At 73.0% G+C, this 90293-nt stretch carries 66 protein-coding genes and 3 pseudogenes; 21 read left to right on the top strand and 48 right to left on the bottom strand.

All coding sequences use genetic code 11. From position 1 onward, the window contains the following. Window positions 1-270: helix-turn-helix domain-containing protein (locus tag BMZ82_RS28775; protein ID WP_143098927.1), on the bottom strand; the 270-nt coding region annotated here is incomplete at its 3' end. A 235-nt stretch (window positions 271-505) separates the two neighbouring features. On the opposite strand from BMZ82_RS28775, the gene BMZ82_RS28770 reads away from it, so the two are divergent. Then, entirely contained in the window at window positions 506-1393 is an 888-nt protein-coding gene (locus BMZ82_RS28770) for an RNA polymerase sigma factor SigF (protein WP_093780315.1), read from the top strand. Between the two features lie 22 nt (window positions 1394-1415). Here the strand turns inward: BMZ82_RS28770 and BMZ82_RS28765 are convergent, their stop codons facing one another. Both BMZ82_RS28765 and BMZ82_RS28760 read right to left on the bottom strand, forming a co-directional pair. After that, on the bottom strand, window positions 1416-1868 hold the full coding sequence (locus BMZ82_RS28765) for an ATP-binding protein (RefSeq protein WP_093780314.1): 453 nt from the start codon (window positions 1866-1868) through the stop codon (window positions 1416-1418). Window positions 1869-1989: 121 nt separating this feature from the next. Then, window positions 1990-3354, bottom strand: a complete 1365-nt coding sequence (locus BMZ82_RS28760; RefSeq protein ID WP_256252161.1) for a DUF6777 domain-containing protein — start codon at window positions 3352-3354, stop codon at window positions 1990-1992. Window positions 3355-3637: 283 nt separating this feature from the next. On the opposite strand from BMZ82_RS28760, the gene BMZ82_RS28755 reads away from it, so the two are divergent. Then, a complete protein-coding gene (locus tag BMZ82_RS28755) occupies window positions 3638-4897 on the top strand; it encodes a streptophobe family protein (RefSeq protein WP_093780313.1) in 1260 nt (419 codons plus the stop codon). Window positions 4898-4904: 7 nt separating this feature from the next. Here the strand turns inward: BMZ82_RS28755 and BMZ82_RS28750 are convergent, their stop codons facing one another. The 5 genes from BMZ82_RS28750 to mgrA form a co-directional block, all read right to left on the bottom strand. Next, window positions 4905-5900: a serine/threonine-protein kinase gene (locus BMZ82_RS28750; RefSeq protein ID WP_093780312.1), complete on the bottom strand. Its 996-nt coding sequence runs from the start codon at window positions 5898-5900 to the stop codon at window positions 4905-4907. Then, entirely contained in the window at window positions 5900-6472 is a 573-nt protein-coding gene (locus BMZ82_RS28745; RefSeq protein WP_256252159.1) for an SH3 domain-containing protein, read from the bottom strand. Before BMZ82_RS28745 ends, BMZ82_RS28750 begins: the two co-directional genes overlap by 1 nt. Window positions 6473-6482: 10 nt before the next feature. Further along, window positions 6483-8822, bottom strand: coding sequence for an ABC transporter ATP-binding protein/permease (locus BMZ82_RS28740; RefSeq protein WP_093780311.1), 2340 nt, complete (start codon window positions 8820-8822; stop codon window positions 6483-6485). Window positions 8823-8911: 89 nt separating this feature from the next. Further along, window positions 8912-9322 carry a hypothetical protein gene (locus tag BMZ82_RS28735; RefSeq protein WP_093780310.1) on the bottom strand — a complete coding sequence of 137 codons (411 nt, stop codon included), beginning with the start codon at window positions 9320-9322 and terminating at the stop codon, window positions 8912-8914. Window positions 9323-9619: 297 nt separating this feature from the next. Further along, window positions 9620-10612, bottom strand: a complete 993-nt coding sequence (gene mgrA, locus BMZ82_RS28730; RefSeq protein ID WP_093780309.1) for an L-glyceraldehyde 3-phosphate reductase — start codon at window positions 10610-10612, stop codon at window positions 9620-9622. 110 nt (window positions 10613-10722) lie between these two features. Between mgrA and BMZ82_RS28725 the strand changes: the two genes are divergently transcribed. After that, complete coding sequence (locus BMZ82_RS28725; protein ID WP_093780308.1) at window positions 10723-11604, top strand: LysR family transcriptional regulator; 882 nt, start codon at window positions 10723-10725, stop codon at window positions 11602-11604. 25 nt (window positions 11605-11629) lie between these two features. Continuing rightward, the gene (locus BMZ82_RS28720; RefSeq protein ID WP_093780307.1) at window positions 11630-12145 is read left to right on the top strand and encodes a mycothiol transferase; all 516 of its coding nucleotides are present in this window, start codon (window positions 11630-11632) and stop codon (window positions 12143-12145) included. On the opposite strand, the gene BMZ82_RS28715 is transcribed toward BMZ82_RS28720, so the two are convergent. From BMZ82_RS28715 to BMZ82_RS28675, 10 genes are all read right to left on the bottom strand, one after another. Next, window positions 12127-13197: an adenosine deaminase gene (locus BMZ82_RS28715; protein ID WP_093780306.1), complete on the bottom strand. Its 1071-nt coding sequence runs from the start codon at window positions 13195-13197 to the stop codon at window positions 12127-12129. The two genes, BMZ82_RS28720 and BMZ82_RS28715, sit on opposite strands and share 19 nt — an antisense overlap. 32 nt (window positions 13198-13229) lie before the next feature. Then, window positions 13230-13625, bottom strand: a complete 396-nt coding sequence (locus BMZ82_RS28710; RefSeq protein ID WP_093780305.1) for a VOC family protein — start codon at window positions 13623-13625, stop codon at window positions 13230-13232. Between the two features lie 151 nt (window positions 13626-13776). After that, on the bottom strand, window positions 13777-14286 hold the full coding sequence (locus tag BMZ82_RS28705) for a hypothetical protein (protein WP_093780304.1): 510 nt from the start codon (window positions 14284-14286) through the stop codon (window positions 13777-13779). 37 nt (window positions 14287-14323) lie between these two features. After that, window positions 14324-15244 (bottom strand): aldo/keto reductase, encoded by a 921-nt coding sequence (locus BMZ82_RS28700; RefSeq protein ID WP_093780303.1) that lies wholly within the window; start codon window positions 15242-15244, stop codon window positions 14324-14326. A gap of 51 nt (window positions 15245-15295) precedes the next feature. Then, entirely contained in the window at window positions 15296-16162 is an 867-nt protein-coding gene (locus BMZ82_RS28695; protein ID WP_093780302.1) for a hypothetical protein, read from the bottom strand. Further along, the gene (locus BMZ82_RS28690) at window positions 16159-16725 is read right to left on the bottom strand and encodes an RNA polymerase sigma factor (protein WP_256252158.1); all 567 of its coding nucleotides are present in this window, start codon (window positions 16723-16725) and stop codon (window positions 16159-16161) included. Before BMZ82_RS28690 ends, BMZ82_RS28695 begins: the two co-directional genes overlap by 4 nt. Beyond that, window positions 16722-16886, bottom strand: coding sequence for a hypothetical protein (locus BMZ82_RS40935; protein ID WP_177244700.1), 165 nt, complete (start codon window positions 16884-16886; stop codon window positions 16722-16724). The genes BMZ82_RS28690 and BMZ82_RS40935 overlap by 4 nt, the downstream gene beginning before the upstream one ends. Window positions 16887-17112: 226 nt before the next feature. Next, entirely contained in the window at window positions 17113-18564 is a 1452-nt protein-coding gene (locus BMZ82_RS28685; protein WP_305729220.1) for an aldehyde dehydrogenase family protein, read from the bottom strand. Between the two features lie 82 nt (window positions 18565-18646). Beyond that, window positions 18647-19840, bottom strand: coding sequence for an RNA polymerase sigma factor (locus BMZ82_RS28680; RefSeq protein WP_093780300.1), 1194 nt, complete (start codon window positions 19838-19840; stop codon window positions 18647-18649). Beyond that, entirely contained in the window at window positions 19840-20190 is a 351-nt protein-coding gene (locus BMZ82_RS28675; RefSeq protein ID WP_093780299.1) for a YciI family protein, read from the bottom strand. Before BMZ82_RS28675 ends, BMZ82_RS28680 begins: the two co-directional genes overlap by 1 nt. A 99-nt stretch (window positions 20191-20289) precedes the next feature. Between BMZ82_RS28675 and BMZ82_RS28670 the strand changes: the two genes are divergently transcribed. After that, window positions 20290-21333, top strand: a complete 1044-nt coding sequence (locus tag BMZ82_RS28670) for an acyl-CoA dehydrogenase family protein (protein ID WP_093780298.1) — start codon at window positions 20290-20292, stop codon at window positions 21331-21333. Between the two features lies 1 nt (window position 21334). Here the strand turns inward: BMZ82_RS28670 and BMZ82_RS28665 are convergent, their stop codons facing one another. Further along, window positions 21335-21769: a VOC family protein gene (locus BMZ82_RS28665; protein ID WP_093780297.1), complete on the bottom strand. Its 435-nt coding sequence runs from the start codon at window positions 21767-21769 to the stop codon at window positions 21335-21337. A gap of 183 nt (window positions 21770-21952) precedes the next feature. After that, entirely contained in the window at window positions 21953-22099 is a 147-nt protein-coding gene (locus tag BMZ82_RS42090) for a hypothetical protein (RefSeq protein WP_256252157.1), read from the bottom strand. A gap of 31 nt (window positions 22100-22130) precedes the next feature. Here BMZ82_RS42090 and BMZ82_RS42085 point away from each other — a divergent pair, with 31 nt between their 5' ends. Then, complete coding sequence (locus tag BMZ82_RS42085; RefSeq protein ID WP_256252156.1) at window positions 22131-22403, top strand: hypothetical protein; 273 nt, start codon at window positions 22131-22133, stop codon at window positions 22401-22403. Between the two features lie 181 nt (window positions 22404-22584). Here the strand turns inward: BMZ82_RS42085 and BMZ82_RS28655 are convergent, their stop codons facing one another. From BMZ82_RS28655 to BMZ82_RS40930, 5 genes and pseudogenes are all read right to left on the bottom strand, one after another. Continuing rightward, a complete protein-coding gene (locus BMZ82_RS28655; protein ID WP_093780295.1) occupies window positions 22585-23727 on the bottom strand; it encodes an LLM class flavin-dependent oxidoreductase in 1143 nt (380 codons plus the stop codon). Between the two features lie 52 nt (window positions 23728-23779). Beyond that, window positions 23780-24963 (bottom strand): annotated as a pseudogene (locus BMZ82_RS28650) (SfnB family sulfur acquisition oxidoreductase). Between the two features lie 29 nt (window positions 24964-24992). Beyond that, complete coding sequence (gene ssuE / locus BMZ82_RS28645; RefSeq protein ID WP_093780294.1) at window positions 24993-25547, bottom strand: NADPH-dependent FMN reductase; 555 nt, start codon at window positions 25545-25547, stop codon at window positions 24993-24995. A 277-nt stretch (window positions 25548-25824) separates the two neighbouring features. Next, the gene (locus BMZ82_RS42820; RefSeq protein WP_350786652.1) at window positions 25825-25902 is read right to left on the bottom strand and encodes a putative leader peptide; all 78 of its coding nucleotides are present in this window, start codon (window positions 25900-25902) and stop codon (window positions 25825-25827) included. A 163-nt stretch (window positions 25903-26065) separates the two neighbouring features. Next, window positions 26066-26236, bottom strand: a complete 171-nt coding sequence (locus BMZ82_RS40930; protein ID WP_177244699.1) for a hypothetical protein — start codon at window positions 26234-26236, stop codon at window positions 26066-26068. Between the two features lie 172 nt (window positions 26237-26408). On the opposite strand from BMZ82_RS40930, the gene BMZ82_RS28640 reads away from it, so the two are divergent. Together BMZ82_RS28640 and BMZ82_RS28635 are read left to right on the top strand one after the other, a co-directional pair. After that, entirely contained in the window at window positions 26409-27104 is a 696-nt protein-coding gene (locus BMZ82_RS28640) for a type 1 glutamine amidotransferase domain-containing protein (protein WP_093780293.1), read from the top strand. A gap of 111 nt (window positions 27105-27215) precedes the next feature. Then, on the top strand, window positions 27216-27656 hold the full coding sequence (locus BMZ82_RS28635; protein WP_093780292.1) for an SPW repeat protein: 441 nt from the start codon (window positions 27216-27218) through the stop codon (window positions 27654-27656). Window positions 27657-27824: 168 nt separating this feature from the next. Here the strand turns inward: BMZ82_RS28635 and BMZ82_RS28630 are convergent, their stop codons facing one another. Then, complete coding sequence (locus BMZ82_RS28630) at window positions 27825-29273, bottom strand: hydrolase (protein ID WP_093780291.1); 1449 nt, start codon at window positions 29271-29273, stop codon at window positions 27825-27827. 292 nt (window positions 29274-29565) lie between these two features. On the opposite strand from BMZ82_RS28630, the gene BMZ82_RS28625 reads away from it, so the two are divergent. Continuing rightward, a complete protein-coding gene (locus BMZ82_RS28625; protein WP_093780290.1) occupies window positions 29566-29829 on the top strand; it encodes a GlsB/YeaQ/YmgE family stress response membrane protein in 264 nt (87 codons plus the stop codon). Between the two features lie 97 nt (window positions 29830-29926). Here BMZ82_RS28625 and BMZ82_RS28620 read toward each other — a convergent pair whose 3' ends face one another. Then, complete coding sequence (locus BMZ82_RS28620; RefSeq protein ID WP_093780289.1) at window positions 29927-30703, bottom strand: GNAT family N-acetyltransferase; 777 nt, start codon at window positions 30701-30703, stop codon at window positions 29927-29929. A gap of 127 nt (window positions 30704-30830) precedes the next feature. Further along, the gene (locus BMZ82_RS28615) at window positions 30831-31547 is read right to left on the bottom strand and encodes a chaplin (protein WP_093780288.1); all 717 of its coding nucleotides are present in this window, start codon (window positions 31545-31547) and stop codon (window positions 30831-30833) included. Window positions 31548-31810: 263 nt separating this feature from the next. Between BMZ82_RS28615 and BMZ82_RS28610 the strand changes: the two genes are divergently transcribed. Further along, window positions 31811-33466, top strand: a complete 1656-nt coding sequence (locus BMZ82_RS28610; RefSeq protein ID WP_093780319.1) for an alpha/beta hydrolase — start codon at window positions 31811-31813, stop codon at window positions 33464-33466. Further along, window positions 33467-34924, top strand: coding sequence for an FMN-binding glutamate synthase family protein (locus BMZ82_RS28605; protein WP_093780287.1), 1458 nt, complete (start codon window positions 33467-33469; stop codon window positions 34922-34924). An 11-nt stretch (window positions 34925-34935) separates the two neighbouring features. On the opposite strand, the gene BMZ82_RS28600 is transcribed toward BMZ82_RS28605, so the two are convergent. Next, window positions 34936-35718: an alpha/beta fold hydrolase gene (locus tag BMZ82_RS28600; RefSeq protein ID WP_093780286.1), complete on the bottom strand. Its 783-nt coding sequence runs from the start codon at window positions 35716-35718 to the stop codon at window positions 34936-34938. A 137-nt stretch (window positions 35719-35855) separates the two neighbouring features. Here BMZ82_RS28600 and BMZ82_RS28595 point away from each other — a divergent pair, with 137 nt between their 5' ends. Beyond that, on the top strand, window positions 35856-36950 hold the full coding sequence (locus BMZ82_RS28595; protein WP_093780285.1) for a baeRF3 domain-containing protein: 1095 nt from the start codon (window positions 35856-35858) through the stop codon (window positions 36948-36950). Window positions 36951-37030: 80 nt separating this feature from the next. Beyond that, window positions 37031-38056 (top strand): Gfo/Idh/MocA family protein, encoded by a 1026-nt coding sequence (locus tag BMZ82_RS28590; protein WP_093780284.1) that lies wholly within the window; start codon window positions 37031-37033, stop codon window positions 38054-38056. Between the two features lie 13 nt (window positions 38057-38069). Here the strand turns inward: BMZ82_RS28590 and BMZ82_RS28585 are convergent, their stop codons facing one another. Beyond that, on the bottom strand, window positions 38070-38483 hold the full coding sequence (locus BMZ82_RS28585) for an SsgA family sporulation/cell division regulator (RefSeq protein ID WP_093780283.1): 414 nt from the start codon (window positions 38481-38483) through the stop codon (window positions 38070-38072). 349 nt (window positions 38484-38832) lie between these two features. Between BMZ82_RS28585 and BMZ82_RS28580 the strand changes: the two genes are divergently transcribed. After that, entirely contained in the window at window positions 38833-40218 is a 1386-nt protein-coding gene (locus tag BMZ82_RS28580; protein WP_093780282.1) for a PP2C family protein-serine/threonine phosphatase, read from the top strand. A gap of 9 nt (window positions 40219-40227) precedes the next feature. Here BMZ82_RS28580 and BMZ82_RS28575 read toward each other — a convergent pair whose 3' ends face one another. After that, on the bottom strand, window positions 40228-41730 hold the full coding sequence (locus BMZ82_RS28575; RefSeq protein ID WP_093780281.1) for a DNA-binding protein NsdB: 1503 nt from the start codon (window positions 41728-41730) through the stop codon (window positions 40228-40230). A 231-nt stretch (window positions 41731-41961) separates the two neighbouring features. Between BMZ82_RS28575 and BMZ82_RS28570 the strand changes: the two genes are divergently transcribed. Then, window positions 41962-43101 carry an aminoglycoside phosphotransferase family protein gene (locus tag BMZ82_RS28570; protein ID WP_093780280.1) on the top strand — a complete coding sequence of 380 codons (1140 nt, stop codon included), beginning with the start codon at window positions 41962-41964 and terminating at the stop codon, window positions 43099-43101. 241 nt (window positions 43102-43342) lie between these two features. Then, window positions 43343-45253: an N-acetylmuramoyl-L-alanine amidase gene (locus tag BMZ82_RS28565; RefSeq protein WP_093780279.1), complete on the top strand. Its 1911-nt coding sequence runs from the start codon at window positions 43343-43345 to the stop codon at window positions 45251-45253. A gap of 7 nt (window positions 45254-45260) precedes the next feature. Here BMZ82_RS28565 and BMZ82_RS28560 read toward each other — a convergent pair whose 3' ends face one another. From BMZ82_RS28560 to BMZ82_RS28535, 6 genes are all read right to left on the bottom strand, one after another. Further along, on the bottom strand, window positions 45261-45758 hold the full coding sequence (locus tag BMZ82_RS28560; protein ID WP_093780278.1) for a hypothetical protein: 498 nt from the start codon (window positions 45756-45758) through the stop codon (window positions 45261-45263). A gap of 205 nt (window positions 45759-45963) precedes the next feature. Next, complete coding sequence (locus tag BMZ82_RS28555) at window positions 45964-46206, bottom strand: DUF397 domain-containing protein (protein WP_093780277.1); 243 nt, start codon at window positions 46204-46206, stop codon at window positions 45964-45966. Window positions 46207-46289: 83 nt separating this feature from the next. Next, window positions 46290-47456 (bottom strand): thiolase domain-containing protein, encoded by a 1167-nt coding sequence (locus tag BMZ82_RS28550; RefSeq protein WP_093780276.1) that lies wholly within the window; start codon window positions 47454-47456, stop codon window positions 46290-46292. Next, window positions 47453-48523: a thiolase domain-containing protein gene (locus BMZ82_RS28545; protein WP_093780275.1), complete on the bottom strand. Its 1071-nt coding sequence runs from the start codon at window positions 48521-48523 to the stop codon at window positions 47453-47455. The genes BMZ82_RS28550 and BMZ82_RS28545 overlap by 4 nt, the downstream gene beginning before the upstream one ends. After that, window positions 48520-49464: a Zn-ribbon domain-containing OB-fold protein gene (locus tag BMZ82_RS28540; protein WP_093780274.1), complete on the bottom strand. Its 945-nt coding sequence runs from the start codon at window positions 49462-49464 to the stop codon at window positions 48520-48522. Before BMZ82_RS28540 ends, BMZ82_RS28545 begins: the two co-directional genes overlap by 4 nt. 136 nt (window positions 49465-49600) lie before the next feature. Then, window positions 49601-50401, bottom strand: a complete 801-nt coding sequence (locus BMZ82_RS28535) for a crotonase/enoyl-CoA hydratase family protein (protein WP_093780273.1) — start codon at window positions 50399-50401, stop codon at window positions 49601-49603. Between the two features lie 177 nt (window positions 50402-50578). Between BMZ82_RS28535 and BMZ82_RS28530 the strand changes: the two genes are divergently transcribed. Further along, the gene (locus BMZ82_RS28530) at window positions 50579-52183 is read left to right on the top strand and encodes an acyl-CoA synthetase (protein ID WP_093780272.1); all 1605 of its coding nucleotides are present in this window, start codon (window positions 50579-50581) and stop codon (window positions 52181-52183) included. A gap of 31 nt (window positions 52184-52214) precedes the next feature. Here the strand turns inward: BMZ82_RS28530 and BMZ82_RS28525 are convergent, their stop codons facing one another. After that, window positions 52215-53051 carry an alpha/beta fold hydrolase gene (locus tag BMZ82_RS28525; RefSeq protein WP_093780271.1) on the bottom strand — a complete coding sequence of 279 codons (837 nt, stop codon included), beginning with the start codon at window positions 53049-53051 and terminating at the stop codon, window positions 52215-52217. Between the two features lie 168 nt (window positions 53052-53219). Here BMZ82_RS28525 and paaK point away from each other — a divergent pair, with 168 nt between their 5' ends. Continuing rightward, the gene (gene paaK, locus BMZ82_RS28520) at window positions 53220-54521 is read left to right on the top strand and encodes a phenylacetate--CoA ligase PaaK (protein WP_093780270.1); all 1302 of its coding nucleotides are present in this window, start codon (window positions 53220-53222) and stop codon (window positions 54519-54521) included. 45 nt (window positions 54522-54566) lie between these two features. Here paaK and BMZ82_RS28515 read toward each other — a convergent pair whose 3' ends face one another. After that, window positions 54567-56063 (bottom strand): acyl-CoA synthetase, encoded by a 1497-nt coding sequence (locus tag BMZ82_RS28515; protein WP_093780269.1) that lies wholly within the window; start codon window positions 56061-56063, stop codon window positions 54567-54569. A gap of 259 nt (window positions 56064-56322) precedes the next feature. On the opposite strand from BMZ82_RS28515, the gene BMZ82_RS28510 reads away from it, so the two are divergent. The 3 genes from BMZ82_RS28510 (at window position 56323) to BMZ82_RS28500 (ending at window position 61856) form a co-directional block, all read left to right on the top strand. After that, window positions 56323-57750 (top strand): cytochrome P450, encoded by a 1428-nt coding sequence (locus BMZ82_RS28510; RefSeq protein ID WP_093780268.1) that lies wholly within the window; start codon window positions 56323-56325, stop codon window positions 57748-57750. A 5-nt stretch (window positions 57751-57755) separates the two neighbouring features. Beyond that, window positions 57756-58763 carry a (-)-alpha-amorphene synthase gene (locus tag BMZ82_RS28505; RefSeq protein ID WP_256252154.1) on the top strand — a complete coding sequence of 336 codons (1008 nt, stop codon included), beginning with the start codon at window positions 57756-57758 and terminating at the stop codon, window positions 58761-58763. 183 nt (window positions 58764-58946) lie between these two features. After that, window positions 58947-61856, top strand: a complete 2910-nt coding sequence (locus BMZ82_RS28500; RefSeq protein WP_093780267.1) for an ATP-binding protein — start codon at window positions 58947-58949, stop codon at window positions 61854-61856. Window positions 61857-61862: 6 nt separating this feature from the next. Here the strand turns inward: BMZ82_RS28500 and BMZ82_RS28495 are convergent, their stop codons facing one another. The 9 genes and pseudogenes from BMZ82_RS28495 to BMZ82_RS42815 form a co-directional block, all read right to left on the bottom strand. Continuing rightward, a complete protein-coding gene (locus BMZ82_RS28495) occupies window positions 61863-63422 on the bottom strand; it encodes an acyl-CoA synthetase (protein ID WP_093780266.1) in 1560 nt (519 codons plus the stop codon). After that, window positions 63419-64528: an NAD(P)H-dependent flavin oxidoreductase gene (locus tag BMZ82_RS28490; RefSeq protein WP_093780265.1), complete on the bottom strand. Its 1110-nt coding sequence runs from the start codon at window positions 64526-64528 to the stop codon at window positions 63419-63421. Before BMZ82_RS28490 ends, BMZ82_RS28495 begins: the two co-directional genes overlap by 4 nt. Window positions 64529-64625: 97 nt before the next feature. After that, complete coding sequence (locus BMZ82_RS28485; protein WP_256252153.1) at window positions 64626-66248, bottom strand: phytoene desaturase family protein; 1623 nt, start codon at window positions 66246-66248, stop codon at window positions 64626-64628. 303 nt (window positions 66249-66551) lie between these two features. After that, on the bottom strand, window positions 66552-67784 hold the full coding sequence (locus BMZ82_RS28480; RefSeq protein WP_093780264.1) for a cytochrome P450: 1233 nt from the start codon (window positions 67782-67784) through the stop codon (window positions 66552-66554). 89 nt (window positions 67785-67873) lie between these two features. Next, a complete protein-coding gene (locus tag BMZ82_RS28475) occupies window positions 67874-69136 on the bottom strand; it encodes a cytochrome P450 family protein (RefSeq protein WP_107487695.1) in 1263 nt (420 codons plus the stop codon). A 31-nt stretch (window positions 69137-69167) separates the two neighbouring features. Then, the gene (locus BMZ82_RS28470) at window positions 69168-70718 is read right to left on the bottom strand and encodes an FAD-dependent oxidoreductase (RefSeq protein ID WP_093780262.1); all 1551 of its coding nucleotides are present in this window, start codon (window positions 70716-70718) and stop codon (window positions 69168-69170) included. After that, a complete protein-coding gene (locus BMZ82_RS40925) occupies window positions 70715-75142 on the bottom strand; it encodes an SDR family NAD(P)-dependent oxidoreductase (protein WP_371271317.1) in 4428 nt (1475 codons plus the stop codon). Before BMZ82_RS40925 ends, BMZ82_RS28470 begins: the two co-directional genes overlap by 4 nt. Next, a pseudogene (locus tag BMZ82_RS28460) lies at window positions 75023-87381 on the bottom strand (type I polyketide synthase); the annotation flags it as partial. The gene BMZ82_RS40925 and the pseudogene BMZ82_RS28460, both read right to left, overlap by 120 nt. A gap of 87 nt (window positions 87382-87468) precedes the next feature. Continuing rightward, a pseudogene (locus tag BMZ82_RS42815) lies at window positions 87469-90261 on the bottom strand (polyketide synthase dehydratase domain-containing protein); the annotation flags it as partial. Window positions 90262-90293 lie beyond the last annotated feature (32 nt).

The raw sequence follows: 90293 nt of genomic DNA, 5'->3' as shown, positions 1-90293 counted from the left end.
CGCCGGGCCGAGGTGATCGACGATCCGGTCGGCCGCGGACTTGGACACCCCGAACAGCGGCGCCAGTTGGCGCAGGGTCAGGTTGGTCCGCCAGTACGCGGCGACCAGCAGGACTCGGTCCTCCAGTGGCAGGCTCCACGGCCGGCCCTTGCGGACCGGGTCTGCACCCTCACGCCGCAACGCGGTGATCAGCTTGCCGAACTGACGCGGGCTCAGCCCGGTGAACGGGGCTATCCAGGACGGCTCCGACGCCGTGATCACACCAGACACGGCAAGATCATCTCATCCGTGACCAGCAGTTACGGGACAGCTCTTAGGAGAGCGGGCCGCGACCGGGAGGGCCCCGGCGTTGCGCCCTCGGTGGAATCCGTGCCGGAATCCCGGAATCCCGTACGCATGGGTCGGCCCGGACCGGGTACCCGCACCCTGAGCGGGCTCGTGTGTTCGGGTCCGCTCACGGACCGAGAGCACCAGACGCCGAGCCGTGACGTTCGAGGGAGAGGCAATGCAGACCGCCGTGATCCGGTCGGAGGCCAAGGCCGTCGAGAACACCCCCGTGACCAGGACGGACGGCGCACCGCTGCCAGGAATAGAGGCACCGCGGAGCGTGGCTCCGCGCGACGCCCGGGAGCTGTCCCGCCAGTTCTTCCAGCGGCTGGCCGTGGTCGAGGAGGGCACGCACGAACACCAGTACGCGCGCAACACGCTCATCGAGATGAACATGTCGCTGGTGCGGTTCGCGGCCGGCCGGTTCCGCGGTCGCGGGGACGACATGGAGGACATCGTCCAGACCGGGATGATCGGCCTGATCAAGGCCATCGACCGGTTCGAGATCTCGCGCGAGGTGGAGTTCACGTCCTTCGCGTTGCCGTACATCGTCGGTGAGATCAAGCGGTTCTTCCGGGACACGACCTGGGCGGTGCACGTGCCGCGCCGGCTCCAGGAGCTGCGCGTCGAGCTGGCCAAGGCCCGGGACGAACTCGCCGCCCGGCTGGACCGGGAGCCGACGGTTGCGGAGCTGGCCACGCTGATGAACCTCGCGGAGAACCAGGTGGTGGAGGCGCAGATCGCCGCCAACGGCTACAACTCCTCCTCGCTCGACGCGGCACTGACCGGCGACGGCCCGGAGCACGGCGAGTCGGTTCTCGCCGACTTCATCGGCGTGGAGGAGGACGGGCTGCGGCTCGTCGAGGACTTCCACTCGCTGGCCCCGCTGATGGCCGAACTCAGCGAGCGCGACCGGGAGATCATCCATCTGCGGTTCGTGGAGGAGGCCACCCAGTCGGAGATCGGCGAACGGCTCGGCTGCTCGCAGATGCATGTGTCCCGGCTGATCAAGCGGATCATCACGCGGCTGCGCCAGGGGATGCTGGGCGAGCTGGGCTGCGCCTGAGGGCTCTGACGGCTCCGAACGCTCAGTCGTCGAATCTGAGCAGCGCGCGGACGCGTTTGCCGACCGGCACGCGCTCGGCGGTGACCTCCGCCGCCAGCGCGTGCACGATCTCCAGACCGTGCCGGCCGACGCGCTCGGGGTCCCTCGGGAACCGCAGGGGCAGCGCGTCGCTGCTGTCGTACACGCACACCGTGACCGAGGCGTCCGCGCCCTCCAGTTCGAGGATGTACGGCCCGTTGCTGTGCCGGTCGGCGTTGGTGACCAGTTCACTGACGACCAGCAGCACGTCCCCGCTCGCGCGGTCGCCGATCGTGGCGCACCACTCCGTTCTGAGCTGGTCGACGAAGTGGGCGGCGAAGGAACGGGCCTCGGCTATGCAGCCGGGTTCACCGGTGTAGTGCGCCGCCCGCCGCAGGGGTTCCACGGGTACGTCGAAGCCGGTCCGTACCACTGCCCCGTCCAGGTGCTCGATCATGCGTTTCTCTCTCGGAGGCCGGACTGGCCGGACGCTGTTGTGCACCTGTGCTCGTACCCCGTGCCGCGCCGCGCAGTCCCCGTCGGCCACCGCCCGGTGCGGGCGGCGGCCATGGGGTTGCTCACACGGCGGACGACAGAGCGGCCGACGACCGGTCGGCGACGCCCTCCGATGACGGGGCCTGCGACAGCGAGGAGAGGGAGCTCTCCGGCTCGTCCGTGAGGTCGGACAGCGAACTCGGCGGCTCCGACGGCCCCGAGTCCGACTCCGCGGACCCGGGTCCCGAGGACGGGGGCGTCGAGGGCGGGGGCTCGGAGCTCTCCGGCTTCGGGGCCGGCGATTTGCTGGACGGGGACTCCGAGGACGGCGATTTCGTGGACGGGGACTTCGTGGACGGGGACTTCGAGGGCGACTCGGACGACGGCGGCAGACAGCCCGGCTTGCCGGTCGCGGCGCCGGTGGGCGGCGAGACGCACGTCGGCAGGCCCGGGGTGCTGACGGTGATGGACGGCGTCAGCCTGGCCGGCGGCCGGGTGGGCTTGTCGTGGTGCACGTTGCCGCCCGGCTTGCGGGCGATCCAGTGGTGGCCCGGGTGCGGGTCGTAGAGCACGAAGACGTCGACCACCGTCACCGAGGGGTTGACCACGACCGTCGTCGAGGGGTTGTACGAGGACCAGGTGTGGCCGGTCCGCTTGTACCCGGACTGCTGGGCGACGGGCGGGGTCAGCGGGTTGCCGCAGGCGCAGCGCACCCGGGGGAGGCCGCGCCCGTCGACCATGACCGCCGTGCCGGCCTGGAGGACGGCCTGGAAGGCGGTGGCCGCGCCGTCCTTGTAGCCGTGGTTGGTGACCCGGGTGTCCAGGCGCAGTTGCACGGGTGTGAGGGAGCGCAGGTAGTCGGGGACCTGGGTGGGGTCGACCCCGGCGACGGAGGCGAACGCCTTGTTCTTGGCGGGGTCCTGCTGGAGGTACTTGATCTGGAGCTCCACGTCGCAACTGGAGACGTTGAGGGTGCCGCCGTACAGTCCGGGCTGCCCGCCGCTGACCCCGGGGACGGTGTTGCCTGGTGTGGCGGCGGGCGACGGGGTGGCGGAGGCGCTCGACGCGGCCGCCGCGTTCGCGGTGTTGGGCGTGAAGCTGTTGGGGCCCGGGTCGGTGGGCGTCTGCATGAAGACCTCGCCCGCCTGGTCGGAGCCGCCGCCTCCGGGCAGCGTCAGGACCAGGGCGAGGGCCGTCGCGGCCACGACCGCCGTGGTGATCAGGGCGACCCTCGGCGCGGACTTCCACCAGGGCCTGCGCGGTTCCCAGCCGTCGCCGCCCGTCGGGGAGCCGCCCGTGGGCGGCGGCTCGGACGGCGGGCCCGAGGGCGGCTGGGAGGGACCCGACAGCGGGCCGGAGGGCGGGCCGGCCGGTCGCCCGGCGGGCCGCCCGGTGGGTTCCGTGGGCGGCCCCGAGGAGCGGCCGGAAGACGGAGGTTCGACACTCACGAGCACTCCCGACGTGGGTTTCCCGCGGCGCTTCACGCGACCGGGTGACCGGGTCACCGGCCGGCCGATGACTCGGACCGACCTGGTCGCTATGCGCCGTTTTATTCCACAACGCACCCATTGTGTGCTCCGATCCGTCATCGCTCGCAAGCCGAGAGCCGACGCCCGCTCCTTCGGCCGCTCCTCCGGCCGCACCCCCGGCCATGCGCCCGGGCCCTGCCCCGGCCCTCCCCCGGCCCCTCCCGACGGGCGCGCTCCGCCACTGCTGCTTAGCGTGGGCAGGGTGAGCTCCCCCACCCCCTATGACCAGGCAGTCTCCCGCCACCACGGCTGGGTGCAGGCGGTCGCCGCGGCGCTGGCCGGGCTGATCGCCATGGGGGTGGTGGCCGCGCTGGGACTGTGGGCGGCCGGTGCCGCGGACCTGCCGCAGGGCGCGTTCCCCCGGGTCGTCGCGGCGACCGTCGTCACCGCCGTCGGGGGCACGGTCGAACTCTCCGGGAAGGCCGGCGGGCTCGCCGACACCCAGGCCGGTCTGACGGTGATCCCGCTGTCCGTCACCCTGGTGGGGGCACTCGTCGTCGGCGCCGGATTCCTGCGCCCGCTGCGGCACCGGGCGGTGGCCGGCGCGGCGGAACTGGCCTGGTGGGCGGCCCGGATCGCCGTCGTGTGGCTGCTGGGTCTGCTCGGTCTTGCCCTCGCCGCCCGCCAGACCTTCAAGCTCTCCCTCGGCGACGACACGCTGAGCGACCTGGGTGACCTGTTCGGCGTCAGTCCCGAGGTCGGCTTCACCACCGACGTGCCGCTCACCCTGGTGATCGGGCTGCTGTGGCTGGCCGGGGTGCTGGTGCTGGCCCTGGTGGTCTCGCGCGGGGCGCCGCTGCCGCCCCGGCTGCTGCGCTTCCAGGAGTCGGTGCGGCCGGTCGCGCACGCCATGGTCGTGCTGCTGCTCGCCTGGGTCGCCCTGGGCGTGGTGGCGGCGCTGGTCGTCGCGGCGACCCGTGGGCACGCCGCCGAGACCCTCGCGGTGGTGCTGCTCGGCATGCCCAACCTGATGTGGCTGACGTTCACGATCGGGCTCGGCGCGACCTGGAACGGCCGGGTGCAGGGGCCGTTCGGGCTGCCGATGCCGCACGTCCTGGACGAGGTGCTGCGCGGCCGGGACACCGCCGAGCTGAATTTGGGCACGCTCGCCGAGCACGACGGCCGGGTGTGGTGGCTGGTCGCCGTGAACGCGGTGCTGCTGCTGGCGGCCGGGTTCTCGATGGCGGCCCACTCGCCGCCCCGGATGCGCGCCTGGCAGCACGCCGTGCACCTGGCGGTCGCGCTGGTGCTCACGGTGCTGACGGTCTGTCTGCTCGGCCGGATCTCCGCGCGCTACGGCCTCTCCGTGCTGGGCCTCGGCGATCTGGGCGGCAATCTGTCCGGGGAGCTGTTCCTGCGCCCCGAGGTGTGGTCGGCGCTGGGTTTCGCCGCGCTGTGGGGGCTGGTCGCCGGTTTCCTGGGCGGGCTGGCGGCGGGGCTGCTGCGCCGCCGGAGCGGCTAGAAGGGTTCTAGAAGGGTTCAGGCCCGTCGCCGGGGAAGACCGGTCGCGCCCAGCGCGGAGGCGTCGGTGTGGGCTTCGTCGCCGGGGTGGCGACCAGCTCCGTCGGCGCGTGGACCGCCCGGTGCCCGCCGGTGCCCTTCGCCCGCACCGCGGCGACGAACGCGGCGCAGGTGGGGTGGCGGTCCTCGGGGTTCTTGGCGAGGGCGCGGGCGAACACCGCGTCGAGGTACGGCGGGAGGTCGGGGCGGACCTCGGTCAGCGGGGTCGGGTCGGCGTTCTGGTGGGCCCAGAGCAGGGCCATGTCGTCGTCGCGGAGGAAGGGCGGGCGGCCCGCGAGGCACTCGTAGACCACGCAGGCGAAACCGTAGACGTCGCAGCGGCCGTCGACCGGGCGGCCGGAGATCTGCTCGGGGGCGACATAGTCGAGGGTGCCGACGAACTGGCCGACCGTCGTGAACCCGGTCAGTGACAGCGACTTCTTCGTCAGGCCGAAGTCGGTGAGGTAGACGTGCTCGGGGTGGTCGCTGTCGGTGCCCCGGGAGACCAGGATGTTGCCGGGTTTGACGTCCCGGTGGACCAGCCCGTGTTCATGGGCGGCGTCCAGCGCGGAGGCGACCTGCGCGGCGATGCGCACGGCCGTCGGCAGCGGCAGCGGGCCCTCGCGGTCCAGGAGCTGGCGCAGGTCGCTCCCGTCGACGTACCGCATGGCGATGTAGAGCACCCCGTCGGTCTCGTCCGCCTCGAAGACGGGCACGATGTGCGGGTGGTCGATGGCCGCCGCCACCCGCGACTCGTGGGTGAAGCGCTTGCGGAAGGTGTCGTTGCGGGCCAGCTCCGGGGCGAGCAGTTTCAGTGCGACGGTCCGGTCCAGCCGCAGGTCACGGGCGCGGTAGACGACGGCCATGCCGCCGCGTCCGATCTCCCGCTCGATGCGGTAGCCGGCGACCTGGCGGCCGATCAGCTCGGCGGACCGGCCGGAGAACGGGCTCGTCCCGTGCGACATCAGGGCCCTCCGTCGACGTCCACGATCCGCGTGGCGGTGTAGTCCCGGTCCTCGGCCGGGCCGTCCGGGCCTTGCGGGTCGGGCGCGTCGGGCGGCTCGTCCGTCGCGTACGTGCTGAGGCGGCTGCCGTCGCCGTACAGCCAGCGTCTGCGCGCGAGGTCGTACAGCCACACGTCCTCGCCGTCGACGACCACGCCGATCCGCAGTCCGTGGGTCCGGCGGCGGAAGGACTCGCCGTCGAGGCCGCCGTCGGCCAGTTCCTCCACCGCCGCCCGGTAGCGGGCGAGGGCCTGTTCGGCGCGGCCCAGGAGAGGGCGCGGGTCGGCGGCGTGCGCGAGGGGGCCGTCGGAGCGGGGCGGGTCCTGCGGGACGGCGACCAGGTGGCGGCCGTCCACCCAGGCCGACCAGCCGTTGGAGCACAGCACGCGCCCCCAGTCGCCACGCCGCTCCGTGAGCTTGACGGGCAGCAGCGGGTCGAGGGGCACGGTGGGGCGGGCCGGGTCGGGGGCCTCCCAGGCGGGCATGCCGTGCTGGGGGACGACGTGCGTGGGCCGGAATCCGGGAGTCGTCATCGCACCGCCCCTACTTCCGCATCACGGCGGGCTCGTGCCGGCGCAGCAGCCGGGAGACGGCGAACCCGCAGGCCAGCGACAGCACGACGAGCATCCCGATGTTGAGCAGCCACACGCCGGCCGAGTGCTCGAACAGCGGGTCGCTCGTCTTGTCGCCGGGCACGATCCGGGCCAGTCCGAGGGTGCCGGCCATCGCGCCGAACGCCCACCGCGAGGGCACGAGCCAGGACACCTGATCCAGACCGGGCACGTCGTGCAGCTTCAACAGAGCGCCGCAGAAAACCACTTGGACGATGGCGAGCAGCACCAGCAGCGGCATCGTCACCTCCTCCTTGCGCACGAAGGCGGAGACCAGCAGCCCGAGCATCATCGCCGTGAACGCCAACAGGGCGACGGCGACGGTGATCTCGATGAGCGGTGGCATCAACACGCCTTCGCCGCCGGGTGCGTTGAGGTCCACGCCGAGCAGCGCGACGAGGGTCAGCACCACCGCCTGGACGACGGTGATCGTGCCCAGGACGACGACCTTGGACAGCAGGTACGCCGATCTGGACAGGCCGACGGCGCGTTCCCGCTGGTAGATCACGCGCTCCTTGACGAGTTCGCGCACGGCGTTGGCCGCGCCGGTCAGCACGCCGCCCACGCACAGGATCAGCAGCGCGTCCATCACATGCTCCTGGTCGAGCTTGCCGCCGGCCAGGGCGCGGGCCATGGCGCCCATCACGAAGGGCAAGGCGATCATGATCACGAGGAAAGTGCGGTCAGCGGCGAGCGCGGCCGAGTAGCGGCGGACCAGGGTGCCGAGCTGAGCGCCCCGGCTGCGCGGCCGGGGCGGCGGCAGCATGATCACGGGGCCGGAGCGGGGCAGCAGGGGCTGCTCGCTGTCGTTGACGACGTACTGGCGACGGAACGGCGACTCGCGGTAGTCCCCCGCCCAGTCCCGGTCCTGGTCGCGTTCGAAGGCCTCGAATGCCTCGGGCCACTGCTCGAAGGCGAAGTAGGCGAGGGCGTCCTCGGGCGGCCCGTAGTAGGCGATCCGGCCGCCGGGCGCGAGCACCAGCAGCCGGTCGCAGACGTCGAGGCTGAGGACGCTGTGGGTGACGACGATGACGGTGCGGCCGTCGTCGGCGAGGCCGCGCAGCATGTGCATCACCGAGCGGTCCATGCCGGGGTCGAGGCCGGAGGTCGGCTCGTCCAGGAACAGCAGCGACGGCTTGGTCAGCAGCTCCAGGGCCACGCTGACGCGTTTGCGCTGGCCGCCCGAGAGGCTGTGCACGGGCTGGTCGGCGCGCTGTTCGAGGCCCAGTTCGCGGATGACCTCCTCGACCCGGGCCCGGCGCTCGGCCTTGGCGGTGTCCTGGGGGAAGCGCAGTTCGGCGGCGTAGCCGAGGGCGCTGCGCACGGTGAGCTGGGCGTGCAGGATGTCGTCCTGCGGGACCAGTCCGATGCGCTGGCGCAGCTCGGCGTAGTCGCGGTAGAGGTCGCGGCCGTCGTACACGACCGTGCCGTGGTCGGCGGGGCGCTGTCCGGTGAGGGCGTTCAGCAGGGTGGACTTGCCCGCGCCGCTGGGTCCGACGACCGCCAGCAGGCACTTCTCCCCCACCGGGAACGACACGTCGTCGAGGAGGACCTTGCGCCCGCGGTCGACGGCGACGGTCAGGTCCTGTACGTCGAGGGAGACCTCGCCGGTGTCGACGTACTCCTGGAGTTCGTCGCCGACCAGGCAGAACGCCGAGTGGCCGATGCCGACGATGTCGCCGGGGCCGAGCGGGGCGCTGGTCACGGGCAGGCCGTTGAGGTAGGTCCCGTTGTGGCTGCCCAGGTCGACGATCTCGTGGCCGCCGTCGGGCAGTCCGCGCAGTTCGGCGTGCCGGCGCGAGACGATCAGGTCGTCGACGACCAGGTCGTTGTCGGTGGCGCGGCCGATGCGGACGGTGCGCGAGGACAGCGGCCGGACGGACGTGGGCTGGCGGAAGGTGCCGGTCAGGGCGGGCATGGAGACGGCCGACGGGCGCTGCGGCGCGGGCGCGGGGCGGCCGGACAGGGCGGCGTACGGCCCGTCGGACGGGCTGCCGAAGTGGATCACGGTGCCGGGGCCGACGCCCCACTCGTGGACGCGGCGGCCGTCGGCGTAGGTGCCGTTGGTGCTGTGTTCGTCCTCGATGGTCCAGTGGCCGCCGTCGGGCCGCAACACCGCGTGGTGCCAGGAGACGCGGGTGTCGTCGATGAAGATGTCGCTCAGTGGATCCCGGCCGACGTGGTAGTCGTGGCCCGGGATCAGCACGGTGGTGCCCGTCTCGGTCTCCAGCACGAGTTCGGGCTCAGTCGAGGAGATCGGCCGCTCAACCATGACCGAATTCTATCGATTCGTACCCATGTGCGCCCGATGGGCGGCGCGGGACCGGGCGGTCGGTCAGTCGGTCGGTCGGTCGGTCGGTGTCAGCCGACGGGGAGGACGAGGGCCGGGACCATCCGCTGCATGCGCAGGGCGTCGACGGACTCGGCGAGCAGTTCGTACTCGGTGGTCTCGTCGCTCACCGCGATCCGCACCAGCCGCCCGCCCGCCAACTCGTCGGCCACCAGATCCTGTCGGGCCATGTCGGCGCACCAGGCCCGCAGCAGCGCGGGCACGTCCGGCACGGTGGCGGCGACCGGGACCAGGGCGCCCGCCGGGAAGTGCTCGCTCTCGGGCCGGGGATCCAGCCGCTCGGCCATCCAGGAGGCCCTATCCCGCAGCCACCACAGGGCGAGCGCCAGCGTCGGCGCCCGGTAGGTGCCGAGCGGTACGCCGATGCGCCGACCGTCACAGACGCCGTACGCGGTGACATGGCACAGGAATTCGTCGTGCACGACCCTCTCCCCCGGTGCTCGCTTGCCGGTGGTGCCTCGCTTTCCGTGCGGCTCCTCTGAGTGAACTACCCTGACGTTCGAGTATGTTCACTACCGAAACACTGTCACCATGGCTTTCCGGCCAGTCTGTTGGCATATCCAGCGCCGCTCATGGCCGAAATGGGGCAGGCCTCGGGCCCGTTGGTCCGGCAGGAACACAGACACAAACGGAACGCTGAATGGCGAATTCACGGCCGTCCTGCGGAAAAGCCGGAAAGCAGGCGGGCGGCCGAGGGACCGTCCGCCTGCCGGAGCGGCTCAGCCGTTGATCACCGCGTCGATCGCGGCCAGTTCCTCCGCGTCGAAGTCCAGGTTGGCCAGTGCGCCGACGCTGTCCTCTAGCTGCCGGGCGCTGCTCGCGCCGACCAGCGCCGAGGTGACCCGGCCGCCGCGCAGCACCCAGGCCAGGGCGAGCTGGGCCAGGGACTGGCCGCGGGAGCGGGCGAGGTCGCTGAGGGCCCGCAGCTTGCCGACCAGTTCCTCGGTCAGCGCGTCGGAGTTCAGGAACGGGCTGCCGCTCGCCGCCCGCGAGTCCTCCGGGATGCCGTCCAGGTAGCGGCCGGTCAGCAGGCCCTGCTCCAGCGGCGAGAACACGATCGAGCCGACCTGGAGCTCGTCCAGCGCGTCGAGCAGGCCCTCGCTCTCCGGGCGGCGGTCGAGCATCGAGTAGCGCGGCTGGTGGATGACGAGCGGGGTGCCCAGCTCGCCGAGGATGCGGGCGGCCTCGCGGGTCTGCTCGGCGGAGTAGTTGGAGACGCCGACGTAGAGCGCCTTGCCCTGCTGGACGGCCGTGTGCAGAGCGCCCATCGTCTCCTCGAGGGGCGTCTCCGGGTCGGGGCGGTGCGAGTAGAAGATGTCGACGTAGTCCAGGCCCATCCGGGTCAGGCTCTGGTCGAGGGAGGACAGCAGGTACTTGCGCGAGCCCCACTCGCCGTACGGGCCGGGCCACATCAGGTAGCCGGCCTTGGTGGAGATGACCAGCTCGTCGCGGTACGGCGCGAAGTCGGCCGTCAGCGCCGCGCCCAGCGCGGATTCGGCTGCGCCGGGCGGCGGGCCGTAGTTGTTGGCCAGGTCGAAGTGGGTGACGCCGAGGTCGAAGGCGCGGCGCAGGATGGCCCGCTGGGTATCCACCGGGCGGTCCGGGCCGAAGTTGTGCCACAGGCCGAGCGACAGCGCGGGAAGCTTCAGGCCGCTGCGTCCGGTGCGCCGGTAGGGCATGTCCGCGTAACGGTCGGGGTGTGCGGTGTACAACGCGACTCCATCAAGGTTGGCCCACGATCTTCCGGGTCCACTGTTCCCGAGGGTCGTACAGCGGTCCAACAGAAGAATCCGATGGAATTGTGCGGCTAGGCTTCTCAATCATGGAACTGCGCCATCTTCAGCACTTCGTCGCGGTCGCCGAGGACCAGCACTTCACCCGGGCCGCCGAACGCCTGATGGTGTCCCAGTCGGGCCTGTCGGCGTCGATCCGCGCACTGGAGCGGGAGCTGCGCGCCCCCCTCTTCGTACGGACCACCCGGCGGGTGACGCTGACCGAGGCGGGCCGGGCGCTGCTGTCCGAGGCGGAGCGGATCCTGGCGCAGGTGCGGGCGGCGCACGAGGCGGTGGCCGCCGTGCAGGGCGTGGTGCGCGGCACCCTCGCCGTGGGCACCGAGCAGTGCATCGCCGGGGTGCATGTGGCGGGGCTGCTGGCGGCGTTCCGGCGGCTGCACCCGGACGTGGAGATCCGGCTGCGGCAGACCGGTTCGGGCGCGCTCGGCGAGGAGGTGGCGGCCGGCCGGCTCGACCTGGCGTTCGCCTACCGCACCCAGAGCGACAGCGACCAGCTCCGCTGCGCGCCGCTGGCCACCGAGCCGATGTACGTGCTGTGCCATCCCGACCACCGCCTCGCCGGGGCGGCGGCGCTGACGCCCGAGGACGTGGCGGGCGAGGTGTTCGTCGACTTCCACCCGGACTGGGGGCCGCGGCGGGCCACCGACGCCGCGTTCGCCGGGGCGGGGGTGCGGCGCACGGTCGCCCTGGAGGTCAACGACGTGCACAGTCTGCTGGACCTGGTGGACGAGAACCTCGGCGTGGCGGTCGTGCCACGGCACTTCCGGCACAAGCGGGAGGCGCTCACCGCACTGCCGCTCAAGGGCACCGGCGAGGCGGCCTACGAGACGGTCGCGCTGCTGCCGCCGGTGCGGGCGACCAGTCCGGCGGCCCGGGCGCTCATGGCGCTGCTGGAAACGGGGAGCGCGTGAGCGCGGGCTGCGCCATGGTGGACGTATGCATGCCAAGGACATTCTCATCGACGGGTACCACCGCATCCAGGAAGAAGTCCACGCCGCCGTGGAGGGGCTGGACCCCGACGGCCTCCACGCCCGGCCCGCCCCCGCCGCCAACTCGATCGCCTGGCTGGTCTGGCACCTCACCCGGGTCCAGGACGACCATCTCGCCGACGCCTTCGGGCTCGACCAGGTGTGGCTGGCCCAGGACTGGGAGAAACGGTTCGGCCTGGACCTGCCGCGCCAGGACACCGGGTACGGGCACAGCGCGGCGCAGGTCGCGAAGGTGCGGGTGGCCGACGGCCTGCTGCTGACCGGGTACTACGACGCCGTGCACGCGCAGAGCCTGAAGGCGCTGCGCGAGCTGACGGCGGCGGACCTGGAGCGCGTCGTGGACGTGCGCTGGGATCCGCCGGTCACGCTGGGCGTACGGCTGGTCAGCGTCCTGGCCGACGATCTGGAGCACGTCGGCCAGGCCGCCTATGTGCGCGGGCTGCTTCAGAGCGCGGCGGCGTAACCCGGCAGGACGACGTCCTCGATGAGGGCCTTGCGCTCGTCGTGCGGGATGAACGCGCTCTTGAGGGCGTTGACCGTGACCGTGCGCAGGTCCTCGACGCTCCAGCCCGCCTCCTCGACGAGCAGCGTCATCTCGCGCGTCATCGTCGTGCCGGAGACCAGCCGGTTGTCGGTGTTGAGGGTGACGCGGAAGCCGAGGTCCTTCAGGGCGGTGATCGGGTGCTCGGCGATGGAGGTGGCGGCCCCGGTCTGGAGGTTGGACGTCGGGCACATCTCCAGCGCGATACGGCGGTCGCGCACCCAGCCCGCGAGGCGGCCGAGCTTGCCGTCGACGATGTCGTCGGTGATGCGCACGCCGTGGCCGATGCGCTGGGCCCCGCACACCTGGAGGGCCTGGTGGATGCTGGGCAGGCCGTGGGCCTCGCCGGCGTGGATGGTGAAGGGCACGTTCTCGCGGCGCAGGTGGGCGAAGGCGTCGAGGTGGTCGGCGGGCGGGAAGCCGTCCTCGGCGCCGGCGATGTCGAAGCCGACGACGCCCGCGTCCCGGAAGGCGACCGCGAGGTCGGCGGTCTCCCGGGTGCGGTCGAACATGCGCATGCCGCAGAGCAGGGTCCCGACCCGGACGGGGGTACCGGCGGCGGCGGCCTTCGCCATACCGGCCGCGAGCCCCTCCTGCACGGTCTCGACGACCTCGGGGAGGGTCAGCCCGCCGTTCAGCATCAGCTCGGGGGCGTAGCGCACCTCGCCGTAGACGACGCCGTCGGCGGCGAGGTCGAGGACGTACTCCTCGGCGGTGCGCAGCAGGCCCTCGCGGGACTGCATGACGGCGAGGGTGTGCTCGAAGGTGGCTATGTAGCGCACCAGGTCGCCCGAGTTGGCGGCCTCGAAGTACCAGGCGGCGAGCTCGTCGGGGTCGGTGGTGGGCAGCGGGTGGCCGACCGCGTCCGCCAGCTCGACGACGGTGGCGGGGCGCAGGCCGCCGTCGAGGTGGTCGTGCAGGACGGCCTTGGGGAGCCGGCGGAGGGTGTCGGTGTCGATGTGGGGCGCGGTCATGTGCGTGTTCCTCGGCAGGTGGTTCAGGCGGTTCAGGTGGTGGCGGGCTGGAGCAGGTCCCAGCGGTTTCCGTACAGGTCCTGGAAGACGGCGACGGAGCCGTAGGCCTCGTGGCGGGGCTCCTCCAGGAAGGTCACACCGGCGGCGCGCATCCGGGCGTGGTCGCCGGCGAAGTCGTCGGTGTGCAGGAAGAACCCGACCCGTCCGCCGGTCTGGTCCCCGACCCGGGCGCGCTGGCCGTCGCCCTTGGCGCGGGCGAGCAGCAGTCCGGTCCCGTCCTGCCCCGCACCCGGCCGCACGACGACCCAGCGGGCCCCGCCGGGCCGCGCCTCGTCCTCGACGAGCCGGAAGCCGAGCGCCTCGGTGTAGAAGCGGATCGCCTCGTCGTAGTCGTCGACGACGAGGGTGACCAGGGCGATACGACTCATCGGGGCCTTTCCAAGTACGCACAGAAAGCTTTCAGCATGCTTTCGGGAGATGCGATTGACGGGTGAGGTTATACGTAAAACTCCCTGGACGCCAGTCGCCCGCCCCCACTGGTCGGACCCGTAGGTCAGAGGCGTAGGTCAGAGGCGTAGGTCAGAGGCGTAGGTCGGTCACGAGGCGGTGGGCTTCGGCGGTGACCTCGGCGTCGAGCTCCGCCTTCCCTCTCCCTGTTTCCGGCGCGTGGTCGAGCAGGTCGTACTCGTCGTACTCGTCGTACTCGTCGTCGAGCTCGGCCAGCCGTCGGGTCAGGGGCAGCTCGTAGCCGTAGCACCCGTAAATGTGGCGGGTGAAGGCACGCGGGGTCAGCTCACCGGCCAGCAGGCGGCGCGCGGCGGCTCGGGCGGAGGCCTCCTGGCCGGTGACGCTGCCGAGCGGGGGAAAAACCAGGCCGAGCTCCTCCAGCACGGCGGGGAGCAGGTCGGCTACCTCGTAGTACGCCTCGGCTCGGGTGAGTCCGGCCAGGATCCGCAGTCCGGGGCTGTCGAGTCCGGCGACGAGCGCTTCGCAGGCGGCGTCGACCACATCGGTCGCGTCGATTTCCGCCATGCGCCAGAGGGCGGCGTGGTCCTGGAGGCTTCTGGCTGCCCGACGGGTCGCGGTCATCGGCCCATCATCCGGTGACCGTGCCGTCCCGGTCGAGTCAGTTTTTGGGTGCCTGACCGGCCTTCCCGTGGGCCGTGTTCAGGCGGGTGAGGTCCTCGTCGGTGAGGCGGAGGGCGCCTGCGGCCACGTTCTCCGTCAGGTGGTCGGGGTTGCCGGTGCCGGGGATGGCCAGGACGTGGGGGCCCCGGCTGAGGGTCCAGGCCAGTCGGACGGCGGTGGGGGTCGTGTCGTGGGCGTGGGCGACGGCGAGGACGGCGTCGTCGTGGGCGGTCGTCGCGCCCTCGGGGCCCGCGTCGCCGGCGATGGCGTAGAACGGGACGAAGGCGATGCCCTGTTCGCCGCAGAGGCGGAGGACCTCCTCGCCCGCCGGGTCGTGGTCGCCGAGCCCGTAGCGGTTCTGCACGCTCACCACCGGGGCGATGGCCTGCGCCTCGGCGAGGTGGCGGGGCTCGACGGCGGAGATGCCGAGGTGGCGGATCAGGCCCTCCTCGCGCAGCTCGGCCAGGGCGCCGAAGTGCTCGGCGATCGACTCCTGGCGCATCCGGCGCAGGTAGACGAGGTCGAGGTGGTCGCGGCCGAGCTGGCGCAGGTTCTCCTCGACGTGCCCGCGCAGGTCCTCGGGACGCGCCGAGGTGCCCCACTCCCCCGTGTAGTCGCGGAAGGGGCCGACCTTGGTGGCGATAAGCAGGTCGTCCGGGTACGGGGACAGCGCGCTGTTGATCAGTTCGTTGGCGGAGCGGAGGGCGGAGAAGTAGAAGGCGGCGGTGTCGATGTGGTCGACGCCGAGGTCGATCGCCTTGCGCAGGACGGCGATCGAGCGCTCGCGGTCGCTGGGCGTGCCGAGGTGGAAGGCGGCGCTGCCCGTCAGCCGCATCGCGCCGAAGCCGACGCGGCGGACGGTCAGGTCGCCGAGGGGCCAGGTGCCCGCGGCGTCCGCGGTGATCGTTTCAGTGGTCATCCGTGCAGTTTCGCACGCACCGCGGACCCCCGCCGGGCCTCGCCGAAGCCCTCAACAGGCCACGGTCTCCTCGCACTTGCGCAACGCCTCCTGGACGTCGCGGCTCCACCGCCGGACCGTGCGGGGGGTCGGCGCGGACACGGTGTGCACGGCCGGCTCCCCGCGCTCGGGCAGTGCGCCGGACCTGGCGCGGCGGCGCTCGGCGGCGGGCGGTGCGCCGTGGGCGACGACGTCCTCCACGATGTCGGCCAGATCGCCGTCGGGGAGGGGGAGTTCGAGGTCGTCGTCGACGAAGCCGACCACCGCAGGCACGTACTCCACGAGGGCGCGCAGGGCCTTGGGCAGGCCCCGGCGGCCGTGCCGCAGGCCGCTGAGCACGTGCAGCGCCGTGGCGATCTCCCGTTCGGTGGCCTCCCGGCTCAGCGTGGCGGGGGTGATCTCGGTGTGCCGCAGCCACCAGTCGGCCTCCGCGTCCTCCCCCAGCGACCGGTGGTGGAGGTAGAGGCAGTACGAGGAGACGGTGTCGGAGGCGCCCGCGCCGTACTGCCACCAGAAGCGGGCGCTGTCCTCGCAGTTGGCCAGGTACAGCAGGCTGCCGAGGACGCGCGCGCCGGGCGGCTCGGGCAGGGCGCTGCCGAGGAAGTTGCCGAGGCCCTGGAGGGCGTCGGTGCGGGTCAGCAGCGCCTCGCACAGCGACCTGAGGTCCCGGGCCGCCGGATGGACGCGCGGCGGACGGCAGGCCGCAGGGGCGCGCTGCGGGCCTCCCCTCGCGGTGGGCTCGTCTGCGCCGCCCGCCGCGACCCGGGCGGCTATCCGGGCCTCGGCGGCCTCGATGTCCGAGCGGCTGTAGGGGGCGGTGGGCACGAGGCGCGCCCTGGACAGCAGGGTGTCGATGTCGCTCGCGGTGTCGAAGGTCATGACCGCTCCGCCTCCTGTGCGGCGCTCGATGTGTAGATCTCCCGCAGCCGACGCCTGGCATACCGTTCGGTGGAGCGCACCCCGGCCTCGGTGATGCCCAACTGGCCCGCCACCTCCGCGTTGCTGTAGCCCTCGCAGTAGCGCAGCCGGATGACGTCCTGCTGGCGCTCGGGGAGGGTGGAGATCGCGTGGAACAGCCGCAGGTTCTGCTCGATCACGTCGAAGGCGTCCTCGGCGCTCTGCAGGGTCACCGTCTCGAAGACGGCGGTGTCGATGAGCGTCGCGCGCCGGCCACGGGCCCGGGCGTGGTCGATGACGCGGTTCTTGACCACCCGCCAGGCGTAGGCGGCGGGGTTCTCGGCGCGCAGTATCTGCGGCCACTCCCGGGCGAGTTGGACGAACGCCTCGTCCACGGCCTCCTCGGCGTCGGCGCGGCAGCGCAGGCAGCGCTCGGCCTCGCGGACGTAGTTCGGGCGCTGCATCTGGTGGAAGGCGCTGAAGTCCAGGGGCAGTTTCTCCGGTGCCCGCGGGTTTCCCGCGGGGCGCAGTTCCTCCTGGGTCACCGGTCGCCTCCCGGGAGCCTGCGGTCCATCTCACGGACGCCCACCCGTACGAGAGCGGCGACGGACCGGCGCGCGAGGGTGACGGCGCCGGGTCCGAAGACCCGCAGGGCGAGCAGGGCCAACGCCACGTCGCGGGCGAGCTGTTCGAGCTGGTCGTTCACGGACCCTTCGGTCCTTCCGCTGGCGGTACGGGGCCCAGGGGCCCCGGAAGGCGACGGTTACACCCTCTGCCTCCACGGCGTCCGCCGACGGCGTTTCGTGCATGCCGGATTCGAAAGTCCGCCGGAATTGGCCGCTTTGGACTACGGACCGTGCCGTTCCGGGCTAATACCCTTTCCCCTGCTGCCACTTGGCGGGCCACTTCCGCCCACTGGTGTCCGTGTCGGTTCAGCGCAGCGGCTTCTCCAGGAGGGCCTTGCGGTGGCTGAACGTCTCGATGGAGTAGCGCCCGTGGTAGTTGCCCATGCCGCTCTCGCCCACGCCGCCGAACGGCAGGTCGGAGACGGTGAGATGGGCGAGCGGCAGCCCGTAGCCGAGGCCCCCGGAGGAGGTCTCGGCGGCGATGCGGCCCCGGGTGTCGGCGGAGTCGGTGAAGACGTACAGGGCGAGGGGCTTGTCGCGGTCGTTGATGAAGTCGATCGCCTGGTCCAGGCCGTCGACGGTCACGATCGGCAGGATCGGGCCGAAGATCTCCTCCCGCATGACGGGCGACGCGGGGTCGACGTCGGCGAGGACGGTCGGCGCGAGGTACTTGTCCCCACGGTCGTTGCCGCCGCCGACCACGATCCGGCCGGAGTCGAGCAGGCCGGTGAGCCGGTCGAAGTGGCGTTCGTTGACGATGCGGCCGTATGCGCCGGAGGTCTGCGGGTCGGTGCCGTAGAGCGTCTCGACCGCGCGTGTCAGCAGGGGTTCGAGGGCGGCGGCCGTCTCCGGGTCGGTGAGGACGTAGTCGGGAGCGACGCAGGTCTGTCCCGCGTTGAGGAACTTGCCACGCGCCAACCGGTCGGCGACGACGGCGAGATCGGCGTCGCGGTCGACGAACGCCGGTGACTTGCCGCCGAGTTCGAGGGTGACGGGGGTCAGGTGCTCGGCGGCGGCGCGAAGGACGATACGGCCGACGGCGCCGTTGCCGGTGTAGAAGATGTGGTCGAAGCGCTCGGCCAGCAGGGCGGTGGTCTCCGGGATCCCGCCCTCGACGACGGCGACCGCGTCGGTGTCGAGGTAGGCGGGCAGCAGCCGGGCCAGGGCGGCGGAGGTGGCGGGCGCGAGCTCACTGGGCTTGACGACCACCGCGTCGCCGGCGGCGAGGGCGCCGACCAGCGGGGCGAGCAGGAGTTGGGCGGGGTAGTTCCAGGGTGCGATGACGAGGACGACGCCGAGCGGGTCGTACTGCGTCCAGGCGGTGGCGTCGGCCCCGAGGTGGGCCGGGACGGGAGCGGGCTCGGGGCGCAGCCACTCCGCGAGGTGTTCGAGGGTGTGGTCGATCTCCCGGATCGTGAAGTCGATCTCGGTGCGGTAGGCCTCGGTGGAGCTCTTGCCCAGGTCGGCGTGGAGGGCCGCGGCCAGGTCGGCGCCGCGCTCCGTGAGCAGTTCGCGCAGCCGGCGCAGTTGGTCCGTGCGCCAGGCGACGGGCTTGGTGCGGCCGGTGCGGAAGGTGGCGCGCAGCCGCGCTACGACGTCGGCGGGCTGTTCGGGAGTGGCGGCGGTGGTCACGGGTGCCTCGCTGGGGTGCGCGGGCCTTGCGGCCCTGGTTGCCGGGTGCTCGGGGTGGGTGCGGGTGCTCGGGGCGAGCGGTCGGCTCGACCGTCCGACAGCTCGATGTATATGCCAACCTTTCATGCACCAAAATACATTCCCGGGGCAGCCCCTCGCTCACCGGCACCGGCACCGGCACCGGCCCGCCCGTCGTATCAGGCTCGGATCAGGCCGGCAGCTCGCGTCGGCGGCGGTCCAGGAAGGCGCGTTCCGCCGGGCTCTGGCTCAGCGCGAGGGCCGTCTCGTACGCGTGGACGGCCTCGGCGGTCCGCTCCAGGCGGCGCAGCAGGTCGGCGCGGACCGCGTGCCAGACGTGGTAGCCGTCGAGGTCCAGCGCGTCGACGAGGTCGAGGGCCCGGCGCGGCCCGTCCGTCTCGGCCACGGCGACCGCCCGGTTGAGGGCCACCACCGGGCTCGGGGCGAGGTCCATGAGCTGGTCGTACAGGCGCAGGATCTGCCGCCAGTCGGTGGCGTCGGCGCTGCGCGCATCGCTGTGGACGGCCTGGACGGCGGCCTGGATCTGGTACGGCCCGGGCCGGTCACGGCGCAGGCAGCGGCGGACGAGCGTCTGCCCCTCGGCGATCAGCTCCCGGTCCCACCGCGCGCGGTCCTGCTCGGGCAGCGGTACGAGCGTGCCGTCGGCGTCCTCGCGCGCGCCGCGGCGGGACTCGACGAGCAGCATCAGCGCCAGCAGGCCGACGGCCTCGGGCTCGTCCGGCATCAGTTCGGTGAGGAGCCGGCCGAGCCGCACGGCCTCGGCGCACAGGCCGGGATCGCCCTCGTACCCCTGGTTGAAGATCAGGTAGACGACGGCGAGGACGCCTTTCAGCCGGTCGGGCAGGTCGGCGTCGCGCGGGACGCGGTACGGGATGCGCGCGTCGCGGATCTTGGCCTTGGCGCGGACCAGGCGCTGGGCCATGGTCGGCTCGGGGACGAGGAAGGCGCGGGCGAGCTGCGCGGTGGTGAGTCCGCCGAGCAGCCGCAGGGTCAGGGCGACCTGCGCCTGCGGGGCGAGCGCGGGGTGGCAGCAGGTGAAGATCAGGCGGAGCCGGTCGTCGCGCACGGGGCCCTCCTCCGCGGGCGGGTCGGCGGCGTACAGCAGGGCGGCCTCGGCGTGCCGGGCGTCCCGGGTGGACTCGCGGCGCAGCCGGTCGACGGCCCGGTTGCGGGCGGTGGTGATGATCCAGCCGGCCGGGCTCGGCGGCACCCCGCTCCGCGGCCAGCGCCGCACGGCCGTGGTGAAGGCGTCCTGGACCGCTTCCTCGGCGAGGTCGATGTCGCCGAGGAAGCGGACGAGGACGGCGACGGCGCGGCCGTACTCCGCGCGGAAGACGGCCTCGACGTCGACGGGGTCAGCCATCAGTGGGTGTCCACGAACGGCCGCACCTCGATGGGGAGGGTGGTGGCCAGGGCGGCCTTGCGGCCCCATTCCAGGGCCTCGTCCAGGTCGGCGGCCCGGATCAGGCACAGTCCTCCGAGGTACTCCTTGCCCTCCGCGTACGGCCCGTCGGTGATGAGCACGTCGCCGTCCTTGGGGCGCAGCACGGTGGCCGTCTCCGGTCCGTTCAGCCCGCCGGCGAACACCCAGGCACCGGCGGCGCGCAGTTCGTCGTTGTAGGCCTCCACGCGGCGCATGATCTCCGCGAGCTCGTCGGGGGCGGGCGGCTCACCGCCGGCCGGCTGGACCACGCTGAGCAGGTAGTTCTTCATGACGTCCTCCTTGGCGTCGTGCCGTTCTCTCACCTCCTACACGAACGGCGACCCCTCGGATCGACATCCCACACCGCGAAACGGGAAACAATCTGGCCCATGACCGCACCGCACCCCCTCGTCACCGCCGCCCGCCGCCTCGCGGACGACGTCCTCGCCCCGCACGCCGAGCAGGTCGACCAGGGCGAGGTCCCCGCCGGCCACCTCGCGGAGATCAGACGCTCGGGCCTGCTCGGGCTGAACGCCCCGCGGGAGTACGGCGGGGCCGCGGCACCCGGCGCGGTGGCGCGGGAGACGGCGGAGATCCTGGCCGGGGCGTGCTGCTCGACCTGGTTCGTGCAGGCGCAGCACCACACGCCGGTGCTGACGCTGGCCAGGAGCGAGAGCCCGGCGCGTGAACGCCTGCTGGGCCGGCTGGCGACCGGTGAGCTACTGTCCGGGGTGGCGTACGCGCACCTGCGGACCCACCCGCGCATCCCCGTCCGGGCCACCCGGGACCGGGGCGGCTGGCGGTTCGACGGCACGGTCCCCTGGTACACGGGGTGGGGCCTGAACGACGTGCTGCTCCTCGCCGGCGTCACCGACGCCGACGAGGCCCTGTTCGCGTTCGCTCAGGCCCGGGACCAGCCGGGCCTGCGGGCGTCGCCCCCGATGCGGCTGGCCGCCCTCACCGCGGCCCGGACGGTGTCCCTGCACCTCGACGGCCTGTGGCTGCCGGAGGAGGCGGTGGCCCTGCGCACCCCGCACCACACCTGGTCGACGACGGACCGTCTGAAGACGGTGAACACCAACCCGGCGGTCTTCGGCATCACCGAGGCGGCCCTGACCCTCCTGGACGAGACCACGGCGCCCCCACTCCGCGCCCGCCTCACGGACGTACGCCGCGAGGCCTACGCCCTGGCCGACGAGGCCGCACCCCACGAGCACCTGGCCGAACGTCTGGCCCTCAGAACCCAGGCCTACGAGGTGATGCAGGCGACGACCACGGCAGCGGTGGTCACAGGCGGCGGCCGCTCCATGCTCCTGACCAACAAGGCCCAACGCCTGGCGAGGGAGGCCCTGTTCCTCATGGTCCAGGCCCAGACAACAGAGTCACGAGGTTCACATCTCAAGGCCCTGGTCTCTCAGCAGGTCCGGGAGTAGCTCAGTCGAGACAGAACTCGTTGCCCTCGACGTCCTGCATCGCGATGCAGGACTCGTTGTCGTCATCGGCGACCAGCACCTGCACGCACACCGCGCCGAGCGCGACCAGCCGTGCGCACTCGGCCTGAAGCGTGGCGAGACGCTCTTCCCCTACGAGCCCGGTGCCGACCCGCACATCGAGGTGCACCCGATTCTTGACGACCCTGCCCTCGGGGACACGCTGGAAGTACAACCGCGGTCCCACACCGGAGGGATCACTACAGGAGAACCACGCACCCCGATCCTCCGGAGACTGGGCGCGATGGAAGTCGTCCCACGTCGCGAACCCCGCCGGCGGTTGCGGCACGACGTACCCCAACACCTCGCACCAGAAACGAGCGACGCGCTCCGGGTCCGCGCAGTCGAAGGTGACCTGGAACTGCTTGATCGATGACATCGGCGCACCATAGCAGGGGGCGCTGATGCTCAATTCCGGTGCGGATCCGCATGCTGTCGAAAAAGCGACCCCTGCCGGCCGTGAGTAGGGTGGCGGCATGTACACGCGGGGGCGCAGGCTCAGATTCACAGCGGTTTCGGCGATGGTCGTGCTGGCCTTGACCGGGTTCTCGACGAGCCACGGTCAGGGGAGCGACAGCCAGGACAGCCCGGGCGGGGGCGCGGGCGGTTGTAGCAACTCCAGCCAGGACCACGACAGTTCGTCGACGCCGAGCAGTAGCGGTACGTACCGTTCGCAGCCCACCCGCACTTCCACCCCTTCCACCCCCACGGCGTCCCCCTCCGGCGACACCGCCCCGCCCATGAAGGACGGCACCGCCGTACTCGTGCGGTGCGCGAGCACGGACGACCCGTACGCGACCGTCGAGGTGAGGAATCCCAACGGCCGCGACGGCCTCTTCACCGTGAAGATCAGCTTCAAGGACGAACACGGCTCCACCATCATCGACACCGCCGATCAGGTGTCGGTGTCCGCGCAGGACAAGGCAACCGTCCGGGTGCCCGTCGCCAGTACGGGGCGCGTGGCCGAGATCGATCACTGCGAGGTCGACCCACGGGCCACCGCCGACCGGTGAAACCCGGATGCCCGACACCGGCCCGGTCCGCTAATGTCTCCGTCGTGCAGGTGCGCAGGCTGCGGATACTTCGCCTATCAAGCGGGTGACGCGGGTTCGAATCCCGTCGCCGGCCCCGGCCGGTGTCGTCCAGTGGCCCAGGACTCCTACGTTTCCGCCGCCGACCCTGATCTCTGCACACTCAACTCGTGAACGGCACCTGCGGCGAGGAAGCCGCATCGGTGCGGAAAGGGTGCCGCCACAAGCCTTGTTCGGCCAGTCGCGGCAACACGCCCTCGCCGAACCAGTACGCCTCCTCGAGATGCGGATACCCGGACAGGACGAACTCCTCGATCCCCAGCGCCGCATACTCCTTGATCCGCTCGGCGACCTCCGCGTGGCTGCCGACCAGCGCGGTCCCCGCACCCCCGCGCACCAGCCCGATCCCGGCCCACAGGTTGGGATGGATCTCCAGCCCGTCCCGGCCCCCGCCGTGCAGCGCGAGCATCCGCCGCTGCCCCTCGGACTCACTGCGCGCCAGCCCCGCCTGGACGGACCTCACGGTCTCCGCGTCGAACCCGGAGAGCAGCCGATCGGCCTCCGCCCAGGCCTCTTCCGAGCTGTCCCGGGTGATGACGTGCAGCCGGATCCCGAACCGCAGGGTCCGCCCCTGCTTCGCCGCGAGCCCCCGCACCCAGGCGATCTTCTCGGCGACCTGCGCCGGCGGCTCGCCCCAGGTGAGGTAGACGTCGACGTGCTGCGCGGCGATCTCACCGGCGATGGGCGAGGACCCCCCGAAGTACACCTCGGGCACCGGATGCGGCACCCGGGCCAGCTTCGCGTCCTCGACCCGCAGATGCTCGCCCTTCAGGTCGACGGTCTTGCCCTCCCACAACTCCCGCACGATCTCCAGGAATTCGCCCGTACGGCGATAACGGTCGTCCTTGTCCAGGAAGTCGCCGTAGGCCCGCTGCTCGTGGCTCTCGCCGCCGGTGACCACGTTCAGCAGGAGCCGTCCGCCGGTCTGCCGCTGGAAGGTGGACGCCATCTGCGCGGCGAGCGTCGGTGAGACGGAGCCGGGCCGGAACGCGACGAGGAACTTCAGGTGCTCGGTGTGCTGGCTGACCATGGCGGTGGTCAGCCAGGCGTCCTCGCACCAGGCCCCGGTCGGGGTGAGCGCGCCCACGAAGCCGAGGTCCTCCGCGGCGCGGGCGATCTGGCTGAGGTAGGCGACCGTCGGCGGCCGGTCCCGTCCGGAGGCGGTGGCGGGGGTGCCATGACCGCCGCCGACGACATGGCGGCTGTCCCCGTTGGTGGGGAGGAACCAGTGGAAGGTGAGGGACATGCGGGTCTCCGATCGAGGGGGCGTCGAGTCGAGGGGCCTTCGAAAGCACTGGCTAGAGCAGGCCGTGGCGGGGCGAATGCGTGCCGTTGAGGACATACCGGCCGATGTGCCGGATCTTCCAGCGGGTGGGGTCGTGCAGGGTGTGTGTGCGGGCGTCGCGCCAATGCCGGTGCAGATTGAGCGAGTTGAGCGCGGACCGGGTGCCGGACACCTCGAACAGGGCGCTCGCCATTTCCACCGCCGCCTGCGCCGCCGTCACCTTCACGGCGGCGACCGCGATGGACGCCTCGGCCGCCGTGTCGTCGGTGAGGTCGGCGTGCGCCGCGTTCACCGCCCGGGCGGCCTCGCGCAGCAGCGCCGCCGACGCCCTTACCTGGAGGGCGAGTTCACCGAACCGCTGGATCAGCAGCGGGTCCTCGGCGGCCGTCTACACGTTGCTCTCGAACCACGGCCTGCTCTTCGTCCGCACGAACAGGGCCGCCTCGGCGAGGGCGCCCGCCGCGATGCCCGCGTCGATGGCGGCATGCAGCAACTGGGCCACGGCACCGTGGAGTTGGGGCCCCTTGAAGGTGAGGTGGTGCGGCAGGACGCGGTCGCCCGGCACCGGGACGCCGTCGAGCCGGACGGTGCCGCTGGCCGTCGTCCGCTGGCCGAGCCCGTCCCAGTCGTCGATCACGGTGAGGCCTGGGGCGTCGGACGGCACGTAGGCGACGTGGAGTTGGCCGTCCTCGGCGCGGGCCAGTACGGGGATCCAGTCGGCGAAGAGGGCTCCGGTGCAGTAGTGCTTGACCCCGTTGAGCACGTACGAGCCGTCGGGCTGCGGCTCCAGGCGCGTCCTGATGTCCTGCACGTGTTTCGTGCCCGCCTCCGACTGGCGTTGCCGAAGCGCCGCCCTGCGAGCAGTTCGGCGAAGAAGAACTTCCGCTGTTCCGAGGTCCCCTGACGGCGGATCACGTTTACGTAGGCGAAGTGGCTCTGCGGGATCTGCGCGAGGCTGGCGTCGGCGGTGGCGAGCAGGCGGAAGATCTCCGCGAGGGTCTGCGCGTCGACGTCCGCGCCGCCGTGGTCGGCGGGGACGGTGACGGCGAGCAGTCCGGAGCCGGACAGCCGGTCCAACTCTTCGCGGGACAGCCGACGTTCGGCGTCCCGCGCGGCGGCTCCCGTACGGAACTCGGCGGCCAGGGCGGCGGCCACGGCGAGCGCCTCGGCGGCGTCGGCGATGACGTGCGCGGCCACCGGGGACGTGTCGGGGTCGGTCACCTCGCTCAGCTCGCCACGGCCAGGTAGGGCGTGCGTCCGAGCGCGGCCGAGAACTGGTCGACGACCTGGCCGAGCGCGTCGACGGCGGCCGGGGCGACCGTGACGGAGCCGTCCTCGTGGGCGGTGATGTCCTTGTCGAGGGTGAACCAGCCCTGCACGATGTGGGCCGCGCCCATGGAGTTGAGCACGGGACGCAGGGCGTAGTCGATGGCCAGGACATGGGCGGTGGAGCCGCCGGTGGCCAGCCGCAGGACCGTCTTCCCGGCCAGCGCGTACTGCGGGAGCAGGTCGAGGAGCGCCTTGAGGACCCCGGAGTAGGACGCCTTGTAGACGGGGGTGGCGACGATGACGCCGTCGGCGCGCGCGAACAGTTCGGTCGCCTCGACGATCGCCGGGTGCCGGAAGTCCGCGCCGAGCAGGGCCTCGGCCGGGATCGTACGGACGTCGAGCGGGATCACCTCGTGCCCCTGCGCGGCGAGCCGCTGGTCGAGGTGGCGCAGCAGGCGGCCGGTGCGGGAGGAGTCGGAGGGGCTGCCTGAGACGGACAGGACGGTGGCCATGGGTCCTCTTTCGAAGGAGCCCGGGACGCCCTCGGAGGAAAGGGCGCCCCGGCAGGGAGCGGTCGGAAATACCAGGCGGGTCGGGGCAGTTCGCCCTCGACGACGACATCGGGGACCCAGGAGGCGAATCTCACGGGCACGGCGGACACCCGGAACTCCTGTTGCGGAGTTTTCGGGCACGCCGAATTCCACGCACACAAAAAGGCGGTGCGGAATTCAGGAGGCGCGGGGAGTGAACGAGAGAACGCGGCGGATCACAGGAGAGGGATGACGGAGATCAGGCCGCGGCGCAACAGGAGGCGCTGGAAACGCGCGCGAGGTCGACATGGCGTCGCCGCGTGAGGTCCAGTCGCATCTTCATGCCGTCGATCGTGGCAGTCGCCGACGACGGCAGTCAAGGAAAACCCGACCGGTCTCGTATCGCGGACCATGGAATTCCACGAAGGCGAGACCGGGAAACCCTTGAACGGCCGTCGAATAGCCGTCGAATAACCCATCACGCTCGACCCTCGGCCGAGTCAGTCCTCGTCGGGCGATGCCGGGACCACGACGAGGAACGCGTCCGACTTCAGGTCCATGACCACGGTCGCGGGCTGTCCCTCCGCCCTGCGGCGCGCCGCGTACTCCTCCGCCGGCCACGATCCACGCGGACCTCCCGCAGAGAACCGCTCCAACACCTTCGCACGCATCGCGGCAGGCACCTCCAGCCGGGTAGCGGACAACTGCCGTCAGAGATGCGCCTGCCCGCGATCGATGCGATCATGTCCGGTCGGGGGCGCACCGCCCGCAACACCCCTGCGCAGCAGGCGCACAGAACCCCTCACCCAACCCCCCCTCACACAACGCACCGGGAGCACCACCATGGCCAAGATCCTCTTCGTGATGACCGGCGTCGACCACTGGACGCTCGCCGACGGCACCAAGCACCCCACCGGCTTCTGGGCCGAGGAGGCCGCCGCACCGTACGAGGCGTTCCGGGCGGCCGGTCACGAGGTCGTCGTCGCCACGCCCGGCGGCGTGGTCCCCACGGTGGACAAGGGCAGCCTCGCCGCCGAGGTCAACGGCGGGCAGGAGGGCGCCGACCGGATCGCCGCCACGCTCGCCGACATGACCGAGCTGGAGCGGCCGATCCGCCTGGAGGACGTGGACCTCGACGACTACGCGGCCGTCTTCTACCCCGGCGGGCACGGCCCGATGGAGGACCTGGCCGTGGACGCCGTCTCCGGCCGGCTCCTGATCGACGCCCTGGGCTCGGGCCGGCCGCTGGGAGTCGTCTGCCACGCGCCGGCCGCGCTCCTGGCCGCCGTGAAGGAGGACGGCTCCAACGCCTTCGCGGGCTACCAGGTCGCCGCCTTCACCAACGCCGAGGAGATCCAGGCCGGTTTCGGCGAGAAGGCGAAGTGGCTGCTGCACGACCGGCTGACCGAGGCGGGCGTCGACGTCCAGGTCGGCGAGCCGTGGGCACCGAAGGTGGTCGTGGACCGCAACCTGGTCACCGGCCAGAACCCCGCCTCCTCCGCCCCGCTCGCCGTCGAACTGCTCAAGAAGCTCGGATAACGGCTCCCACCACTACACATAAAGGGCGAATAAGGGCAGAATGAAGGTGCGCGGCGCTCACCGCACACCGCACCCGACGCGGTCAGGCCTGCAAGTCAAAGGAGACGAGTCATGGCCAACGTCTCGCCCGGCAGAAGTGACATATCGACCCACCCCGACGTATCCGAGATGCGGGTCCGCTACGACCGGATGCTCGGCGGTCGTGATGTGGCGCTCGTGGACGGACCGGTGTTCCTGCTCGGTCTGTACTGCGCCGTGTCCCCGTGGATACTCCACTACACCGTCAGCCAGCCGGCACTGGTGACCCACAACCTGATCGTCGGCATCGCGATCGGTCTGCTGGCCCTCGGGTTCACGGCGGCCCCCGCCCGCATGTACGGCCTGAGCTGGGCCATGTGCGCGCTGGGCGTATGGATGATCATCGCGCCGTGGGTCGTCGGCGACAGCCCGGACGCCGGTGTCGCCGTCAACAACATCATCATCGGCGCTCTGGCAGTGATCCTGGGGGCGATGTGCGCCTTCACGGCGGCGAGAAGCGTCCCGAAGCCGTAGAACAAGGAGTCGGCGGCCAGAGGCCGGAGACAGGCACCAGCCACCAGTCACGAGGAACAGGAAGGCGGCGGGGCCGGTCCGCGGACGCGGAGCGGCCCCGCCGCACTGTCGCGCCCAGGTGGGCGGCCTCCGGCACGGTCAGGTGCCGTGCCGGGGCACCGCCTGACGTCAGGTGACGTTGAGCGCGGTGTCGTCGATGACGAACGACGTCTGGAGCTTGGAGCCCTCCGTGCCGGTGAACTTGAGCGTGACGGTCTGACCGGCGTAGCCGCCGAGGCTGAAGGTGCGCTGGGTGTAGCCGGAGGCGGCGTCGAGGTTCGAGTACGTGGCCAGGGTGCCCAGGACCGTGCCCGAGCTGTTGAGCACCTGCACCCCCAGGGTGTCGTAGGCCGTGCTGGTGGTGGTCTCCGCGGTGTCGATGTGGAGGTAGAGAGCGAGGGTCGCCGAGCAGCCGGACGGGATGGTCACCGACTGGGAGAGGGTCTCGGTGCCGGCGGTGCCGTTGCCGCCGAGCAGGGCGTAGTAGGAGCCCGAACGGGCGGACTCGCCGGTGGAGTTGGTGATGACGCCGCTGGTGGCGCTCCAGGTCGTGGCGCCGGACTCGAAGCCGGCGTTGCCGAGCAGTTGGGTGTCGGCGCAGTCGGTGCCGCCGTCGTCACCGCCGCCGCTGCCGCTCGCGCCCGACAGCCATTCGGTGGCGTTGAGGGCGAGGGCGGCGTTGGTGGCGCCGGTGTCGTTCCAGCCGTCGTAGAGGGTGTTGCCGGACTGGCCGGTGCCGTCGTCGATGGGCGAGCTGTCGCCCCAGAAGGCGACCCGGCCGCTGCCGAAGGTGCTGGTGGCGAAGAAGGCGCCGGTGTTCCCGGAGTAACCGCTGCGGTACAGCAGGCCCTTGACGGAGGAGTTGTCGGCCGGCTTGAGGGTGGCCGTGGTGCCGGAGGCGATCAGGCTCTTGGTGACGGTGCCGAAGGAGCCGTGCAGGACGGGGTCGGCGCTGTCGCTGATCGCGGCCGGGTAGCCGGAGCTGATGGAGAGGGAGTCGATGGAGAAGCCGAACGGGTCGGTGGAGTCGACGCTGTTGTTCGTCATCAGGTCGTTGAGGATCTCGACCGCGTCCTCGCCGTCGTTGTTGCGGTCGGCGCCCGTGTGGTCGGAGATCATGAACAGACCGCCGCCGTTCTTCACGAAGTTCATGATCGCCGTCTTCTCGGCGGTGGTGAACAGCGTGTTGGGCTCCGGCAGGACCAGGGTGTCGAAGTTCGACAGGTCGGTGGCCGACGAGCCGCCGTAGCCGAGGCTGGAGCCCGACGGGAGCGTCTTGAGGCTGTAGTCGCCCGTCTTCTGGAGGGCGACGCCCCAGGAGGACAGCGCGCCGGTCCAGTCCGACTCGGCGGACGGGGAGGAGTCCTGGCCGAGCGGGTCGGGCTGGCTGGTGGAGACGATCCAGTCGGCGTTGCCGGCCGTCTCGGCGTGGGCGTTGTCGAACAGGACGCGGTGGGGGGTGGCCGCGTGGGCGGGCGTGGCGCTGGTGCTGACCTGTAGGGCGGCTCCGGTGGCGAGCAGCCCGAGGCCGGCCAGGAGAGTGCTGAGCTTGCGGCGGGATCTCTGTGATCCGAGCATCCGGCGAACCTCCGTGAGATGGGGGGCACGAAGAAGACACGAAAGGACACGAGGCGGGTGCGGGCGCCTGATCTGCGCGCGTAGACCCCACATCGAAGGGTTCCGCAGGCTCTACACGCGTGGACTGATTTGAAAGGTACATGGCATGCCCGCCCGGTGAACATCAAACGCGGGCAATGAGCGTGCGTGGAAACGTCAACGCTTCGAGCGCCGCCCGGCGCGGCGGACTGCCCCGGCGCGCAGCGGGCACAAGCACTGCATCGGGGTCCCACGGAGAAGCGGAGGGGCGGAGATGGAGATCGACGGCCTCATCAGTGCCATCTTCATCGGCATCATCATCGGCGTACTGGGACGGCTCGTCGTCCCGGGCCGTCAACGCATCGGAGTGCTGTGGACGATCGGCGTCGGCATCGTGGCCGCGCTGATCGGCTCGGCGCTCGCCACCGGGCTCGGCGTGGCCGACACCAAGGGCGTCGACTGGATCGAGTGGCTCATCCAGATCGCCCTCGCCGCGGTGGGCGTGGCGGCACTGGACCGGGCGAAGGGACGGCGCTGACGGACGGGGCGACACCGCCGGACCGGCACCTCTCCCACGGCGTCGCCCCTCCCGCCCCACTCCCCGCCCCTCCCTCTCTCCCCCTACCGCTCACCGCCTACTTCGCGTACACGTACGGCGTCGTCGTGCTCAGGGCCGCGAAGCCGAGGCGTTGGAGGATGGGACGGCTCTGGTCGGAGGCGTCGACCTGGAGGTAGCGGTAGCCGCGCTCGGCGGCGATGCGGGCGCGGTGGGCGATCAGCGCCCGGTAGACGCCTCGGCCGCGCCAGGCCTCGACGGTGCCGCCGCCCCACAGCCCGGCGAAGCTCGTGCCGGGGATCAGTTCCATCCGCGCCGAACTCACCGGCACGTCCCCGGCCATGGCGAGGAGGGCGACGAACACGTCGGGCTCGGCGCCGAGGCGGGCGTGCAGGAGGTCGCGCAGCCAGGAGCCGTCGTGGCCGAAGGCCTTCTCGTTCGCCTCGACCATGAGCTCGATGCCCGCCCGGTCGGTGACGGGGACGATGCGGACGCCCTCGGGCGGTTCGGCGTCGCCGAGTTGGTCGGCCGTCTCGCCGATCATCAGGGTCTCCTGCGGATCGGCCGTGAAACCGGCCGCCGTGAGCCGTTGCCCGAGGTCAGCCGGGCGGTCGTGCCCGTACAGCTTCCACTCGAACTCGTGGCCGAGCCGGGTGAAGTGGGCGACGTGCTCCGCGATCGCCGCGTCGGCGTCGGCGGAGTCCAGGTCCGACCAGAGGACACCGCTCCAGCCGCCCTCGCCGCCGATGTGCCGGACCACGCCCCCGGTCCGCTCGACACGGGCGTCGGAGGTCTCGGGGCGCGCGCCTTCGCGCATCTCCCGGTCGTACAGGGCGAGTACCGCGGCATGATCCATACGGCCCACTCCAGCATCCCGGCGCACCCCTCACAAGGGGATTACGGCCGCAGGCCCCCTGCTTCCACGGGGGCCTGCGGGCCGACCGGGCCGACCTACCGGCCGTCCTCACGGCAGGAGACGGCGGTCAGCGCTCCGTGCGCGGGCGGAACCTGCGGTAGAGGGCCGCTCCGCCGAGCACCATGGCCGTGCTGCCGGCGAGGGCGGGCAGGGTGGCGTCGGCTCCCGTGCGGGCCAGCGAGGACACGGCCTCGGGCGCTTTGGCCTGGGCCGCGAGGGCGGGGGCGTGGGCGGGGGTGTGCGCGGCGGGCTTCGGGCCCGGGTGCTGGGGCTCGGACGGCGGGTTGTCGTGCCGCACCGGCGGCTGCGGCGCGGGCTCGACGGGCCGCGCGGGCTCCTCGCCGGAGGCGTTGACGGACTCGTTGCCGAACGCCGGGTTCGCGATGCCGACGACGTTCACGCTGTTGCCGCTGACGTTCACCGGGAGGTGGACCGGCAACTGGACCCCGTTGCCGGACAGGACGCCCGGCGAGTCCTGCGCGCCGCCGTTAGCCGTGGCGCCGCCGTCCGACGCGGCACCGTGCGCCCCGGGGGCGGCGGCCTCGCCCTTGTCGGCACAGGTGTTGCCCGCGGCGGGGTTCAGCAGTCCCGCCACGTTCACCGTGTTCCCGCACAGGTTCACCGGGAGGTTCACCGGGAGCTGCACACCGTTGCCGGAGATCAGCCCGGGTGAGCCGGCCGCGGAGCCGTTCGCCGCCGAGTCGGCGTGTGCGGGCAGTGTCACGGCCATCGCGCCGGAGACTGCGGCGACGGCCAGCACACCGGTTCGGGTAACCCGTCTCATGGGGTCCCTGCCTTCCAGACATGGATCGCGGGCACTCGCCCGCACCCGATAGAACGCCCGCGAGGCATCCCGCGTTATGCCTGAACCCCCTTTCACCCCATTGGGTGCCCGCTGCGTCGAACTGATGTCACCCCCCGGCGCAGGGGCCGCCGAAGGGGCTGCCGGGCGGTGTCCAGGCCGCCCGGAGGCGGGTCGTGCGGAGGCCGCTTATCGTGATCGAGGGCGCCGTTCCCGGACCGCTGCGGGCGTCCTTGGAGGCACTGATGCTGGCCAAGCTGCCGAGGCGGCCCGGGCCCGGGCTGCGACGCTGCGCGCTCGCCGCGACCGCCGCACTGACCCTGCTGGGCGCGGGCCTGCCGACGGCCACCGCGCACCGCGCCACCGACGCCGACGACCGCCCGGACCTGTCCCGGTTCTACGGCCAGAAGATCGTGTGGTCGGCGTGCAAGGGCGAGGGCATGCCCAAGGACCTCCAGTGCGCCAAGCTGACCGTCCCCCTCGACTACGCCCGCCCCAAGGCCCGCACGCTCGACCTCGCGCTCGCCCGCTACCGGGCCACCGGCCACAGACGCGGCTCGGTGGTGCTCAACTTCGGCGGCCCCGGCGGCGCGGGCGTCCCTGAACTCGCCTACAGCGGCAAGGAGTTCATGGATCTGACCGACGCCTACGACGTGGTCACCTTCGACCCCCGGGGCGTCGGCCGCTCCTCCCCCGTGAGCTGCGGGGACGGCGAGGACAGCGGGCTGGCCTCGCTGGACGACGAGTCGGCGCGCGCCGATCCGCGGGCCCTCCTCGCCCGCCTGAAGCGGGCCGCCGCCGACTGCGTGGAGCACTCCGGCCCGGTCCTGCCGCACATCGGCACCGTCGACGCGGCGCGCGACCTGGACGTGATGCGCCAGGCGCTCGGCGACAAGAAGCTCACCTACCTGGGCTTCTCGTACGGCACCCGGCTCGGCGCGGTCTACGCCGCCCGGTTCCCCGACCGGGTCGGCCGGCTGGTCCTGGACGGCGTCGACACGCTGACCGAACCGCTCACGGAGCAGGGGATCGCGGGCGCGCGGGGGCAGCAGGTGGCGCTGGACGACTTCGTCGGCTGGTGCGTGAAGGACATCGCCTGCCCGTTCGGGCAGGATCCGCGCGTGGCCCGCGAGGAGGTCGTGCGGCTCGTCCGCTCGCTCGACGACGATCCGGTGCCGACGGACTTCGGCGCCGACTTCTCCGGTCAGGATCTCGTCGGCGCTCTCGGACAGGGGCTGTACAGCAGGCAGTTGTGGCCGTTGCTGGAGCGGGCGCTGGCCCAGCTCATCGAGAGCGGCGACGCCAGCGGGGTGATGGGCTTCGCGGCCGGCGGCTTCGCCTTCCCGCTCCTCCACCCACTCCCGCTGCCGCATCCGCTGCCCTTCCCGCTGCGGGCGCCGGGCCGCGTCGAGCCGACTCCCGGGGCGCTGGTCGACGCGGAGGACGTGCCCCTCGACAACCTGCCCGCGGCGCTGATGGCGATCAACTGCGCGGACGACCCGGACCGTCCCAGCGCCGGGCAGTTCACGTCGGACCTGCGACGGCTGCGGGCCGCGTACGACAAGGCGTCACCGGTGTTCGGGCAGTACCGCCTCACCGAGGTCCTGATGTGCTACGGCCGTCCCAAGGGCACCGACTTCATCCGCGACGAGGTGAAGAACCTGCGCACGCCGAAGATGCTGCTGGTCGGCACGCGCGGCGACCCGGCGACGCCGTACCGGTGGACCGTGGAGACGGCGAAGCGGCTCGGTTCCTCGGCCGTGGTGCTCGACAACAAGGGTGAGGGGCACACCGGTTACGGGTCGTCCAAGTGCGTGCACCGCAAGGTCGACGACTTCCTGCTGTACGGCTCCCTGCCGCCCAGCGGCAGTTCCTGCGGGCCCGACGAGGACGACGGCTGAGTGCGCCGGTTCCTGCCGCTGCTGCTCGTCGCCCTCGCCGCCGCCGGGACGACGGCCGCCGCGTGCGCCCTGTCCGCCCGGTGGTGGCTCGCAGCCGTCCCGGCGCTGGCGCTGACCTGCCTGGGCGGCCGGGACCTGCTGCAACGCCGCCGCCCCGTACTGCGGGGCCACCCGTTGACCGGGCGGCTGCGGTATCCGGCGGCGCGGGTGCTCGACGAAGGCGAGGAAGACCGGGACGAGTTCCTGGTGCCCTCGCTGCACCCCGTCGAGGCGGCCGAGGAGGCGCCGGTGGTGCGGGTGGGCGGGCCCGACTGCGTCCAGCCGTACGACATGGCGCTGCTCAACGTGTCCGCGATGAGTTTCGGGGCACTGTCCTCGCACGCGGTCCTCGCCCTCAACCGGGGTGCGGCGCTGGGCCGTTTCGCGCAGGACACCGGGGAGGGCGGACTGTCGGAGTACCACCTGCGGGGCGGCGGCGATCTCATCTGGGAGATCGGGACGGGGTACTTCGGCTGCCGCACCGCCGACGGGGGTTTCGACGTACGGGAGTTCGCGGACAAGGCGGCGCTGCCCGAGGTGAAGTGCGTGTCGCTGAAGCTGTCCCAGGGGGCGGCGGCGGGCGGCGGCGGGGTGCTGCCGGGGGTGAAGGTGAACGCCGAGGTCGCCCGGGAGCGGCGGGTGCCGGTGGGTGAGCCGGTGGTGTCTCCGCCCTGCCACCGGGTGTTCTCGACGCCCCGGGAACTGGTGCTGTTCCTGGGCCGGTTGCGGGAGTCGGCGGGCGGCAAGCCGGTCGGGGTCAAGCTGTGCGTGGGGTCGCGGCAGGAGTTCCTCGCGGTGTGCAGGGCGATGCTGGCGGAGGGCGTGACGCCCGACTTCGTGGTGGTGGACGGGTCGGAGGGCGGCACGGGCGCAGCGCCCACCGGATTCGCCGGACGCCTCGGCATGCCGCTCACCGAGGGGCTGATCACCGTGCACAACGCGCTGGTCGGTGTCGGACTGCGCGGCCGGGTCCGGATCGGGGCGAGCGGCTGGGTGGCCACCGGCCCGGACCTCGTCAAACGCCTTGTCCAGGGCGCCGATTACACGAACGCGGCCCGCGCGATGATGCTCGCCGTCGGCTGCGTCCGCGCCCGGCGCTGCCACACCGGCGACTGCCCGTCCGGCGTCGCGACGCAGGACCCGCTGCGGGAGCGCGCCGTGGACGTGGCCGCCGGGGCCGACCGGGTCCGGCGCTACCAGCGGGAGACGGTGCGCGACGCCGTCGCGGTCATGGCGGCGATGGGCGTCCGCGCGCCGGGCGAGCTGACCCCCGCCCATCTGGTCCGGCGGGCGGACCCGGGCCCGCCGCGCTCGTACGCGGAGCTGTACGAGTGGCTCGCGCCGGGCGAACTCCTCGCCGGGCCCCCGCAGTCGTGGGCGGCGGACTGGAAGGGAGCGGATCCGGACAACTTCCGCTGACGCCAAGGCGGTTACGCGGACGGGCCGCTCACGAACGCGTCGATCGCCGCGGTCAGCTCGGCCGGCTTCTCGACGGGGAGTTCATGGCCGGCGTCGAGGATGCGGACGGTGGCGTCCGGGTACGCCTTGGCCATCCGCAGCATCTGCCGCACCGGGAGCTGGATGTCGTGGTAGCCGTGGATCATCAGCGTGGGGGCCTGGATCTGCCCGACCCGGTCCAGGACGTCGAAGGCCCGCATGGCGCCGTACAGCGTCATGACGACCTCGCGCGGAGTGGCCGCGGACGCCTTCACGTACGCGCGGATCTCGTCGCGGGGGTAGCCCGGGGCGAAGGCGCGCTGGATGTTGGCGGCGACGAACAGTTTGAACGGGACGAGCGTCGAGGCCCCCATCAGCAGGCCCCGGCCGCGGCTGTACGTCATGCGGCCGATGGAGTTCACCAGGACCATGCGCTCGACGCGCTCGGGGTGGGAGAGGGCGACGGTCTGCGCGATCATCCCGCCCATCGAGTGGCCGACCGGCACGAACCGCTCGACGCCCAGGTGGTCGAGGAGGGCGAGGAGGTCGTTCGCCAGTTCCGCGACCGTCTTCACGCCCGCCCCGCCGCTCTCGCCGTGCCCGCGCAGGTCGAACCGGATCACCCGGCGCCGCTCGGCGAAGTGCGCCACCTGGTGGTCCCAGCGGTGCCGGTTCGCCGTCCAGCCGTGCACGAAGACCAGGGGCACGCCGTCGCCGTCGCGCGGGCCCTCGTCGTCGTACGTGAGTGCTGCGCCGTCGACTTCGAGCTGCGGCATGGGTGCCTCCTGCGGTGCGGTGCGGTCCGGTCCCGGTTACTGACGCGTACCGTAACCGGCCGCGAGGCCGCCGTCACCGTCGTGCGCCGGGGAGTTCGGGAAGTGCCCGCCGGACGATTCGGACCTATCGTGCTGTTATGGAGCACGCACTGAGCCCCGCGACCCTCTCCGAACTGCGCCGCCCGCGTCCCTACCCCGCGGTGTCCGTGCTGACGCCGACCCATCGCCGCGAACCCGGGAACGCCGAGGACCGGGTCCGGCTGCGCAATGTCGTGGCCGAGGCGAAGAAACAGTTGGACAGCGACCCGGCGGTGACCCGCAAGCGGCGCGCCGACGTCGCCGGGCAGCTCGACCGGGCCCTCGCCGAGATCGACCTGGCGCACCCCGAGGACGGCCTGGTCATCTACGCCGCCCCGGGCGAGCACCAGGTGTGGTCGCTGGCCCGCGCCGTCCCCGAGCGGGTCGTGCTCTCCGACACCTTCCTGACCCGCAACCTGGTCTCCGCGCAGGCCGCCGAACGGCCGTTCTGGGTGCTGGCGGTCTCCGCCGACCGCGTCACCCTGTGGAACGGCGGCGCGGACCGGGTCACCGAGGAGCACGCGGGCGGCTTCCCGCTGACCCGCGACCGGGAGAACTTCGACGCCGAGCGCCAGGAGCGGATCGGCGACCCGCCCAGCACCTTCCGCGACGAGGACACCCGGCACTTCCTGCGCGACGCCGACACCGCCGTGGCCCGCCTGCTGCGGGAGGATCCGCGGCCGCTGTACGTCACCGGCACGCAGGCGGCGCTGTCCTGCCTCGACGAGTTGGGCTCGGTCACCCGGGAGGCGGTGCACATCCTGCACGGCGGGCTCTCCCACGCCGCGCCGGACGCCGTGTGGCAGGCGGTGCGTCCGCGGCACGACGCCGAGGCCCGCCGGGACACGTCCGCGCTGGCCCGGGTCCTCGACTCGGCCCGCGGCCACCGGATGTTCGCGGCCGGCGTCGACGAGGTCTGGCAGAACGCCCGGGAGGGCCGGGTGCGGCTGCTGGCCGTCGAGGAGAACTACCGGGTGACGGTGCGCGACGACGGCGCCCATCTCGTCCCGGCCGTGAGCGGCGACCTCGACGCCCGCGAGGACATCGTGGACGAGATCGTCGAACAGTGCCTGGAGACCGGCGCGGACGTGCGGTTCGTACCGGACGGCGCGCTGGGCGAGGCGGCCGCGATCGCGGGCGTGCTGCGCTACTGAAACCCGACTCCCTCCCCTGAACCGCCCGCTCCCCCCGGCGTACGCTACGGCGTGATCGCCGACCGGGAGGGAGAGCGCTCGTGGGTGACCTGCTGGGCGTTGCCGTACTGGGTGCCGGACACATGGGCGCCGACCACATCCGCCGCCTCGACCAGGTGGTGAGCGGCGCCAGGGTCGTCGCCGTGGCCGATCCCGACGCCGCGCGGGCGAAGGAGGCCGTGGCCGGGATCGAGGGGGCGACGGCGCACACGGAGCCGGCGGCCGCGCTCGACGCCCCCGGGGTCGAGGCCGTGCTGATCGCCTCGCCCGGTCCCGCGCACCAGGAGGCGCTGCTCGCGGCCTTCGCCCGGGGGCTTCCGGTGCTGTGCGAGAAGCCGATGGTGCCGGACTCCGCCGGGGCGCTGCGGGTGCTGGAGGCGGAGGCCCGGCTCGGGCGGCGGCTGGCGCAGATCGGGTTCATGCGGCGCTACGACGCCGAGTACCGCAGGCTCAAGTCCCTGCTGGACGACGGGCGGTTGGGCCGGCCGCTGATGCTGCACTGCACGCACCGCAACGCCAGCGCGCCGCCGGACTTCACCAGCGCGATGCTGATCGACAGCTCGGTGTCGCACGAGATCGACGCGGCCCGCTGGCTGCTGGGCCAGGAGCTGACCTCGGTCACCGTGCTGCGCCCGCGCCCTTCGTCCGGCGCTCCGCGGGGCCTGCTCGACCCGCAGTTCGTACTCTTCGAGACCTCCGATGGCGCGCTGGTCGACGTGGAGGTCTTCGTCAACTGCGGCTTCGGCTACCAGGTGCGGTGCGAGGCCGTGTGCGAGGCGGGCAGCGCGCGGATCGGCGACGAGCACGGGGTGCTCGTCACCACGCGGGGCACCGCCGGGACGCGGGTGCCCCAGGACTACCTGGTGCGGTTCGTGGACGCCTACGACCGCGAGGTGCAGGCGTGGGTCGACGCGACCCGGCGGGGCCGGGTCACCGGCCCGACCGCGTGGGACGGGTACGCGGCCTCCGTCGTCGCCGAGGCCGGGGTCCGGTCGCTGGAGAGCGGCGCGCGCGTCCCCGTCGAACTCGCCCCGCGCCCCGGCCTGTACGCCGGGGGCGGTCGCTGACACCGGGCGGGCCTCAGACGTTGCCGAGCAGGGCCTGCAGACCCCGGTCGACCGCCGCGTCGACGTCCTCCCGGCCGGCCGCGACCACGGCGTAGCTGCGCAGCAGGAAGCCGCGCAGGGCGCCCGTGTTGAACTGCAACAGGGCGAGTCCCAGCGGGGAGTGGAACTCCATCACCGTACGGGCCGGTCCGCAGGGCCAGATGTGCACGTCACCGCTGCCCGCCGGACCGTCCACGCCCTGCTCCAGCAGGGCCCGGCCGAAGGTCCAGGTGACCGCCTCGCCCGCGAGGGAGACCTCCGGCGGGAAGTCGACGTGCACGGCGAACGGGTCGGCGGCGTCGTAGCGGAGCGTGGCGGGCACGGGCAGCTCCTGGTCCTCCGCGGTGATGAGGCGGGCGCGGACGGGTTGTTCAAGAGTGATGTCCATGCATGTACGACCTCTCTGGGGCCGTTCGCATTACGGGATACCGGGATCGAATTCATGTGACCTGCCTCACACTGCCGGAACCAGGGAACACAAGGCCGTAGAACACACGACCGGCAGTCACCTCAGCCCCCTCACGAGTCCCCCAAGTCACGTACGCCACCTACGACTTGACCCCTTCGCGACGCACGTCAACCGTCGTCCGCCGACCCTCCGCGAAGACACTGGCATATGCCAGAAGCACCACCGAATCGTGTGTTGCCAAATCCCTTACACGGCGTCGCGCGCTGTGCAACAGTCGTCACAGCCCTTGCTCAGCCTTCGCTTCACCGTTCCCGCATCGGAGTGCGTCATGCCGCCCCATGTCTCCGCGGACCGCTCGGCCGCCCCGCCGCCCGGGCGCGGCCCGGTCGACGCGCTGATCACGCAGACCCGGCGCCTCAAGGGCGACATGGACGCCGTACGGCAGGACGCGCAGGGGGACACGGCGGACCCGCAGGGCCGCTGGCAGCGCGCGCTCTGCGATCTGGCGCTGCACCAACTCGACGACCTCGACACCCACTTGGCCCAGTTACGGGACGGCCCGCCACCGGTGCCGGCCGCACCGGCGACCGCCCGGCGCGGTGCGCTGCTGAGCCGGGTCGGCACCGCCGAGTGGAACCTGCTGACGGACGGGGCCGTGTGGTCCGAGGAGTTGTACCGGATCCTCGGCCGCGACCTCGCCGCGCCCCCGCTCACCCTCGACGAACTGCCCTCGCTCGTCCTCGACGAGGACCGGCCGAAGCTCACCGCGATGGTCACCGACTGTCTGGTGGACGCCCGGCCCATCGACGGGGAGTTCCGCGTCGTCCGCCCGGGCGGCGAGGTCCGGACCGTGCACATGATGGGCGAGCCCGTGCTCGACGGCGACGGCGGCACCGCCGCGATGTGGGCCGTGGTGCGGGACGTCAGCGAACTGCGGCGCAGCCAGCGGGCGGTGCGCGAGAGCCGGGACTCGCTCCAGCACGAGCGGCACCGGGCGCAGACCGAACACCGGCTCGCGGTCGAACTGCGGGAGGCCGTGCTGCCGCCGTGGCACGGTTCCCCGCACCTCGCGCACCAGGGCCCCGGCCCCCGCCCACTCGACGTCGCCGCCCACTACCTGCCGGCCGCGACGACCTCGCTGATCGGCGGCGACTGGTACGACGCGCTCGAACTCGCCGACGGCCACACACTGCTCAGCGTCGGCGATCTCACCGGACACGGCCCGGCCGTCTCCTCGAACACGGCGATGCTGCTGGGCGCCCTGCGCGGCATGGCCATGGCCGGCACCCAGCCGGCTCAACTGCTGTCCTGGCTCAACCAGTTACTGGACGCCGCCGCGCAACCCTCCCTCGGCAGCGCCGTCTGCTGCCGCTACCGGCCGGACACCCGCACCCTGTCGTGGGCGCGGGCCGGACACCCCTCCCCGCTGCTGTTCCGCGACGGGACAGGGCGCCGGCTCACCGCGCCGGAGGGCGTGCTCCTCGGAGCCGGCTCACGCGCCGCCTACGGGCAGGCCGAGGCGACCCTCGAAGAGGGCGACCTGCTCCTGCTGCACACCGACGCCCTGGCACCCGTCGACCGCCTCCTCGGCCTCGCCCCCCGCCTGCACGGGGCGCGCACCGCACAGGACTGCGTGCGCATGGTCGTGGCGGAGTGCGGCGAGAGCGCCCGCGAGGACGACGCCTGCGTGCTCGTCGCCCGCGTCACCTGCTGACCGACTCCCTTATGCCGGGGCGCTGTTGCCGCCCCTGCCCCCCTTCTGCTTCGGCAGCGCCAGCTTGATCTCCTCGCGCAGTTCCCTGATGCTCGGGTAGTCGGCGTACTGCGCGGTGAGCCGGTACATCTGGCTCAGCCGGTCCCAGGTCCGCCGGGAGGAGTTCGACCCCATCGACACCAGCGCCAACCGGGCGAACCGGAGCGCCTGTTCGGGGTCGTCCGCGATGAAGCAGGCGGACGCCATGGACAGATGGTCGAAGATCTTCGACCGCTCACGCCCGTCGACGCGCAGCGCGAGGGCCTTCTCCGCGTAGTACTGGGCGTGCACGGCCGCCTGCGGCTCGAACTCGGCCAGCGTGCGGTAGGCCAGGGCCTGCATGCCGTACAGATCCTCGTCCTTGAAGGTCTGCATCCAGGGCGGCGGGGTGACATCGCCCCGGTCGGCGACGAAGAGGTCCTCCGCCCGGCCGAGGGTGCGGCGCATGGCCTGCCCCTTGCCCATCGACGCCTGCGCCCAGGCCTCGATGGTGTGGAACATCGCCCGGGTGCGCGGCAGTACGTTGTCACCGGCACCGGACTGGGCGAGCTTCATCAGGTCCAGGGCCTCGTCGGGCCGGCCGAGGTGGACCATCTGGCGGGCCGCCCGGGAGAGCGCCTCGCCGGCCCGGGGCCGGTCGCCGCCCTCGTGCGCGGCGTGGGCGGCGATGACGAAGTACTTCTGGGCCGTGGGCTCCAGACCCACGTCGTGCGACATCCAGCCCGCGAGGACGGCGAGGTTGGCGGCGACGCCCCACAGGCGCCGCTGGAGATGGGCGGGGTGATGGTAGGCGAGCATGCCGCCCACCTCGTTGAGCTGTCCCACCACCGCCTTGCGTTGCAGCCCGCCCCCGCGGGCCGCGTCCCAGGCGCGGAACACCTCGACGGAGCGCTCCAGTTCGTCGACCTCCTCCGTTCCGATGGGGGCCGCCTCGTAGCGGTCGAACCCGGCGGGGTCGGCATGGTGGAGGAGGGGGTGGTCGAGGGCGGGAGCGTCGGCGGCGAGGGTCGGATCGGTGTGCAGCCACTCGTACATGGCACTGCTGAGTGCGGATCCCGCCGTGAGGACGACACCCGCGCTCACAAGGCCGCGTCGGTTGAGCATGAGGTCCATTCCCGTGAATTCGGTGAGGACCGCAGCAGTCCGTTCGGGCGCCCACGGCACACCGTCGGGGTGTGGCACACTCCCGCCGTCGGGCCGATTCCCGGAACGCCCCTGCCGGACCAGACCGAGGTCCTCGATGGTCACGACACGACCGAGACGCTCGGTGAACAGGGCTACCAGTACCCGCGGCACCGGATCGCGCGGGATCTCTCCCATGTCGATCCACCGCCGAACCCGGGAGGTGTCGGTCGACAACTGGGGGTGGCCCATGGCCGCCGCCTGCCGGTTGACCAGCCTCGCGAGTTCGCCCTTGGACCAGCCGGCCAGGCCGAACAAGTCCGAGAGGCGGGTGTTGGGTTGTCCGCTCACATCAAGCCCCCAGGTTCTCGGCTGAGTTGACAGTAGCCCGGTGAAAGTTGCCGGGCGACTATTCGCCAGGGTTTCGCCAGGGTCCGCCACATGGTGTGCCAGTGGGCCATGGGTGTCAGGTAGGAACGCGCCACCCCGACCCGGTCGCCCAGGAACACTCCCCAGGGTGTACGCGGGGGACCGGTCGGGGCAGCGTCAGACGTCCGGCACACGAAGGGATCTGTTTCCCCCATGTACGCAGCATCGTCCTCCGTGTCCGCCCCGCCCCGGTCGCTGCACCCCCGTCCGGGCGGTGGCGGCCCCTACCTCGCCCCCGCACGGTCGGCGGCCCCCGCGCTCGGCGCGGGACTGACCCGGCGCCCCGCGGGCCTCGGCACCCAACCGCTCAGCGGAAGACTCGACCTGTCCGGCCCCCAGGGCGCCCAACTGCGCACGGCGATCGCCTCGGTGCACCGCATCTGCCCGGAGTTCGCCCCGGTCCAGGTGCTGCGCCGCAGCGGCCGCTCGGTGCTCCTGGTCGGCACGACAGGGCGCAGCACCGCCGTCGCCAAGTGTTTACTGGACCACTCCCCCGTGTGGGCCGAGCGGATCCGGCACGAAATAGCCGCGTACCGCACGTTCGTCCGGCAGCGCCCCCCGGTGCGCGCGCCGAGACTGATCGCGGCGGACCCGGACAACTGCACCCTGGTGATCGAGCGGATGCCGGGGCGCGTGGCGGCCCTGCAACGGCACCCCACCGAGGCCCCGCCGCGCGCCGACATCAGGGCGGCGCTCGGCGCGATCTGCCGCCTGAACACCTGGCGGCCACCGGCCGGGACGTTCGACGCGCCGCTCGACTACGCGGCCCGGATCTCCCGCTACCACGAGCTGGGTCTGCTCACCGACCGGGACCTCGGTGACCTGCAGAAGCTGCTGCACGGCATCGCGGCCACCGCGGGCCGGCAGGGCATGGGCCAGTTCTGCCACGGCGACGCCCTCCTGTCGAACATCCTTCTCTCGCCGGCCGGTCCAGTGCTGGTGGACTGGGAGCACGCGGGCTGGTATCTGCCGGGCTACGACCTGGCGACGCTGTGGTCGGCGCTGGGCGACGCGCCGGTGGCGCGCCGTCAGATCAGCCAGCTCGCCCAGTCGGCGGGCCCGGCCTCGCGGGACGCCTTCCTGGTGAACCTGATGCTGGTCCTGACCCGCGAGATCCGCACCTACGAGACGGCCGTGCAGCGTTCGATGCAGGACCCGGCCCCCACCGTCCCGGGGGCGGCCCACCCGGGCGGCGTACCGACCGGCGAGGAGCAGCGCCTGCTGCTGCGGCGGCTGCACGACGACTGCCAGATGGCTCGCCGGGCCGTACGCGCGGCGGTCGGCACACGCTGAAGGAGCCTGTCGGCGGGGACCGGCCGAAGACGACGGAGGTCCGCGGTGCGCCTGAACGGCGGCGCACCGCGGACCTCCGTCGGTGCGAGAGCGGTGTCTTGACGAGGGAAATCTCCTGTTTGTGCGCATGATTGACGGGTTGTATGCCCGCCCGCTCGCCCAGGAGGCCGCGTTGCGAAAACCCGTCACTCACTCCGGATCCCCCAGATGTACCCGAGGTACCCGTAGAGCCGCAGGCGCGATGGCGTCGGCGGCTCTGCTGCTCCCGCTGCTCGGCGCGGCGCCCGCCACCGCCCAGTCCTCGGCGAGCAGCCTTCAGCGGGCGTTCGCCGCCGCTGCCGCCGAGTACCACGTGCCGCAGAGCGTGCTCCTGGGCGTCTCCTACCTCCAGTCCCGCTGGGACACGCACGACGGCGCGCCGAGCGTGACCGGCGGCTACGGCCCGATGCACCTCACCGACGCGCGTACGGCGCTCGCGACGGCCCCGCACCACAGCGAGGGCACGGAGGACGCCCGGGGCGACTCGGCCCGCCCGGCCCTGCCCCCGGCCGCGCGGATCCCGTCGGACAAAGAGCTCCCGGCCCGGCTGCGGACCCTGCCGAGGGCGGCGGAGCTGACCGGGCTGAGCCCCGAGGAACTGCGCACGGACCCGGCGGCCAACATCGCGGGCGGCGCGGCCCTCCTCGCCGCCGCCCAGCGGAGTCTGGGCGAGCCGCTGAGCGCCGGCCCGGCGGGCTGGTACGGCGCGGTGGCGCGGTTCTCGGGCGCGGACGACACCGCGACGGCCGCCGCCTACGCGAACGACGTCTACGACGTGCTGCGCACCGGCGAGGAGCGGATGACGGACGCGGGCGGGCCGGTCGCCCTGGCCGCGCAGCCGGACCTCGCGCCGCGCACGTCCCAACTGCGGGAGACCGGTCTGCGCACGGTCTCGGCGGCGGGCACCGAGTGCCCGGCGACGGTGTCCTGCGAGTGGATCCCGGCGCCCTACGAGCAGTTCGGCGACAACGACTACGGCAACCACGACCTCGCCGACCGGCCCGCCGCGCCGGGCATCAAGTACATCGTCGTCCACGACACCGAGGGCCGCTGGGAAGGGGTGCTGGACCTGGTCCAGGACCCGACGTACGTGTCCTGGAACTACTCGCTGCGCTCCACCGACGGCCACATCGCCCAGCATGTGAAGGCGAAGGACGTGGCCTGGCACGCGGGCAACTGGTACATCAACTCCACGTCGATCGGTCTGGAGCACGAGGGTTTCCTCGCCCAGCCGGACGCCTGGTACACGGAGGCGATGTACCGCTCGTCGGCCCGGCTGGTGACGTACCTGGCCGCGAAGTACGGCATCCCGCTGGACCGGCAGCACATCCTGGGCCATGACAACGTGCCCGGTCCGACCGCCGCGGCCGTCTCCGGGATGCACACCGACCCGGGCCCGTACTGGGACTGGCGGCACTACTTCGAGCTGCTCGGGCGGCCCTTCGCGGCGACGGCCCGCAGCGGCGGCAGCGGCGGCCTGGTGACGATCCGGCCGGACTACGCCGCCAACCAGCCGGTGTACACGGACTGCGCCGTCAAGGGGCAGCCGTGCGCGGCGCACGGTTCCAGCGAGGTGCGGCTGTACTCCGACCACGACGAGAAGTCCGCCCTGATCAAGGACGTCGGCGACGGCTCGGCGCCGACGACGGGCGTGAACGACCTCGCCTCGCGGGTGTCCACCGGCCAGCAGTACGCGGTCGCCGACCAGTGGGGTGACTGGACGGCGATCTGGTACCTGGGTCAGAAGGCCTGGTTCCGCAACCCGGAGGGCCAGCCGACGGCGGTGCCCGCGGCGGGCCAGGTGGTGACGCCCAAGGACGGCCTTGCGAGCGTGCCGCTGTACGGCCGCGCCTACCCGGAGGCGTCGGCCTACCCGGCGGGCGTCCCCGACCAGGGGCTCGCAGCGCTGCCGTACACCCTGCCGAAGGGCCAGAAGTACGTGGTCGGGGACAAGGTGCCGGGCGAGTACTACTACGCGGTGACCTTCTCCACCGCCTCGCACCAGGTCGTCATCGGGGACGATCAGTACTACGAGATCCAGTACGGCCACCGGGTGGCGTTCGTGCGGGCGGCGGACGTGAAGGTGATGTCGTCGGCCTCGTCGGCCTTCTAGCCGGGCCTCAGCCCTGCTGGAACAGCTCCGCCGGGAGCGGTTTCAGCAGGGCGTACAGGTCGTCGGTGATGGGGCGGTCCCAGGCGGCGATGGTCACCAGGACCTGGTCGCTGCGGTCGAACTGCACGCAGGAGATCCGCCCCTCGGAGAGCTTGAGACGGCGCACGATCAGCAGGTTGTCGCCCTGCATCACCGGCATGTCCTCGGTGCCGACGACGGTCACCTCCTCGTCGTTCTCCAGGGCGAGCAGCAGTTGGGCGACCTCGAAGGGGATCTCGTCCTCCGCCACCTCGCGGGCCGGGGAGCCCTCGGGCAGATTGCCGATGATCATCGCGGGGCCGCGGCCGCCGAAGAGGTCGTAGCGCAGGAAGACGCCCTGGCAGCTACCGTCGGGGGCGGGCAGCAGGCCGGCGCCCAGATTGCCGGGCCAGTCGCCCGGATCCATGGCCAGTACGTCGAAGTCGGGCCCGGCGGGAGTGGCACTGCGGCGGCGGAGGAACGACATGCGGCCATGGTACGTGGCCACCGGCGTCCGGTGACGCCTGGGCGGGCTGCGGTTCGCCGCCGGGCGCGGGTCGGGGACGGCCGATCACGTCCCCGGGGCGGGACGCCGGCGACCACCTGGCGGCGGGCGCCGGGCGCACCGGCGGGACGCGGCTCGTCGGCGCGGGCTCGGGGCGGTCGACGGGCCTGCTGCGAGGCGGGCGGGGTCAGGTCAGGTCGAACTCCCCCTCCCGCGCCCCCGACACGAACGCGCCCCACTCGGCGGGCGTGAAGATCAGCGAAGGGCTCTGGGGACGGCCGCTGTTGCGCATCGCGATGAATCCCTCGACGAAGGCGATCTGGACATCCCCCCGCCCCTGGCTGCTGGACTGCCACTCGGCGCTGCTGAGGTCCAGCTCGGGCTTGTCCCAGCCCGTGAGCGGCTGCTGCTGGATGGTGCTCTCGGCCACGTCCGTGCTCCTCCCGGTTCGTCGTCCGCGGGTCAGCCTAGCGACCGGTTCGGGAGGCCGACAGAGCACGTGAGCGGGACCTTTCAGGACTGCGGGGGCGTCGCGCCCACGAGCCACATGGAGAAGAACTGGGAGCCGCCGCCGTAGGCGTGTCCGAGGACCGTGCGGGCCCGCTCCACCTGGTGTTCCCCGGCCTGTCCGCGTACCTGGAGCGCCGCCTCGGCGAAGCGGATCATGCCGGAGGCGCCGATGGGGTTGGTGGACAGGACGCCGCCCGACATGTTCACGGGGAGGTCGCCGTCGAGCTCCGTCACCCCGGCCTCGGTCAGCTTCCAGCCCTCGCCCTCGTCGGCGAAGCCGAGGTTCTCCAGCCACATGGGCTCGTACCAGGAGAACGGTACGTACATCTCGACGGCGTCGATGTCCCGGCGCGGGTCGGTGACGCCGGCCTGCCGGTAGACGTCGGCGGCGCAGTCCTTGCCGGCCTGCGGCGACACGGCGTCCTTGCCGGCGAAGAGGGTCGGTTCGCTGCGCATCGCGCCGCCGAGCATCCAGGCGGGCGGCCGGGGGGCGCGGTCGGCTCCGGCGCGGTCGGTGAGGATCATCGCGCAGGCCCCGTCGGAGGAGGGGCAGGTCTCCGAGTAGCGGATCGGGTCCCACAGCATGGGCGAGGCCTGGACCTTCTCCAGGGTGATGTCGTGCTCGTGGAGGTGGGCGTAGGGGTTCTTGAGCGCGTTGCGGCGGTCCTTGTAGGCCACCAGCGAGCCGACGGTGTCGGGTGCGCCGCTGCGCCGCATGTACGCGCGCACATGGGGTGCGAAGAAGCCGCCGGCCCCGGCGAGCAGGGGCTGCTGGAAGGGGATCGGCAGGGACAGTCCCCACATGGCGTTGGACTCGGACTGCTTTTCGAAGGCCAGGGTGAGGACGGTGCCGTGGACGCGGGCCGCGACGAGGTTCGCGGCGACCAGCGCGGTGGAGCCGCCGACGGAGCCGGCCGTGTGCACGCGCAGCATCGGCTTGCCGACCGCGCCGAGCGCGTCGGCGAGGTACAGCTCGGGCATCATGACGCCCTCGAAGAAGTCGGGGGCCTTGCCGATGACGACGGCGTCGATGTCGGCCCACGTCAACTCGGCGTCGGCCAGGGCGCGTCGGGCGGCCTCGCGGACCAACCCGGCGATGGAGACGTCCCGTCGGGCCGCGACGTGCTTGGTCTGGCCGATGCCGACGACGGCCACGGGCTCCTTGCTCATCGCGGTTCCCCTTCGAGTACGGCGACCAGGTTCTGTTGGAGACACGGGCCGGAGGTGGCGTGGGCGAGGGCTCGGTCGGACTCGCCCCGGTGGATGCGGGCGGCGGCCTCGCCGATGCGGACGAGGCCGGCGGCCATCATGGGGTTGGCGGCGAGGGCGCCGCCGGACAGGTTGACCCGCACGCTGTCGTCCAGCCGCAGCGCCTTGCGCAGGACGACCTCCTGCGCGCTGAACGGGGCGTGCAACTCGGCGGTGTCGACGGGCCGTTCGAAAACGCCCGCCTTCTGGGCGGCGAGGCGGGTGGAGGGCGAGTCGGTGAGGTCGCGCACGCCGAGCGCGTGGGCCTCGATGCGGTGGTCGATGCCCCGGATCCAGGCGGGCCGGGAGCACAGTTCGCGGGCCCGTTCCCCCGCCGCGAGGATCACGGCGGCGGCCCCGTCGCCGACCGGCGGGCAGTCGCCGGTGCGCAGCGGCCGTACGACGTAATCCCCCTGGGGCACCGAACCCCGGAGCTGGGCATGGGAGTTGAGGGTGGCGACGCGTCGGCTGCGGGCGCCGACGGCGGCGAGGGCGCTCTCGTCGGTGTCGCCCGCGTCGATCAGGGCCTGGGCCTGGAGCGCGGCGAGGGCGACGGAGTCGGGCCACAGGGGGGCGACGTAGTACGGGTCGAGTTGGCGGGTGAGCACGTCGCGTACGGAGCCGGGCGAGGACTTGCCGTAGGAGTAGACGAGCGCGGTGTCCGCGTCGCCGGTGAGCAGTTTGGTCCACGCCTCGTACAGCGCCCACGCACCGTCCATCTCGACGTGGGACTCGGCGATGGGCGGCCAGGCTCCGACGCCGTCGAGGGCGAGGGTGAAGGAGAAGGCGCGGCCGGCGAGGTAGTCGCTGGAGCCGGAGCAGGTGAAGCCGATGTCGGCGGTCTTCAGGCCGGTCCGGTTTAGGACGCTGTGCAGGACCGGCATGAGCATCTCCACTTCGGAGAGCTCGTCGGTGGTGCGCAGGACGTCGGTCTGGGCGAAGGCCACCACCGCGACGTCGCGGAGGCCTGAGGATTCCTCGCGGGTCACAGCAGCTCCTTGTAGGCGTCGTAGTCCGCGTCGGGTTCGCCGGTCGGCCGGTAGTGGTCGGGGTAGCGGGCGCCTTCCGTCCACACGGGTTCGACGCGCAGGCCCATGCGCACCTGGTCGTAGGGGATGCCGCCGATGCGTCCGTGCAGGGCGAGGTCGGCCCCGTCGAGGGCGATGTGGGCGTACACGTAGGGGACTTCGATGTCGAGGTTCCTCGCCTTGATGTTGACGATGCAGAAGGTGGTGACGGTGCCGCCCGGCCCGACCTCGACCTGTTCGGCGGTCGGCACACCGCAGGTGGGGCAGGCCCCGCGCGGCGGGACGTACACCTTGCGGCAGGACGGGCAGCGTTCGCCGACCGTGCGCCGGGTGGCGAGCGCGGCGATGTAGTCGGACTGGGCGCGGCCGGGCGAGTAGGTGTAGTCGAGCCGAGCGGGGGCGACGATGCCGGTCACCGGCTCGCCCTCGAACTCCCCGTCGCTGCCGGTCGGTTGGCCCGGCGCGCCGTCGTACGGCTCGAAGCAGGCGATGTCGGTGATGGCACCGGTACGTTCCTCGGCCCAGCGGATCCGCACCCGCATCCCGGTGCGGACGGCGTCGGGCCCGGGGGCGTCGAGGGCGTGCAGCAGAGCGGTGCCGGCCCCGTCGAGCCGCACCAGCACCCACGCGAAGGGGGTGCCGAGGGGCTGACCCCGGCGGGGCGCGTGGTTCCAGGCCCAGGTGGTGACCGTCCCGGTGGGGGCCACCTCCACGAGGTCGCGAATCTCCTCGGCGGTGACGGGGTCGTACTCGACGGGCGGCACGAGAACACGCCCGTCACCGGCCCGCACCCCGAGAACGACCCGCTCCCGCAACCCGGTAAGAAACGCACTCTGAACGGGCCCAAGAGACCGAGTAAACGGAAACTCGACAACCAGGGGCGCTTTGAGAACTTCAGGCATCTGGGGTTGCCTCCTGAGCAGCATCGGTGAGTCGCGCCCCAAAGGGGCGCGGGGCTGTGACATTTGCGGCTCCGCCGCGTGGGCGCGACCAGCGACGGACGGCCCGCAGCTTACGAACGGGCGCACCGGCGGAACATCACGCCCGCTTATAGACAGGCGCCCGCTTCTCCGCAAAGGCCCGGGCACCCTCCTTCGCATCGTCGGTGTCGAACACCGGCCAGCCCCGGGCGAGTTCGGAGGCGAGCCCCTCCGTCTCCGTGAGCTCGGCGGTCTCGTACACCGACGCCTTGACGGCCTCGACCGCCAACGGCCCGCAGGAGTTGACCCGTTCGGCGATCTCCAGCGCCTTCGACAGGGCCGTCCCGTCGGGGACGACATGCCCGACCAGCCCGATGGCGGCAGCCTCCCGCGCGCTGTACGGCCGCCCGGTGAGCAGCATCTCCAGGGCATGGGTGCGCGGGATCTGGCGTTGCAGCCGGACCGTGGAGCCGCCGATCGGGAACAGGCCCCGCCGCACCTCGAAGAGGCCGAAGGTGGCGGACTCGCCGGCGACGCGGATGTCGGTGCCCTGGAGCATCTCCGTGCCGCCCGCGACGCAGTGGCCCTCGACGGCGGCGATCACCGGCTTGCGGGGGCGGTGATGGCGCAGCATCGCCTTCCAGTGCAGGTCGGGGTCGGCCTTCAGCCGGTCGCGGTACTGCTCCCCCTCCATGCCCTGCCCGGCGAGGGCCTTGAGATCCATGCCGGCGCAGAACGCGCCGCCCGCGCCGGTGAACACGATCGAGCGGACCGTGTCGTCCGCGTCGGCCTCCAGCCAGCCGTCGTACAGGCCGACGAGCATGGCGATCGAGAGCGCGTTCCTGGCCTCCGGCCGGTTGAGCGTGAGCACGAGTGTGGCGCCTTCGCGCCGCACCGTGAGGTGTTCGGTACCGCCCATCGCACATCTCCCCTCGGAAAGAACGAGAACAGGTTGCAGGAGGCGTGATGGCAGTTCAAGGGTTTTCTGACAGTCAGTCAGATTTCTTCGTGGGAGCCCTTCCCACTTACCGCGCCCTTTGCTGTGATGACCGGCGAACCGTCGGGAGAAGCGGGCCCCGCGAGGTCAGGAGGAGCGGTGGAGTACAACCTTGCCGACCTGTTCGAGTCGGTCGTCGACGTGGCGGCCGACCGTGAGGCGCTCGTGTACGTCGACCACCCGGGCACGGGCGCGGAACGGCGGCTGACGTACGCCGAGTTGGACGCCGCCGCCAACCGCATCGGCCATCACCTGCTCGACAGCGGGCTGCGGCCCGGCGAGCATCTCGGCCTGCATCTGTACAACGGCGTCGAGTACCTCCAGACGGTGCTGGGCTGCCTGAAGGCGCGGATCGTGCCGGTCAACGTCAACTACCGTTATGTGGAAGAGGAGTTGGTCTACCTCTACCGGGACGCGGATCTGGTCGCGCTCGTCTTCGACGCGGAGTTCACGGACCGGGTGGCGGGGGCGCTGCCGCAGACGCCTGCGTTGCGGCATCTGATCCGGGTGGGCCCGGCGGGCGAGGGCATCGTGTCGTTCGCGGAGGCCGAGGCGGGCGGTTCCGCCGGGCGCGGGTTCCCGGCGCGCTCGGGCGACGACCAGTTCATCATCTACACGGGCGGCACGACCGGTCTGCCCAAGGGGGTGATGTGGCGTCAGGAGGACTTGTTCTTCTCGGGGTTGGGCGGTGGCTCGCCGACCGGGGAGCCGGTGAAGAAGCCGGAGGAGATCGCCGAGCGGGTGGCGGCCGGGGGGACGGGGATCACCTTCTTCCCCACTCCCCCGCTGATGCACGGCACGTCCACGCTCACCGCGTTCATCGGCTTCAACTTCGGCCAACGCGTGGTGATCCACCGCAAGTTCGTGCCCGAGGAGGCGCTGCGGACGGTCGCGAAGGAGAAGGTCACCAGTATCTCCCTGGTGGGCGACGCGATGCTGCGGCCGTTGATCGACGCGCTCGAGGGGCCGATGAGGGGCACGGACTGCTCGTCGGTGTTCAGTGTGTCCTCGTCCGGGGCGATCATGTCGGACACGGTCCGCAGGCAGTTCCGGGCGCTGCTGCCGAACGCGATGCTGCTGAACAACTTCGGTTCCTCGGAGTCGGGCTTCAACGGCACGGCGACGGACGACTCCGGGCCCGAGCGCGGTTTCCGGGTCCGGGTCAACTCCCGTACCAGGGTGGTCGATCCGGCCACGTACGAGCGGGTCGCGCCGGGCGAGGTGGGCCGGGTCGCCCAGTACGGCCATGTGCCGCTCGGCTACTACAACGACCCGGTGAAGACGGCCGAGACCTTCTTCGAGAAGGACGGCGAGCGCTGGGTGCTGCTCGGCGACATGGCGACCGTCGACGAGGAGGGTGTGGTCGTCGTCCTCGGCCGTGGCTCGCAGTGCATCAACACCGGGGGCGAGAAGGTGTACCCGGAGGAGGTCGAGCAGGCCCTGAAGTCGCATCCGGACGTGTACGACGCCCTGGTGGCCGGGGTGCCGGACGCGACGTGGGGCGACCATGTGGCGGCGGTGGTGCAGGTGCGCACGGGTGCCCCGCTGCCCTCCCTGGAGGACATCCAGCGGCACTGCCGTACCCGGCTCGCCGGTTACAAGATCCCGCGTCAGCTCGTGCTCGCCGAGTCCATCCGCCGCTCGCCGAGCGGGAAGGCGGACTACCGGTGGGCGCGGGAGGTGGCGGTCGCACAGGACCAGTGAGCTTTCCGGGGGGCGGGCGGGTTCCCGGGTGTCAGAGGAAGGAACCGACGCGTCCGACGAACGAATCCGGGTCGTCCAGCCACGGGTAGTGGCCGGCGCCGGGCTGGACGGTGAACTCGGCGTTCGGGAAGGCGTCGGCGACGAGCCGGGCGAGGGCGGGCCGGGGTCCGCCGTCCAGTTCGCCGGCGAGCACCAGGACCGGGGCGGTGACGGCCGCGAGGGCGGTGCGCAGGGCGGGCGGGTCGAAGGCGGCCGGGTCGAGGAAGCGGTGCTCCGCCTCGGAGTTGGTCTGTTCGTCGTCAGCGGCGGCTTCGAGGGCGCGGGCGGTGTCGTCCCAGCGGCCGTGGAAGAAGGGGGCGACGAGCGCCCAGTCGGGATCGTCGTCGCCCGCGAGCCATGCCTCGAACGCCGGGAAGGCGGCGGCGAACCACGGTTCGTCCGCGCGCAGCCGGGCCGCCGCCAGCCGGTCCCCGGCCGTGGCGGGGCGGCCCAGCGCCCAGGGTGTGGCGGTGATCAGCGCGAGCCGGGACACGCGGTGCGGGTGCCGGGCCGCGTACAGCAGCGCGAGGCTGCCGCCCGCCGAGTGGGCGAGCACGTCGATCCGCTCCAGCCCCAGATGGACGCGCAGCGCCTCGACGTCGTCGACCTGCCGGTCGCAGCGGTACGTCGCCGGGTCCGCCGGGACGGCGGAGTCGCCGGTGCCGCGCAGGTCGAGGAGGATCAGCCGGCGGTGGGCGGTGAGTCCGCCGAGGTCGCCGAGGTAGCGGGAGGCCCGCATGGGGCCGCCGGGCAGCACGACGAGCGGCTCGCCCGCGCCCCGCGCATGGTAGGCGAGCGGGGTTCCGTCCGGTGCGGTGAAGATCGGCATGCCCCGATCCTCGGCGCGGGTCGCAGCCGCCCGCAACCGGGTTCTCCCGGGCGAAATTCCCGACCGGGCTCTTGCCGGATGCCCGCAGGCCTGGATTACTGATCCCGAAGGAGATCGACCGAATGATCGGTCGCCCGTATTGACACGATTGGGCGAGGGAGTAGTCCCATGAGGGATGCGCGGAACCTGCTGGACGAGGGCGAGCGTCTCGACGTGGACGCCCTGCGCGCGCTGCAACTGGAGCGCCTGCGCGCCTCGTTGCGGCACGCGTACGCCCATGTGCCGTTCTACCGCGACTCCTTCGACAAGGCCGGCGTCCACCCCGACGACTGCCGCGACCTCGCCGATCTGTCCCGCTTCCCCTTCACGACCAAGGCGGACCTGCGCGAGCACTACCCGTACGGGATGTTCGCCGTCCCCCGCGACCGGATCCGCCGCATCCATGCCTCCAGCGGCACCACCGGCCGCCCGACGGTCGTCGGCTACACGGACGCCGATCTGTCCATGTGGGCGGACATGGTGGCCCGTTCGCTCCGCGCGGCGGGCGGCCGACCCGGCGACACGGTCCATGTGGCGTACGGCTACGGCCTGTTCACGGGCGGCCTCGGCGCCCACTACGGCGCCGAACGCCTCGGCTGTACGGTGATCCCCGCGTCCGGCGGTATGACGTCCCGTCAGGTCCTGCTGATCCAGGACCTGAAGCCGCGCATCATCATGGTGACCCCCTCCTATCTGCTCACCCTTCTCGACGAGTTCGAACGCCAGGGCGTCGACCCGCGCTCGACCTCGCTGCGGGTGGGCGTCTTCGGCGCCGAGCCGTGGACGGAGGCGATGCGTCAGGAGATCGAGGAGCGGTTCGCGATCGACGCGGTCGACATATACGGGTTGTCGGAGGTGATCGGGCCGGGGGTCGCGCAGGAGTGCGTGGAGACGAAGGACGGCCTGCACATCTGGGAGGACCACTTCTTTCCGGAGGTGGTCGACCCGTTCACCGGCGAGGTCCTTCCGGAGGGCGCGGAGGGCGAGTTGGTGTTCACCTCGCTCACCAAGGAGGCGATGCCGATCGTCCGTTACCGCACGCGTGACCTGACGGCGCTGCTGCCGGGCACGGCACGCGTCTTCCGGCGGATGCGGAAGGTGACCGGCCGCAGCGACGACATGGTCATCCTGCGCGGGGTGAATCTCTTCCCGACACAGATCGAGGAGATCGTGCTGCGCACCCCGGCCGTGGCGCCGCACTTCCAGCTCCGTCTGACCCGCGAGGGCCGCCTCGACGCCCTCACGGTCCGCGCCGAGGCCCGCCCCGACGCCGCTCCCGCCGACCGCGTCGCCGCAGCGCAGGCCATCGCGGCGGCGGTGAAGGACGGCATCGGGGTGTCGGTCGCGGTCGAGATCGTGGACCCGGAGACGCTGGAGCGGTCGGTGGGCAAGATCAGGCGGATCGTGGACGAACGTCCACGGGAGTCATGAGGGCCGGGGACGTCATGAGGGCCGGGAGTCGTGACATCCGTGCGGTCATGAGCTGAACCGGTCCCGTAGTTCCCGCTTCAGGATCTTGCCGCTCGCGTTGCGGGGCAGTTCGTCCACGAAGAGCACGCGCTTGGGAGCCTTGAAGTGCGCGAGTCTCTCGCGGGTGTGGGCGATGAGCTCCTCCTCGGTGACCTCGCCGCGCGGGACGACCACGGCCGTGACCGCCTCGATCCACTTCTCGTCGGGCAGGCCGATCACGGCGGCCTCGGCGACGGCGTCGTGGGTGTACAGCGCGTCCTCGACCTGGCGTGAAGCGACCAGTACGCCACCGGAGTTGATGGCGTCCTTCACCCGGTCGACGATCGTGAAGTAGCCGTGGGCGTCGCGGACGGCGAGGTCGCCGGAGTGGAACCAGCCGTCGCGGAAGGCCGCTTCGGTCTCCTCGGGCTTGTCCCAGTAGCCCTCGCACAACTGCGGGGAGCGGTAGACGACTTCACCGGGTGTGCCGTCGGGGACCTCCGTGCCGTCCTCGTCGACGACCCGGGCGTCCACGAACAGGACCGTGCGCCCGCAGGAGTCCATGCGGCCCTTGTGCTCGTCGGGGGCGAGGACGGTGGCGAGCGGGCCGATCTCGCTCTGGCCGAAGCAGTTGTAGAACCCGAGTTTCGGCAGGCGTTCGCGCAGCCGCTCCAGGACGGGCACCGGCATGATCGACGCCCCGTAGTACGCCTTGCGCAGCGCGCCGAGGTCGCGGGTCGGGAAGTCGGGGCGGTTCGCCAGGCCGATCCACACGGTGGGCGGGGCGAAGAGGCTGTCGACGCGGCCCTCCTCGATGAGGTCGAAGAGCAGGTCGCCGTCGGGCGCGTCGAGCACGATGTTCGTGGCGCCGACCGCGAGGTACGGCAGCAGGAACACGTGCATCTGTGCCGAGTGGTACAGCGGGAGGGAGTGCACGGGGCGGTCGCCGGCGCTCAGGTCGAGGGCGGTGATCGCGCTCAGGTACTCGTGCACCAGGGCCCGGTGGGTCATCATCGCGCCCTTGGGCTGGGCCGTCGTGCCCGAGGTGTAGAGCAGTTGGACCAGGTCCTCGGCGCGCGGCTCGGGGCCGTCGTACAGGGGGGTCGCGGGGAGGCGGGCGAGGAGGGAGTCGTCGGCGTCGCGCAGGGCCAACGTCCTGACGCGGTCGGGGAGTCGGTCCGCGAGGTCGGGATCGGTGAGGACCAGGGCGCTGCCCGACTGGTCGACGATGTACGTCAGGTCGTCGCCGGTGAGGTTCTGGTTGACGGGGACGTGGACCAGGCCCGCGCGGGCGCAGGCGAGGAAGGCGATGAGGTAGGCGTCGGAGTTGCGCCCGTAGGCGCCGACCCGGTCGCCGGGGGCGAGCCCCGCGCCGAGCAGGACGCCCGCCGCGCGGGAGACGGCCTCGTCGAGTTCCTCGTAGGTCCAGGTGCGGTCGCGGTACTCGACGGCGACGCGCGCCGGAGTGCGACGGGCGCTGCGCCGCAGCACCCCGTCGACCGTACTGCCATGTCCGGGCGTCATGGCTCATGATCCTCAGGCGGCGGCCGGGGCACGTCAAGTGCTGGACGCAACCCCGAGGAAAGACCCGAAAGGGGGTGAGCCGTCGGGAACAATTCGCAGCGAAATGCTTCTTCTGCTTCTCCGCGCTCCTTTGCGCCCCCCTGCAGAAAGGATTCGCGGCAAAGGGAAAGGGTTCGGACTGGGCAGAACCTGACTCGGGCGCCAAGTCAGTGCGGCGTCCATTTGGTGTGCAAGTGCCGTATGAAGCAGGGGGTATGGAATGAGTAGCGCTGTGCCGGAACGAGAACGCCTATGGAAGGTGGGTACTGCGCCGGGCATATTCCCACTCCTCGGCCACGGTATCGCCTTGTACCGTCGCCCGTTGGCTTTTCTGAATTCTTTGCCCGGCCATGGAGATCTGGTCGAGATCCGGCTGGGTCCGCAGCGGGCCTGGATGGTGTGTCATCCGGAGTTGGTCCACCGGATGCTCAAGGACGCGCGCACCTTCGACAAGGGGGGTCCGCTGTTCGACCGGCTCCGTGTGCTGATGGGCGACGGTCTGGTCACGAGCCGCCACGCGGAGCACCGGCGCCAGCGCAGGCTGGTGCAGCCCGCGTTCCTCCCGTCCCGGCTCCCGGATCAGACGGAGCTGATGGCCCAGGAGGCGGAGGCGGTGTGCGGCGACTGGCGTCCGGGGCAGCGGGTCGACGTCAGCGCGGCCATGATGGCGCTGTCGACGCGGATGATCAGCCGCGTCCTCTTCTCCGACTCGCTCGACGCGGCGACGTCCGCCGAGGTGCGGGAGTGTCTGGCGGACATCGTCCGTGGCCTGTTCGTCCGCACCGTCGTGCCGGTCGACGCCCTGTTCCGCGTCCCCACGCCCGCGAACCGCCGTTACCGGCGTGCGGTCGCCCGCGTGCACGCGATCACCGACGCGGCCATCGCCGAGCGCCGGCGCGGCACTCCCCGCGACGACCTGCTGGGGACCCTGCTGGAGGCCGCGCGCGCCACCGGCTCGGAGGCGGAGGACGGGGCCGACTCGGCGAACGGAGCTGGCTCGGCCGACGCGGCGATCACCGATCAGGAGGTCCACGACCACCTCGTCTCGCTTCTGCTCACCGGCGCCGAGAGCACCGCCCTGGCCATGGCCTCCGCGTTCAGTCTCCTGTCGCAGGATCCGCAGGCGGAGGCCCGGCTGCACGCGGAGGTCGACAGCGTGCTCGACGGACGGCGGCGGCCGGATCCCGAGGATCTGGCGCGCCTCCCCTACACCCGAAGCGTCGTCCACGAGACGCTGCGCCACTCACCGCCCGGCTGGCTCTTCACCCGTATCACCACCACGGAGACGGAACTCGCCGGGCAGCGTCTCCCCCGGGGGGCCACCGTCCTGTACAGCCCCTACCTGCTTCAGCACGATCCCGCGTCGTTCCCCGACCCCGACCGGTTCAGCCCCGAGCGCTGGCTGCCGGGACGGGCCACCGCCGCACCGCCCGGCGCGATGATGCCGTTCGCCACGGGCAGCCGTAAGTGCATCGGCGACGCCTTCGCCATGGCGGAGATCACGGTGGCCGTGGCCACCGTCGCCGCCCGCTGGCGCCTGACCCATCTGCCCGGCCCCGTCGCACCACCGCGCCCCGGGGCGACGCTGGGACCGAGGTCCCTGGTGATGATCTGCGAGCCCCGTACAGGATTCCCGAAAGGCCGGTGACGACAGTGTCGACCACGCATGAAGAAGCCACGCTCGCCGCGCAGTGCGAAATGCGCGCCTCCAGCCTCAAAGAACTGATCGAGACCCACCTCTACATGCCCTTCCCGTTCGTGCGGAACAGCCACGAAGCCGCAGCGGTCACCGGCGTCGACACCTGGCTGCGCGAGTCGGGGCTGGCCGACGAACCGGGGGTGGCGGCGATGATCGGCTACACCCGGCCCGCCGAGCTCGCGTCGTACAACAGCCCGACCGTGGACGCCGACATCCTCCAGCTCGTGGCCGATCAGATCGCCTATCAATTCGTCTTCGACGACCGGGCGGAGGAGGTCGGCCGGGAGTCCCCGGGCCTGCTGCTGCCCATGCTGAGCGAGAGCATCGGAATCCTGCGCGACGGCGACCCGCCCCACACCCCGCTGGGCGCGGCCCTGTCCGACCTCCACCGCCGAGTCCGCGCGCGGTGCACACCCGCGCAGGCCGAGCGGTGGGCGTGGAAGAGCCGCGAGTATGTGCACGGTTTGCTGTACGAGGCGGTGGCCCAGGCGCATCCCGTCCCCATGGGGATCGGACTGTGCAGTTCGGTGCGTTCGCTCATCGCGGGCGTCGAGCCCTTCTACCCGCTGTGCGAGGCCGCGCACCCGTGCGAACTGGCCCCCGAGGTGCTCGGTCACCCCGTGATACAGCGCCTGAGCCGGCTGTCGGCCGATGCGGCGGTGTGGATTCCCGACCTCTTCTCGGCGGTGAAGGAGCATCAGACAGGCGGAATGATCAATCTGGCCCTCGCCCACCAGCGCACCCACCAGTGCTCCTTGCCTGCGGCCGTGATGCTGGCCATCCGGCAGATCAACGGCACGATCAGCGAGATCGAGCGGCTCTACGAGGAGATCAAACCGGAGTTGAGCACCGCCGGGGTCGGCTACGTGGACGGCATGATCGGCTGGATCCGCGGGTGTTACTTCTGGTCCCTCACCGTGCCGCGCTACGCGGACACCTCGATGGTGCCCGCCCACCTCTGAGAGGGAGATTCGGAGTGAGTTATTCGGCACCTCATACCCAGCAGAACAGACCGCCTAACCAGCTCGGCGCATGATTCATCCTTCCTGGTCATCATCGGAGCTCAACGCCGTCACTGGGTGTGTATCGGGGGCGTACGCTCGGCGCAGTCCTCCGAGGATCGACGACAGGAAGCGGTAGGGCACATGGCGTATGAGCCGCGGCAGCCGATGACCGAATCTCGCCCCTTGCTCGAGCGACGCCGAGAACTCGATGCGCTCGACTCGACTTTGTCGAAGCTGCACCGCGCCGTCGAAGGCATGCCGCAGGCGCGCGCGGGCGGGCTGCTCGCCTTCACCGGCGCGGCCGGGCTGGGCAAGACGGCGCTCATCACGCAGGCGCGGGCACGAGCGGAGGCACTGGGGTTCACGGTGTTCTCGGGCCGGGGCGGCGAGAGGGAACAGGAGGTGGCGTTCCGCGTGGTGCGCCAACTCGTCCAGCCCGCACTGGCGGCGATGGACGACGCGGAACTCCGTACGTTCCTGGGGAGTTGGTACGACATCGTCGCCGGCGCGCTCGGTCTCGAAGCGACGGACACCGCCCATGCGCCGGACCCGACCGGCGTGCGGGACGGTCTCGACTGGGTCATGACCCGTCTCACGATGAGGGAGTCTCCCGTCGTCCTGCTTCTGGACGACCTGCACTGGGCCGACGCAGAGTCGCTCAGTTGGCTCGCGTCCTTCGCGCCGCGGGCCGCGGACCTGCCGCTGCTGATCGTCGTCGCCTACCGGCCCGACGAACTGCCGCCCGAGGCGGCCGCTTTCCGCACTCTCGTCACGCATCACGGGAACCGTCCGTACGTTCTGGAGCCACTGACCCGCGCCGGCGTGGCACGCATCATCAGGGACGAAGTGGGGGACGGGGCCGAGGACGACTTCTGCGAGAAGTGTTTCAAGGCGACCGACGGGAGCCCGCTCAACACCGTGGAACTCGCCATCGGCCTCGCTCAGCGCAAGGTGAAGGGCACTGACGACGACCTGTCCCTCATGCGGGACATCGCCTCGGCGGTCAGCGGCCCGGGACTGATCGAACGGCTGCTGAAGCTCGGCCCGACCACCGTCCGCTTCGCGCAGGCCGCGGCCGTCCTGGGCGCGCCCTTCTCACCGGAGCTCGCCGCCGCCGTCGCGGTGATCGGCAGGGAGGACAGCATCGAGGCGATCGAGAAACTGCGTGTCGCCCGGATCGTGGCCGACGGCGAGGGGCCCGGTGGGAGCCTCGACTTCGTCCACTCGCTGATCCCGACGACGATCTACCGGCACATCAAGCCGGCTCTGCGCGTCTTCATGCACAACACGGCCGCGTTGGCCGTCCGGGATGCGGGGTTCAGTGCCGCCAAGACCTCGCGCCACCTGCTGGAACTCCCGTGCGAGGGCAAGACCGAGGTGGTCGAGTGTCTCCGGGAGGCGGCCCGTGAGTTCCTTCGCGCCGGGGCCCCGGAGTCCGCCCGGCGCGTCCTGGCCCGTGCGCTGCTGGAGCCGCCGCTCCCGGAGGACCGTGCCGTACTCCTCCACGAACTCGCCGGCGCGACCTTCCTGATCGAGCCCACGGCCACGGTCACCCTGCTCAAGGAGGCACTGGCCCAGACCGGGATGGATCCCGCTCTGCGCGCCTCCATCGTCTACCGGCTGACCCAGGCACTGGCCCACACCGACCAGTTGGCCGAGGCGGCGGCCGTCGCCGACGACGAGTCACGCCAGACCACCAATGCCCGCATCCGGCTGCGCATGCAGGCCGATCACTTCGTCTGGAGTTCGTTCCGCACGGACGAGCCCGATGCGCCCGCCCGCTCGCGCCGACTGGCGAAGCTGGCCAGGCAACTGACCGGACGGGGCCTGGAGGAGCGGCGCATCCTGGGGCTGCGGGCCTGGGACGGGGTGTTGCGCGGCGAGCCGCGGCAGGGCGTCCTGGCGACCGCCGAGGAGGCCCTGCGCGACGGGCTGAGCTGGACCGACGAGAACCGAGGCTTCGAGGTGCCGGTCTCGGTCGCCCTCGTGTTCATGTACTGCGACCAGCCACGACGGGCCGAGGAGCTGTTCGCCGACGGCATCGCCGAGTGCGAGGCCAAGGGGTGGCGCGGCTCCCACCTCGCCCTGGGCCAGACCCTCTACGGCTACATCTGCTACCGACGCGGCCTTCTCGTGGACGCGGAGGAACTGGCACGGGAGGGGCTGCGCACCGCCGAGAAGGTGGAAGGGGCCGTGCCCGCCCAGTGGTTCGCCGTCGGCATCCTCATCCAGACCCTGCTGGCCCGTGGCCGCACCCCCGAGGCACGCAAGATCGCGGACCAGTACCGCTACGGCGAGATGGTCCCGAACGCCGTCATCTACCCCGACCCGCGCTCCGTGTACGCCGAACTGCTCATCGCGGAGGGACGGCACGGCGAAGCGGAGCGCCTGCTGTCCGGCCTCGGGGAGTGGCTGGACTCGCGGGGCTGGCGCAACCCCGCCTGGTGCCGCTGGCAACTGAACCTGGCGCAGGCCGTCGCCGCCACCGATCCCGAGCGGGCGGTCCCGCTCGCCCGGGACGCCGTCAAGCGGGCCCGGGACTTCGGCGCGGCCTCCGTGATCGGTCAGGCGCTCCGGGTCGAGGCGGAGGTGACCGCCGGGCCGGCGGCGCTGGACGTGCACGCGGAGGCCGTCGAGCATCTGGAGGGGTCGCCCGCCTCGTACGAGCTGGCCCGGGCGCTGGTCGGGCACGGTGCCGCGCTGTCGCGCAACGGCCTGCTCCAGGAGGCCGCGAACCGGCTCTACCAGGGGCTGGAGAGCGCCGTCCACTGCGGTGCCGAGACACTGGCCGCCCGCGCCAGGGAGGAGCTGTCGGCAGCCGGGCTGCGCCCGCTGCCGCTGCGCTACGGGCAGACGGACACGCTCACCGTCCAGGAGCGCAAGACCGCCGAACTGACCGTCCAGGGGCAGCCGGTGGCCGTCGTCGCGAAGGAACTGCGGCTCACCGAACAGGGCGTGCGGCAACTGCTCTCGTCCGTCTACCGCAAGATCGGCACCGATGCCACCGATCTCGCCGCGGCCCTGGCCGACTTCCCCGGGGCCCGGCACTGACCGCCGTCACAGGGGCCGCTGCCGCCCCTCCCAGTACGGCTCCCGCAACCGCCGTTTGTACAGCTTCCCGTTGGGATCGCGGGGCATCTCGGCGATGAAGTCCACGGTCCTGGGCCGCTTGTACCCGGCGAGCCGCTCGGCGCAGTGGTCGAGGAGCGTGGCGGCGAGGGCGGGGCCGGGCTCGTGTCCCGGGGCCGGTTCGACGACCGCCTTGACCTCCTCGCCCCAGTCGTCGTGCGGGATGCCGAAGGCGGCGGCGTCGGCGACGGCGGGGTGGGCGAGCAGCGCGGACTCGATCTCGGCGGGGTAGATGTTGACGCCGCCCGAGATGATCAGGTCGATCTTGCGGTCGCGGAGGAAGAGGTAGCCGTCCTCGTCGAGGACGCCGAGGTCGCCGACGGTGAAGAAGTCGCCGATGCGGTTCTTGCGGGTCTTGTCCTCGTCCTTGTGGTAGGCGAAGCCGCCGGTCGTCATCTTCAGGTAGACCGTGCCGAGTTCACCGGGCGGGAGGCGGTCGCCTGCGTCGTCGAAGATCGCCAACTCGCTGATGGGCCAGGCCTTTCCGACCGTGCCGGGCTTCTTCAGCCAGTCCTCGGCGGTCGCGAAGGCCCCGCCGCCCTCGCTGGCCGCGTAGTACTCCTCCACACATGTGCCCCACCAGTCGATCATCGCCCGCTTCACATGGTCCGGGCAGGGTGCGGCGCCGTGGATGGCGTGCCGCATGGACGTGACGTCGTACGACTGTCTGGTGGCCGCCGGGAGGGCCAGCAGGCGGTGGAACTGGGTGGGGACCATGTGGGTGTGGGTACAGCGGTGGGCGTCGATGAGGCGGAGCATCTCCTCGGGCGTCCACTTGTCCATCAGGACCAGCGGGTGGCCGATGTGCAGGGACGCGCCCGCGAACTGGAGGACGGCGGTGTGGTAGAGCGGCGAGCAGACGAGGTGGACGTTGTCGTCGAACGGCCGGACGCCGAAGATGCCGAGGAAACCGCCGAGGTAGGCCTCCTCGGGCGGTTTGCCGGGCAGCGGGCGGCGGATGCCGCGTGGCTGGCCGGTGGTGCCCGAGGTGTAGTTCATGACCCAGCCGAGGGTGCGGTCGGCGGGCGCCGACTCCGGTTGCCCGTCGAGGAGTTCGGCGTACGGGCGGAAGCCGTCGACGTCGCCGACGGCGTACCGGTGGGTGGCGGGGAGGCCGGCCTCGTCGGCGGCGCGGCGCGCCTGGTCGCCGTAACGCTCGTGGGCGAGCAGGACCTTGGCGCCGGAGTCGGAGACGATCCAGGCGATCTCCGGGCCGACGAGGTGGTGGTTGACGGGGACGAGGTAGAAGCCGGCCTGGGTGGCGGCGAGATGGGCGGTGAAGAACTCCGCCGAGTTGGGCAGCACGACGGCGAAGGCGTCGCCGCGTTCGAGTCCGGCGGCGCGCAGGCCGTGCACGAGCCGGTTGGCGGCGGCGTGCAGGCGTCCGGCGGTCCACTGCTCGCCGTCGGGTGCGATGAGGACCGTGCGGTGGGGGTCGGCGGTCGCCTGGGCCCAGAAGCCCGTGGGGGGTGTGCCGGTGCTCGTCACTGGCCGCTCCTTCCGGCGATGCGGTTGACGTGGTCCACGGCCTGTTCGAAGCCGCGGGTGAGGTCGTCGAAGACGGCCTGGACGCTGCGGACGTCGTTCATCCGGCCGACGATCTGGCCGACGGGCGTGCCGAGCAGCGGGTCCACCTCGTGCTTCTGGATGCGTGAGACGGCTTCGGCGACGAGCAGTCCCTGCAAGGGCATGGGGAGGGTGCCGGGTCCGTCGGGGGCGTCCCAGGCGTCGGTCCACTCGGTGCGGAGCTGGCGGGCGGGTTTCCCGGTCAGCGCGCGGGAGCGGACCGTGTCGCCGGAGCCGGCCGCGAGGAGCTTGCGGGTGAGGGCGGGCGAGTGCAGGTCGGCCTCCGCGGTGGTCAGCCAGACCGACCCGAGCCATACGCCCTGGGCGCCCAGCGCGAGGGCGGCGGCGGCCTGCCGTCCGCTGCCGATGCCGCCGGCGGCCAGCACCGGCAGCGGGTGCACGGCCTCGACGACCTCCGGGGTGAGCACCATGGAGGCGATCTCGCCGGTGTGCCCGCCCGCCTCGTAGCCCTGGGCGACGACGATGTCGATGCCGCCGTCCTGGTGCTTGCGGGCATGCCGGGCGCTGCCCGCGAGCGCGGCGACGAGGACGTTGTGCTCGTGGGCGCGGGCGACGACGTCGGGGGGCGGGGAGCCGAGGGCGTTGGCCAGCAGCCGGATCGGGTAGTCGAAGGCGACGTCGAGCTGGCTGCGGGCGACCTGCTCCATCCAGCCGGTGATCCGCCACCCGGACGCCTCGCCCTCGGCCAGTTCCGGGACGCCGTACTTGGCGAGGGTGTCCCGCACGAACTGCCGGTGCCCCTCGGGGATCATCGCCTCGACGTCGGCCTCGGTCACCCCCTCTACTTTCTTCGCGGGCATGACGACGTCGAGCCCGTACGGTTTGCCGTCGACGTGCGCCTCGATCCAGTCGAGGTCGCGTTTGAGGTCGTCGGGGGCGGTGTAGCGGACCGCGCCGAGCACGCCGAAGCCGCCCGCGCGGCTGATGGCCGCGGCGACGGCGGGGAACGGCGTGAACCCGAAGACGGCGTGCTCGACTCCCAGTTGCTTGCTCAGCTCCGTCTGCATGGGCGCAGGATGCCCCAGCCGGCCGGCCGACGGAAGGCTTTTTCTGATACACCGTCAGATTCCTGCGCCGGGGCTGGTGTTCGGTCGCCGCGGGGTCTCAGTCGGCCGGGGTCTCCAGTACCGCCATCGCCGCGTTGTGGCCGGGCACTCCGCTGACCCCTCCGCCGCGGACCGCGCCGGCGCCGCACAGCAGGACGTTCGCGTGCCGGGTCTCCACGCCCCAGCGGCCGGTGCCGTCCTGGGCGTAGGGCCAGGCGAGGTCGCGGTGGAAGATGTTGCCGCCGGGGAGTCCGAGGTCGCGTTCGAGGTCCAGCGGGGTCCTCGCCTCGATGCAGGGGCGGCCGTCGGCGTCGGTGGCCAGGCAGTCGGCGAGGGGTTCGGCGAGGTGGGCGTCGAGTTGGGCGAGGGTGGCTTTGAGGAGTTCCTCGCGGACGGCGTCGTTGTCCCGTGCGAAGAGCCGGGCGGGGGTGTGCAGGCCGAACAGGGTCAGGGTCTGGTAGCCCTGCTCGACGAGGTGCGGGCCGAGGATGCTCGGGTCGGTCAGGGAGTGGCAGTAGATCTCGGAGGGCGGGGCGGCGGGGAGTTCACCGGCGGCGGCCTGGGCGTGGGCGGCGGCGAGTTGCTCGTAGCCCTCGGCGATGTGGAAGGTGCCGGCGAACGCCTCGCGCGGGTCGACGGCGCTGTCGCGCAGCCTGGGCAGCCTCTTGAGCAGCATGTTCACCTTGAGCTGGGCGCCCTCGGCGGGGGCGGGCGGCGCGTCGCCGGTGAGGGCCGCGAGGGCCTGCGGGGAGGCGTTCACGAGGACGTGGCGGGCGGCGGCGACGCCCTCGCCGTCGGCCGTGCGGTAGGTGACCTCGGCCGTACGGCCGTCCGTGGCGATGCGCAGCGCCTCGTGGCCGGTGGCGAGGACGGCGCCCGCGTCCCGGGCGGCGGCGGCGAGGGCGTCGGTCAGGGCGCCCATGCCACCGACGGGGACGTCCCAGGCGCCGGTGCCGCCGCCGATGACGTGGTAGAGGAAGCAGCGGTTCTGTTGGAGGGAGGGGTCGTGGGCGTCGGCGAAGGTGCCGATGAGGGCGTCGGTGAGGACCACGCCGCGTACCAGGTCGTCGGTGAAGCGCTCCTCGACGGCGACGCCGATGGGCTCCTCGAAGAGGGTCCGCCACGCCTCCTCGTCGTCGACGCGCCGGCGCAGTGCGTCGCGGGTGGGCAGCGGTTCGGTGAGGGTGGGGAACACGCGCTGGGCGACGCGGCCGGTCATGCCGTAGAAACGCTCCCAGGCCGCGTACTCGCGCTCACCGCCCGTCAGCCGCGCGAAGGCCTCCCGGGTGCGCGCCTCGCCGCCGCCCACGAGCAGTCCGGTCGGCCGCCCGCCGCGTTCCACGGGGGTGTACGAGGAGATGGTGCGGCCCTGGACGCGGAAGCGCAGGCCCAGGTCCCGGACGATCTTCTGCGGGAGGAGGCTGACCAGGTACGAGTAGCGTGACAGCCGGGCGTCCACGCCCGCGAACGGGCGGGTGGAGACGGCGGCGCCCCCGGTGTGGTCCAGCCGCTCCAGCACCAGCACGGACCGCCCGGCCCGGGCCAGATAGGCGGCGGCCACCAGCCCGTTGTGCCCACCGCCGACGATGACGACGTCGTAGGCACGGTGTCCCCCGGGGGCGCGGCCACCCTCGGCTCCCTCATGCCCCTCGGTTCCTTCATGTCCCTCGTGTGCACGCATGCCTCTTCGTAACACGACCCGATCAAGATCGGCCAGAGGCGGTCAGGCACGGGGGGTACGAGGCGGCTGACGCGTTGTCGGCTGCGACTCCCTGGGGCGGGTGCGGGCGATCAGTCGGGTCTCGATGGTGCGCAGGGTCGAGATCGTCTCCTCGGGCACTTCGCTTCCGACGAGGAGCGCCGGAAGTTCTCCTCCGGCAACGCGGCGGCGCTGTTCGGCCTCGACCGCTGAGCGCGGCGAGCGAGGCACGGCGTCCGTCGGTCTGCGATGTCGGACGCCGTGCCCGTGGGCGCGGCGGTGGGTTCAGTCGGTGATGCGGACGGGGAGTTCGGACAGGCCGCGCATGATGATGTTGGGGACCCGGGGCGGTGTGTCGGTGAGGAGTTCCAGGTTCAGTGCGGTCAGGGCGGATATCGCGGCCTGGGCGGTGAGCCGGGCCAGCGGTGCGCCGACACAGAAGTGGATGCCGAGGCCGAAGCCCAGGTTGCGGCCGGCGGGGCGGTCCAGTTTGAGGTCGTCGGGGTCGTCGTAGACCGCCGGGTCGTGGCTGGCCGCGCCGATCATCAGCATGATCTGGTCGCCCGGCTGGACGGTCTGCCCCGCGATCTCGGCCTCGGCCAGGGCGACCCGGGCGATCATCTGCACCGGCGCGTCGAAGCGCAGCATCTCCTCGACGGCGGCGGGCACCCGGTCCGGGTGGGCGCGCAGCCAGTCCCGCTGTTCGGGGCGGCTGAGCAGCGCGAACATACCGTTGCCGATGAGGTTGACGGTGGTGGCGTACCCGGCCGAGAGCAGCAGCGTGCAGGTGACCTCCAGCTCGTGCGGGGTCAGGGCGTCCCCGCCCTCCTCGACGGCGACCAGTTCGCTGATCAGGTCGGTGCCCGGGGCGGCCCGGCGCTGCTCGGCCAGCTCGCCGATGTACTCGTACAGCTCGGCGCGGGCGCTGTCCCGCTTGGCGACGTCCTCGGGGGCGAGCAGGAAGCTCGGGTCCAGGCCGCGGGCGATGTCGCCGGACAGCTCGTCGAAGCGGGCGGCGTGCTCGGCGGGGACGCCCAGCAGCGCGTTCTGCATCCGGCCCGGCAGTGGGTGCGCGACCGCGCGCATCAGGTCGATCGGGCCGTCGCCCGCCTCGGCGCGGGCGGTCTCGATCAGCTCGCGCACGATCTGGTCGGCGGTGGCGCGCATCCTGTCCACCTGGCGCGCGGAGAACGCCTTGCCGACCAGGGCCCGGATCCGGGTGTGCTCGGGCGGGTCGGCGAAGATGAACGGCCGGACCACCGAGCCGTCGGCCTCGGTGCGGAAGTGGTCGGCGACGGTGGCGCCGTCGCCCCAGCCGAACCGCTGGTCGCGCAGCACCGCCGAGCAGGCCTCGTGCCCGGTCACCGCCCACAGTCCCAGCGGGGTGCGGGTCACCGGGCCCTTGTCACGGACCTGCGTGTAGCTGGGGTAGGGGTCGGCCAGGAAGGCCGGGTCGAACGGGTCGAAGGGCAGCAGTTGGGCGATGAATTCCGGGTCGAGCATCGGTGCTTCGGTCATGACTGGTCGTTCCCAACCCCGCGCGGGATAGCGGTCGCCGCGCGGAAAGGTCTCGTCTCGGGGTGTTCGGGGTGGTGCCGCGCCGGGTGTCAGCCCGCGGCGACCGGGGTGGCCGGGCCGACCGGGGTTGCTGCGGTGAAGGTCACCGGGAGGTGGTCGAGGCTGTTGGCCACCAGGCTGGGCGTCCAAGTCAACTTCTCCTCCGGAACCGCGAGTTGGAGGTCCTCGAAACGGTCGAACAAGGTGCGCAGGGCGATCCGGGCCTTGAGCCGGGCCAGCGGGGCGCCGATGCAGAAGTGCGTGCCGTGGCCCAGCGCCAGGTGCCTGGACGCGTCGCGGTGGATGTCCAGCGTCTGCGGGTCGCTGAACTGCCCGGCGTCGTGGTTGGCCGCCGCCAGCGAGATCATCACGTGCTCGCCCGCCCGGACCTGCGCGCCGCCCAGCACCATGTCCTCGGTGGCGAAGCGGTACACCGCGGTGAACACCGGGCTGGTCAGCCGCAGCAGTTCCTCGACGGCCGGGCCGAGCGCCTCGGGGTCGTTCTTGACCTCGGCCAGTTGCCCGGGGTGGCGCAGCAGTTCGAGGATGCCGTTGGACAGCAGGTTGATGGTGGTCTCCGCGCCGGCCAGGAGCAGCAGCATGACCGTGGAGCGGATCTCCAGGTCGGCGAGGGCGTCGCCGTCCTCGTTGGCCTGCACCAGACCGGAGATGAGGTCCTGGCCGGGGTCGGCGCGGCGCTGCGCGGTCAGGTCGGTCAGGTACTCCTCGAACCAGCCGACCGAGGCGACGACCTCCTCAGGGCTGGAGGAGTTGCCCAGGCCGACGAAGATGTAGGTGTTGCGCTCGAACTCCTCGCGGTCGGCCAGCGGCACGCCGAGCATCTCGTACAGCACCGTCGATATCAGCGGCGAGATGAAGGCGTCCTTGAGGTCGGCGGTGCCCGCCTCGGCGACCGCGTCGAGCAGTTCGTCGGTGATCTGCTGGATCCGCTCGCCGAGGTCGGCCACCCGGCGCGGGGTGAACGCCTTGGACACCAGTCCGCGCAGCCGGGTGTGCTCGGGCGGGTCGGCGAGGTTCATGTGCTGGTTGAGGATGGACTTGCGGCCGTCGTAGCCCAGCGAGGGCCACAGCTCGGGCAGCGCGTTGTCCCAGTTCTTGCTCAGCTTGCGGTTGTTGAGCGCGGCGAGCGCCTCGTCGTAGCGGGTGATCATCCAGACCGGGTTGCCGTCGGGCAGCAGCAGTCGCTCCACCGGGCGGGGCTCGGGCAGGCCGGGCGTCCACGGGCGGGGGCCCGCCGGGGCGTCGGCGTGCACGGGACAGCCGGTGGCCACCTCACCGTCGGGGTTGGGCATGTCGTGTCCTCTCATCGTGGGTGCTCGGCCGTCACCGAGCGGTCGCGGCCGGGGATGACGGGGCGGGGGCCAGCGCGGCGAGCTGCGCAGCGACGCCGGGGAACCGGTCCGCGCCGCCGGAGGCGGCCACGTAGCCGTCCGGGCGCAGCAGTACGAACCGCTGTTTTGGGCCGTCCAGCGGGAAGTGCGCGACCAGTTCGGGCAGCCGGTCGGCCAACTCGGCTGCGGTGGCGGCGAGTTGGCCGGTCGGGCCGCCGTAGGTGAGCAACTGGAAGCGGCCGGCCAGTTCGTCGGAGGGCCGGGGGATCCATCGGGGGTCCCGGGTTCCGGGTCGCGGCCTGGAGCGCTGCGTGCGGTCGGCGGGGGCGCCGAACAGTACGTCCGGGTAGTGGCTGCGCCAGCCGGCCAGCATCGGGGCGTAGCCGCGGGCCAGCGCGCCGGAGCCCGCCAGCAGCCGCCAGGTGAGGTCGCGGATCCGGCGGGCCAGCGGGCCGGCCACGGCCTGCCGGGCCATCCGGCCGGTGGCCTGGAGGGTCTGCGCGATCGCGGCGCGCCGCTCGGGGTCGTAGCTGTCCAGGATCGACTCGTGCAGTCGGCCGTGCACCACGCCGGCGAGCTTCCAGGCCAGGTTGCGGGTGTCCGGGATGCCGAGGTTGAGGCCCTGGCCGCCGATCGGGCTGTGCACGTGCGCGGCGTCGCCGACGAGGAAGCAGCGGCCGGAGCGCAGCGCGCCGGCCACCCGCTCGTCGCTGGAGAACAGCGTCACGGTGCGCACCTCGGTGAAGCGCAGCCCGCCGGGGCCGCGTTCGTCCAGCAGTGCCTGGGCGTGTTCGGCGGTGGCCTCGGTGCCCGCCGGGACGGCGCCGGAGAGGCGGAACTCGCCGCCGGGCAGCGGGGCGAGCAGCGCGACTCCGGCGTCGGCGAGGAAGTAGTGGATCTCCTCGGTGCTGATCCCCTGGGTGCCGCTCTCCCCCGTGCCGTTCCCCCCGTCGCCGGTCTCCCCCGTGCCGGTCTTCCCGGCGATGCGTCCCTCGGCGAGGAGGAAGGTGGCCGGGAACCGGGCTCCGGAGAAGTCGATGCCCAACTGGGCGCGCACCTGGCTGCGCAGCCCGTCCGCGCCCACCACCCAGTCGGCCTCGATCTCGGTGGTGCCGCCGTCCGCGCGGGTCGCGGTGACCGTCACGGTGTGCTCGCCCGGGACGACGTCGGTGACCCGGGTGCCCCACGCGACGTCGACGCCGCGGTCGGCCAGCGTCTCCGCCAGCAGCCGCGCGGTGCGCTCCTGGGGCAGCACCAGCGGGGCGTTGACCTCGCTCAGCGGCACCCGCACGCTGCCGCCGGTCCCCAGGTGGTAGTGGAGCGCGGCGGGCCGTACGGCGTCGCGGGCGGCGCGCTCGGCCAGGCCGAGTTCGCCGAGCACCTCGCGCACCGGCGGCCACAGCAGGATCGCCCGGGAGCCGGTGTGCGGCCGGCTCTCCGCGTCCACCACGGTGACCTCGACGCCGAGCCGGCTCAACTGCGCGGCCATGGCCAGGCCGCAGGGGCCCGCGCCGACGACCAGAACGGTAGTACGTTGCGTCATCGCTTCTCCAGCCACTCGTGCACCGCCTGAGCAGTACGGTCGGCGTGCTCTTCGAGGACGGTGAAGTGGTCGCCCACCAGTTCCACCGCGTCGTGCGGGTAGGCCCAGGTGGCCGGCGGGCGGTCGAACCCGGCGAGGGGCTCGGTGGCGCGGGCCACCAGGATCGGCGTCGGGCAGGCGCCGGGTTCCCAGTCGGTGAGCAGCCGCAGGTAGCCGCCCATCGCGGTGAGGCGGGCGTCGGTGGCCGCGCCGCTGTCGGCCAGCCGGGCGAACATCTGCTCGAACAACGCGGCGCCGCTGGTGGGCAGTTCGGCGCCGAACACGAAGGTGTCGATGAGCACCAGGGCAGCGGCCGGGCGGCCCAGCGCGGCCAGTCGGGCCGCCACGCCGTCGGCCAGCAGGCCGCCCGAGGAGTAGCCGACCAGCACCACCGGCCGCTCCCCCGCCGCCGCCAGCACCTGGCGGGTGGCGGCCTCGATCGCGGCGGGCCGGTCGGCGGGCAGCGGTTCGCCGTCCAGGTAGCCGGGCAGCGCGATGGCGGAGACCGCGCGCCGCTCGCGCAGTCCGGCGGCGAACCGGGCGTACTGGTGCGGGCCGGAGGTTGCCAGCACGGTGGGCAGGCAGACCAGCACCGGGCCCTCGTCGTGCGCGGTCAGCTCCACCGGTTCGGGCAGGGCGCCGGCCTCCTCGGCGGAGCCGAAGGTGGTGCGCAGCTTGGCGGCGGCGGCGAGCAGTTCGACGAACTCGCCGGTCTTCCCGGCCTCGGCCGCCCGGTGCTGGAAGGCCGCGAACAGGCCTGGCTCGGCCACGGCGGTGGCGACCGGGTCCGGGCCGAGTTCGCCCTGAAGGTGGCGGGCCAGCGCCTCGGGGGTGTCGTGCTCGAACAGGGTGGCCGCGGTCAGCCGCACCCCGGTGGCCGCCGTCAGCCGGTTGCGCAGTTCCAGTGTGGTCAGCGAGTCGAAGCCGTGTTCCAGGAGCCGGCGGGCCGGGTCGATCGCGGAGCTGTCCGGGAAGCCCAGAACGGCCGCGGCCTGCCCGGTGATCGCCGCCAGCAGCACGCCCAAGCGCTCCGCGGCGGGCAGCGCCGCCAGTTCGCCGACGACCGGGGTGGCCGGGCCGGTGGCCGTACGGCGGCCCCGGTCGGGGGTGAACTCGGCGATCAGCGGGCGGGGGCCGGTGAGGGTGTACGCGCCCCTGAACCGCGGCCAGTCCACCTCGGCCAGCAGCAGGCGGGTGTCGCCCGCGGTGAGCGCGTCGCCGAGCGCGGCGAGGGCGCGGTGCTCGTCCAGCACCCCGATGCCACGACTGGCCAGCCGTTCCCGGCGGGTGGCCGCGACACCCGTGGTGTCGGCCGGGTCCGCCCAGGGGGCCCAGGCCACCGACAGGGCGGGCAGCCCGGCCGCGGCACGGTGCTCGGCCAGCGCGTCCAGCCCGGCGGTGGCCGCCGCGTAGGCGGCCTGGCCGATGCCGCCGAAGGTGCCGGAGATCGAGGAGAACAGCACGAAGGCGGTGAGCGGGGCGTCGCGGGTCAGCTCGTGCAGATGCCACGCGGCGGTGACGCCCCGGCGCGGCGCGGATGCGGCTGCGCCGTCGAGGGTGCTCAGCGGTGTCTCGTCGAGCGGTACGGCGGTGTGCACGACGGCGGTGAGCGGCTGCCCGGCGGGCAGTTCGGCGAGCAGCGCGGCCACCGCCGCACGGTCGGTCAGATCGCAGGCGACGGTGCGCACCTCGACGCCCAGTTCACGCAGTTCGGCGGTGGCGTCCTCGGCCGGTGCGTCGCCGCCGGGGTCGACGGTCAGCAGCAGCGCGGGAGCGCCCGCGGCGGCCAGCGAACGGGCCACGGCCGCGCCCACGGCGGTGTCCGCACCGGTGACCAGGGTGGTGCCGGTGGGCCGCCAGGCGGCGCCGGTCGGCGCGGTCAGTGGGCTGCGCACCAGGCGGCGGGCGAACAGCCCGGCCGGGCGGACGGCGAGCTGTTCCTCGCCGGTACGCCCGGACAGCGCCGCGCACCAGCGGGTCAGCGCCCGTTCGTCGGGCCGGGCGGGCAGGTCGACGATGCCGCCGGTGAGATCGGGGTGTTCCAGGGACACCGTCGGGGCCAGGCCCCACAGTGCGGCCCGGTCCGGGTCGCCGTCCGGCGCGGCGTCCAGGGCCACCGCTTCCGTGGTGGTGAACCAGAGCGGGGCCGCCACGCCCAGCTCGAGCAGGGCGCGGACCAGGGACACGGCGGCCGGCCAGTCCAGCAGGGCGAGCACGCCGTCCGGCCGCGCCCCGGCCAGCGCGGTGCGCAGGGCTTCCGGGGCCGACGGGTCGGCGGTGACCTCGACCCGGATCACCCGAGCGCCGTGCCGGGCCAGCGCATCGGGTTCCGGTCCGGTGTGCCCGGGTGGCACGGCGACCAGCCAGTCGCCGGACAGCCGGGGGCTCGCCGGGTCGGGCACCGGCCGCCAGTCCAGTGCGTAGCGCCAGGAGTCCACGACGGACTGCTCACGACGCTGCCGCCGCCAGGCGGACAGCGCGGGCAGCACCGCGGCCAGTGGTTCGGCGTCCAGCTCCAGGGTCTCGGTGAGGCCGGCCAGGTCGGCGTTCTCCACCGCTTCCCAGAAGCCGGACTCCACCGCGTCGGCCGGGGCCGCCGGGTCGGATACGGCGGTGGCGTCGGCCTCGGGCCAGTAGCGCTGCCGCTGGAAGGGGTAGGTGGGCAGGTCCACCCAGGCGGTGTCCCGGCCGGCCAGGGCGACGCCGAGGTCGACCGGAGCGCCGCGGGTGTGCGCGTCGGCGACCGAGCGCAGGAACCGGTCCAGGCCGCCCTGGTCGCGGCGCAGCGAACCGACCACGGCGGCGTCGGCCCCGGCGTCCTCGGCGATGTCCTGCACGGCGGTGACCAGCACCGGGTGCGGGCTGACCTCGACGAAGAATCGCAGCCCCGCGGCCAGCAGGGTGCGCACGGCCGGGTCGAAGGCCACCGGCCGGCGGGCGTTGTCGAACCAGTACGGCGCGCCCAGGGTGGCGGGGTCGGTGAACTCGCCGGTGACGGTGGAGCAGAACGGCACCGTGGTGGCGGTGGGCCGGATGTCGGCGAACATGTCCAGGATGCGTTCGCGCAGCGGGTCGACCTGGTCGCAGTGCGAGGCGACGGTGGAGCCGACCAGCCGGGCGCGCAGCCCGTCGGCGGTGGCCTCGGCGACGAACCGGTCCAGACCGGCCGGCGGGCCGACCACGGTGACCGCGTTGGGGCCGTTGACGCCGCCGATGTGCAGCGTGTCGTCGCCCTGGGCGGCCAGCCTGGCGCGGACCTGCTGCTCGGGCGCGGCCACGGACACCACCGCGCCGTTGCCGCGCAGTTCGTCGGCGAACAACTGGCTGCGCAGCACTACGATCTTCAGCGCGTCGTGCAGGGACAGCGCCCCCGCGGTGTAGGCGGCGGCGATCTCGCCCTGGCTGCTGCCGACCACCGCGGCCGGGGTGAGGCCGTAGGAGCGCCACAGCTCGGCCAGCGACACCATCACCGCGAACAGCACCGGCTGCAGGATCTCGATGGGCTCCATGGAGGGAGCGCCGGGCGCGCCGCGCAGCACGTCGGCGATGGACCAGTCCACGAAGGCGCGGGCCGCGCTGTCGCACTCGGCCAGGTGCGCGGCGAACACCGGGGCGGAGTCGAGCAGTTCGACGGCCATGCCCGCCCACTGCGAGCCCTGACCGGGGAACACGAACACGACCCGGTCGGTCGGCACGGCGGTGCCACTGACCACCGCGTCGTGCGGCCGCCCCTCGGCCAGCGCGCGCAGTCCCGCAGCGACGGTGTCCGCGTCGTCGGCGACGACCACGGCACGGTGTTCGAGGGCGGAACGGTGACGCAGCAGGGCGGCGGCGAGATCGGGCAACGGCGTCCCACGCTGCACCAACGGCAACAGCCGATCGCCCTGAGCCCGCAACGCCTCCCGACTGCGACCCGACACCGCTATGGGTACGGGGGCGGGCGGGGCGGTCGGAACGGTTGTGCCGGCCGGGGCGGTTGTGGCCGCCGGGGCGGCGGTACCGGCTGGGGCAGTCGTGCCCGCCGGGGCAGTCGTGCCCGCCGGGGCAGTCGTGCCCGCCGGGGCAGTCGTGCCCGCCGGGGCAGTCGTGCCCGCCGGGGCAGTCGTGTCCGCCGGGGCGGACGAGGCGGTCGCGCCTGCCGGGGCAGTGGTAGCGGCCGGGGCGGTCGTGCTTGCCCGAGCGGACGGAACGGCCGTGCCCGCCGGGGCAGTCGTGCCGGGCGAGGTCGGCCGGCCGTCGGGGGTGTCGGGGTCCGGGGTGATGAACTCCGGGGCCTGTTCCAGGAGGACGTGGGCGTTGGTGCCGCTGATGCCGAAGGCGGAGACGCCGGCGCGGCGTGGGCGGCCGGTTTGTGGCCAGGGTTGGGGCTCGGTCAGCAGTGCCACGTTGCCGGCGGAGAAGTCCACCTTGGAGGTGGGGGCGTCGACGTGCAGGGTGCGTGGCAGGTGGTCGCCGCGCAGCGCCATGACCATCTTGATCACGCCGCCGACCCCGGCGGCCGCGCCGGAGTGGCCCAGGTTGGACTTCAGCGAGCCCAGCCACAGGGGGCGGTCGGCGGGCCGGTTGCGGCCGTAGGTGGCCAGCAGCGCGTTGGCCTCGATCGGGTCGCCCAGCGCGGTGCCGGTGCCGTGTGCCTCGACCGCGTCGATGTCGGCGGCGGTCAGGTCCGCGTCGGCCAGCGCGGCGCGGATGACCCGTTCCTGTGAGGGCCCGTTGGGGGCGGTCAGCCCGTTGGACGCGCCGTCCTGGTTGACCGCCGAGCCGCGTACCACGGCCAGCACGCGGTGGCCGTTGCGGCGCGCGTCGGACAGCCGCTCCACGACCAGTACCCCGGCCCCTTCGGACCAGGCGGTGCCGTCCGCGGCCTCGGCGAACGCCTTGGCGCGGCCGTCGGGGGCCAGGCCGCGCTGCCGGGACAGTTCCACGAACCCGGCCGGGGTGGACAGCACGGACGCTCCCCCGGCCAGCGCGAGCGAACACTCGCCGCGGGCCAGCGACTGGCAGGCCAGGTGCAGGGCGACCAGCGAGGCCGAGCAGGCGGTGTCCACGGACAGCGCGGGCCCCTCCAGGCCCAGGGTGTAGGACACCCGGCCGGACAGCACGCTGATCGCGTTGCCGGTCAGCAGGAAGCCTTCCAGGTCGTCGGCGGCCTGCGCGGCGAGCATCCCGTAGTCCTGCGCGCCGCTGCCGACGAACACGCCGGTCTGGCTGCCGCGCAGCGACAGCGGGTCGATGCCGGCGTGCTCCAGCGCCTCCCAGGAGGTCTCCAGCAGCAGCCGTTGCTGCGGGTCCATGGCCAGCGCCTCGCGGGGCGAGATCCCGAAGAACGTGGCGTCGAAGTCGGCCACGTCGTGCAGGAATCCGGCCTCTTTGACGTAGGTGGTGCCGGGGCGGTCCGGATCGGGGTCGTAGAGGCGGTCCAGCGGCCAGCCCCGGTTGCCGGGGAAGGCCGACATCACGTCGTGGCCGGCGGCGACCACCTCCCACAGGTCATCGGGCGAGGCGATGCCGCCGGGGAAGCGGCAGGCCATGCCGACGACGGCGACCGGTTCGGCGTCGCGCTGCTCGTACTCGCGCAACCGCTGCCGGGTCTCGTGCAGGTCGACGGTGACCTTGCGCAGGTAGTCGCGGAGACGGGTGACATCACTCATGATCAGCTCAACTCCGAGTCGATGAACCGGAAGATCTCTTCGTCGCTGGCGGCCCCGAGCTGCTCGGTGACCGACTCGCGGTCGCCGTCCGGGCTCGGGGTCAGCCGGCCGACCAGGCTCTGCAGCCGGGTCAGGGCGCGCCGCCGGTCGTCCTCGCCGGACACCTCGGCCAGTACCCCGGCCAGCCGGTCGAGTTCCTCGTCCAGCGAGCCGAGGGCCGCCTCGGCGGGCACCACCAGTTGCTTGCGCAGGTGATCGGCGAGTTCGGCGGGGGTGGGGTGGTCGAACACCGCGGTGGCCGCGAGCCGTACGCCGGTGGCCGTGCCGAGCCGGTTGCGCAGGTTCACGGCGGCCAGCGAGTCGAACCCGAGGTCGGTGAACGGCCGCCCGGTGGGCAGTGCGTCCGGGTCGTCGTGGCCGAGCACGACGGCGACCTCCCGGCGTACCAGTGCGACGAGTTCGCGCCGCTGGTCGGCCTCGGGCAGCGAGCCGAGCCGGGCGGCGGGCCCGGAGTCGGACGCGGCCGGTCCGTCGGTGCCGGCGGCGAGAGCGGCGCGCACCTCGGGCAGTTCGCCGAGCAGCGGGCTGGGCCGGGCGGCGGTGAACGCGGGCGCGAAGCCGGCCCAGTCCACGTCGGCGACGGTCACCGTGGTGTCGGCGTGCCGTACCGCGTCGGCGAGCGCCGCGAGTGCCTGCTGCGGGGCGAGCGCCAGCACACCGCGGCGGCGCAGTTGTTCGCGGCGCTCGGCCTCGGCGGCGGCGTCCGCCGCGCCGAGCCCGGCGCCCTCCCAGGGGCCCCAGGCGACGGCGGTGGCGGGCAGTCCGCGAGCGTGCCGGTGCTGGGCCAGCGCGTCGAGGTAGGCGTTGGCCGCGGCGAACGCGCCCTGTTCGCTGCCGCCCCAGGTGGCCGCGACGGAGGAGAACAGCACGAACGCGTCCAACTCGCCGGTGAGCCGGTCCAGGTTGGCCGCGCCGCGCACCTTGGTGTCGAGGGTGGCGGCGACGTCGGCGAGGTCGGTGCCGGTCAGCGGGCCGGAGCGCAGCTCGCCCGCGGTGTGCACCACGGCGGTCAGCGGCAGGTCGGCCGGGATCGCTTCGAGCAGTTCGGCGAGGGCGGTCTCGTCGGCCGCGTCGCAGGTGCTCAGGGTGACCGGGACGCCGAGGTCGTCCGGTGCGGTGGCGGCCGGGTCGTCGGTGGTCAGCACCAGCGCCTGCGCGCCGCTCGCGGCGAGCCAGCGGGCCACCGGCAGGCCCATCGGGCCGAGGCCGTCGGTGACCAGCACGGTGCCGGTGGGCTGCCACAGCCGGACCGGGGTGCGTCCGCCCAGCGGGGCGTGCGCCAGCCGTGGCACCAGCACCCCGCTGTCGCGCACCGCCGCCTGGTCCTCGACACCCGCCTGGTCCTGTGCGCCCGCCAGCAGCGCGGCCAGCCGGTCGAGCCCGCGGCTCGGGTCCGTCGGCAGGTCGACGATGCCGCCGAACAGTTTCGGGTGTTCCAGCGCGAGGGTGCGGCCCAGGCCCCAGAGCATGGCCTGTTCGGGGTGCGGCAGCCGGTCGGCCGGGGTGGCGGCGACCGCGCCGCTGGTCACCAGCCACAGCACGGGCTCGGTGTTGTCGGTTTCGGTGTCGGTGTCCGCCAGGGCGCGTACCAGTTCCAGCGTGGCGGCGAGTCCGGCGGGTACGGCGGGCTGTTCCGGGTGCGGGCCCTCGGTCAGGCCCAGCAGCGAGACCACCCCGGACGCGCTGCCGACCTCGGCCGGTACGGCGTCCGGGCCGAGTACGCGGACCCGGGCACCGGCGCGGGTGAGCGCGGCGGCGCACTCCTCGGCCAGGGGCAGCCCGTCCGGGCTGACGACGAGCCAGTCGCCGGTCAGCACCGCCTCGGCCGCCTCGACCGGTCGCCAGCCGACGGTGTAGCGCCAGCCGTCGGTGGTGGCGGTCGCCTCCTGGGCGGCGCGCCAGGCGGCCAGTGCGGGCAGCACCTGGGCGAGCGGTTCGGCCGCGACGCCGAGCAGGCCGGCCAGCGCCTTCGGGTCGGCCGGGTCGGCGTCGTCGACGGCCGCCCAGAACGCGCCGTCCACCGCGTCGGCGCCGGTGCGCTCGGGGGCGGCGAGCCAGTAGCGCTGCCGTTGGAAGGCGTAGGTGGGCAGGTCCAGCGGGGCGGGCCTCCGGTCGTCGAAGGCGGCGGCCAGCCGGACCGGCAGTCCGGCGGTCTGCGCCTCGGCGACGGACAGCAGGAACCGGTCGAGGCCGCCTGCGTCGCGGCGCAGTGAACCGACGACGGTCACCTCGTCCAGCGTCTGGTCGATCCCGGGCACCAGCACCGGGTGGGGGCTGACCTCGACGAACCCGCGGTGGCCCTGTGCGGCCAGGGCGCGCACGGCCTGTTCGAAGTGGACGGTCTGGCGCAGGTTGCGGTACCAGTAGCCGGCGTCCAGCGCGGCGGGGTCGGCCCAGTCGGCGGTGACCGTGGAGAACATCGGTACGTTCGCCGCCTGTGGCCGTATCTCGGCGAGGGCCTCGATCAGTCGGGTCTCGATGCGCTGCACCTGCGCGGAGTGCGAGGCGTAGTCCACCGCGATCCGACGGACCCGTACCGCGCGTTGCTCGCAGTCGGCCAGCAGCCGGTCCAGTGCGGCGGAGTCGCCGGAGATGACGGTGGAGGCGGGGCCGTTGATCGCGGCGACGGTCACCTCGCCGCCGGCGGGCAGCAGGTCGGTCACCTCGTCGGCGGGCAGCGCCACCGACGCCATGCCTCCGTGGCCGGTCAGTTCCTCGGCGATGAGCCTGCTGCGCACGCAGACCACGAGCGCCGCGTCGCGCAGGGACAGCGCCCCCGCGACACAGGCAGCCGCTATCTCACCCTGCGAGTGACCGACCACCGCGTCGGGCTCCACCCCGAACGACCGCCACAGCGCCGCCAGCGACACCATCACCGCGAACGACACCGGCTGTACGACGTCCACCCGGTCCAACGACGGCTGACCCGCCTCGCCCCGCAGCACACCCACCAACGACCAGTCCACGAACTCGCCCAGCGCCGACGCGCACTCGGCCATCCGCGCCGCGAACACCTCCGACGAGTCCAGCAACTCGACCGCCATGCCCGCCCATTGCGCGCCCTGGCCGGGGAACACGAACACCGTGCGGGTGGCGGATCCGGCGGTTCCGGTGGCCACGTGCGGGGCGGCGTCCCCGGCGGCCAGCGCGGTCAGGCCGGTGAGCAGGTCCTCGCGATCGGCCGCGACGACCACCGCCCGGTGGGTGAGCGCGGAGCGCCCGGTGGCCAGGGCGGCGGCCGGCTCGGTCACTCCGGCGTCCGGGTCGGCGGCCAGCCAGGTGTGCAGCCGGCTGGCCTGGGCGCGCAGCGCGGCCTCGGTGTTGCCGGACAGCGGCACCGGTACGACCCGCCGGGGCGCCGGTCGCGGGGCCGGGAGCTCCGGGGCCTGCTCGATGATGACGTGTGCGTTGGTGCCGCTGATGCCGAACGAGGACACCCCGGCCCGGCGCGGCCGGTCGCGCTCCGGCCAGGGCTGCGCCTCGGTGAGCAGCCGTACCCCGCCGGCCGACCAGTCGACGTGCGGGGTCGGTTCGTCGAGGTGCAGGGTGCGCGGCAGCGTTCCGTGCCGCATCGCCTGGACGACCTTGATCACCCCGGCGACACCGGCGGCGGCCTGGGTGTGCCCGATGTTGGACTTGACCGAGCCGAGCCACAGGGGGTCGTCCTCGCGGCCGCGTCCGTAGGTCTCCAGCAGCGCCTGCGCCTCGATGGGGTCGCCCAGCGCCGTTCCGGTGCCGTGCGCCTCGACCACGTCGATGTCCGAGGTGGACAGGTGTGCGGCGGCCAGCGCGGTGCGGATGACCCGTTCCTGCGAGGGGCCGTGGGGTGCGGTGAGCCCGTTGGACGCGCCGTCGGAGTTGACGGCGGAACCGCGCAGCACGCCGAGGATCCGGTGGCCGTTGCGGCGCGCGTCGGACAGCCGTTCCACCACGAGCAGGCCGACGCCCTCGGACCAGACGGTGCCGTCCGCGGCGGCGGCGAAGGCCTTCACCCGGCCGTCGGCGGCCAGGCCGCGCTGCCGGGAGAACTCGATGAAGGTGCCCGGCGTGGACATCACCGTCACGCCGCCGGCCAGCGCGAGCGAGCATTCCCCGGCGCGCAGCGCCTGCGCCGCCAGGTGCAGGGTGACCAGCGAGGAGGAGCACGCGGTGTCCACGGTCATCGCCGGGCCCTGGAGTCCGAAGGCGTAGGCGACGCGGCCGGAGGCGACGCTGCCCGCGGTGCCCGCGCCGAGGTAGCCCTCGACGTCCTGCGGGGTGCTGGGGAGCCGGGTGGCGTAGTCGTGGTACATGACGCCGACGAACACGCCGGTGTCGGTGTCGCGCAGCGACAGCGGGTCGATGCCGGTGCGTTCCAGTGCCTCCCAGGAGGTCTCCAGCAGCAGCCGCTGCTGCGGGTCCATGGCGAGTGCCTCGCGCGGTGAGATCCCGAACAGGGCGGCGTCGAACTCGGCCGCGTCGTGCAGGAAGCCGCCCGCGGTGAGGTAGGTGTGTCCGGCCCGGTCGGGGTCGGGGTCGTAGAGGCGTTCGGTGTCCCAGCCGCGGTCGGTGGGGAACGGCGAGATGGCTTCGCCGTCCCCGGCCACCAGCCGCCACAGGTCCTCCGGGGAGCGCACTCCGCCGGGGTAGCGGCAGGCCATGCCGACGATCGCGATGGGCTCGTCGGCCGGGCCGGTGCGGCGGGGTTCGCCCCGGGTCGGGGCGGCGGCCGCGCTGAGCCTGGCCAGCAGGTACGCGGCGGTGGCCGCGATGCTCGGGTGGTCGAAGGCCAGTGTGGCGGGCAGCGGCAGTCCGGTGCCCGCCGCGAGCCGGTTGCGCAGTTCCACCGAGGTCAGCGAGTCGAAGCCGAGGTCGGTGAAGGCGCGCCGGTCGCCCAGTTCTTCCGCGCTGTCGTGGCCGAGGGTGGCGGCCACGGCAGTGCGTACGGTGTCGCGCACCAGCCTGCCGCGGGCGGCCTCGTCGAGCCCGGCGAACGCGGCCTCCAGCGCGCCGGTGGCCGTAGCGCGGCGGGCCGGGACGCGGACCAGGCCGCGCAGCACCGGGGCGGGCGGCACGGTGCGGGCCTGTTCGCGCAGCGCGGGCAGGTTCAGGCGGACCGGGACGGCCAGCGCGGTGTCGCCGGGGACGGCGGCGTCGAACAGCCGCATGCCCTCGGCCGGTTCGAGGGGCACCACACCGAGTCGTTCGATGCGCTGCCGGGCGGTGCCGTCGGCGGTGTCGCCCATGCCGCCTGCGCCGGCCCACAGGCCCCAGGCCAGCGACACCGCGGGCCGGCCTGCGGCGCGACGGCGGGTGGCCAGGGCGTCCAGTACGGCGTTGGCGGCGGCGTAGTTGCTCTGCCCGGGGCTGCCGAGGATCCCGGCGGCCGAGGAGAACAGCACGAACGCGGTCAGGTCCAGCCCGCGGGTCAGTTCGTCCAGGTGCAGTGCGGCGTCCACCTTGGGCCGCAGCACCCGGTCGAGGCGTTCGGGGGTCTGGGCGTTGAGCATTCCGTCGTCCAGTACGCCGGCGGTGTGCACCACGGCGGTGAGCGGGTGCGCGTCGGGGACGGCGGCGAGCAGCGCGGCCAGCGCGTCACGGTCGGCCACGTCGCAGGCCACCGCCTCGGCGGTGGCGCCGAGCGCGGCGAGGTCGGCGAGGAGTTCGGCGGCGCCCGGGGTGTCGGGGCCGCGGCGGCCGGCGAGCAGCAGGTGCCGTACACCGTGTTCGGCGGCCAGGTGGCGGGCCAGCACCGAGCCGAGCGCGCCGGTGCCGCCGGTGATCAGCACGGTGCCCTCGGGGTGCCACGCGGCGGGTTCGCCGGCGGCGGCGCGTACCAGCCTCGGGACGAGCACCGCGCCGTCGCGGACGGCCAGTTGGGGTTCGCCGGTGGCCAGGGCGACGGGGTCGGGCACGCTGCCGTCGCTGTCCAGCAGCACGATCCGGTCCGGGTTCTCCGACTGGGCCGAGCGGGCCAGGCCCCAGGCGGCCGCGGCGCCCAGGTCGGTGCCGTCGGTGCCGCCTCGGGTGCGCAGCACCAGGGTGGTGGCGGCGAACCGCTCCTGGGCGAGGAACTCACGCAGCAGAGCCAGCACGCGATGGGCGGCGGTGGCGATCGCGGCCGGGTCGTCGTCGGCGGCGGCCGGCAACGCGGCCAGCAGCCATTCTCCCGGTTCGGTCACGGCGGTGAGGTCGAGGTCCGGGCCGAGTTCGGTGGGCGTGGGTCCGTCGGCGCGGGTGCGCACCGGCGTCCAGTCCACGGTGTGCAGCGCCTCGGTGCCGAGGTGGGCGGCGCGCAGTTCGGCCGGGAGCGGGCGCAGGGCGAGGCTGTCCACGGTGAGCACCGGAGCGCCGTAGCGGTCGTACGCGGCGATCGCGACGCCGCCGTCGGCCGGGGTCAGCCGCACCCGCAGCGTGTCCGCGCCGGGCTGGTGGACGGTGACCCCGGCCCAGGCGAACGGCAGGGCGGCCGTGGTCGCGTCGGGGTCGGTGGCCAGCGCGTGCAACGCGGCGTCCAGGAGCGCCGGGTGTACCCCGAAGCCGCCGGGTTCGGCGGGGGCGGGCAGTGCCGCCTCGGCGTACACCTCGGTGCCGGTGGCGGTGTCGCGTCGCCAGGCGGCGCGCAGCCCGCGGAACGCCGGTCCGTAGGCGAGGCCGCGGTCGGCCAGGAGCTGGTACAGCTCGCCCGGCTCGGTCTCGGCCGCGTCGGCCGGGGGCCAGTCCCCCTGCGGCGGCGCGGCGTCGGCGGGCGGTTCGACGGTGCCGGCGGCGTGCCGGGTCCAGGGTTCGTCGGTGGTGGTGCCCGCTTCGGGCCGGGAGTACAGGGTCACCGCGCGGCGGCCCTGCTCGTCGGGCGCGCCGAGCACCAGTTGCAGGGCGGCGCTGCCCCGCTCGGCCAGCACGAGGGGGGTGTCCAGGGTCAGTTCGGTGATGCGGCCGCAGCCCAGTTCGTCGCCGGCGCGTGCGACGAGGTCGACGAACGCGGTGCCGGGCAGCACGATCCGGCCGGCCACCACGTGGTCGGCCAGCCAGGGCTGGGTGGTGGTGGACAACCGTCCGGTGAACAGCATCCCGGCGCCGTCGGCCAGCGCGACGGCCGCGCCGAGCAGCGGGTGCCCGACCGGGCCGAGGCCGGCCGCGCCGACGTCGGCGGCGCTCTCGCCGGTCATCCAGAACCGCCGGTGCTGGAACGCGTAGGTGGGCAGTGCGACCAGTGCCGGTGCGCGGCCTTCGGTGACCGCGGCCCAGTCCGGGGAGATGCCGTGCACGTGCAGCCGGGCCAGCGTGTCCAGCAGGGCGGGGATCTCGTCCCGGCCGTCGCGCAGGGAGGGCAGTACGACCCGTTCGACGGCGGCGGACTCGGTGCCGGGCTCGGTGACGTGCTTGGTGACGGTTTCGGTGCCGTGCTCGGTGCCGGGTTCGGTTGCCGGCAGGCAGTCGCGGGCCATCGCGGTCAGCGCCGCGGCCGGGCCGATCTCGACGAACGCGGTGGCCCCGGCGTCGGCCAGGGCGCGCATCGCGGGCAGGAACCGTACGCTGTCGCGGACGTTGGCCACCCAGTGTTCCGGGTCGGTGATCTCCCGCTCCGACAGCGGCGCCCCGGTCACCGTGGACACGACGGGCAGCCGCGGCGCGGTGATCGGGATGCCGGTGACGACCTCCCGGTACTCGGCGAGGATGCCGTCGACGTGCGGGGAGTGCGGGGCCATGGTGACCCTCAACTGCCGGGTGCGGCGGCCCTGTTCGCGCCAGTGCGCGCCGATCTCGGCGACCGCGTCGGCGTCGCCGGACACGACGACCGAGCCGGGGCCGTTGACCGCGGCCAGCCGCACCTGTCCGGCGTGCTCGGCGAGCAGCGGGGCGAGTTCGGCCTCGGTGGCCTGGATCGCGACCATTGCACCGCCGGGGGTGGCGCGTGCCATCAGCCTGCCGCGGGCGGTGACCAGCGTGGCGGCGTCGGGGAGGGTCAGCGCCCCGGCGACGTGCGCGGCGACGATCTCGCCGACCGAGTGGCCGGCCACCAGGTCCGGTCGCAGGCCCCAGCTCTCCACGAGCCGGAACAGGGCGACCTCGACGGCGAACAGGGCGGCCTGGGTGAAGTCGGTACGGTCGAGCAGTTCGGCCTCGGGGCTGCCCTCGGCGGCGAACAGCACCTCGCGCAGCGGCCGGGGCAGGTGCCGGTCGAGTGCGGCGCACACCGCGTCGAACGCGGCGGCGTAGGCGGGGAACTCCGCGGCCAGTGCGCGGCCGGAGCCGAGGCGCTGGGAGCCCTGGCCGGGGAACAGGAAGGCGAGTTTCCCGGCGTCGGCGGCGCAGCCGGTGACCAGGTCGGCGTCGGGGGCGCCCTCGGCGAGGGCGGCCAGTCCGGTGCGCGGGTCGGCCGTCACGACGGCCCGGTGCGGGTGCGCGGCCCGGGTGGTCAGCAGCGCGTGCGCCAGTACGGCCGGTTCGACGTCGGGGTGTTCGCCGAGGTGGGTCAGCAGCCGGGCGGCCTGCGCGCGCAGGGCGGGTTCGGTGCGTGCGGAGACCACGACCGGCAGCGGCAGGGCCGCCGGGCCCGGGGCCGCCGCGGGCTCCTCCGGCGGGGCCTGTTCGATGATGATGTGCGCGTTGGTGCCGCTGACGCCGAACGAGGACACGGCGGCGCGGCGGGCCCGGCCGGTCTGCGGCCAGGGGCGCTGTTCGGTGAGCAGGGACACCGCGCCGGAGGTCCAGTCCACGTGCGGGCTGGGTTCGCCGACGTGCAGGGTGCGGGGCAGCAGTCCTTCCCGGACGGCCAGGACCATTTTGATGATCCCGGCGACGCCGGAGGCGGCCTGGGTGTGCCCGATGTTGGACTTGACCGAGCCGAGCCACAGCGCGTCGCCGTCCCGGTCGCGGCCGTAGGTGGCCAGCAGGGCCTGGGCCTCGATGGGGTCGCCGAGGGTGGTGCCGGTGCCGTGCGCCTCCACCGCGTCGACGTCCCTTGTGGACAGTCCGGCAGCGTCCAGCGCGGTGCGGATCACGCGTTGCTGGGACGGGCCGTTGGGCGCGGTGAGCCCGTTGGACGCGCCGTCGGAGTTGACCGCGGATCCGCGCACCACGGCCAGCACCGGGTGCCCGGCGGCTCGCGCGTCGGACAGCCGCTCCACGAGCAGCATCCCGGCGCCCTCCGACCACGAGGTGCCGTCCGCGTCGGCGGAGAACGACTTGCACCGGCCGTCGGCGGCCAGGCCGCGCTGCCGGGAGAACTCCACGAACAGCCCGGGCGTGGCCATCACGGTGGCGCCACCGGCCAACGCCATGTCGCACTCGCCGCGGCGCAGCGCCTGGGCGGCCAGGTGCAGCGCGACCAGCGAGGACGAGCAGGCGGTGTCGACCGTCAGCGTGGGACCTTCCAGGTCGAACACGTAGGCGAGCCGGCCGGAGGCGACGCTGGCCGCGCTGCCGGTGAGCCGGTAGCCCTCCACGCCTTCCGCGGCGTGGTGCAGCATCGGCCCGTAGTCCTGGCGCATCACGCCGACGAACACGCCGGTCCGGCTGCCGCGCACCGTGGCCGGGTCGATCCCGGCGTGTTCGAAGGTCTCCCAGGTGGTCTCCAGCAGCAGCCGCTGCTGCGGGTCGGTGGCCAGCGCCTCGCGCGGGTTGATGCCGAAGAACTCGGCGTCGAAGTCGGCGGCGTCGCGCAGGAATCCGCCGTGCCGGGTGTAGGACGTGCCGGGCCGGTCGGGGTCGGCGTCGAACAGCGAGTCGAGGTCCCAGCCGCGGTCGGCGGGGAACTCGGTGATGCCGTCGCCGCCGTCGAGCAGGAACCGCCACAGGTGTTCCGGGGAGCGGATCCCGGCCGGGAACCGGCAGGCCATGCCGACGATCGCGATGGGCTCGTCGACGGCGGCCCCGGTACGGGCGGGGTGCCTCGTGGCCGGGGCGGTGTCCTCGGGCCGGTCCTGGCGCAGGTATCCGGCCAGCGCGGCGGGCGTCGGGTAGTCGAACACCAGGGTGGCGGGCAGGCTGGCGCCGGTGGCCGCGCCGAGCCGGTTGCGCAGTTCCACGGCGGACAGCGAGTCCACGCCCAGCGCGCGGAACTCCGCCTGCGGGTCGATGGCGGCGGCGCCGGTGTGCCCGAGGACGGCGGCCGTCTCGGTACGCACCAGCGTCAGCAGTTCCTCGGCGGTCGGCGCGGCCGTACCCGGCCCGGTCTGTGCGGCGGCCCGCCGCCGGGTGCGGACGAGGCCGCGCAGCAGCGGTGGCAGCAGCAGCGGGTCGGCGGTGCGCAGCCGGACCTTGGCCGGTATCAGCACCGGGTCGTCCATGGCCAGCGCGGTGTCGAGCAGTGCCAGCGCCTCGTCGGCGGACAGGGCCTGCACTCCGGCGCGGGCCATCCTGGCCAGGTCCGACGAGGACAGGTCGCCGGTGATGCCGCTGGGCGGGGCCCACAGTCCCCAGGCGAGCGACTGGGCGGGCAGCCCGGCGGCGCGCCGCTGACCTGCCAGTGCGTCCAGGCAGGCGTTGGCGGCGGCGTAGTTGGCCTGGCCGGGGCCGCCGAGGGTGCCGGTGGCCGAGGAGAACAGCACGAACGCGGCCAGGTCGTGGCCGCGGGTCAGCTCGTCGAGGTGAGTCGCGGCGGTCACCTTGGGCCGCAGCACCGCGGTCAGGCGCTGCGGGGTCAGCGTGGTGAACAGCCCGTCGTCGGCGACTCCGGCCGCGTGCATCACGGCGGTGAGCGGGTGTTCGGCGGGTATGCCGGCCAGCAGCGCGGCCAGCGCGTCGCGGTCGGCGGCGTCGCAGGCCGCCACGCGCACCTCGGCGCCGAGTTCGGTGAGTTCGGCGGCGAGTTCGGGGGCGCTGCCGCGGCGGCCGGTGAGCAGCAGGTGCCGGATGCCGTGCTCGCGCACCAGGTGCCGGGCGACCAGCGCGCCGAGGGTGCCGGTGCCGCCGGTGATCAGCACGGTGCCGTCGGGGTCGAGCGCGCGGGGCAGGGTGAGCACCAGTTTGCCGGTGTGCCGGGCCTGGCTGAGGAACCGGAAGGCGTCCGTGGCCCGGGCGATCGGCCACACCTGCGGCGCCGGCGCGGTCAGCGCGCCCGCGGCGAACAGGTCCAGTACGGCGACCAGCAGCCGCTGCATCTCGTGCGGCGGCGACTGCATCAGGTCGAACGGCCGGTAGTCGATCTCCGGGAAGTCGGCCGGATCGCGCAGGTCGGTCTTGCCCATCTCCAGGAACCTGCCGCCGGGGCGCAGCAGTCCCGCCGAGGCGTCGATGAACTCGCCGGACAGCGAGTTGAGCACCACGTCGACGGGGCCGAACTTCTCGGCGAAGCCGGTGTCGCGGGAGGAGGCGAGGTGCGCGTCGTCCAGGCCGAGGTCGCGCAGCACCTGCCACTTGCCCTCGCTCGCGGTGCCGTAGACCTCGGCGCCGAGGTGCCGGGCCAACTGCACGGCGGCCGTGCCGACGCCGCCGGCCGCGGAGTGGATCAGCACCTTCTCGCCGGCCCGCAGCCCGGCGAGTTCGACCAGGCCGAGGTGGGCGGTGAGGTGCGCGATCGGCATGGCGGCGGCCTGCTCGAACGTCCAGCCGTCCGGGATCGGCGCCACGGCGGCCCGCTCGGCCACCGCGAACGGGGCGAACGCGTCGCCGAACAGGCCGGTGACCGGGGTGCCCGGGGCAAGGTCGGTGACGTCGGCGGCCACCTCGGTGACCACGCCGGCGCCCTCGCCGCCGAGGGCCACCTCGCCCGGGTACATGCCCAGGGCGATGAGCACGTCGCGGAAGTTCAGTCCGGCGGCGCGCACCGCGATGCGCACCTGGCCCGGTGCCAGTGGGGCGGCGGCGGCCGGGGCGGGCACCGGCGCGAGGTTGTCGAGGGTGCCCGGGCGGGTGACGGCCAGCCGCCAGTGCGGGTCCACGGGCGGCACCAGCTCGGGCCTGACCAGGCGGGGGGTGAGCAGCACGCCGGCGCGCAGCGCCACCTGGGGTTGCCCGGCGGCCTGCGCGGCGGGCAGCGCGCGACGGGACGCGGTGGTGTCGTCGACGTCGGCCAGCAGGATCCGGTCGGGCTGTTCGGCCTGCGCGGCGCGCAGCAGCCCCCACACCGCCGCACCGCCCGGATCGGCTGGCTGGTCGACGGGTTCGGTGGCGACCGCCCCGGTGGTGACCACCAGCAACCGAGCCGGCTCGGCGGTGGCCGCGAGCCAGTCCTGCACCTGCCGCAGCACGGCGGAGGCGACCTGTTCGACGGGCTCCCCCACGGGAACGGACAGCACGGTGACGTCGGCGGCAGCGTCATCGCCAGGCACACGGTCGCCGGGGACACGGTCGCCGGTGAGGTCGGCTCCGGCGGCGCGTAGGTCGGTGGCCAGGGCCTCGGGCAGGGCGCCAAGCGGCGCCCAGCGGCCGGTGGCCGGTGTGGTGGGGGCCGGGGCGGTGTCCCAATCCAGGCGGAACAGCGAGTCGCGGGGCACCCGGCTGGTGGGCCGGCCGGGGGCGGCACGCAGCGTGAGCGATGCGACGGAGGCGACCGGCGAACCGGTGGCGTCGAACAGGTCCAGCGCGACGGTGCCGTCACCGGTCGGAGTGAGCCGGACCCGTGTGACGGACGCTCCGGCGGCGTGCAGCCGGATGCCGGCCCAGGCGAACGGCAGCCGCGCGGTGCCGGTGTCGTCGGTGAGCGCGAGCGCGTGCAGGGCGGCGTCCAGCAGCGCGGGGTGCAGCCCGAACTCGGCGGCCCGGTCGCGGTGTTCGTCGCTCAGGGCGACCTCGGCGAGGATGTCCGCGCCGCGCCGCCAAGCAGCGCGCAGGCCCTGGAACGCCGGGCCGTAGTCCAGGTCACGGGCGGCGAGGTCGGGGTAGGCGGTGTCCACGGCCAGCGGGGTGGCGTCCCGCGGCGGCCAGGCCTCTTCAGCGGCGACGGGTTCGTTCGGGCCGAGGGCGAGGGTGCCGGTGGCGTGCAGCGTCCATGGCTCGTCCTCGGACGCGTCCTCGGCCAGTGAGTAGATGTCGACGGCGCGGCGGCCGGAGTCCTGTGCCTCACGGACGGCCAGTTGCAGCCGGACCGCACCGGTGTCGGTGAGCACGAGCGGTGCTCGCAGCACGAGCTCCTCGACCTGGTCGCAGCCGACCCGGTCGGCGGCCTGCACGGCCAGTTCCACGAACGCCGCGCCGGGCAGCACGATCGCGCCGGAGACGCGGTGGTCGGCCAGCCAGGGCTGGGACGGCACCGACAGCCGGCCGGTGAGCAGGTAGGCGTCGGACCCGGCCAGCGCGGTGGCCGCGCCGAGCAACGGGTTGCCCGCCGGAAGCAGCCCGACGGCACCGAGGCTGCCGCCCTGGGCCGATTCCAGCCAGTAGCGGCGGCGCTGGAAGGCGTAGGTGGGCAGTTCGGCCCGGGGCGCGGCGGGCAGGTACCGCGCCCAGTCGACCGTGCCACCGTGCGTGTGGAAGCGGGCCAACCCGGCCGCCAGAGTGCGGACTTCCGGCTGGTCACGACGCATCAACGGGACGAATACGGCGGTGGCGTCGTCCTCCGGCAGACAGTCCGGCCCGGCGGCGGTGAGCGCGGTGTCCGGCCCGACCTCCACGAACCTCGTCACACCCTGCGCATGCAGATGCGCCACGGCATCGGCGAACCGGACCGTCTCCCGGACGTTACGCACCCAATAATCCGCAGTCGTGGGCGTCGCCCCGACCTCCACCGTCGACACGAAGGGAATACGCGGGGCAGCGAAGGCGACACCGGCGATGGCTTCCCGGAACCGCTCCAACACCGGCTCCACCAACGGCGAATGGAACGCATGACTCACCCGCAACCGCGAACACCGCCAGCCCCGCTCCCGCACCCGCCCCTCGACGACGTCCACCGCCGACCCCA

It is taken from the genome of Streptomyces sp. yr375 (assembly GCF_900110755.1).
Classification (GTDB): domain Bacteria; phylum Actinomycetota; class Actinomycetes; order Streptomycetales; family Streptomycetaceae; genus Streptomyces.
The sequence above is the reverse complement of the archived record's forward strand: the minus strand, read 5'-3'. Positions and strand labels throughout refer to the sequence as shown.

Excerpts from the sequence above, each read along its gene's own strand:
- BMZ82_RS28770 (WP_093780315.1), top strand. The coding sequence starts at position 506 with ATGCAGACCGCCGTGATCCGGTCGGAGGCCAAGGCCGTCGAGAACACC.
- BMZ82_RS28765 (WP_093780314.1), bottom strand. The coding sequence starts at position 1,868 with ATGATCGAGCACCTGGACGGGGCAGTGGTACGGACCGGCTTCGACGTA.
- BMZ82_RS28750 (WP_093780312.1), bottom strand. The coding sequence starts at position 5,900 with ATGTCGCACGGGACGAGCCCGTTCTCCGGCCGGTCCGCCGAGCTGATC.
- BMZ82_RS28745 (WP_256252159.1), bottom strand. The coding sequence starts at position 6,472 with ATGACGACTCCCGGATTCCGGCCCACGCACGTCGTCCCCCAGCACGGC.
- BMZ82_RS28740 (WP_093780311.1), bottom strand. The coding sequence starts at position 8,822 with ATGGTTGAGCGGCCGATCTCCTCGACTGAGCCCGAACTCGTGCTGGAG.
- BMZ82_RS28725 (WP_093780308.1), top strand. The coding sequence starts at position 10,723 with ATGGAACTGCGCCATCTTCAGCACTTCGTCGCGGTCGCCGAGGACCAG.
- BMZ82_RS28720 (WP_093780307.1), top strand. The coding sequence starts at position 11,630 with ATGCATGCCAAGGACATTCTCATCGACGGGTACCACCGCATCCAGGAA.
- BMZ82_RS28715 (WP_093780306.1), bottom strand. The coding sequence starts at position 13,197 with ATGACCGCGCCCCACATCGACACCGACACCCTCCGCCGGCTCCCCAAG.
- BMZ82_RS28710 (WP_093780305.1), bottom strand. The coding sequence starts at position 13,625 with ATGAGTCGTATCGCCCTGGTCACCCTCGTCGTCGACGACTACGACGAG.
- BMZ82_RS28705 (WP_093780304.1), bottom strand. The coding sequence starts at position 14,286 with ATGACCGCGACCCGTCGGGCAGCCAGAAGCCTCCAGGACCACGCCGCC.
- BMZ82_RS28700 (WP_093780303.1), bottom strand. The coding sequence starts at position 15,244 with ATGACCACTGAAACGATCACCGCGGACGCCGCGGGCACCTGGCCCCTC.
- BMZ82_RS28695 (WP_093780302.1), bottom strand. The coding sequence starts at position 16,162 with ATGACCTTCGACACCGCGAGCGACATCGACACCCTGCTGTCCAGGGCG.
- BMZ82_RS28685 (WP_305729220.1), bottom strand. The coding sequence starts at position 18,564 with ATGAAAGGTTGGCATATACATCGAGCTGTCGGACGGTCGAGCCGACCG.
- BMZ82_RS28680 (WP_093780300.1), bottom strand. The coding sequence starts at position 19,840 with ATGGCTGACCCCGTCGACGTCGAGGCCGTCTTCCGCGCGGAGTACGGC.
- BMZ82_RS28675 (WP_093780299.1), bottom strand. The coding sequence starts at position 20,190 with ATGAAGAACTACCTGCTCAGCGTGGTCCAGCCGGCCGGCGGTGAGCCG.
- BMZ82_RS28670 (WP_093780298.1), top strand. The coding sequence starts at position 20,290 with ATGACCGCACCGCACCCCCTCGTCACCGCCGCCCGCCGCCTCGCGGAC.
- BMZ82_RS28665 (WP_093780297.1), bottom strand. The coding sequence starts at position 21,769 with ATGTCATCGATCAAGCAGTTCCAGGTCACCTTCGACTGCGCGGACCCG.
- BMZ82_RS42085 (WP_256252156.1), top strand. The coding sequence starts at position 22,131 with ATGAAGGACGGCACCGCCGTACTCGTGCGGTGCGCGAGCACGGACGAC.
- BMZ82_RS28655 (WP_093780295.1), bottom strand. The coding sequence starts at position 23,727 with ATGTCCCTCACCTTCCACTGGTTCCTCCCCACCAACGGGGACAGCCGC.
- ssuE (WP_093780294.1), bottom strand. The coding sequence starts at position 25,547 with ATGGCCACCGTCCTGTCCGTCTCAGGCAGCCCCTCCGACTCCTCCCGC.
- BMZ82_RS42820 (WP_350786652.1), bottom strand. The coding sequence starts at position 25,902 with ATGCGACTGGACCTCACGCGGCGACGCCATGTCGACCTCGCGCGCGTT.
- BMZ82_RS40930 (WP_177244699.1), bottom strand. The coding sequence starts at position 26,236 with ATGCGTGCGAAGGTGTTGGAGCGGTTCTCTGCGGGAGGTCCGCGTGGA.
- BMZ82_RS28640 (WP_093780293.1), top strand. The coding sequence starts at position 26,409 with ATGGCCAAGATCCTCTTCGTGATGACCGGCGTCGACCACTGGACGCTC.
- BMZ82_RS28635 (WP_093780292.1), top strand. The coding sequence starts at position 27,216 with ATGGCCAACGTCTCGCCCGGCAGAAGTGACATATCGACCCACCCCGAC.
- BMZ82_RS28630 (WP_093780291.1), bottom strand. The coding sequence starts at position 29,273 with ATGCTCGGATCACAGAGATCCCGCCGCAAGCTCAGCACTCTCCTGGCC.
- BMZ82_RS28625 (WP_093780290.1), top strand. The coding sequence starts at position 29,566 with ATGGAGATCGACGGCCTCATCAGTGCCATCTTCATCGGCATCATCATC.
- BMZ82_RS28620 (WP_093780289.1), bottom strand. The coding sequence starts at position 30,703 with ATGGATCATGCCGCGGTACTCGCCCTGTACGACCGGGAGATGCGCGAA.
- BMZ82_RS28615 (WP_093780288.1), bottom strand. The coding sequence starts at position 31,547 with ATGAGACGGGTTACCCGAACCGGTGTGCTGGCCGTCGCCGCAGTCTCC.
- BMZ82_RS28610 (WP_093780319.1), top strand. The coding sequence starts at position 31,811 with ATGCTGGCCAAGCTGCCGAGGCGGCCCGGGCCCGGGCTGCGACGCTGC.
- BMZ82_RS28600 (WP_093780286.1), bottom strand. The coding sequence starts at position 35,718 with ATGCCGCAGCTCGAAGTCGACGGCGCAGCACTCACGTACGACGACGAG.
- BMZ82_RS28595 (WP_093780285.1), top strand. The coding sequence starts at position 35,856 with ATGGAGCACGCACTGAGCCCCGCGACCCTCTCCGAACTGCGCCGCCCG.
- BMZ82_RS28585 (WP_093780283.1), bottom strand. The coding sequence starts at position 38,483 with ATGGACATCACTCTTGAACAACCCGTCCGCGCCCGCCTCATCACCGCG.
- BMZ82_RS28580 (WP_093780282.1), top strand. The coding sequence starts at position 38,833 with ATGCCGCCCCATGTCTCCGCGGACCGCTCGGCCGCCCCGCCGCCCGGG.
- BMZ82_RS28570 (WP_093780280.1), top strand. The coding sequence starts at position 41,962 with ATGTACGCAGCATCGTCCTCCGTGTCCGCCCCGCCCCGGTCGCTGCAC.
- BMZ82_RS28565 (WP_093780279.1), top strand. The coding sequence starts at position 43,343 with ATGGCGTCGGCGGCTCTGCTGCTCCCGCTGCTCGGCGCGGCGCCCGCC.
- BMZ82_RS28560 (WP_093780278.1), bottom strand. The coding sequence starts at position 45,758 with ATGTCGTTCCTCCGCCGCCGCAGTGCCACTCCCGCCGGGCCCGACTTC.
- BMZ82_RS28550 (WP_093780276.1), bottom strand. The coding sequence starts at position 47,456 with ATGAGCAAGGAGCCCGTGGCCGTCGTCGGCATCGGCCAGACCAAGCAC.
- BMZ82_RS28540 (WP_093780274.1), bottom strand. The coding sequence starts at position 49,464 with ATGCCTGAAGTTCTCAAAGCGCCCCTGGTTGTCGAGTTTCCGTTTACT.
- BMZ82_RS28535 (WP_093780273.1), bottom strand. The coding sequence starts at position 50,401 with ATGGGCGGTACCGAACACCTCACGGTGCGGCGCGAAGGCGCCACACTC.
- BMZ82_RS28525 (WP_093780271.1), bottom strand. The coding sequence starts at position 53,051 with ATGCCGATCTTCACCGCACCGGACGGAACCCCGCTCGCCTACCATGCG.
- paaK (WP_093780270.1), top strand. The coding sequence starts at position 53,220 with ATGAGGGATGCGCGGAACCTGCTGGACGAGGGCGAGCGTCTCGACGTG.
- BMZ82_RS28515 (WP_093780269.1), bottom strand. The coding sequence starts at position 56,063 with ATGACGCCCGGACATGGCAGTACGGTCGACGGGGTGCTGCGGCGCAGC.
- BMZ82_RS28510 (WP_093780268.1), top strand. The coding sequence starts at position 56,323 with ATGAGTAGCGCTGTGCCGGAACGAGAACGCCTATGGAAGGTGGGTACT.
- BMZ82_RS28500 (WP_093780267.1), top strand. The coding sequence starts at position 58,947 with ATGGCGTATGAGCCGCGGCAGCCGATGACCGAATCTCGCCCCTTGCTC.
- BMZ82_RS28490 (WP_093780265.1), bottom strand. The coding sequence starts at position 64,528 with ATGCAGACGGAGCTGAGCAAGCAACTGGGAGTCGAGCACGCCGTCTTC.
- BMZ82_RS28485 (WP_256252153.1), bottom strand. The coding sequence starts at position 66,248 with ATGCGTGCACACGAGGGACATGAAGGAACCGAGGGGCATGAGGGAGCC.
- BMZ82_RS28480 (WP_093780264.1), bottom strand. The coding sequence starts at position 67,784 with ATGACCGAAGCACCGATGCTCGACCCGGAATTCATCGCCCAACTGCTG.
- BMZ82_RS28475 (WP_107487695.1), bottom strand. The coding sequence starts at position 69,136 with ATGCCCAACCCCGACGGTGAGGTGGCCACCGGCTGTCCCGTGCACGCC.
- BMZ82_RS28470 (WP_093780262.1), bottom strand. The coding sequence starts at position 70,718 with ATGACGCAACGTACTACCGTTCTGGTCGTCGGCGCGGGCCCCTGCGGC.